Below are 113,794 nucleotides of genomic sequence, written 5' to 3' on the forward strand. Positions count from 1 at the left end.
CGGCGACCGGGGCCCACTGCGCGAGCATCTTCTCGATCTGCTCGGGTCCCCGGACCCTCACGGGCCCGGTGCCCCGAGCAGGACTCGAACCTGCAACCTACGGATTAGAAGGCCGTTGCTCTATCCATTGAGCTATCGGGGCGTGCCGCCGGAGTCTACTGACGGGCCGGCTCCGTCTCGCGGAGCGGTGTCGCCGCGACCGGCGGCGGGCCCTGCTGGTCGGAGCCCTGCATGAAGTCGGCGTCGTCGTCCTCGTCCGCCTGCCGGGAGGAGCGATGGTCGACGATCGGTTCCGGGCCCAGCCGGTCCTCGGTCGGCGGGTTGGCCGTCGCTGGAGCGACGTGTCGCGCCAGCGGCACCGGGGAGGTGCTCGGGGCGGTCTCGTCGACCAGTGCCCGCTGCTGCGCCCCCTGGTCGTCGAGCGGCTCGACCGGAGCCGCGTCGCTGGACGGCCTGTTCGCCGGCGCGTCCAAGGTCGTCGGCTCCGGGTTCTCGGCGGGCGCGTCGGGCGATGTGCGGCCGCCGCTCTCGAGCGCAGCGCCGGCCGCAGTGTCCGAGGTCATCACCGAGGCCATGCCCACGGCCGTGGAGCGTCGCCGTGCGTCACGCTTCGACCCCTTCGCCGAGGCCGAGGCGGGGGCCGGGGCCGAGGCGGAGGCCGGAGGCGGGCGCACGGAACTCGGCTTCGGGAACAGGCGCCGCGCCTGCTTGGGCGCGCGCAGCCAGCGGATCAGCCGGTCTCGGAGCGCGTCCAGGTCGGCACGGACCTCGCTCCCATCCCGCTCCGCGGTCGACCGCAGGCCGGCGATCGCCGAGGCCGTCCAGTCGGCGGCCAGCTCCGCGCCGAACACCGGGAGCAGACGCAGCCGCAACTCCGCCTCCGCCGTGAACTGCTCGTCCGCCGCATGTTCCAGCGCCGGGCGATCGGGCGCCGTTGCCGCGCGGCGAGCGGCCTCCGCCACCGCCACGACCACCGCGGTGGTCGCCTCGCGCTGCGCCCGCACGACGGCTCCGCGAACCGCCCCGCGCGCGACGAGACCGGCGACCAGGCCGGCCACCACGATCGCGACGAACGGCACGATCGCACCGTCCGTCAGGCGCATGCCCGCAGCGGATTGGAACCAGGCGACGAGGTCGGTCCACATGTCGCCGGACTCTACCCACGGAATGCGACGGTGGGGCGACCGGTTGATCAGAACGAGTCGATTCGTGATCAGGCGGACATGGCCCACGACCCGGGTTCGCCCGGTGGAAGGAAGACGCGAGATGGAGACCTTCGTTGTGGCAGGCGGGTGCTTCTGGTGCCTGGACGCCGTGTACCGCTCCCTGGACGGCGTCAGCGACGTCGTGTCCGGCTACACCGGCGGCCGCACGCGGCAGCCCAGCTACGAGGCCGTCTGCACCGGCACGACCGGTCACGCGGAGGCGGTCGCCGTCACGTTCGATCCCGAGATCATCCCGGGTGACGTGATCCTCGACGTGTTCTTCACCCTGCACGACCCTCGCCAGCTGAACCGGCAGGGCCACGACGTCGGCACCCAGTATCGCTCCGCGATGTACTACGCGGACGAGACCCAGAAGGCCCTCTTCCAGGCTGCGATCGACCGCGCCGGCACCATCTGGGACGGCCACATCGTCACGGAGCTGGCACCGCTCGGGGAGTACTACCGCGCGGAGGAGTACCACCAGGACTTCTTCGCAAAGAACCCGAATCAGGGCTACTGCCTCGCGGTCGCCCTGCCCAAGGTCAACAAGGTGCGCAAGTCGTACGCGAAGTACGTGAAGGCCGCGTAGGCCCGCGCCGCACGGCCCACCCGGTCTTCCTGAACGGCCGCTCCCGCCCGGTCGCCGTCTCCTCCACAGCACGCCTCGTGGACGGGATGTGCGACCGGGCGTTCTTCGTCGCTCCTGACTCTTCGGCCGGCCGCCAAGCTGACTCCGCCCGGTTCTCCGGGCCGGACAGGCCGATTCCCGGCCGGATGGAAGCCGGATAGAAATGGAGCAGCGGTGACTGACAAATTCACGGTGGTCGGATCGCTCGGGGCCGACCCCGAGCGCAGGACGACGAAGGGTGGCGACCCCTTCATCACCTTCTCGGTCGCCTCCAACGAGCGCCGACAGAACACCGAAGGCAACTGGGTCGACATCCAGACGAGCTGGTTCGATGTCTCGGCATTCGGCGCCCTCGCCCGAAACGCCGGCGACGCGCTGCACCGAGGCGACCGGGTGATCATTCTCGGTGACCTGACGGTCTCCCAGTACGAGACCTCCGGAGGCGGCAAGGGTCGCGCGGCCAAGATCCGTGCGACGGCGATCGGGCATGACCTGACGACGGGCGGCCCGCGGGCGCCGCGAGCGCAGCAGGGCAATGAGCAGGGTCAGAGGCAGGAGGAGGGGCAGGGGCAGGGCCAGCGCGGGAGCGAGCCGTCCACTGCCCAGGTCGATCACAGCAGCGAGTGGGCGCCGGTAGCCCGCGAGGATGCGCCGTCGCTCGAACCGGCCTGGATGTCGACACCGTTCTGATCGACGTCGTCTCTGATCGACGTCGTCTCTGATCGGCGTCGTCTCTGAACAGCGCCGTCTCTGATCAGTGTTCTCTCTGAACAGCCCCGTGGGTGAAGAGCGCCGTCGCCGAGCCTGCTGCTGCAGCAGCCGGCCCCACGGCGGCCGGGTCGGGCCCCCCGGTAGAATCGGGAGATGGCCGAATACATCTACTCGATGGTCCGCGCGCGCAAGGCGCACGGCGACAAGGTCATCCTCGACGACGTCACGATGGCGTTCCTGCCCGGCGCCAAGATCGGCGTGGTCGGGCCCAACGGCGCCGGCAAGTCCACGATCCTGAAGATCATGGCCGGGCTCGACACCCCCAGCAACGGCGAGGCCAAGCTGAGCCCCGGCTACACGGTCGGCATCCTGATGCAGGAGCCCGAACTCGATGAGTCCAAGACGGTGCTCGAGAACGTGCAGGAGGGCGTCGGCGAGATCAAGGGCAAGCTCGACCGATTCAACGAGATCAGCGCGGCGATGGCCGAGCCGGACGCCGACTTCGACGCTCTGCTGGCCGAGATGGGCACGCTGCAGGAGCAGATCGACGCCGCCGACGCCTGGGATCTCGACTCGCAGCTGGAGCAGGCGATGGATGCGCTGCGCACCCCGCCGGGCGACGAGCGCGTCGACCACCTCTCCGGCGGTGAGAAGCGACGCGTCGCCCTGACCAAGCTGCTGCTGCAGAAGCCCGACCTGCTGCTGCTCGACGAACCCACCAACCACCTGGACGCCGAGAGCGTGCTGTGGCTGGAGCAGCATCTGGCGCAATACCACGGCGCCGTGCTCGCCGTCACCCACGATCGGTACTTCCTGGACCACGTCGCGCAGTGGATCGCCGAGGTCGACCGCGGCCGCCTCTATCCCTACGAGGGCAACTACTCCACCTATCTGGAGAAGAAGCGCGACCGGCTCAGCGTGCAGGGCAAGAAGGACGCCAAGCTGGCCAAGCGACTCACCGACGAGTTGGACTGGGTGCGCTCCAACGCCAAGGGCCGCCAGGCCAAGTCCAAGGCGCGCCTGGCCCGCTACGAAGAGATGGTGACCGAGGCTGAGCGCACCAGAAAGCTCGACTTCGAAGAGATCCAGATCCCCGTCGGCCCCCGGCTCGGCAGCCAGGTGATCGAGGCGCGCAAGCTGGAGAAGGGCTTCGACGGCCGGGTGCTGATCGACGGGCTGTCCTTCACGCTGCCGCGCAACGGCATCGTCGGCGTGATCGGCCCCAACGGCGTCGGCAAGACCACCCTGTTCAAGACGATCGTGGGACTGGAGCCCGCGGATGCCGGCGAGGTGCGGGTCGGCGAGACGGTCGACATCTCCTACGTCGACCAGGACCGCGGCGGCATCGACCCGGCCAAGACACTGTTCGAGGTCGTCTCCGACGGCTTCGACTACATCCAGGTGGGCAAGACCGAGATCCCCTCTCGCGCCTACGTCTCCACCTTCGGGTTCAAAGGTCCCGACCAGCAGAAGCGGGCCGGGGTGCTCTCCGGCGGCGAGCGCAACCGGCTGAACCTGGCCCTCACCCTGAAGCAGGGCGGCAACCTGCTGCTGCTCGACGAGCCGACCAACGACCTGGACGTCGAGACGCTGTCCAGCCTGGAGAACGCGCTGATCGAGTTCCCCGGCTGCGCCGTGGTGATCACGCACGATCGTTGGTTCCTGGACCGCGTCGCGACGCACATCCTCGCCTACGAGGGCACGGCCGAGCAGCCCGGCAACTGGTACTGGTTCGAGGGCAACTTCCAGTCCTACGAGGAGAACAAGGCCGAGCGGCTCGGACCCGAGTCGGTCGGCGCGGGACGCGGCGCGTACCGGCGGCTCACTCGCCAATGAGCAGCTGATGCGCATCCACGTGCCAGTGACGTTGCGCTGGTCGGACATCGACGCCTACGCCCACGTGAACAACGTCGCGATGCTGCGGCTGCTCGAGGAGGTCCGCATCCGGGCGTTCTGGTCCGCCGGCGACCCGGCGGACGGCAGCGACGACGTGGCCCTGCAGGGTCCCGCCATCCTCGACGGGCGGCCGGGGTCGAATTCCATCAGCCTGATCGCGCATCAGCAGGCGCAGTATCTGCGCCCCATCCCGTATCAGCGCGAGCCGCTCGACATCGAGGTGTGGATCGGACGCATCGGCGGCTCGAGCCTGCAACTCTGCTACGAGGTCTACTCCGCAGTCGGCGCAGAGCCGAGGACGCTGTTCACCCGTGCGGAGTCGACGCTGGTGCTGGCGGATGCCGCGACGTCCACGCCGCGCCGCATCACGGACGCCGAGCGGGCCGCGTGGCAGCCGTACGTGGAGGAGCCGGTCGACTTCACCCGCCGCCGCTGATAGTTGCTCGACGACTCCGGCGCTCGACGACTCCGGCGCTCGACGCCGTGCCGGATTCGCGGGGCGATTCAGTCCGCGTCCCGCACCCGCACCATCCCCTCCTGCGCCACGGATGCGACCAGCGCACCGTCGCGGGTGAAGATGCTGCCGAGCGCCAGCCCACGTCCACCGCTCGCGCTCGGCGACTGCTGCACGTAGAGCAGCCAGTCGTCCGCGCGCGCGTCGCGGTGCCACCACATCGCATGATCCAGGCTGGCGACGCTCAAGCCCGGCGTGGACCAGGCGATGCCGTGCCGGCGCAGGATCGACTCGAGGATCGTGTAGTCGCTGGCGTATGCGAGCGCGGCCCGGTGCAGGGTCGGGTCGTCGGGCAGCGTGCCGATCGCTCGCAGCCAGACCGCCTGATGCGCGACGCGGTCGCCCTCCACGCTCAGGTAGACGGGCGACTGCACGTGCCGCATCTCGAACGCCCGCCCCACCGACCAGTACCGCGCCATCGGATGATCGATCGCGGCCAGCTCGGTGCGATCGTCGGGCAACTCCTCCGGACCCGGCAGACCGGCCGGCAGCGGCACCTGATGGTCGAGCCCGCCGTCGGCGGTCTGCAGCGAGGCGATCATCGACAGGATCGGCCGGCCGTGCTGGTAGGCCTGCGTGCGCCGCGTGGAGAACGAGCGGCCGTCGTGGATGCGGTCGACGGAGAACGTGATCGGCTGGGTGACGTCACCCGGACGTAGGAAGTACCCGTGCATCGAATGCACCGACCGGCCCTCCGGCGCTGTTCGGGTGGCCGCGACGATCGACTGCGCCAGCACCTGCCCGCCGAACACCCGCCCCAGCGGACTCCACTGCGACGGACCAGTGAAGATGTCCTCGCTGGTCCGCGCACCCGTGTCGGTCAGATCCAGCGCGGTCAGCAACTCGGCCAGCGGCGGCGGGGACGGAGCGTCCGAGCCGGACAGATCCGACTCCGCCGGCTTCGACCCCGACGGATCCGCCTCCGCCCGGTCCGCCTCCGCCCGGTCCGTCTCCGCCCGGTCTGGCTCCGGCCGGTCTGGCTCCGGCCGGTCTGCCTCCGGCCGGCCGACTTCGCTGCGCCGCCCGATATCGTCGAAGGTGCCCATGGACCGATCCTTGCGTCTCGCGGACGCGACCGCGCTCACCGACCTGCTGACCTACCTGGGCCGAGCGGATCGGATCAATCGCGCCTCCGCTCGCCTGACCGCCGAGCAGGGCGTGCTCGCGGTGTACACCGCGGTCCTGCACCCCGCCGGACTGCTCGACGAGACCCCGACCGTGCTCGGCCTGCGCACCATCGAGGTTCCCGCCGAGGACGAGCTGGACGAGGTCGTCCCGATCGCCAGCCTGACCGCTCGGTTGCAGGGTGTCGATGCGAGCGCCGCCGGCTTGATCACCGTGCCGTTGCCCGCTCCCGTGCACACCGTCACCTGGTCGGGCATCGCGCCGCCCCGGGCCGGCTGGGTCGCCGTGGACCAGGTCGGCGCCGACACTCTGATCGAGGTCGCCAGGGCCGGTTCGGCCGAGGTCGCCGCGGCCCTCGGCGGCAACACCGGCGAGAAGCTCGTCCAGCGCGTGCGGACGGAGGTGTGGGGTCGCCCGATCCCGGGACTGGAGCATGTGCCCGCCGGCGCCGCGTTCGCGGCGGCGACCCTCGGCTTCGTCGTCGATCCGCTGGAGCAGATCCCCGTCTACGAGAGCGGACCATGGACTCGGCTCAGCGCCGAACGAGGCCACATCCTGGTCAAGCGCAAGGGCTGGTCGCTGCTCTCCTGAATCCGCCCCCCTCACTCCCGGCCCAACTACGGACCCCCCGCCCGACTACGGAGCGACCTGCACAAGTACGGAGGATTCGGCCGCGAACTCGGCGTGTCGCTCGGGATCTCCGTAGTCGGGGTGGGCGGAGGAACTAGGCGTTGACCATCGCGTGGGCGGCGCGCTCCAGGTAGTCCCACAGCAGCTGCTCCTGCAGGGGCGGCAGCTGCAGCGTGTCGACGGCGGCGCGCATGTGGGTCAGCCACCGGTCGCGGGCGTCGAACGTCACCGCGAACGGCATGTGCCGCATCCGCAGCCGCGGGTGGCCGCGCTGCTCGCTGTAGGTCGTGGGTCCGCCCCAGTACTGCTCCAGGAAGCCGGTCAGTCGCTGGATCGCCGGTTCGAGATCCTGCTCCGGGTACAGGGCGAGCAGCGGCGGATCGTTCGCGACGCCCGCGTAGAAGGCCCGGACCAGCCGCTCGAACGTAGCTCGGCCGCCCACGTCCTGCCAGAACGATTTGGGCGGAGGAGCGAAGTCGCCCGACCGGATCGGCAGCGGCTTCGCATCCGCCGCATTCGGGGGGATCCGATTCGGACCGTTCTGATTCGGACCGCTCTGATTCGGATCGTTCTGATCCGGGCCGACCCCATTCCGGCCGGCGATATCTGGTCCAGTCACATTCGAATCGGTCATTCGCGGGACCGATCCGGCGCCTCGTCCACCGTGCCCGACGACGCTGTGCCCGACGGCGCTGTGCCCGACGACGCCGTGCCCGACGGCGCAGCACCCGACGCTGCTCGATCGGCGGTCCGAGCGGCGGCAGCCTTCGTCCGCCTCGCCGCCGACGACTCGGACCCGGCCACCCGGGCGCCGCGCAGCGGGCCGGCCAGCTCGTACCGTTCCACCGGGGCGCTCGCGATGATCGCCTTCTGCACGCCCATCGACTCCAGCGCCTCCATCAGGTGCGTGCGGAGCGCCCACGCCACGTCGTCGCGGGTCGAGATACGGGTCTTCTGCACCAGCCGTACGACCACGCCGCTCTCCGTGATCGACTCGATGCCCCACAACTCGGGTGGATCGATGAGTGCGGCCGCCCAGCGCGGATCGGCCGCGACGGTGGTCGCGACCTGCAGCATGCGGCGCTGCACCGCCTGCACGTCGGCATCGTGCGGTACCTGCACGTCGACGATCGCCCGCGACCAGCCCTGCGACAGGTTGCCGACCCGATTGATCTCGCCGTTCCGCACGAACCACAGCACGCCGTTCACGTCGCGGATCTGCGTGACCCGGATGCCCACCGCCTCCACGACGCCGCTGGCCAGGTCGGTCTGCACCACGTCGCCGACACCCAGCTGGTCGTCGGCGACCATGAACAGCCCGGTCAGCACGTCCTTGACGATGTTCTGCGCACCGAAGCCGAGACCGGCGCCGAGCGCGGCGGTGATCAGAGAGAACGCACCGGTGATACCCGGGTTGATGGTCGTCACGATCAGCAGCAGCGCGATGACGGTCACGATCACCGAGACGATGTTGTTCAATACCGAGCCCAGCGTGCGCGTGCGTTGCACCAGGCGCGCGGCGGTGACCGGGGAGGCGAGCAGCGCCTGGGTGTCGTCCGCGTGCTGGCGCCGCTTGACCCCGGTGACGATCCGGCTCACGAACAGTCGGATGACCGAGCGGGCCGCCACGCGGATCCCGACCGCCACCAAGACGATGACGACGACCAGGATCACCTTGGTCGTGGCCTCCCCGAGGCTCGTCGCCCAGAAGTCCGTCACCGCCCGAGTGATCGCGCCGTTGCGACGGGCGGAGGAGATGTCGAGCACGGCGAGCACGTGAGCGCCGAGTTCACTCCGCACGGGCATCCCGCGCCTGCGCCGCGAGGGCCCGCTCCACGCCGGCCAGGTTCTCCACCACGATGCGGCGCAGGGCCGTTGCATCCGGATGCGCGTCCAGCCAGACGTGCGAGGCGGCGGCCAGGTCGCGGCTCGCCAGCGGCGAGGGGTAGAGGCCGTGCAGCAGCGCCGACGCGATGGCGAAGGCGCGGCTGTCCCACAGCTGCTCCGCCACCGCGAAGTAGCGGTCGACATACGGCTGGAGCAGCGCCAGGTCGGCGGCGCGGCGGAAGCCGAGGACGGTCGAGCGCACCTGCGCGTTCGGCAGGGCGGCCGAGTCGACCACCGACGCCCAGGCTGCGGCCTTGCCCTCGGGCGTCGGGATGGCCGCCCGGGCGTGCGCGGCCGACTCCTGACCGGTAGCGGTGGTGTCGGCGGCGAGGGTTGCCGCGATCTCGGGCTCCCCGGCCTGGCCGCCGGCGACCAGCGAGATCAGCAGCTCCCAACGCAGATCCGTGTCCACATCGAGCCCGGTGAGCGGAGTGGATCCGTCCAGGACGCCGCGGACCGCCTGCAACTGCGCAGGCGTGTGCGCGAGCGCCGCCAGCGTCTTCGTGAACTGCAGCTGCGCATCCGACCCGGGCAGGGCGGCGAACGCCAACGCCTGCACGCCGTCTGCCAGCGCCGCGAGTGTCTCGGCCCGGATCGCCGGATCCACGTAGCTCGCCGCGGCGAGCGACGCCTGCGCGAGCACGGTGCGGAGCGTCGTCGACTCGCTCTCGCTGCCGATGTTGTTCAGCACCAGGCGCACGTAGTCGCGCGGTCGTGCCTCCGCGTCGCGGGTGGCGTCCCACACCGAGCTCCACACGATCGCGCGGGCCAGCGGCGAGGCGATCTTGGCCAGGTGCTCGATCGCGGTCTCCAGCGACTCGGTGTCCAGGCGCACCTTGGCGTAGGCCAGATCGTCGTCGTTCAGCAGCACCAGGGCGGGCCGGCGCTTGCCGACAAGCTCGGGCACGTCGGTCAGGTCGCCGGCGACATCGAGTTCGAGCCGTTCGGAGCGTGTCAGCGCGCCATCCACCAGCTCGTAGAAGCCGATCGCCAGCCGGTGCGGGCGGATGGTCGGCTGCGCCTCGATCGCGGTCTGCCGCACGGCGAAGCCGGTGATCCAGCCATTCTCGTCGGCCTCGATCTCGGGTGTCAGCGTGTTCACGCCCGCGGTCTCGAGCCACGAGCCGCTCCAGGCGGTCAGGTCCCGGCCGCTCGTCGCCTCCAACTCCACGAGCAGGTCCCGCAACTCCGCGTTGGCGAACGAGTGCTTCTTCAGGTAGGCCGCCACACCGGTCAGGAACGCCTCCCGCCCCACGTAGGCGACGAGTTGCTTCAGCACGCTGGCGCCCTTGGCGTAGGTGATGCCGTCGAAGTTGACCTGCACGTCCTCCAGGTCGCGGATCTCGGCGACGATCGGATGCGTCGACGGCAGCTGGTCCTGCGTGTAGGCCCAACTCTTCTCCATGATCGTGAAGGTGGTCCACGCCTCCGTCCACTCCGTCGCCTCGGCGGTGGCCAGGGTCGAGATGAACTCGGCGAACGACTCGTTCAGCCACAGGTCGTTCCACCACGTCATGGTGACCAGGTCGCCGAACCACATGTGGGCCAGCTCGTGCAGGATCGTGACGACGCGGCGCTCACGGGTCGCCTCGGTCACCTTGGAGCGGAACACGTATGACTCCACGAAGGTGACCGCGCCGGCGTTCTCCATCGCACCGGCGTTGTACTCCGGCACGAACAGCTGGTCGTACTTGTCGAAGGGGTAGGGGATCCCGAAGATCGACTCGTAGAAGGCGAAGCCCTGGCGGGTCTTCTCGAACACATAGTCGGAGTCGAGGTGCTCGGCCAGCGAGGCGCGGGCGTAGGTGGCGAGCGGGATCGTGCGGCCGTCGGAGGACACGAGTTCGCTGCGCTCGGCGACGTATGGCCCGGCGATCAGCGCGGTGATGTAGCTGGAGATGACCGGGGTCGGCTCGAACGTCCAGGTCGCAGCGCCGTCGGCTGCGGGCAGCGGCTCGGGTGTCGGCTGGTTGGAGACGACCGCCCAGCCGGATGGAGCGGTGACCGTGAACTGGAACGTCGCCTTCAGGTCGGGCTGCTCGAACACCGCGAACACCCGGCGGGAGTCGGGCACCTCGAACTGCGAGTACAGGTACACCTGGCCGTCGGCCGGGTCGACGAATCGGTGCAGGCCCTCGCCGGTGTTCGTGTAGAGCGCGTCGGCGTCGATCACGAGCTCGTTCTGCGCGGCCAGCTCGGGCAGCGTGATGCGGATGCCGTCGCTCACCTGGGCGGGATCGAGCTCCGTGCCGTTCAGGGTCACCGAATGCACGGTCTTCGTGATCGCGTCGATGAAGGTGGTGGCGCCCGGCGTCCCGTCGAACCGCACGGTCGTGCGCGAGCCGAACACCTCGGCGCCGCGGGTCAGGTCCAGCTCGACTTCGTAGGCCGACGGCCGGACGATCGCGGCACGCTCCTGCGCCTCGACGCGGGTCAGGTTCTCTCCGGGCACGGGTGCTCCTTCTCTTCGGGCCGGTCGTCTCGAGCTGGCTGTCTCGGGCTGGTCGATTCGCGGCGCGTCAGCCTAACCAGGTGACCTCGATGTCCATGAGGGAGTGCTCCGCGAGTGCTGCTGCAGACCGGATCCCAGCATCGGCACATCGCCCGCACGGCCCGTCCATAGACTGACGCGATGCGGATCCACGTCGGCACGGACCACGCCGGCCTTGAGTTCACTCGACATCTGCAGCAGCACCTTCAGGACGCCGGTCACCAGGTCGTCGACCACGGCCCCAGCGAATACGACCCGCTCGACGACTACCCCGCGTACTGCATCAACGCCGCGCTCGCCGTCGTCCGCGACCAGCAGGCGGGCATCCGGGCGCTCGGCGTCGTGTTCGGCGGCTCCGGCAACGGCGAGCAGATCGCGGCGAACAAGGTGCGCGGCGTCCGGGCCGCGCTGGTGTGGAACGAGTCGACCGCGCTGCTGGCGCGCCAGCACAACGACGCGAACGTGATCGCGATCGGCGCCCGCCAGCACACGCTGGAGCAGGCGGAGCACCTGATCGACCTGTTCATCGCCGAGCCGTTCTCTCAGGAGGAGCGGCACGCGCGGCGCATCGCGCAGCTGGCCGAATACGAGGCGACCGGAACCATCGCGGGGCACGCCGTCGACCAGCCTGATCTGTCCGATCAGTCCGACGCGCAGTCCGACGCCCGGCCGGCCACGGAGGACTGAGCCGGTGCCCGAAGGACACTCGATCCACCGGATCGCCCTGCAGTTCCGCCGCAACTTCGTCGGCCGGCGCGTCACCACCTCCAGCCCGCAGGGGCGGTTCGCCGCAGGGGCCGCCGACCTGAACGGCCGCGAGTTGACCGGAGCGAGCGCGGTCGGCAAGCACTTGTTCCTGGAATTCTCCGACACTGCGTCCCCGGAGGACCGGTCTGAGCCTTCCGAGCAGCCCGCCGGCGCGCGCATCCTGCACGTGCACCTGGGGCTGTACGGCTCGTGGGACTTCGCGGGCGACATCACCGCCGACGCGACGCTGGCCAGCGCGAACGGACGCGTCGGGCAGACCAACCAGCACGGCACCCTGCTCAGCGACCTGGCGAGCGACCGCCCCTTCACTCCGGACGCGCTGCCGGAGTCCAGCCTCGCCTCCATCGGGGCGCCGCGGCTCACCCGGCTGCGCATGGCGGAGCAGGAACGCGGCGTCGACTCCGAGTTGCCCGACTTCCCTCCGGAGCCGATCGGTGCGGTGCGGGTGCGCATCCTGACGGACACCGCGGTCGCCGATCTTCGGGGACCGACCGCCTGCGAGGTGTTCGACCAGGCGCAGGCCGAAGCCGCGATCGCGAAGATCGGGCCCGACCCCATGCACGATGCGGGCAAGGCCGCGGAGGACCGCTTCGTCACCGCCGTCCGCAAGACGGTCACGCCGATCGGTCTGCTGCTGATGGATCAGAAGGTGGTCGCGGGGATCGGCAACATCTATCGCGCCGAGCTGCTCTTCCGGGCGCGGTTGAATCCGCACACTCCGGGCCGCGACATCCCGGTGCCCACTCTGCGCAAGCTGTGGAAGGACTGGGCGCACCTGCTGGAGATCGGCGTGCGCACCGGCCAGATCATGACCAAGGAGCTGACGACGGAAGAGGACTGGATCCGCGCGCTCGCCAGTCGCGAGGAGCGGCACTACGTCTACAAGCGCACGGGGGAGCGCAGTCCGCGTGGGCGCGGCACCGTGGTGATGGAGGACATGGGTGGTCGCACCCTGTACTGGGCGCCCGGCTGGCAGACCGGCCCCAAGCGGCGCGAGCCGAAGGGGGAGTGAGGGCGCTGTGCGGCAGAACCCGAGCTTCTCGCTGACCCACCCGATGGCGATCAAGCAGCTGATCAGGGAGAACCCGTGGGCGATCCTGGTCTCCCACACGTCTGAGGGGCTGGTGGCCAGCCACTATCCGATCGTCGTCGACGAGCGCTGCGAAGACCTGAGCATCCTCACCCACGTCGGCCGGCCCGACGACCTGGTGCACGAGTTGGGTTCGGGCGAGCTGCTCGTGATCGTGCAGGGCCCGCACGGCTACATCTCTCCGGGTTGGTACGACGCGAAGCCGGCGGTGCCGACCTGGAACTTCGTCACCGCCCATCTGGCCGGGGTACCGGAACTGCTGTCTGCGCAGGAGAACCTGCAGGTGCTCGAGGCGCTGGTCGACCACTTCGAGAACCAATTGCCCGAGCCGCGTCCCATGCTCGGCACGCCCGGCGACGCCGCCTACGCCGAGCGGTTGCAGCAGGGCACGGTCGGCGTGCGCCTCACGCCGACGCGGGTGACCGCCAAGGCAAAACTGAGTCAGAATAAGCCGCCGCATGTCGTCGAGTCGGTGCTGCAGCACCTGGAGGGCGACGGCCCCTACGCGCAACCCGCGCTCGCTGCCGCGATGCGCGAGGCGCATTCCCGCCGAGCGCCGGGCGAGCAGTGGGTCCGCGAGCATTGGAACTGACCGTGGGCGTGACGCGCTGAGCGGGCTGGAGTCGGCTCCGTCAGACTCGGGGCCCGGCCCTGACTCCGGCTCTGACTCAGGCGCCGGCTCCGGGTCGACGCTGCTCCGGCAGGTGCGGCTCGCGGAGGGGGAGGCGCCGGTCGATGTCGTGATCGCCGACGGCCGGGTCGCGTCGATCGCCACGCACGGCTCGGTCCGACCGAGCGGAGCGATCCCGAACGGCGACATCGTCGAAGCGGAGGAACGCCTGCTGCTGCCGGGGCTCTGGGATGAGCACGTGCACATGACCCAATGGGCGCTGACGGCGGCGCGGGTGCAGCTTTCCGGGGCGCACTCGGCGGCCGAGGCGCTCGCGCTCGTGGCCGACGCGCTCGCTCGTCCGGGCGTCGCCCGGCCGCTCGTCGGCGTCGGCTTTCGGGACGGCGTCTGGCCGGACGCGCCATCTCGGGCCTCGCTCGACGCCGTGAGCGGTGACCATCCGGTGGTCCTGCAGAGCCACGACATCCACTGCGCCTGGCTGAACACCGCCGCAGCGGCCCTGCTCGGCATCGCTGTCCGTCCCTCCGCCGACGGTTCCCTGAACGGGGCCATCGACGACTCCGGTCTGCTGCGCGAGGGTCCCGCGTTCGCGGTGGCGCAGCGGGTGAACCGAATGAGCGCAGAGCACCAGGACGCGGCGGTGACCGCAGCGGTCAGGGCAGCTGCGGCGGCCGGTGTCGTCGGCGCGGTCGACTTCGAGATGGCGTGGAATCCGGGGGAGTGGGGTCGGCGCGTGAGCCAGGGCCTGGATCCCCTGCGCATCGAGGCGGCGGTCTATCCCGACTCCCTCGACCGTGCGGAGGACGAGGGCCTGCGGACCGGCGACATCGTGCACGGCACCGGCGGTCTGGTAACGGTCGGCCCGCTGAAGGTGCTGATCGACGGCGCGCTGAACACGCGTACGGCGTACTGCGTCGACCCCTACCCGGACGGGACGCGGGGCCTGCTGACCGTCCAGCCGCAGGCGCTGGCGGCACTGCTGCGGCGCGGTGCGAGGGCCGGGTTCCGACCCGCCGTGCACGCGATCGGCGACGCGGCTATTACGGTCGCGCTCGACGCGCTCGAGTCGACGGGCCTCCACGGCCGCATCGAGCACGCGCAGCTGGTGGCGGACGCCGACCTGCCGCGGTTCACCGCGCTCGGGGTGACGGCGAGCGTGCAGCCCGCCCACCTGCTGGACGACCGCGACGTCGCGGAGCGGCACTGGCCGGGACGGACCGGCCGCGCCTACCCCTTCAGCGCGCTGCTCGACGCGGGCGCACCGCTCGCCTTCGGCTCCGACGCGCCGGTCGCGCCCCTCGACCCGTGGCTGGCGATCCGTGCCGCCGTGACCCGGGCCGCGGGCGACGAGCCGGCGTGGCATCCGGAGCACCGCATCCCGGTCGCCGCGGCGCTCGCCGCAGCCACCCGAGGACGGACGAGGGTCCGCGTCGGTGACCCGGCCGACCTGGTGCTCATTGAGGAACCGGTCGAGCGGATGCACGCGAGCGGAGTAGCGGCCACGATGCTCGGCGGGCGGTTCACCCACCGGCGGATCTGAGCGGGCCGACCTCAGCCGCTGTGATGGGCCGCCGCAGCACACTGGGCGTGTGGCGGCATTGTGGGCGGTCGAGGTACGGACGTGAACCCGGTGGATCTGATCTCATGCGGGATCAGCGTGATCTCGGTGGTCGCGGTCGTGGCGGCGGGTGGGTTCATGCTGCGGGTCGTCGGCGGCCGCCGACCGGCGAACGCGCTGCAGCGCAGCTACTTCCGCGCGGGCCATGCGCACGCGGGTGTGCTGCTGATCCTGGGTCTGGTCCTCAAACTGCTGATCGCGATGCCCGGTATCGCCGGGTGGGCGACTGCCTTCGCGGACGGCCCGCTGTACGCGGCCCTCTTCATCCCGGCGGGCTTCTACTTCAGCGTGCTCGGCGCCGACCCGACCACCCCGAACCGCTGGCGGTACCTGATCCCGGTCGGCGCCGCGACGCTGGTGATCGGCCTGATCGGCACAGGCATCGCGCTGATCCTGGCGGGCGCGGCCCGCCTCTGACCCCGTGCGGCCTCACAGCCCCGACCGGGCCGGGGAGACCGCTGCCTCGCGCACGGCCCCACCCCTCCTACCCCTCCCTACCCGGCAGGGCGGTGGGCGAGGTTCACGACTTCTCGCAGGCGATGCCGTCCTTGTCGCGGTCGGACGCGGAGTTGGCGTTGTAAAGGGCGGTCGAGAACTTGACCGAGCCCGTGAGCGGACGGTGGACCGTCCGTCCGCCGCTGCGCACGGCGTTGTAGGTCACGCCGGCTCGTGCGATCCCGCCGCTGTAGTCCCGATGGATCGCCGCGCAATTCGCATAGTGCTTCACGGCCGGTCGATGTGCGTTGTCTGTCGAGGCCTCGGCCGCCCACGCGGGTGCAAGCACCAGCCCCACGACGAGGCAGGAGAAAGCGATTGGCCTGGTCAAGCTCCGCATAGTGCGCACGGATCGCACCATATTCGGAAGGCTTCGTCGGCACCATCACGTCTTCGGGGCTGACTGCACGCTGATCCATCCGGAGGACCTGTCCCGGTCGTTCTACATCCGCTTGGGCGTTCCGCGGACGCCCTGGTTGATGGGGTGTCGTTGCATGCGGTGTCGGGGTAGTGGTGGTCCCTTCCAGCCTTTCGGGACGAGGTGTGGCTGCTTCGCGTGGAGTCGGATCTCGTGTCGGTCGGTGTTGTGGATCAGGTGATGGTGGTGGCTGCAGAGCAGGACGCCGTTGTCGATGTCGGTGGGTCCGTGGTCGCGGTGCCACCAGGCGATGTGGTGCGCGTCGGTCCACGCGACCGGTGCCGTACATCCCGGCCACGCGCAGCCACCATCCCTCGCGGCGAGGGCTTTCTTCTGCGCGGGTGTGAACAGGCGGTTCGAGAGCCCCAAGTACAGCGGCTCGCCCTGCTCCCCGGTGACCAGCAGTCGTGTCCGTCCGTCGCAGGCGATCCGTTCCACGGTCGGGACGGGGAGTCGGGCGAGGATCCCCTCCGCCCAGCCACCACCGGTGCGGTGTTCCAGGTCGTCCGCGGTGACGTGCACGACCACCTCATGGATCGCCTTACACCCGACCGTTCCGTCATTCTCCGCCTGGACGCCTGCGGTGATGATGGCGGCGAAGGTGTCGAAGTCGTACTGGGTCGTGGTGCGCTGGTCTCCGTCGGTCTCCCGCCAGGTGGATTCCAGGTCCTCGGCGTCCTCACCGCCGGCCGGCTGGTAGGTCATCTGCACACCCCGCCGGTGTGCTTGTAACGCTTCGCGGAGAAGTGCAGCGACTTCCGGGGTCGCGCGTCCGGTGAAGGACGTCAACCCGTCGACGCCGAGGCGTCCGAGCCGGAACGCACGCTTCTGCCGTCGTGCTTCGTCGGCGGGTTCGGTGCCGTCCGGATCCAAGTACTCCGCCCAGGTCGCGGTCTGCACATGCAGCAGGTCCGGGGTCAGGATCGTGGCCGCTTCGGTCAGTTGGGCTTCGACGATCTCCAGGTTCTCGATCGTCGTCCGCTTCCGCACGGAGTTCAGGGTCTCCACCACCAGGCGTGCGGCTTCGATCCCGACCTCGCCGGCGTTCACGGCGGCGGTCATGACCGGGTAGCGGCCGGGCAGCTCATCGCCGGCCAACCCGAGTCGGGGCAGCAGCGCGGTGCCGACGCCGATGCGGCGTTTGGCTTCCTTCGTCCCGATCCGGGCGACCGTGGAGACCAGGTCCGCGCCATCGCGGGCGTCGTACTGCTCGGCGAGACCATTCGGGCTCAACTGCACCCGGGACCGCCACTCCACCTCCGCGGCGGCACGGACCCGGCGGGCATCGACGACCCGACCGATCGCCTCCCACCCCTCCACAGCAGCAAGCACCTCCGCATCCGTCGCAGTCCGCGGCAGAACCGGCGCAGCGAGCACCGCAGTGAGTGCGTCGCCGAGCGCCTCGCGAGTCGCGGCTGCTGCGGTGTGCATACCTGCACTCAACCACCCACCACCGACACTGGCTCCGAGACGAAGAAGTAGCCCGGATCAGCGGAACTCCACGTAACGAACGGCGCGTCGTATCCTCCCCAGTCCGCCTGCTCCGCCACTTCTCCACAGGCCCACGAACGTCGCGCAGTACGTGTGGGTCCACGCGGTATGCACATCTACCGCGCGAAGGCACGGGTACCGCACGACGGCACGCCTCAGCGAATCGCTTCCCCGGCCGGTACCGTGGTGGCTGCGCCGCTGGACGGCGCGCGGGGATGTAGCTCAATGGCAGAGCCTCAGTTTTCCAAACTGATGGTGCGGGTTCGATTCCCGTCATCCCCTCCACGAGCAAGTACTTCGTAGGCGTCTACTCCCGATGCGTCAGGTCGGCTTCCCGCGCTCGCCCGGCCGCACCAGGCCCGACTCATAGGCAGCCACCACGGCCTGCACTCGGTCACGCGCGGCCAGCTTCGTCAGGATTCGGGCGATGTGCGTCTTCACGGTCCCGATGCCCAGATGCAGCACGGCGGCGATCTCCGCGTTCGCAAGCCCGAGGGCGAGGTGCCGCAGCACCTCCGTCTCCCGCTCGGTCAGGGTCGCCAGGCGGGTGTCCGTGGAGGGGTCCGGGGCGGCGACGAATCGACTGATCAAGCGTCGGGTGATCTCGCCCGAGACCAGCGCCTCGCCGTCGTGCACCGCGCGGATGCCGGCGACGAGACTCTCCGGCGAGACGGTCTTCAGCAGGAAGCCGGCCGCACCCGCCGTGAAGGCGTCGTAGACGTGCCGGTCCGCGTCGAACGTCGTCACGATCAGCACGCGGCATCGGCTGCCCGATGCGACGATGCGGCGGGTCGCCTCCAGGCCGTCCACCTCGGGCATCCGCAGATCCACCAGCGCCACGTCCGGGTGCGACTCGGCCACTCGCGCGACCGCTTCGGCGCCGTCGCCGGCTTCGCCGACGACGTCCAGATCGGGCTGCGCCAGAAGGATCGCCCGGAACCCGCCACGCACGAGCGCCTGATCGTCGGCGATCACCACCCGGATCACGATGCGTCCGCCATCGACACGGGCAGCCGAGCCTGCACCAGGAAGTCACCGCGGTCCTGCGGGCCCGCCACGAGTGTGCCGCCGTAGAGCTGCGCGCGCTCACGCATCCCGAGAAGGCCGTGACCGGCAGCAGCGTTCGGACCGCCCTCTCCCGCGGCCTCGGTGCGCACCTCGATGCACAGATCGTCGCCCCGGACCGCGAGGGCGACCTCGGTGGGAGTGCCCGCGTGCTTGAGCGCGTTCGTCAGCGATTCCTGCACGATCCGATAGGCGGCCAGTTCCAGACCGAGGGGCAGAGGTCGATCCACCGACGTCGAGAACTGCACGGGCAGTCCTGCCGCTCGCACTCGCTGGATCAGTGCCGGAACCCCCGAGAGCCCGGGCTGCGGCATCAGGTCGTCCTGTTCCGGACCGTCGCGCATCACGGTGAGCAGGCGACCGAGTTCCGCGACCGCCGATCGCGCAGTCGTCTCGACGGCGCCGATCGCCGCGCGGGCCGCCTCACGGTCGGTGTCGAGCAGGGTGCGCGCGGCGCCTGCCTGCACACCCATCACGCTCACGCTGTGCGCGATGACGTCGTGCAGCTCTCTCGCGATCCTCTTGTGTTCATCGGCGAGCTCGGCCGCCGCCTCGGCCTCCCGGTCGGCGAGAGCCCGTTCGGCCGCAAGGACCGAGTTGCGCGCATCGGCGAGCCGACCGTGCACGACATCACCGATCGCCCACGTCCCGAGCAGCACGAACACGCCGAAGAGCACTTCTCCCGTGCTGTGCTCCTCCGGGATCCGCAGCGTGAACACCGCCTCGGTTGCGAAGGCGGCCACCAGTGCCACGATCCGCCAGCGGGGGCCGTACGCGGTCGCGGTGTAGAGCGTGATGACGAGCGGCAGCAGTCCGGTCAGCAGGGGGACGTAAGGGGCGACCGCGACCACCTGGACCACGATCGCGGCGCAGACCACCCCGAGTGCCGGCATGGGCACACGGCGACGGAACGCGACCGCCGCGGCGACGACCACCGTGAGGCTCAGCTGGGCGATCACGCCCTGCGATGTGGCGGCGCCGATCCCACCGAACGGCGATCCGAGCAACGCCTCCACGATCCCGATGACGATCAGCGTCCCCGCGATCAGGGCGTCCAGGAGCGGAACGCGCAGCACGGGTCGCGCACGGTCCACGGCGTCACGGTACGCCCGGTGGTCCTGCCGCACATCGGCCGCACGACGGAGGCGGATCAGCCGTCCGGCAGAGCAGTCGCGACGATCGGTCGGCTTGGCGGCGTTCGGGTGAGGTCACCGGGCAGACGACGCCCCACCGGCGACGGAGCAGCGTGGGCACGGACCACCCCAACCGAAGGAGTCCTCGTGTCGTCTGTCCGCCCGCCGTCCGTCGCGGATCGCATCCTGCCGCTCGCCGGCGTCGTCTATGCCCTGCTGCTGGTGCTCGGCGCCGTCCTGTTCCCCTCACCGCCGGCCGGCGATTTGCCGGCAGCGAGCGACCCGACCTGGCTCGCCCAGCACAGCGGCCCGGTCGCCGCCCAAGCCGTGCTGCGGATCTTCGCCGCGCTCGCGTTCACGCTGCTCGCGATCGCGGTCGCTCGCACCTGCCACTCCGTCTCCGTCTCTGAACCCGGCTCCGATTCCGGCTCGGCCTCGGCTCCGCTGCTCGGGACGACCGCGGTTGTCGGTGGCGGTGCGCACGCCGTGCTGTTCATGACCGCCCAGGCGGTTGCGCTCGGCTCCGCGCTGCAGTCCACCGGGGGCGGAGCGTCGGATTCGATCCGCGCGCTCGGCTCGTTGCAGTCAGCACTGCTGGACGTCGCGAGCATCCCGGCCGTCCTGCTCTTCGCAGCCGCGGGTATCGCAGGCCTTCGCGGCGCCCTGCCGCGCTGGCTCGCGGTGCTCAGCCTCATCGGCGTGCCGGTCGCGGTGATCGACGGGTTGAGCTTTCCCGGCGGCCCGTTCGAGGCCGTCGGCTTCGTCGGACTGGTCTTCTTCCTGGCCTGGTCCCTGCTCGTCGGCATCCAGCTCGTCGTCCGCCCGGCCCGAACACTGCAACAGCGGGCCGCCGCCACCGTCGAGGCGGATCGCTGACAGACCCGGACGGCTCTGTCTATTCGAAAAGCACGCGGAGCCATCGAGGAGGGCGGTTGCGGTTGACCCGAACGAGCAGCCGGATTCGTTCGAATCGGATGACCGTGGTTGAGCGAGCACGGTCATCGGGCTCCTGCGCCCGCGGCTCATCCCGTCGGATCAGCGGTGGACGTCGGCCTCGTGTTCGGCGTGCACCGCGGGTTCCAGTTGGAAGGTGGAGTGCTCGAACGAGACCGGGAAGTGGTCCGCGACGCAGCGCTGCAGCTGGTCGAGGATGTCCGGCGCGTGGCCGTCCGAGAAGCAGCCCGACTGCACCACCACGTGCGCCGTCAGCACCGGCAGCGCCGACGAGATCTGCGTGGCGTGCAGGTCGTGCACCGCCTCGACGTGCGGCACTTCGAGCAGATGGGTGCGCAGCGCTTCCAGGTCGATCCCGCGCGGCGTCGATTCCAGCAGCACCGCAACGGTGTCGCGCAGCAGCAGGAACGTGCGCGGCAGGATCAGCGCGCCGATCACGATCGCGGCGACCGGATCGGCTCGCGTCCAGCCGGTGGCGCCGATCACGAGCGCCGCGGCGATCACGGCCACCGAACCGAGCACGTCGCTCGCGGTCTCCAGGAACGCCGCGCGCAGGTTGAAGTCGCTCCGCCGCACGCTCGCCAGCACCGCGAGCGACGCCAGATTGCCGACCAGGCCGACCACGCCGAACAGCAGCAGGCCGGAGGAGGGGACGTCCGGCGGCACGATCAGATGCTCGACCGCCTGGACCAGCACGAACAGGCCCACCGCCAGCAGGACCGCGGCCTGCAGCGTCGCGGCCAGCACCTCCGCGCGCGCGAAGCCGTAGGTGCGGCGGTCGGTCGGACGCCGACGGGCCAGACCCGCGGCGATCAGGGCCACCGCGAGTCCGGCGGTGTCGGTCAGCACGTGTCCCGCGTCCACGACCAGGGCCAGGCTGCCGGTCATGATCGCGCCCACGACTTCGACCACCAGGATCAGGACGCCGATGGTCAGTGCCACCGCCAATCGGCGCGTACTCGCGGCCGCATGCGCGTGCTGGTGGCCGCGCGCCTGGTGGTGCGTTGAGCCGGGCACGGATGCGGACATCTCCCCAGTCTGCTCCGGGATGCGGACGACGGTGCTCCCGACTCGCAGCCCTCCCCTCCCAACTACGGAGGTCCTGCCCAACTACGGAGATCCGCGTCGACACGCCGACGCGGTCCCTCGATTCTCCGTAGTTGCGGAGGTTGCTCCGTAGTGAGGCGGCAACCCCGTAGTTGCGCAGGTCGTCGGCCCGCCCCGGCGACCCTCGTCCGGCCGACCGGCACGCAACCGAATGCGGAACCATGGTCGACATGACGATCCTCGGCACCGTGTTCCAGTCCGCCGTCGAACTCGAGAGGCTGCCGGACACGGCCCGGGCCGCCGACGCGGCGGGGCTGGAGGAGTTGTGGCTGTGGGAGGACTGCTTCAGCGCCAGCGGCATCGCCGCCCTCGCCGCGACGCTCGCGCGCACGGAGCGACTCAAGGTGGGCATCGGCCTGCTGCCGGTGCCGCTGCGCAACGTGGCCCTCGCCGCCATGGAGGTCGCCACGCTGGAGCGCCTGTTCCCCGGTCGCTCGATCATCGGCGTCGGCCACGGCGTGCTCGACTGGATGGGCCAGGCGGGCGCGCGGGCGGGCTCCCCCCTGACGCTGCTGGGCGAGTACCTTGACGCGCTGCGGGCGCTGCTGCGCGGGGAGACCGTCACGACCAGCGGGCGCTACGTCTCGCTGACCGACGTGCGGCTCACCTGGCCGCCCGCCGTCCCTCCGGCCGTCCACGCCGGAGCCGAGGGGCCCAAGACCCTGGAACTCGTCGGCGCCCGCGCCGACGGGACGATCCTGCCCGGCGGCACCACGCCCGACCGGGTGCGTGCCGCCCGCGACCGCATCGACGCCGGGCGGGCCGCCGCTGGACGCACCGATCCGCACCGCGTGACGGTCTTCCTGATGACCGCCACCGGACCACAGGCGCAGGCGCGGTTCGAGGCGGAGTGTCGACGCTGGTCGTTCCCCGCCGACGCCGACACCGGCGTGGCCGGTGACGCCGAAGCGGTCGCCGTGGCGGTCCGCCGCTGGGCCGATGCCGGAGCGGATGCGGTCATCCTGCAGCCGCCGCAGGACGAGGCCGACCTGCCCGCGTTCGCCCGGTTCGCCGCCGAGCAGGTGCGTCCACTCGTGCCGTGACCTGAGCGGATCGCCCGCTGTCAGACCCGCTCAGTAGGCTCGGCCGAGGCGTTCCGCCGACGAACCAAGCAGTCCGAAGAAAGAATCGGGCCGACCACTGAAGGGTCATCATGAACCTCGGCAAACTCCTCCTCCGCCTCGTGGTGGGCGGTCTCTTCGTGGGTCATGGGCTGCAGAAGCTGCGAGGTTCGTTCGGCGGACCGGGCCTCGACGGAGCGACGCAGATGATGGGTGCGCTGAACATGCATCCGCCGCGCCGCAACGCGGTCGCCGCCGCCGTCACCGAAACGGCCGGCGGCGCGGCCATCGCGCTCGGCGTCGCCACGCCGTTCGCGGCGGCCGGCCTGATCGCCACCATGCTGACGGCGGTGCGCAAAGTGCACCTTGCCAACGGCCTTTGGAACAGCGGCGGCGGCTACGAGTACAACGCGGTGCTGATGGCTGCGGTCACCGCCCTGGCCGACGACGGGCCGGGCACGATCTCCTTCGACGCGCTCATCGGCAAGTCCCGTTGGGGACTCGGCTGGGGCCTGTTCGCGATCGTCGCCGGTGTCGTTGGATCGACCGGTGCGATCGAGCTGGGCAGGCGGTCCGCTCCAGCCGTCTCGACCGATGACGCCGACCAGGGCGCGACACCGGAGTCGACCGACGCGGCGATCTGATCCGCGATCCGAATGAGATGACTGCGCTCAGCCCGCGTTCGGTGCGATCCCAGTTTCGTCCGGTTGACTTGAACGCTGGCACAGACGTGCGCCTGCATGCAGATAGAGCCGGCGCACCGAGAAGGCGCAAGAAGGCAAGAAGAAGGGGACAGCAATGACCGACACCGCAGACCTGAAGACCGAGATCGAGACCGTTCCGCAGACCTCTATCGAGGCCGAGACCATGAACAAGGTCTCCCAGGCGATGGCCCCGATCGTGATCAACTGCCAGGCGCTCGTGATCGACGGCAAGCAGGCGCACTGGCACGTGCGGGGCACCAGCTTCATCGCCGTGCACAAGCTGCTCGACAAGGTGGTGCTGCACGCGCAGGCGTTCGCCGACCTGGCCGCGGAGCGCATCGTGGCCCTGGGCTTGCCGGTCGATGCGCGGCTCGTCACGATCGCCGCCAAGAACACGCTGCCCGAGATGGTGGACGGGTTCCAGAACTACGACGTGATGATCAACCAGGTCGTGTCGCAGATCGACGCGACCCTCGCCACGGTCCGCTCGGCGATCGAGGGCCTGGACGACAGCGACCTCTCCAGCCAGGACGTCTGCATCGAGATCGAGCGCGGACTGGTCGAGGACCGCTGGTTCCTGGCCGCCCATCTCGCGGGCACTGCTCAGGACCGCTGAGAACGCGCGCCCGAGAAGGTCGCGGTCTTGTGCAGATCGGGGACCCGTGTCTATGCGCCGCTGGACACGGGTCCCCGATCCGCGCATTCGTGACGCTCGGGCGGGCACCTGGTCGCGCGACTACACTGACGGCGGTCCGTTCGCCGCCGCCGGCCGGCCGGACGGTCGGTGCATTCGACGGATGCACCCGCATCCCGGACAGCGGGGCGTAGCTCAGCTTGGTAGAGCGCCCGCTTTGGGAGCGGGAGGTCGCAGGTTCAAATCCTGTCGCCCCGACGAGTGCACTCCAGAGCAACGCCGGCCGAACCGGGCCGCCTGTCGGGCACGTCCGTCAGCACAGCCCATCATCATCGAGCAGAGGAAACCGTGGTCACCACCGTCGTCGAGAAGCTGAGCCCGACCCGGGTCAAGCTCGTTGTCTCCGTCCCGCCCGACGAGCTGAAGCCCAGCATCACCCACGCCTACGGCCACATCGCCGAACAGGTGAACATCCCCGGCTTCCGCAAGGGCAAGGTGCCGCCGCCCATCATCGACCAGCGCGTCGGCCGCGCCGCCGTGCTGGAGCACGCGGTCAACGAGGGCCTGGACGCCTTCTTCCGGGCCGCCGTCGAGTCCAACGACCTGCGACCGCTGGGCCGGCCCGAGGCCGACATCACCGAATGGCCCGACGCGAAGGACTTCAGCGGCGACCTGCACGTGACCATCGAGGTCGACGTCCGTCCTGAGATCGTGCTGCCCCCGCTCGACACCATCACCGTGTCGGTTGAGCCGTTGACCGTCAGCGACGACGACGTCGCGACGCAGTTGGACGAATTGCGCGCCCGCTTCGGCACGCTGATCACTGTGGACCGCCCCGCCACCACCGGCGACTTCGTGCAGATCGATCTGGTCGCAGAGATCGGCGGCGAGCAGGTGGACACCGCCAGTTCCATCTCGTACGAGCTCGGCTCCGGCGAGCTGATCGAGGGCATCGATGCCGCCCTGGAGTCGCAGACCGCGGGGGAGACGACCACCTTCGAGTCGGTGCTGCTCGGCGGCGACCACGAGGGCGAGACCGCCGAGATCACCGTCACGGTGCTGCAGGTCAAGGAGCGGGAGTTGCCCGGGCTCGACGACGAGTTCGCGCAGATGGCCAGCGAGTTCGACACCCTGGACGAGTTGCGCGCCGACATCGTCGGCCAGGTGGAGCGCCAGAAGCGCTTCGCGCAGGTGGGCGAGGCGCGCGAGAAGCTGTCCGACGCGCTGCTCAGCGCGGTCGACGTGCCCGTGCCGCAGCAGTTGATCGAGGACGAGGTGCACCGTCACCTCGAGGGGGAACAGCGACTGGACGACGATGTGCACCGCGCCGAGGTCACCGAGTCGAGCGAGAAGTCCTTCAAGGCGCAACTGCTGTTCGACGCCGTCGCCGAGGCCGAACACGTGCAGGTCTCGCAGGACGAGCTGGCGCAGTACCTGGTGCAGGGCGCCCAGCAGTACAACATGCAGCCGCAGGAATTCGTCGAGGTGCTGCAGCAGAACAACCAGCTGCCCTCCATGATGAGCGAGGTGGCCCGCAGCAAGGCGATCGCGGTGCTGCTCGGCCGGGTGAGGGTGGTCGACACCGACGGCAACGTCGTCGACGTCTCCGACTTCGTCGCCGACAGCACGGACGCGGACGTTCCCGAAGGCGACGATGAAGCCGCGACGGACGTAGCCGGCGAGCAGAGCGCGAACTCCGCCGACCCGGAGGCGCAGCCCGCCAAGTCCTGAGTCAGGGCTCGGCGCGACCTCCGGCGGCGGTGCTCACCCGACGGTGCTCACCCGGCGGTGCTCACCTGCGCGTGCTCACTCCGGCGCGCCGGAGCGATCCTCGCCCGACTGCTGCGCGTCGGTGTAGGTCGCCACGAAGTGGGTGTAGTTCACCGACACCCGGTTGGACAGCTCGTCCTCCGAGATGTCGCCCTGCAACTGCTCGGTCAGCGGCTGCTCCCAGATGCTGCGGCCGATCGCGAATCCGATGAATCCGTCGACGGGTGCCGCGATCCGCAGCCACCGGTCCAGGTCGCTCTGCGGAGCGTCCCGGCCGAGCACGATGCAGCGCACGGCGTCACGGCCGTCGCGCTGCGTGAGGGCGACGATCCGCTCGGCATCCGCCGGATCGTCGAGGCCCTCGATCTTCCAGATGTCCGGCTCCACGCCCGCGTCCTGCAGCTCTCGGATCACCTGCAGGGTCAGCCCCGGCCGCACGTCGGCGTCGTACCGGTCGCCGGCCGACTGCTTCTGCGCGTCGCTGCCCGGTACGAGCAGCTCGAGCAGGAACGTGCGCCCCTCTTCGTGCAGGGCCGCCGACGCCCGGGCCAGGTCCCGCTGCTGCGTGCGGCGCGCCGCCGGATCGAGGTCGGGGTTGTCGCGGACGAGCACCTTGTTCAGGTCGGGCTCGAACTCGTGGATGTGGTCGAGCCAGGTCGTCTCGTCGAGCGACCCGTACTCCAGGGTGAACCATTCCTCCCCGGACCGCTCGAACGGCATCGCCAGGGTGATACCCGCCTGCTTGGCGCGCCGGGCGACGTCGGCGCCGTAGCGCTCATCGACCAGCACGCCGGCGTCGGCCCGCGGAGCGCCGCCCGTGAGCGCGTGCTCCAGCCCGGTGAACACGAGTCCCTTGCCCGCGCTGATGCGCGCGAAGTCGTCGCTACCGTCCTCGGCCTCGCCGTCCAGGCCGTAGACGCTCTTGGCCAGCGATGACCGGTGGTCCATGGCGAGCAAGAAGATCGGAGTGTCGGGCATCGGTTCTCCCTCGTGGGTGAGCGCCTCCGGTGAGCAGTGCTTGCCGGGCGCAGGGGTCAGCGTTCCCGCCGATCCTGGGCGAGCGCTGGCCGTCGACTTCAGACCGGCCGGTCGTAGGCTGCTCGTCGTGGGTGGGCGGCTGTCGGACGGCAGCGCCGGCGACGCCGACTACGGCACGATCGGTACCGACTACTCCCGCTACCGCAGGCCGGAGCCGCGGATCGCCGAACTGATCGTGCAGGCCCTCGGCGACGCCCGGACCGTGCTGAACATCGGCGCCGGAGCGGGCTCGTACGAGCCGCGAGACCGGGACGTCACAGCCGTCGAGCCCTCGGCGTCGATGCGGGCGCAGCGGCCGGCCGACCTGCCGGTCGCGCTCGACGCGGTCGCCGAACGGCTGCCCTTCGCGGACGACTCGTTCGACGCCGCGATGGCGACCTTCACGGTGCACCAGTGGCCCGACCTGGCGGCCGGTCTGCGCGAGGTGCGCCGCGTGGCCCGCGGACCGGTGGTGATCCTGACGAGCGATCCCGCGCTGCTCGACCGCTTCTGGCTGACCGAGTACGCGCCAGAGGTGATCGCCGTCGAAGCGTCGCGCTACCCGCCGCCCGAGCGGATCGCCGAGCTGCTCGGCGGCGCGGCCGTCACCCCGGTCCCCATCCCGCTGACCTGCTCCGACGGCTTCGGAGAGGCGTACTACGGCCGGCCCGAGGCGCTGCTCGACCAGGGCGCCAGACGCGCGAACAGTGCCTGGAGTTTCGTCGGGCGGGACGTCGTCGACCGGTTCGAGCAGCGCCTGCGCGACGACCTGGCCGATGGAACGTGGGATGCGCGCTTCGGCGCACTGCGGACTCGACCGACCTTCGAGGGCTCCCTCGTGCTGATCACGACGGGTGAGTAGCCGGCATGTGCGACGCCGGCTCTGCCGAGGGCGAACAGGGCCGGCACGCCCGGGTCGCCTGACTACCGTTGACCGCAGACCTCGAACCGCACGCGCCTCACGAACCGCACGCACTTCACGTCACCTCTCAAGACCAGTAGGAGCACACATGCCCGACATGAGCCCGCAGCCCAGTGTTTTCGACCGGCTGATGCGCGACCGCATCATCTGGCTCGGCAGCGAGGTGCGCGACGACAACGCCAACGAGATCTCCGCCAAGCTGCTGCTGCTGGCCGCCGAGGACAGCGAGCGCGACATCTTCCTCTACATCAACTCGCCCGGCGGATCGATCACCGCCGGCATGGCGATCTACGACACCATGCAGTTCGTGCCGAACGACATCGTCACGGTGGGCGTGGGCATGGCCGCGTCCATGGGCCAGTTCCTGCTGTCCGCCGGCACCAAGGGCAAGCGCTACATCACGCCGAACGCGCGCGTGCTGCTGCACCAGCCCTCCGGCGGCTTCGGCGGCACCTCGTCCGACATCCAGACACAGGCGCAGCTGATCATCGACATGAAGAACCGGCTCGCCACGATCACCGCCGAGGCCACCGGCAAGACGGTCGAGCAGATCAACCTCGACGGCGACCGCGACCGCTGGTTCAGCGCCGAGGAGGCCCTGGAGTACGGCTTCGTCGACCACATCCGTGCGTCGGCGTCCGACGTGACCGGCGGCGGCGGCACCGACACCTCCAGCACGCTCACCGCGGCGACCGTCTGAACCTCGAGAACACCAGGACAGGAACGACACTCATGACCATCCCCGACTTCGGCGGCACCGCATTCGGCGGCGCTCCGGCTCCCTCTGCTCGATACATCCTGCCGAGCTTCGAGGAGCGCACCGCCTACGGCTACAAGCGGCAGGACCCATACGCGAAGCTGTTCGAGGATCGCATCGTGTTCCTCGGCGTGCAGATCGACGACGCCTCGGCCGACGACATCATGGCCCAGCTGCTGGTGCTCGAGAGCCAGGACCCCGACCGCGACATCATCATGTACATCAACTCGCCCGGCGGCTCGTTCACGGCCATGACGGCGATCTACGACACGATGCAGTACATCCGGCCGCAGATCCAGACGGTTGTGCTCGGTCAGGCCGCGTCGGCCGCCGCGGTGATCACGGCCGCAGGCACGCCCGGCAAGCGGCTGGCGCTGCCGAACGCGCGCATCCTGATCCACCAGCCCGCCACCTCCGGCGGATCCGGCGGTCAGGCCAGCGACATCGAGATCCAGGCCGCCGAGGTGCTGCGGATGCGCACGTGGCTCGAAGAGACGCTCGCCAAGCACTCCAACCGCACGCAGGCGCAGGTGAACCGCGACATCGAGCGCGACAAGATCCTGAACGGCGCCGAGGCGCTCGAATACGGCCTCGTCGATCAGGTGCTGACCAGCCGCAAGCAGATCAGCCTGCCGGCCCCGACCCCGGCGCTCGCCCCGGCCTGATCCGCAGCCGTCTGGACCTCGCCGTCGCGTTCAGGGCGCGACGACGAGGTCTGGCGTGAGGTCGGCCAGTGTCGGCGCGCCCAGCAGATCCATCGCGGTGACGAGTTCCGCGGTGAACGTTTCCAGTACGCGGCGCACGCCCGCCTCTCCGCCGGTGGCGAGCCCCCACATCACCGGCCGGCCGATGAACGCCGCCCGGGCTCCGAGGGCCAGCGCGGTCGCGACATCCGTGCCGCTGCGCAGCCCGGAGTCCACGTAGACCTCCACCTCGCTCCCGACCGCGGCCACCACGTCGGCCAGGGCGAACGCGCTCGGGATCGACGACGCGAGCGCCCGCGCCCCGTGCGTCGAGACGAGCACGGCCGCGGCGCCCGCGTCCACGGCTCGGCGCGCGTCGTCCCCGCGCAGCACGCCCTTCACCACGACCGGCAGCCCGGTCCGCTCAGCGATCCACGCGATGACGGGCAATCCGGAATCGCGGGCGATGCTCCCGCCGTGCAGGCGCTCGCGCTCCTCGGGCGTCAGGTTGCCGAGGCGGGCCGCCGACGCCCCCGCCTCCGGTCCCCACTCGCCCGGCTCGACCGAGTAGGCGGCGCCGGGCGAGGGGTGCGCGAGCCCCGTGATGTCGGCGGTCAGCACGATCGCCCGCGCCCCGTGCTGCACCGCGCGGTCGAGCAGTACCGCGGTCAGCTCCCGATCGCTCAGCACATACAGCTGGAACCACCACGGCGCGCCCGTGGCGGTGATGTCGCCGAAGGGCACCGCGGTGTTCGTGGAGACACCGAGCAGTGTGCCGAGGGCGGCCACCGCCGCGGCCGTCGCCCGCTCGCCGGCCGGGTTCGCGGCGACCTGCTGCGCCATCGGCGCGACGAGCACCGGACTGGTCACCGGCGTGCCGAGCACCGTGGTCGCCGTCTCGATCCGGCTCGTGTCCCGCAGCACGTGCGGCCGGTGCAGGAACGAGCGCCAGGCGGCGATGGAGCGGGTCAGCGATTCGGGCCCGCCCCCGGAGGCGCGAAAGTAGTCGTACACGAAGTCCGGCAGCACCGCTGCGGCCTCCCGTTCCAGTACCGCGACGTCCATCCGTCCATCTTCGCCATCGTCGGGCGCCCCCGCTCCACCTCCGACACGCCGTACAACCGCTGAGCAAGCGCCACCAAATCGCTTGTGACGCGACATGGACCGACACGCCCGTGTCCCGTCCGACCGGCGGGTTAGGCTCATGCCACTTGTTCGTACGAGGGGGAGACACGCGAATGGCTCGGATGGGCGAGAGCGCCGACCTGCTGAAGTGCTCCTTCTGCGGCAAGAGCCAGAAGCAGGTGCAGCAGCTGATCGCCGGTCCGGGCGTCTACATCTGCGACGAGTGCGTCGAGCTCTGCAACGAGATCATCGAGGAACGTCTGGCCGAGGCTACCGAGGACGGTCCCAGCGACTTCGATCTGCCGAAGCCCAAGGAGATCTACGCATTCCTCGAGGAGTACGTGATCGGCCAGGTCGCTGCCAAGAAGGCGCTGTCCGTGGCGGTGTACAACCACTACAAGCGCATCCGTGCCCGCGGCACCCTCGCGCCGGCCGAGGCGATCAAGGACGACATCGAGATCGCCAAGTCCAACATCCTGCTGATCGGTCCCACCGGCTGCGGGAAGACCTACCTGGCCCAGACCCTCGCCAAGCGCCTGAACGTCCCGTTCGCCGTCGCCGACGCGACCGCGCTCACCGAGGCGGGGTATGTGGGCGAGGACGTCGAGAACATCCTGCTGAAGCTCATCCAGGCCGCCGACTACGACGTCAAGCGCGCCGAGACCGGCATCATCTACATCGACGAGGTCGACAAGATCGCCCGCAAGGCCGAGAACCCCTCGATCACCCGCGACGTGTCGGGCGAGGGCGTGCAGCAGGCGCTGCTGAAGATCCTCGAGGGGACCACCGCCAGCGTGCCGCCGCAAGGCGGACGCAAGCACCCGCACCAGGAATTCATTCAGATCGACACGACGAACGTGCTGTTCATCGTCGCCGGCGCCTTCGCGGGACTCGAGCAGATCATCTCCCAGCGGGTCGGCAAGAAGGGCATCGGATTCGGTGCCCAGTTGCACAGCAAGCTCGACGAGAAGACGCTGTTCAGCGACGTGCTGCCGGAGGACTTGCACAAGTTCGGGCTGATCCCCGAATTCATCGGCCGCCTGCCGGTGGTCACCACGGTGCTGCCGCTCGACGCGGACGCGTTGATGGAGATCCTGACCGTGCCGAAGAACGCGCTGGTCAAGCAGTACCAGCGCATGTTCGAGATCGACGGCGTCGACCTGGAGTTCGACACCGGAGCGCTGGAGGCCATCGCCGACCTGGCCGTGCTGCGCCAGACCGGCGCGCGCGGGCTGCGCGCGATCCTCGAAGAAGTGCTCGGCCCCGTGATGTTCGAGGTCCCCTCCTCCAACGAGGTGGCCCGCGTCGTCATCACCCGCGAGTCGGTCAACGAGAACGCCGCGCCGACGATCGTCCCGCGCAAGCGCCTCCGCCAGGACAAATCCGCCTGAGCCGCCGCCCCCCTCCGCGAAGAATTCAGGCGATTTCGAGGAATGAAGGCGGGATCGGGCCGATCCGGCCTGCGTTTCTCGATTCTTCCTGAATTCCTCGGGGCTCAGGCGGTCAAGCCTCGACGCGCTAGCAGCGGGTCGATGGAGGCGTCGCGGCCTCGGAAGTCGCGGTAGGCGGCAAGCGGGTCGGCCGAGCCGCCCACGCCCAGCAGGCGCTGCCGGAACCGGTCGCCGTTCTCGCGCGTCAGCCCGCCGTGCTCCTCGAACCAGGCCACTGTGTCGGCGTCGAGCACCTCGCTCCCGATGTAGGCGTAGTAGGCGGCGCTGTAGCCGCCGGCGAAGATGTGCGCGAAGTAGGCGGAGGAGTACCGCGTCGGCACCGCCGGATTCGCGAGCCCCGCCTCGGTCAGCGCGGCGGCCTCGAAGGCGGCGACGTCCGTGACCGCCTCCGCCTCTGCTGCCGACAGCCGGTGCCAGGCCTGGTCGAGCGTCGCCGCCGCGAGGTACTCGCTGGTCGCGAACCCCTCGTTGAAGCCGGCCGCGGCACGCAGATGATCGGCGGTCTCGGTCGGCAGCGGTTCACCGGTGCGCACGTGCACCGCGTAGTTCGCCAGCACCTGGGGGTGGAGCACCCACTGCTCGTTCACCTGGCTGGGGAACTCCACGAAGTCGCGCGGCACATTCGTGCCGGCGAGCTTCGGGTAGCCCACCGTGGCGAACAGGCCGTGCAGCGCGTGCCCGAACTCGTGGAAGAGCGTGGTCGCGCTGTCCAGCGTGAGTAGGGTCGGCTCGCCCTCGGGCGGCTTCGGCACGTTCAGATTGTTGACGACCACGCGATAGGGCGTACCCGTCAGCCGCGACTGGTCGACCAGCGAGTTCATCCACGCCCCGCCCCGCTTGGTGTCGCGGGTGTACAGGTCGAGCAGGTATAGGCCGAGCAGTTCGCCGTCGTGGTCGTGCACCTCGAACACCCGCACCTCGGGGTGGTAGCCGATCAGGTCGCGCCGCTCGGCGAAGGTGACGCCGTAGAGCCGGGCCGCGGCGAAGAAGACCCCGTCGTGCAGCACGCGATCGGCTTCGAGGTAGGGGCGAAGGCCCGCGTCGTCCACGTCGTAGCGAGCCGCTCGCTCCGCCTCGGTGTAGTAGGCCCAGTCCCAGCTGCGGAGCGGTCCCTCGATGCCGTCCGCGGTGAGCCGCTGCTGCAGCACGCTGGCTTCGGAGTCGGCATTGCGGGCGGCGGGGATGGCCAATCGCTGCAGCATCTCGTGAACAGCCTGCGGTGTGCGCGCCGTCTCGTCAGCGGTGACGGCGGCGGCGTGCATCGGGAAGCCGAGCAGCTCCGCACGCCGGGCGCGCAGGCGCACGATCTGCAGCAGCCGTGCCCGGTTGTCGTGCTCGCCGCCCCGGCCGGCCCGGGCGAGTGAGGCGCGCATGATCCGCTCGCGCAAGTCACGGCGGGTCAGCGAGGCGAGTACCGGGTGTCCGGTGGGCAGGACGAGGGTGATCAGGTGCCCGGGGAGTCCTCGGGCCGCCGCGGCGTCGGCGGCCGAAGCGACATCGTCCGGCGGCAGGCCCGCCAATTCAGCCTCGTCGGTGACATGGATCGCGAGATCGTTCGTGTCCGCGACCAGGTGGGTGTCGAACGCCGTCGTCAGCTCGGAGAGGCGGCCGTTCAGCGTCCGCAACTCGTCCTTGCCGGCGTCGTCGAGCCCCGCCCCGGCGAGGGTGAATTCGATGCGGTAGCGCTCGACGAGCCATCGCTGCTCGGCATCGAGCTGCTCATCCCCGTCCGCGACCGCCTGGATGCGGGCGAACAGGGCGCTGTTCAGCCGGATCGCGTCCTCGTGGGCGGCGAGCAGGGGCGCGAGTCGGGCTTCCAGTTCCCGCACGAACTCGGTCCCGTCCGCCGACGCCAGCGTGAAGAAGGCCGCCGACACTCGGCCGAGCAGGCTGCCGGAGCGCTCCAGCGGGAGAATCGTGTTCTCGAAGTTCGGGACCGCCGTCTGCTGCGCGACCGTGGCGACCTCGATCAGCTGGTCGATCATGCCCCGCTCGAACGCCGGCTCGTAGTGCTCGTCCTGGATGTCCACGAACGGCGGCAACTCCGCGGGAAGCGTGCTGCGTTCGAAGAAGGGATTGACCACCCGCGGAGTGTAGCGAGCGAACCCAAAGGTCGCGTTGCAAAACAACGGTTGCAAAGTAGACCATGCAAAGATCCGGTTGCAAAGAAATCTCTGCGATGCTACGGTGGCATCTGTGACGGAGACGACTCCACCGGAGCCGCGTTCGCTGTCTCTCGACGCGCTCAAGGCGCTCGCGCATCCGCTGCGCGTCAGCCTGTTCAGTGCCCTGACGAGCTACGGACCGGCGACGGCGAGCGCCCTGGCCGCGCGGCTCGGGGAATCGAGCGGTGCGACGAGCTACCACCTCCGCCAGCTGGAACGGCACGGATTCGTGCGGGAGGACCTCTCGCGCGGCAACGGTCGGGATCGCTGGTGGGAGCGGGTACCCGGACCGATCGAGATCGCCGACCCCGAGTCGGCTACCACGGAGGCCGGAAGGGCGGCGGGGGAGCTGCTCGAAGCCGAGCTGCAACGCGCCGAGGATGCGCGGTTCGCCGAGTACCGGCGGGCCGTCCCCACGCTCGACGTCGCGTGGCGGCAGGCGGCGAACAGTTCCTCGATCCACCTGCAGCTGACCCCCACCGAGCTCGAGGAACTCGGACGAGGGATCGAGGCGCTGGTGGCCCGATACCGCGAGCACGCCGAGCAGCACGACGAGCAGCACTTCTCGCGGCGACGCGTCGAGGTGCAGCTGCGGGCCTTCCCCGTCATCGATCCGCACAGCCGCAGCACCGACCACCCTTGATCCGGCGCACCCGGAAGGAGTACCGACCATGCCCGTCAGCAGCATGCCCACCAGCACCAGCACCAGCACCAGCACCAGTACCGTCACCACCAGCACGTCGAGCGTGACTGCGACCTCGTCGCAGAGCGAGCTGACCTCGTTGAAGGCGGCGATCGCCGCGCAGACCCCGGTATCCGCGGGACCCGTCTCGCTCGTCGACCGCCTCGCCATGCGAGCCGGCCTGGCCCTGATCCTCTGGAGCCGCGGCCGCGCGGTCGCCGCGTCCGGCACGACCCGCATCGACGACTCCGACGCACGGGACTGGCGCACCAGCCGCCCACTCCGTCAGCAGCGGCCGTTCTGCTGAGCTCTGCTGCCCTTCTGCTGACTGAGCCGTCGCGCTCGGAGCGAAGGGGCTACTCTCCGTCCTCGAACTGACTGTCCGCGACCGTGTCGTCCTCGAACTCCACGTTCGTGACGACGGCGTGGTCCTGATCGGCCAGGTACCGGATGCGGGTGCCGTCGTCCAGGTCGACGATCGGCGCCCGCTCCAGGTAGGTGAGCGTCCAGCCCCACCGGCCGGTCTCCGTCGCGGTCGTCGCGAGTTCCTCCTCCACACCGTGCACCGCAGCGATCACGACTGCGGGCAGGGACGCCGGCGGCGTCGCGCCGACGGCCCAGCGAGTACCGACCTGCACGGCGGGGACTAGCCGACGTTCAGGTCGTACAGCGCCCAGTCGCCGGTCGTCGCGCGGAACCGCTCGTAGAGCGCCTTCGCCGCGACATCCTCGGGTCGCGTGACCCAGCGGACGACGGAGCGGTGCTCCTCCTCCGCGCGGGTGCGCACGTGCTCGATGAGCGCCGTCGCCACACCCCGCTGACGCATGTCGGGTGCCACGAACACGTCCTCCAGGGCGAAGCCGGTGTCACCCTGCAGCAGGCGCGAGAACACCGAGAAGTGCGCGAAGCCCACCGTGCCGGCCACGGTGTCGACCGCGAGCACGCCGTCCGCCTCGTCGCCCTGCAGTGCGGTCCAGACCCGCATCGTCTGCTCGTCAGTCGGTTCCAGCCCGAGCGACTCGGTGTACGCCGAGAAGAGGCCGTACCAGGCGAAGAAGTCACGTTCCGCCAGAGGCTTGATCGTCACGGTCACGGCCGGCTCCTACTCGGTGGTAGCGGGGAAGGTGATGCCGGTCACCGCAATGGTGTCGGCACCGGGCGTCAACTGCACCGTCCCGATGCGGCCGACCGATCGCAGGTCGTCCAGAGCGAGTGCCACGAGCGCGATGCGGTGCTCGGGACCGGTGATCTGGGTCGAGTGTACGGGCGCCTTCTGCGACACTTTGGCATCCGTCTTGGCGCGTCGGATGCCGATCAGCACTTCACCGACGGCTCCCAGGATCTGGGGCTCGCCGCCGGCCTCGAGCGGGCGCGGCCAGGGTGCCCGGTGCACGGATGTCGAGTGCGACCAGCGCCACGCCTCCTCCGTCGCGAACGGCAGGATCGGCGCGAGCAGGCGCAGCAACGCGTCGAGCGCAAGGCGCAGCGCAGCGATCGCCGAGGCACGCGCTGCGGGGAGGTCGTCTGCGTAGGCCCGCTCCTTGACCAGCTCCAGGTAGTCGTCGCAGAACGTCCAGAAGAACCGTTCCACCGTCTCCAGGGCGGTCGCGTGGTCGTACGCGTCCAGGGATTGCGTCGCCTGCACGATCACTTCGTCCAGCGCCGCGAGCATCCCGATATCCAGCGGCTCCGTGACCGCCGCCGCGTCGATGTGGTCGCTGTCGAAGCTGAGGATGAACTTGGCGGCGTTCAGCACCTTGATGGCCAGCCGCCGCCCGATCTTCATCTGGGTGGGGTTGGTCACATCCAGCGCCGCGTCTGTGCCCAGCCGACTGGACGCCGACCAGTAGCGCACCGCGTCCGATCCATGCGTGGCCAGGATGTCGGCCGGGGTCACCACGTTGCCACGCGACTTGGACATCTTCTTGCGGTCGGGATCGACGATGAATCCGCTGATCGTCGCCGCCTTCCACGGCTCCGTCCCATGCTCCAACCGTGCGCGCAACAGCGTGGAGAACAGCCAGGTGCGGATGATGTCCTGGCCTTGGGGGCGCACGTCGAACGGGTAGACCGACGCCCACAGCGCGGCGTCGGCGCCGTACCCGCCGGCCAGCTCGGGTGTCAGCGACGAGGTCGCCCAGGTGTCCATGATGTCCACCTCGCCCACGAAGCCGCCGGGCTGCCCGCGCTGCGCCTCGGTGAATCCGGGCGGCACGTCGGTGGCGGGATCGACCGGCAGGGCGGCGGCGTCCGGAGTGAGCACCCGGTCGTACTGCACCGCGCCGTCGCCGTCGATCCCGTACCAGACCGGCAGGGCGACGCCGAAGAAGCGCTGGCGCGAGATGAGCCAGTCGCCGTTCAGTCCGTTCACCCAGTTCTCGTAGCGGACCCGCATGAAGTCCGGCACGAATCGGATGCGGCGCCCACCCTGGATCAGGCGCTCCCGCAGCGCTTCATCCCGGGCGCCGTTCGACAGGTACCACTGCCGGGTGGGCACGATCTCGAGCGGCCGGTCGCCCTTCTCGTAGAACTTGACGGGGTGGGTGATCGGGCGCGGGTCGCCCACTATTCCGCCGGTGGCATGCAAGAGCTCCAGCAGGGCGGCCTTGGCCGAGAACACCGTCTTGCCGGCCAGCGCCGAATACGCCTCGCGCCCCTCCTTCGACTCGATCGCCGCCGGCGGGTCGGCGACGAACCGGCCGTCGAAGCCGACCACCTGTCGAGTGGGCAGGTCCAGCTCGCGCCACCACGTGACGTCGGTCGTGTCACCGAAGGTGCAGACCATGGCGATGCCGGTGCCCTTGTCCGGCTGCGCCAGGTGGTGGGCCAGCACCGGCACCCGCACCCCGAATACCGGCGTCGTGACCTCCGTGCCGAAGAGCGCCTGGTAGCGCTCGTCGCTCGGATGGGCGACCAGGGCGACGCACGCGGGCAGCAGTTCCGGCCGGGTCGTGTCGACGATCACGGGGCTGCCCGAGCCCGAAGCCACGGGGACGAACGCGAGCGAGTGGTAGGCGCCGGGCTGGTCGCGGTCCTCCAGCTCGGCCTGCGCGACGGCGGTGCGGAAGGTGACGTCCCAGAGCGTGGGCGCCTCCGACTGGTACAGCTGGCCGCGTTCGAGGTTGGCCAGGAACGCCCGCTGAGAGACCGCGCGGGACTCGTCGCCGATCGTGCGGTAGCTCTGGGTCCAGTCGACCGAGAGTCCGAGCGCGCGCCAGACCTGCTCGAATCGGCGCTCGTCCTCCACGGTCAGCCGCTCGCACAGCTCGATGAAGGTCCGGCGCGACACCGGCTGCTGCTGCGCCTTGGCGGGGGCGTCGCCGTCGAAGGGCGGCACGAAGCCCGGCTCGTACGGCAGGGACGGGTCGCAGCGCACGCCGTAGTAGTTCTGCACGCGTCGCTCGGTGGGTAGTCCGTTGTCGTCCCAGCCCATCGGGTAGAAGACGCGCTTGCCCCGCATCCGCTGGTACCGGGCGATGACATCGGTGTGGGTGTAGCTGAAGGCGTGCCCGATGTGCAGCGACCCGGATGCCGTGGGCGGCGGGGTGTCGATGGAGTACACCTCGGCGCGGTCGGCGCCGCGCCCATCGAAGCGATAGGTGCCCTCCGCCTCCCAGACGGCCGACCAGGTGGCCTCCAGGCCCTCCAGCACGGGCTTGTCGGGGACCGTCGCGCGGCCGAAGGCATCGGTGTCAGAGATCCCCGGCGCGGTTCCGGATCTGGGCGGTGCGGTACTGATGGCGTCGGCGGCGTGGGTGGCGTCGATGGTCACGGCGTGCTCCTGTGCTCGATATGTGCGGCACCGAGTCGACTCCGGTGGTGACCGGAAGGTGCCTGAATGTGTGCCCCCGGGGGCGGTCCGCCCATGGTACCGACCGGCCTTCGCCACCACCCCGACTACGGAGATCCCGCCCGAGTACGGAGATCCCGGACGACACGCCGTGTTCGGGGGCAGATACTCCGTACTTGCGCACGTGGCTCCGTAGTCGGGGTGGTGGACCCTCGGGCCAGAGGCCGGGTCGCGCCTCGCGTACGCTGGGGGGAGCGACTGTGATCCGGCCATCACCGGGGAGTCTCCGGAAGAACACCGCGGGCCGGCTACGAACATCAGGCCGGCTAGGCGCAGCGGTCGGTAGAACCGGACGGATGCGGCACGTCACGCCGTCAACGAAGTGGGCCGGCCAGCCGGTCAAGCGGGGTGGTACCGCGCCGAAGCCGGCGTCCCCGTGCGGCAGACGCACGGATGGAGCACGGATGACGTACCCGAAGCACGGCGGCGAGTCCGTCACCCCCAGCCCCCGGTTCCCGGACCTGGAGTTGCAGACCCTCGCCTACTGGGCGACCGACGGCACCTTCCAGGCGTCGATCGACGCCCGCGAGGGGGCGCCGGAGTGGGTCTTCTACGACGGTCCGCCGTTCGCCAACGGCCTGCCCCACTACGGCCACCTGCTGACCGGCTACGCGAAGGACGCCTTCCCCCGCTACCAGACGATGCGCGGCCGCCAGGTGCATCGCCGGTTCGGCTGGGACACCCATGGCCTGCCCGCCGAGCTGGAGGCGATGAGGCAGCTGGGCATCACCACCAAGGACCAGATCGAGGCGATGGGCATCGGGGCCTTCAACGCCGAGGCCCGCGCGTCCGTGCTGCGCTACACGGGGGAGTGGCAGGCGTACGTCACGCGGCAGGCCCGGTGGGTGGACTTCAAGCGGGACTACAAGACGCTCGACACCACGTTCATGGAGAGCGTGCTGTGGGCGTTCAAGCAGCTGCACGACAAGGGCCTGGCCTACGAGGGCTATCGGGTGCTGCCGTACTGCTGGAACGACGAGACCCCGCTGTCCAACCATGAGCTGCGGATGGACGACGACGTCTACCAGCGCCGGCAGGACCCCTCCGTCACCGTCACCTTTCCGCTGGTGGGCGAGCGGGCGGAGGCGCTGGGGCTCACCGCCGTGCGTGCGCTCGCCTGGACCACCACGCCGTGGACCCTGCCGACCAACCTGGCGCTGGCCGTCGGCCCGGACATCGAATACGCCGTCGTCCCGGGCGGGCCGGCGGGCGCTGCAGATTCCGAGGCGCCCGACGCGACCGGCAACACTCCGGGCCTGGACCGTGTCGTGCTGAGCGGGGAGTACCTGATCGCGACCGCCCGGGTGGGCGACTACGCGAAGGATCTGGGCTACGCCTCCGCCGACGACGCCCGCGCCGCGGTCTCGCGCACCGTGCTCGGCCGCGACCTGGCGGGCGTGCAGTACGACCGCCTCTGGGACCACTATGCCGACACCGAGCGGTTCGGCACCGAGCACTCCTGGCACGTGCTCGTCGCGGACTACGTCTCGACGGAGGAGGGCACCGGGATCGTGCACCAGGCGCCTGCCTACGGCGAGGACGACCAGCTCGTCTGCGGCGCCGCCGGCATCCCCGTCATCGTGTCGGTGGACGAGGGCGCCCGTTTCCTGCCGTCCTACGCGCAGACCGAGCTGCCCGAGATCGTCGGTCTGCAGGTGTTCGAGGCGAACCGGCCGATCATCAAGGCGCTGCGGGCGAAGGGCCGCCTGGTGCGCGAGGCCTCCTACGAGCACCCCTACCCGCACTGCTGGCGCTGCCGGCGGCCGCTCATCTACCGTGCGGTCTCCAGCTGGTTCGTGCGGGTCACCGCGTTCCGCGACCGCATGGTCGAGCTGAACCAGCAGATCACCTGGGTGCCGGAGAACGTGAAGGATGGACAGTTCGGCAAATGGCTGGAAGGCGCCCGCGACTGGTCGATCAGCCGCAACCGCTACTGGGGCAGCCCGATCCCGGTGTGGCGCAGCGACGACCCCGCACATCCGCGCATCGACGTGTACGGGTCGCTCGCCGAGTTGCAGCGCGACTTCGGCCGGCTGCCGGTGAACGAGGCGGGGGAGGTCGACCTGCACCGTCCGTACATCGACGGACTCACCCGGCCGAACCCCGATGATCCGACCGGCGCCAGCACGATGCGCCGCATCTCCGACGTGCTGGACGTGTGGTTCGACTCCGGATCCATGCCGTTCGCGCAGGTGCACCACCCCTTCGAGAACGCCGACTGGTTTCAGGCGCACAGCCCTGCTGACTTCATCGTGGAGTACATCGGCCAGACCCGCGGCTGGTTCTACACCCTGCATGTGCTGTCGACGGCGCTCTTCGATCGGCCGGCGTTCGGCACCGTGGTGAGCCACGGGATCGTGCTCGGCAGCGACGGACAGAAGATGTCGAAGAGTCTGCGCAACTACCCCGACGTGTCCGAGGTCTTCGACCGCGACGGGTCGGATGCGATGCGCTGGTTCCTGCTCTCCAGTCCCGTGCTGCGCGGCGGCAACCTGGTGGTGACGGAGGAGGGCATCCGCGAGGGCGTGCGGCAGGTGCTGCTGCCGCTCTGGAGCACCTACTACTTCTTCACCCTGTACGCGGATGCGGCGGGCGCTGCGACGACCGGCACTGCATCCACCGGGTATGGCGCGACCTGGCGCACCGACTCCTCCGACCCCTTGGACCGGCATGTGCTGGCCGCGACCGGCGACCTGATCCGCACGCTGACGACGGACCTGGACGCGTTCGACGCGTTCGGCGCCACGAACCGTTTGCGCGAGTTCGCCGACCTGCTGACCAACTGGTACGTGCGCCGCAGCCGGGAGCGGTTCTGGACCGATACCTCCGACGGCGCCCCGCTGCCGCCGGCGAGCCGCGACGCGTTCGACACGCTGTTCACCGTGCTCGAGACGGTCTCGCGGCTCGCGGCGCCCCTACTGCCGCTGATCACCGAGCAGGTGTGGCGGGGACTGACCGGCGGCCGCAGCGTGCATTTGACCGACTGGCCGGATGCGGATGCGTTCCCCGTGGACGCTGATCTCGTCGCGCGGATGGGCCGGCTGCGCGACATCAGCTCCGTGACCCTGGCGCTGCGCAAGCAGGCGGGTCTGCGCGTACGCCTGCCGCTGTCGTCGCTGACGGTCGTGGCCGACGATGCGGCCGCGCTCGCGGACTCCGGGGGCGCGGCGATCTTGGCGGACGAGCTGAACCTGAAGGCCGTTTCGTTCGAGGTGCCCGGGCCGGACGGCGGTGCTTCCTACGGGCTGACCGAACGCCTGACCGTGAATGCGCGCGCGCTCGGGCCCCGCATCGGCCGGGAGGTGCAGCGGGTGCTGCAGGCGGCCCGCGTGGGCGACTGGCAGCGGGTCGGGGATGGCGTCGTGGTCGGTGGAGTCGGGCTGCAGGACGGCGAGTACGAGCTGGTGCTCGAGCAGGGCGGCGTCGCTCCGGGTACCGCGCTCGGCCTGCTGCCGGTTTCGGCAGGGGGCGAGCCGGGCGGATTCGTGGTGCTCGCCACCGCTCTGACGCCCGAGCTGGAGCTGGAGGGGCACGCCCGCGACTTCATCCGCGATGTGCAGCAGGCCAGGCGTGCGGCCGGCCTGCACGTCTCCGACCGGATCGACCTGGCGGTCGAGGGGGACGACGACCTGCAGCGCATGCTAGCGGTGCACCGCGACCTGGTCGTGGGGGAGACCCTCGTGGCCGAGTTGACGGTCGGCTCGGCCACGGAGCTGTCCGCGACGCGCCTGGCGAAGTGGGTGGACGGCAGCCTCACCCTGCTCGCGGACGACGCCTGGGGTGCGAGCGCCGGTGGCCGGTTCGAGCTGCGGAAGACTGGTCCCATGGAACGCGATGTCTGACGCGGCGGAGGCTGGTCGGCCGCAGGCCGACGGGCAGGAAGCGGGGTGGTCGCAGGCCGACGAGGGAGCGGACGAGCAGCAGCCCCAGCCGCAGACCGAGCAGCAGCGGGCCGAGCTCGACGCGATGCTCGACGCCATCTATGGGCGAGTCGGCGAGATCGCGCCGCAACCGCGGCTGTCGGCGACGCGGCGAGCGCTGGAGCTGCTGGGCGACCCGCAGCGGGCCTATCCGATCGTCCACATCACGGGGACGAACGGCAAGACCTCCACCAGCCGGATCACCGAGAGCATCCTGCGCGCCCACGGTCTGCGCACCGGCCTGTTCACCAGCCCCGATCTGGGCCGCCTGAACGAGCGCATCGTGATCGACGGCGAGCCGATCGACGACGATCGCATGATCGCGAACTGGAACGACATCGCCGTCTACCTGCAGATGACCGACACCGAGATGGCGGCCGCGGGCGAGGCGCCGCTCACGTTCTTCGAGGCCCTGACCGTGCTCGCCTACGCCGTCTTCGCCGACGCTCCGATCGATGTCGGCGTGATCGAGGTCGGTATGGGCGGAGAGTGGGACTCCACGAACGTCGCGGACGGCCAGGTGGCCGTGTTCACGCCCATCGACCTGGACCACACCGAGCGATTGGGCTCCACGATCGCGGCGATCGCCCGCACCAAGTCGGGCATCATCAAGCCGAACGCGCGGGTCGTGACCGCCGTACAGACCCCGGAGGCGCTCGCCGAGCTGCAGCGCGCGGCCGACCTGAGCGAGGCGGTCGTCTCATTGCAGGACCGGGACTTCACGGTCCTGGGTCGGCGCGCAGTCCCCAGCCGCACGGCCGCCACGTCGCCTTCCGGCGACGCGTCGGTACCGGCGGCCGTGGGCCCAGTCGGCGGCCAGGTGATCGACGTGCAGGGCCGCGCCGCCCGGTACGACGGCCTGGTCCTGCCGCTACTCGGCGCCCATCAGGCGCAGAACGCCGCGGTCGCGATCGCCGCGGTCGAGACGTTCCTCGGCGACGGCAGTCAGCCGATCGTGCGCGACGTGCTGGACGAGGGCCTGGCCGCCGCGACCTCGCCGGGCCGGCTGCAGGTCGTTGCGACGGGCCCGACCCTGGTCGTCGACGCCGCCCACAACCCGCACGGCGCTGCGGCGCTCGCGGCCGGCCTGCGGGAGTCGTTCCGGTTCCGGCGGTTGACCGCCGTCTTCGCGGTCCTCGACGACAAGGACGCCGCCGGCATGGTGCGGGCCGTCGCCGACGTGGTGGACGACTTCGTGGTCACCACCGCACCGTCTGCGCGGGCGACCGATGTCGACCAACTGGCCGCGGTCGTGGCGGCCGTCGTGGGGCCCGAGCGGGTACGCGTGGAGCCGGATGTGCGCCAAGCGCTGCTGGCGGCGCGGGACCTGGCCGGCGAGCCCCGCGACTTCGCTGCGGGCGTCGATCCGGACATCGGAGCGGAAGCCGGGCAGGCGCTGGAGCCCGGGGTGCTCGCCTTCGGCTCGATCACCCTCATCGGTACTGTCATCGCCATCGCCCGCGACCGCGGGTGGGGGCGCCGGTGACCGACGCCTCACGTCGCGCGCCGAGGCGACCGGGCGGTCGCGGGCGCGGGCCGCGGACCGTGCGCGGCAGCCTCGCCTCCATCGTGCTGGCGACGCAGTTCATCGTCGTGATCCTTGCCGCGCTCGTGGTCTTCGGCCTGCGGGTGGTCCCACCCGGAGTCGCGTTCGGCGCGGGCGCGGCGCTGCTGGTCGTCATCGCGATCGCTGCGGCGACCGCCAACCGCCCGGTGGGTATCGCGCTCGGGTGGCTGGTGCAGTTGGTGCTGATCGCGGGCGGCATCCTGGAGCCCACCGTGGGCATCGTGGGCGTGATCTTCTTGGCGATCTGGGTCTACTGCATGATTGTCGGCGGACGGATCGACCGCCGCGAGGCCGCTGTCCGGTCCTGACCGCGTTGCACCGAGTGAAGGAGCCGACAGCCGATGCCCGAGACGACCGAAGAGACCCTGGTGCTGGTCAAGCCCGACGGTGTCGCTCGCAACCTGACCGGCGAGATCCTGCGCCGCATCGAGGCCAAGGGCTACTCCCTGGTCGACATCCGCCTGGTGGAGGCCGACCGGACGCTGCTCGCCCAGCACTACGCCGAGCACGAGGGCAAGCCGTTCTACGAGCCGCTGGTGGAGTTCATGGAGTCCGGGCCGATCGTCGCGATCCGCCTGGCGGGCAACCGGGTGATCGAGGGCTTTCGTTCTCTTGCCGGCGCCACCGACCCGACCGTCGCCGCACCGGGCACCATTCGCGGCGACTTCGGGCGCGACTGGGGCTTGAAGGTGCAGCAGAACCTGGTGCACGGCAGCGACTCGGCCGAGTCCGCGACGCGCGAACTCGCCCTCTGGTTCGGCTGAGCTGCGTTGATCATCGTGCCGCCGCCGGCGGCGCGAGTCGCGGGCAGCCCGCCCGGCCGAATGAATCAGCCGGGCTTCCGATCCGGCGTACCTCCGCGACGGTGAGGGTGAGACGCATTCGGACCGGAGTGCCGCGTTCAGGGTGATGCTCGCGCCGGTCTACATCCGCTTCGGCGTCCCGCGCGTGCCCTGGTTGATGGGGTGTCGTTGCATGCGGTGTCGCGGCAGTGGTGGTCCGTGCCAGCCCTTCGGTACCAGGTGCGGCCGTTTCTCGTGGAGGCGGATCTCGTGTCGACCGGTGTTGTGGATGAGGTGGTGGTGGTGGCTGCAGAGCAGTACCCCGTTGTCGATGTCGGTGGGTCCCTGGTCGCGATGCCACCAGGCGATGTGGTGCGCGTCGGTCCAGGCGACGGGAGCAGTACAGCCCGGCCAGGCGCAGCCACCATCCCTCGCGGCGAGTGCTTTCTTCTGTGCGGGCGTGAAGAGTCGGTTCGAGAGACCTAAGTAGAGCGGTTCGCCCTGCTCCCCGGTGACCAGCAGGCGTGTCCGTCCGTCGCACGCGATCTGTTCCACCGTCGGGATCGGGAGTCGGGCGCGGATGCCCTCCGGCCAGCCACCACCGGTGCGTTGTTCGAGGTCGGTGGCGGTGACGTGGACGACGACCTCGTGAACGGCCTTGGTTCCGACGGTCCCGTCGTGTTCTGCTTGGACTCCTGCGGTGATGATGGCGGCGAAGGTGTCGAAGTCGTATTGCGTGGTGGTCCTCTGGTCGCCGTCGGCTTCCCTCCACGTGGATTCCAGGTCCTCGGCGTCCTCACCGCCGGCCGGCTGGTAAGTCATCCGCACCCCACGCCGGTGGGCTTGGAGTGCTTCGCGGAGGAGTGCGGCGACTTCCGGGGTGGCGCGTCCGGTGAAGGGCGTCAACCCGTCGATCCCGAGTCGTCCGAGCCGGAACGCACGTTTCTGTCGTCGTGCTTCGTCGGCGGGTTCAGTACCGTCGGGATCGAGGTATTCCGCCCAGGTCGCGGTCTGTACCGACAGCAGGTCCGGAGTCAGGATCCCGGCGGCCTCGGTCAGTTGGGCTTCGGCGATCTCCAGGTTCTCGATCGTGGTCCGCTTCCTGACGGAGTTCAGGGTCTCCACCACCAGTCGGGCCGCTTCGACACCCACCTCACCGGCATTCACCGCGGCGGTCATCACCGGGTACCGGCCGGGCAGCTCATCGCCCGTCAAACCGAGGCGGGGCAGCAGCGCGGTGCCGACCCCGATCCGGCGTTTGGCTTCCTTCGTCCCGATCCGCGCGACCGTGGAGACCAGGTCCGCTCCGTCGCGGGCGTCGTACTGCTCGGCGAGACCGTTCGGGCTCAGCTGGACCCGGGACCGCCATTCGACTTCCGCGGCGGCACGGATACGGCGGGCGTCGACGACCCGACCGATCGCCTCCCACCCCTCCACCGCAGCAAGCACCTCCGCATCCGTCGCGTTCCGCGACAGCACGGGCGCAGCAAGCACCGCGGCGAGCGCGCCGTCGAGCGCTTCGCGGGTGATGGTCGCCGACTGCATACCTGCACTCAACCACCCACCACCGACACTGGTCCCGAGACCGAGAAGCACCTTCGATCAGCGGAACCGCGCCCGAGTAACCGGCGCGTCGACTCCTCCCCAAGCCGCCTGCTCGGCCACTTCTCCACAGCCCCACGAACCTTGCGCAGGTACCGCGTGAGGGGAGGGCGGACGGGTCAGAAGACCGTGTGCAGCACGTCCAGCTTCACCTGCGCCAGCACGGCGACGGTCAGGTACACGACCAGGGTGATCAGCGGCGTCCAGCCGAGCAGTGAGGCGCCCACGCGGCGACCGTTCCGGCCCAGCGGCAGCGCGCCGGTCGAGAGGTTGAAGAGCGTCGTCGCGATCACCATGGGGATCGTCCCGATCCACACCACCATGCACCAGGGGCACAGCGTGCCCAGGTGGAACAGGCTCTGCGTGATCAGGAACATCACGAAGCCGATCGCGAACGCCATTCCCACGTTGAATGCCGCCCAGAACCACCGGGGGAATCGGGTACCGGCCAGGCCGGCGACGCCGAGAAGGATCGGCGCCGGGAAGCACATCAGGCCGATGACCGAGTTGGGGAAGCCGAACACCGCGCCTTCGGGCGAATTCAGGTTCTTGCTGCAGGTGACCAGCGGATTGATGTTGCAGTTCAGGTGGATGCTCGGATGCTGCAGCAGCGCGAACTTGTCGATTGTCAACTCGAATGCGCCGATGAGGCCGAGCACGCCACCCACGATCAGCAGCACGGCCAGCGCGACCGGTGGGGCCAGTGCCTCCCGTGCGGCGGGCGACGGAGGCGCGGCGACCCGATCCGCGGTGCGCGCGGGCGGTGTCCCGGCGCCGGGCCGCGTCTGCGTGCTCACCCGCCGAGTATGCCATCGGGGTCCACGCGGCCGGGGCTCCACGCGGGCGGTGCTGTCGGGATCCGGTATCCGCGCGGACGCGCCGGGCTCGGGAGCAGATGGCCCGCGTGCGATACTGCTGTCGAGGTCTTTCCCGGACGTGTGCCGGACCAGGCCGCACAGTTTCCCGGGACGATCCATGGCGGGTCGGTACCGACGCACCCATCGCCGCTCGCGGCGGATCGGGGATGAGCGGAACCCGGGTGGCGCTCCGGCGCCTGCCACGGACCGCGGTCCGTGGACGAAAAGACCACGTCCGGGTCGGGATCGGCCTGGGACGACCAGACGATGTGAGCGGTCGGGCCTGCGGGCAGCGGCCCCACGAACAGGCGGAGAGCGCAGCCCCGGATCGGATCCTGTGGCGCGTCCGCGCAAGGAGTGCACCAGCGATGGTGAAGGACGACGCAACCACATCCGCGACCGACTCGGCCGAGCAGACCGGGACAGGCGAGGAACGCACCGCACGGACCCGGATCGGCCGCCGCATCCGCGCCTTTCCGCCCAGGGCCGCGCGCCGAGCGGAGTCGGCTGCCGACGCTCTGCCCGGCCTGGAGGCGCAGGGTCCCGCCGCCCTCGCCGTGGTGGAGGACGTGCCCGCGCCGCTCGACGAGCAGCGGCCGAGCGACCTGCCCGAGTTCGTCGACCCGCCCGGTAGATCGACCGCGGATGAGCCGACCGCGGATGAGCCGGTCGAGGCGCCCGACACCGTCGAGCCGGCTGAGGAGGTCCACGACACCGACGAGCCGGCTGAGGAGGTCCACGAGACCGTCGAGCCGCCTTCGTCGCCGGTCACCGACACCGCTGTCGCACCGGCGCCCCGATCCTCCGGTCCGCGGCGCCCCGCCAGCTTCTCGCTGGTGTTCCAGGCGCCGCCCACCCCGACCGCCGAGCCGGCGGCAGCGCCCGCCGAGCCGACTCTGGAGGAGGACGACGACGACGAGGATGCGGAGCCGTCGGCGGATGCGGGCGCCAGCCCGACGCGCCGATCGCGCCGCCGTAGCCGCGGCCGCCCAGGGGGCGCCGAGGAGGGTCCCGCCGACACGTCCACCGAGGTCGTCGCCAGAACCCGCCCGCCGCGCGAGCCGATCACCGAGCCGCAGAAGCTGAAGGGCTCCACCCGGCTGGAGGCTAAGCGTCAGCGCCGTCGCGACGGTCGCGACGCGGGTCGCCGCCGCACCGTGGTCACCGAGGCGGAGTTCCTCGCCCGCCGCGAGGCCGTCGACCGCGTGATGATCGTGCGCAGCGACGAGGACCACATCGAGATCGGTGTGCTGGAGGACGGGATCCTCGCCGAGCACTACCTCGCCAAGAACGCCAACGTCTCGCTCATCGGCAACGTCTACCTCGGCCGGGTGCAGAACGTGCTGCCCAGCATGGAGGCGGCGTTCGTCGACATCGGGCGTGGCCGCAACGCGGTCCTCTACTCCGGCGAGGTCGACTGGGACGCCGCCAGCGATCGCCTAGGCGACAAGGGGTCGCAGGCCCGACGCATCGAGCTCGCCCTGAAGAGCGGCGACCGGGTGCTCGTGCAGGTGACGAAGGATCCGGTCGGCCACAAGGGTTCGCGCCTGACCAGCTCCATCTCGCTGCCCGGCCGCTACCTGGTCTACGTGCCGAACGGCTCCATGAACGGCATCTCCCGCAAGCTGCCCGACACGGAGCGCGCACGGCTGAAGCGCATCCTGAAGGACGCCCTGCCCGACTCCGCCGGGGTCATCGTCCGCACCGCGGCGGAGGGGGCGGCGGAGGAGCAGCTGACCGTCGACGTGCAGCGCCTGGCCAACCAGTGGGCCGAGATCGAGCACCTGGTCGAGACGGCCACGGCGCCTGCGCTGCTGCACAGCGAGCCCGACCTGCTGGTCAAGATCGTGCGCGACGTCTTCAACGAGGACTTCGCGAAGCTCGTGATCGCCGGCGACGACGCCCGCGAGACGATCGAGCGCTACCTGGGCGGAGTGGCTCCCGAGCTGCTCGACCGGGTGGAGCGGTGGGAGGGCGACGGCGACGTGTTCGCCGCATACCGGGTCGGCGAGCAGATCGAGAAGGCGCTGGACCGCAAGGTGTGGCTGCCGTCGGGCGGGTCGCTCGTGATCGACCGCACCGAGGCCATGACCGTCATCGACGTCAACACCGGCAAGTTCGTGGGCTCCGGCGGCAACCTGGAGGAGACCGTCACCAAGAACAACCTGGAGGCGGCCGAGGAGATCGTGCGGCAGCTGCGGCTGCGAGACATCGGCGGCATCATCGTGGTCGACTTCATCGACATGGTGCTGGAGAGCAACCGCGATCTGGTGCTCCGCCGCCTGGTCGAGTGCCTGTCGCGCGATCGCACCAAGCATCAGGTCGCCGAGGTGACGTCGCTCGGGCTCGTGCAGATGACCCGCAAGCGAATCGGCATCGGCCTGGCCGAGTCGATGTCCGACGAGACCGTCGCGGCCGACAACCGTCCCGATCCGCAGGCGCCGGGGCGTCGCCGGCGGGGCGGCGGGCAGGACAAGCAGCAGCAGGCGCCGCGCAGTCCGGGGTCGACTCACGTCATCACCGACGGCGCCAAGACGGCCCTCGCACAGATCGCGGGGGCGACGATCGTGCCAGCAGCGCGCGCGGACCAGGAGCCCGAGACCCTCGGAGCGCCGGCTGCATCGACGTCCGCCCCGACCTCCGCTCCGGCCGCTTCCCGTCCCGAGCGCGCCAGCCGGCGGGCCTCGCAGCCGGGGTCACAGCCCGTCGCGTCCCCGCCCGTCGCCTCAGTGCCGGTCGCCTCAGTGCCGGTCGCCTCAGTGCCGGAGCCGCAGTCCCCGCCGGAGCCCCAGTCCCCGCCGGAGCCCCAGTCTGCTCCGGAGTCGGAGTCTCCGCCCGAGCCTCAGTCCACCTCCGCGAGCTCTTCGCGACCGGCACCGCTCATCGAGCTGCCGACCGCCTCGGTGCAGCCCGTGCGCGCGAAGCGGGTCGACGAGGCCGCCGCCGGCCTGCTCGACTCCGTGCTGGGCGCCCTGCCCGAGCCGAAGCGCCCCGGCCAGGGCCGCCGCTCCCGCCGGGTCTCGACCCCCGCCCTGACGCCCAAACAACAGGACTGAGCCGCACCTCCAGAGCACGACAGCAGGACAGGGTCCCGACAGCAGGCTGGTGGTCGCCCCACCACCTGCTGACGGGACGTGGTCCTGCTGTCGTGCTCCGCTCGCACGGCGGAGGCGCGTCAGCGGTCGCGGGCGCGGACGCGCAGGCCGCTCGCGATCAGGCGGCGGGTCAGTTCGTGGGCATCGACCTGCACCGCGCCGGCCGCCACGATCTCGTCGATCCGATCCTCCGGGACGTCGTAGTGGTCGGCGTCGAACCCGCGCGGCGGCAGGCCCAGCCGAGCGGCGAACGCGTGCAGCTCGGCGAGCGATGTGTCGCTGACCAGGTGGGCCCACATGCGGTCGTGCGCCGGCCACAGCGGAGCATCCACCAGCACGGCCACGCCTCATCGTCGCACCGGAGCGCAGTCGAGCGAGTGGCGGCCGTCGCGGCGCGGTGCCCGGGTGGCGGGTGCCTTCCGGATCGACTACTCTTGACCGTCGGTGCGCGCGGCACTGTGCGGGCAGGTTCCAGACCTGCACACGACGGGCCCGCATCGGTTTCTCCCACAGGCGACGGCCCACCGGCCGTCTCGCTCCTGCGGGTCTTCGAGCGGAAGCAAGGGTTCAGACGTGGTCTATGCGGTTGTGCGCGCCGGCGGGCGTCAGGAGAAGGTCGAGGTCGGCACCATCGTGACACTCGACCGCATCGCGGCAGGCGACGACGGTACGGTGCAGCTTGCACCGGTGCTGCTCGTCGACGGCGAGACGGTCACGCATGCGGCCGCCGACCTGGCCGGAGTGATGGTGACGGCCGAGGTGCTGGGCGACCTGCGCGGCAAGAAGATCATCATCCAGAAGTTCAAGAGCAAGACCGGGTACAAGAAGCGCCAGGGCCACCGCCAGGAGCTCACCCGCGTCCGCGTCACCGCGATCGGCTGAGGCCGAGGACAGGAGCACCGACATGGCACACAAGAAGGGCGCGAGTTCGACCCGCAACGGTCGTGACTCCAATGCGCAGCGACTCGGCGTCAAGCGCTTCGGCGGTCAGGTCGTCAAGGCCGGCGAGATCATCGTCCGCCAGCGGGGCACGCACTTCCACCCCGGTGTGAACGTCGGCCGCGGCGGCGACGACACCCTGTTCGCGCTCGAGGCGGGCGCGGTGCAGTTCGGCGCCAAGGGGCGTCGCAAGGTCATCAATATCGTGGCGACCACCGCCGCGTAACGCTGCGGCGTCATCAGGCGCGCTGTGCATCAGGTGGGCGGGTGGACTTCACCCGCCCATTCCTGCGTTTCGGATCGGGACCACGACGGCCGAGCGATCTGATCGACGCGAAGCTCGTGCGGCTCGCGCAGCTCGGAATGCGTAGCCCGGATTGCACAGCCCGAATGAAGGGAAGGCGGCCATGACGACGTTCGTCGACGAGGTCACGCTGCACCTGCGCGCGGGGTACGGCGGCAACGGATGTGTCTCGGTGCGCCGGGAGAAGTTCAAGCCGCTCGCCGGTCCCGACGGCGGCAACGGCGGCAACGGCGGCACCGTCACCCTGGTCGCGGACAGCCAGGTCACCACCCTGCTCGGCTACCACCGTTCGCCGCACCGGTTCGCCGGCAACGGCACGGCGGGTGCCGGCGACATGCGGCATGGGGCAGGCGGCGAGGATCTGGAGCTGCCGGTGCCGGTCGGCACGGTCGTCACCGACGCGGACGGCGCGGAGTTGGCCGACCTGACCGAATCCGGCATGCGCCTGGTGGTCGCCGAGGGCGGTCGCGGAGGTCTCGGCAACGCGGCAATCGCGAGCCCCAAGCGCAAGGCTCCGGGATTCGCCCTACTCGGCACCCCCGGCTTCGAGGGGGACGTGCGCCTCACGCTGAAGACCGTCGCCGACGCCGCCCTCGTCGGCTACCCCTCCGCCGGTAAGTCCAGCCTCATCGCCGCGCTCTCCTCCGCCCGGCCCAAGATCGCCGACTACCCGTTCACGACGCTGCAGCCGAACCTGGGCGTGGTGCAGGCGGGGTCGGAGCGGTACACCGTCGCCGACGTCCCCGGACTGATCGAGGGGGCGAGCGAGGGGCGCGGCCTGGGGCTGGAGTTCCTGCGGCACGTGGAGCGGTGCAGCGTGCTGGTGCACGTCGTCGACTGCGCGACGGCCGAACCCGGCCGCGATCCGCTGAGCGACCTCGCCGCGATCCGCACCGAACTCGCCGCCTACCCTGTGCCCGCCGGCCAGCTGCCGCTGCTGCAGCGGCCGCAGGTGATCGCCTTGAACAAGGTGGACGCGCCCGACGGCCGCGAGCTGGCCGAGATGGTGCGCACCGACCTCGAGGCGCAGGGCTATCGGGTGTTCGCGGTGTCCGCCGCCAGCCACGAGGGGCTGCGGGAGTTGTCGTTCGCGCTGGCCGAGATCATCGCGCGCGATCGGGCGGACCGTGCCGCGGCACCGGCGTTGCCGCGCATCGTGCTGCGTCCCTCCGCCGTGGACGAGCAGTCGTTCGACATCCGCGTCGAGGGCGGCACCGAGCCGATCTACCGCATCGTCGGCGCCAAGCCGGAGCGCTGGGTCGCCCAGACCGAATTCACCAACGACGAGGCGGTCGGCTTCCTGGCCGACCGATTGAACAAGCTCGGTGTCGAAGATGCCCTGTTCGCCAGCGGCGCCACCGCCGGCTCCACGGTCGTCATCGGTCGGGGCGACGGCGTGATCTTCGACTGGGAGCCGACCCTCATGTCCGCGGCCGAGCTGATGACCGCGCCCCGCGGCTCCGACACCCGGCTCGACGGGCCCGGCCGCCGCACCAACGACGACCGGCGGCGCAGCTACCGGGCGCGGATGAACGCCAAGTCCGAGGCCCGCGATGTGGCCGAAGTCGAGCGCCTCGCCGAACGGCACGCCACGGCGGCTGCCGGCGGCGACGAGCGATGAGGCTGACCGACCGCTCGCAGGTCTCCTCCGCCCGCCGGGTGGTGGTGAAGGTCGGATCCTCCTCCATCAGCGGCGCCAATGCCGATCGGATCGAGCCGCTCGTCGGTGCGCTCGCGGCCACCCATGCGCGCGGCGCCCAGGTGATCCTCGTGTCGTCCGGAGCGATCGCCACCGGCATGCCGTTCCTCGGGCTGGCCGACCGTCCCGCCGACCTCGCGACGCAGCAGGCCGCCGCCGCGGTCGGTCAGAACCTGCTGGTCGGCAAGTATCAGGAGCATCTGGGCGCGTTCGGCATCGTGGCCGGCCAGGTGCTGCTGACCGCGAACGACCTGACCAATCCGACCCATCGGCAGAACGCGCAACGGGCCATCGACAAGCTGCTGGAGCTGCGCATCCTGCCGATCGTGAACGAGAACGACACCGTTGCCACCCACGAGATCCGCTTCGGCGACAACGACCGGCTCGCCGCGATGGTCGCGGAGTTGGTCGGCGCCGACCTGCTCGTGCTGCTGAGCGACGTCGACGCCCTGTACACGAGGCCCCCGCGCGATCCGGGCGCCGTGCGGATCGACGAGGTGCCGTACGGCGACCCCCTGGACGACGTGGTCGTCGGCGAGTCCGACACGGGCGTCGGCACGGGCGGAGCGGCCACAAAGGTGCAGGCGGCGCGGACCGCCACGGACGCGGGGACGGCGGTCCTGCTGACCGCGACCGACCTGGCCGACGCAGCGCTCGCCGGCGAGCGCGTGGGAACCTGGTTCGCGCCGGCCCCGCAGCCCGAGTTCTAGACTGCGCGGCATGACCGACACCCTCGTCCGTCCCGTCACGGCCCAGCCGCGGTTCGAGGCCGCGCGCGCGGCGTCGCGGGTGCTCGCGACCGCGACCAGCGCCCAGAAGGACGCCGCCCTGCACGCGATCGCCGACGCGGTCGCCGGCAGCGCGGATCGGGTGCTGCCGGCGAACGAACTCGATCTGGCCGCGGCGCGCACGAGCGGCCTCTCCGCGGGGCTGCAGGACCGGCTGATCCTCACCGCCGACCGGCTGGCTGCCCTCGCCGACGCGGTGCGCGAGATCGCGCGGCTCACCGACCCGGTCGGCCAGGTGCTGCGCGGATCCACGCTGCCGAACGGCCTGCACCTCACCCAGCAGCGCGTGCCGTTCGGGGTGGTCGGCGCCATCTACGAGGCCCGCCCGAATGTGACCGTCGACATCACGGCCCTCGCGCTCAAGAGCGGCAACGCGGTCGTGCTGCGGGGCGGATCGGCCGCCGAGCAGACCAACCGCGCGCTGATCCAGGTGATCACCGACGCGATCCGTTCGACGGGGCTGCCCGCCGACGCCGTGCAGACCGTGGACGATTTCGGGCGCGACGGGGCCCGGCAGCTGATGCAGGCGCGCGGGCTGGTCGACGTGCTCGTGCCGCGCGGCAGCGCCGGCCTGATCGAGACGGTGGTGCGCGAATCCACCGTGCCGGTGATCGAGACCGGGGCGGGCGTCGTGCACGTCTTCCTCGACGCGGCCGCCGACACCACGATGGCCGTCGACATCGTGCTGAACGCCAAGACGCAGCGGGTCAGCGTCTGCAACGCCCTGGAGACCCTCCTGATCCACCGAGGCGCCGCGGACCGGCTGCTGCCGCCCGTGCTAGCGGCGCTGGTGGAGGCCGGAGTGACCATCCACGGCGACGCGACCGTGTGCGCTGCCTTCCCCGCCGCGGTCCCGGCGACCGAGCAGGACTGGGCTGCGGAGTACTACTCCCTCGACCTGGCCGTCGCGGTCGTCGACGACCTGGACGCGGCGCTGACGCACATCGATCGATGGTCGACCCACCACACCGAGTCGATCGTCACCAACGACCTGACGGCGGCCGAGCGATTCCTGGCCGAGGTCGACTCCGCGGTCGTCATGGTCAACGCCTCCACCCGATTCACCGACGGCGGCGAGTTCGGCTTCGGCGCCGAGGTCGGCATCTCCACCCAGAAGCTGCACGCCCGCGGCCCGATGGGCCTGGCCGAGCTGACGAGTACGAAGTGGCTGGTGCGCGGCTCGGGCCAGGTGCGCCACTGACCGACGGGTTCCGACTCCACGCGGGCCTGGCCTCGCGCGGGTCCGGATCAGCGCGGGTCGTGCCGCCCGCCCGTACACTGCTGCAAGGCCCGCCGACGCACGGCGCCGGCCACCGCACGGAGTTGAAGGAGCGCGGATGACGTTCTTGCTGGCAGCCGAAGAGGGCAACCTGCTCCCCGTCTCGTCCGTGATCTTCCCGCTGGTCGCAGCCGGGTTCTTCGCGCTGATGGGCGGAGTCACCTGGTCGTATCGCGACGTCGCACACCGCCATGCGAACAAGACCGGGGGCTCGCAGCCCTCGGGCTCCGACCACTAGCAGGCGCCGTCATCGCGGTGGTCGCCGATCAACTGCCTGCCGCCCGCCCCGCCGGCAGCCTCCGGAGGCGCGTCGGCGTCATGGGCGGTACCTTCGACCCCATCCATCACGGGCACCTCGTTGCGGCCAGCGAGGTGCAGCGCGTCTTCGAGCTGGACGAGGTGGTGTTCGTGCCCACCGGTCTCCCTTCGCACAAGCGGGCCGTCTCCTCGGCGGAGCACCGCTACCTGATGACCGTCATCGCGACCGCGTCCAACCCGCGGTTCACCGTCTCCCGGGTCGACATCGACCGCGACGGACCCACCTACACCGTGGACACGCTGCGGGACGTCGCGGCGCAGCGTCCGGACGCCGACCTGTTCTTCATCTCGGGCGCCGATGCGATCGCGCAGATCGTCGGCTGGAAGGATCTGGACGAGCTCTGGAGCCTCGCGCACTTCGTCGCGGTCAGCCGTCCCGGGCACGCCCTGAGCGTTGCGGGGCTGCCCCGCGGCGACGTCAGCCTGCTGGAGGTACCCGCCCTGGCGATTTCGTCCACGGACTGCCGAGCGCGTGTGCGACACGGCGTCCCGGTTTGGTACCTGGTGCCGGATGGTGTGGTTCAGTACATCTCCAAGCACTCTCTGTATCGGAGCGACACATGACTTTGTGGCACGACCAGACGTCGAGGCGGGAGCGGTCCCAGACCCTCGAAGACCGGGATCGGGCCACGATCGAGACCGAGCAGGAGGCGCAGCCGGGCAGCCGGCGCGCCGCCCGTGAGCGGGAGCGGCGAGCGGCGGAAGCCCTGGCTGCCGGTCAGCAGCATCCCTCCGGTGTCGTCGATTTCGGCGACCACGACCTCGATCCCGACTTCGGAGCCGAGGCGGGACTGGCTTCGGAGGCGACGACCAGCGACATCTGGGAGGCGCTGTCCCGCGCAAGCGGGCAGGACACGGCAGCGCCGGCGCCTGCCCCGGCGGACCGCCGCAGCGCCCGCCGAGCTGCGGAAGCCGCCGAGGAGCAGGCCCGCCAGCAGTCCTCCGCGATGCCCGAAGGTCTGATGGAGCGCGTGCGCGACCGGGTGCTGCAGGACCACGCGGCGTCCGCGGAGAGCGCCCCAACCGCCCAGCCGTCTGCACCTGCGGCGGAGCCGGCCACACCCCTGACCAGGCGGCAGCTCCGGCAGCAGCAGGCCGAGCAGACCGTCGACGGCATGCCCGCCTCCTGGTTCACCGAGGCTGGTTCGGCCGCGACGCCGGCGGCGACCCCCGAGACGGAGATCCCCGAGGCCTTCGGCGGCCACGAGTCCGGCGCGCACCGGATCGGCGCCGTCCAGGCGAGTGCCGACGAGGCGGATGACCTGGAGGGTCTCCCGACGGTCCGCATGTCGGCCGTGGACCGTGCGACGCTGCAAGCTCGCCTGCCGATGACGGGCCCCGTCGACCTGCCGCAGTACTTCTCCGACCCCGTGGGCGACGATGAGCTCGCGTTCTCCAGCCCCGTCCTGCCCGACCTCGCTCAGCCGCTCTCGCAGCATGCGGCGGTGGAGGACGTCGCCCGGTTCCAGCCGCCGACCGTGGAGCCGGTGCAGCCGTGGGCTGCCCAGGTGGCCGGTCAGGGGCGTGCGCGAGCGGTGCCCCTGCAGACCTGGGCGCAGCAGGCCGCTGCGACCGCCGCGCCGCGGGTCGAGCCCGACACGGAAACGGGCCCGACCGACCTGGCCGGCTTCGAGGCGCTCATCGCCCGTTCCCGTGGGTCGTTGGCGCCCGAGACGGGACTCGTCGTACAGCAGCCCGGTCGGCAGCCGGAGGAAGCCGAGGATCCGCACGCCGGTTTCTCGGGCCTGCTCTCGCGCAATGTGGCGACGCCGCACGGCTCGCAGAACGCGCTGATCATGCCGTCGGACCCGCAGCCCGACCTCACCACCGCGGTCACGGGCACCGGCGAGCAGTTCATCACCGGATCCATGAATCTGTCCCGGTCACTCGCGACGACCGGGGGGACCGCGGCGCACTACGACTCGCTCGAGGTGGACCGCCTCTTCGAGACGCCGGAGGAGCCCGCCTCCGGTGTCACGCCGATCCGCGCCGTGCGCGCGGTCAGCAGCGGCGCCTCCACCCACGACGTGCGGCCGCGGCGCAGCCGGTCCAGCGCGTTGCCGGTAGTCTTGGCGATCGTCGCCGGCGTGATGGCCGTCGGTGTGATCACGCTCCTCGTGGGCAGTTGGGTATTGAAGATCTTCTGACGAACGACCAGATTCGCATCACGCCCGACGAGGCCGTCCGGGTCGCCGCTGCCGCGGCGGCGGCGAAGAGCGGCACCGATCCGGTGGCGATCGACGTATCCGCCCGGCTACCGCTGACTGATGCGTTCCTGCTCGTGTCGGGGCGGAGCGAGCGCATGGTGCTGGCGGTCGCCGACGCGGTCGACGAGCGGCTCTCCGCAGCCGGTGTTCCCCTGCTGCGTCGGGAGGGCAAGGGTCAGGGCCGCTGGGAGCTGCTGGACTTCGGCCTGGTGATCGTGCACGTCTTCCACGAGGAGGACCGGGCCTACTACGGCCTCGAACGTCTCTGGCTGGACTGCCCCGTGATCCCGCTGCCTCAGCCTGTCACGGCGGGCGTCGACACCGCCGACTGAACTGCGGCCGAGGCGGATGGCTCCGACCGAACAGCCGTCGACCGAGGTGGAGCGTCCGCCGCGACGGGAGTCAGGTCCACGGTCAGCGCGCGGTGGTCGGACAGGTCGTTGCTCGACAGGCTGATCTCCCCGATTGCATACGTCTTCGGCACCAGGAAGTAGTCGTTCGCCTGCTGCGAATGCGGATACGAGACGTACTGCTCGATGTCGGAGGTGAGCACGTAGTCGTCCCGCCACAGGGCGCGGTACTGCTCCAGGTGGTTGACGTTGAAGTCGCCGCCGATGATCCGCTGCTCACCGCGATCTGCCAGGATCGCGAGTACCTCTTGCAGGTGGTGCAGGGCGAAGTCGTCGCGCACCGACAGGTGCACGTCCGCCAGGCGGTGCGTGACCGGTCCGGCCTGCACGTCGACGAACTGCACGATGCGGTGGTGCGGGTCGTGGTCCTCATGCCGCAGGACCAGCGCCTCCGTACTGGGGATCGGAAGCCGACTGAGCACCGCCAGGCCCTCGCGGTACACGCCGTAGGTCGGGCTGGCCTGCAGCCGCGTGATGGCGCTGTGCCGGTACGGGTAGACGAGCGAGCGGTTCAGCAGCTCGACCGGCGAGAACGGCGATTCGTCGGGCAGGTAGACGACCTCCTGGAACAGGATCACGTCGGGGTCCGTGTGTCGCAGGAACTCGATGACCCGCTGGGAGCGCTGCTCCCAGTCGAAGAAGCCGCGAAGGTTCAAGCTCGTGATCCGCATGGTGAGGTTCATCTTCCCTGGTCAGGCCGATAATCGAGCGCCGGTCCCCGAAGTGGGCTCATCGACTACCCTCAGGCCGCAGAATCGCCGCCCCGAGCGGCGCCGTCCCGAATGCCGTCCCACACGGTGGTGCCGTAGACGGGGATCCCCAGCCGCGCGACCCGGGCGGCGAGCACGGGGTCCAGGATGAAGCCGCCGCGATCGCTGTCGGATTCACCACGCCAGTCGATGCGCACCTCGTACCGCTCCTGCTGCAGCATCGCCACGGCCTGACCTTTGCCCTCCAGCGCCTGCAGCAGCCCGTACAGGCTCGCGAATCCACTGGCGTCGGTGCCGGTGCCGTGGTCCTCGTAGACCAGGTGCCAGACGGAGTGGTCGAGCACGCGCGCCGCCGCACCGGACCCGCCGACGGTAGTGCCTGCCTCCAGCGCCAGGGTGGGGATCAGGCGCAGGATCGACGTCACGCGGTCCGCGGTCGATGCTCCGGCGTCGCCGAGGACGACGAGCGTGGCGCTGTTGTCGACGATCACCGGCACACGGTAGTCGGCATCTCAGGAGGCGTCGGTGGCGAGGGCGCGCAGCTGCTCCTCGGGGGAGCGTCCCTCGCGCTGCGCTCGACGCTGCAGTCGCTCCCACTCCTCCGGGTTCAACTCGACGGTCACCCTGTGCGCTCGCGCCGGCGGGTCGAGGTCGAACAGCGACGCCGTCGGCGCGAAGGGGCGGCGCTCAGGGGCGGGCGTGGCTGCGGGAGTCCCGCCGAACCCGGGTCCGGCCGGGACGGCAGCGCCGCGCTGGTGTGCGGTCGCCGCGGCACGTGCGCGCTCGTCGGCCGCCTCGTTGAGCTCGTGGCCCACGTGCCCCTTGACCCACTGGAAGCGGTACCGGCGTCCCGCCAGCGCCTCGTCCAGGTCCTGAAGCAGCTCCACGTTCAGCACGGGCTTACCGTCCGCCTTGCGCCAGCCCTTGCGCTTCCAGCCGGGCATCCACTGGGTCACGGAGTTGATGACGTACTGGCTGTCGCACAGCACGAGCAGGTCGTCGTCGGTGCCGGCGGTGGCGCGGAACAACTCCAGGACCGCCTTCAGCTCGCCCATGTTGTTCGTGCCGCGCGGCCATCCGCCGGCGGCCCAGTGCTCGTCGTCGATGTACCACGACCAACCGGCGGGTCCGGGGTTGCCGAGCGCGGAGCCGTCGGCGGCGGCGGTGATCGTCACGGTGCCATCGTAGGAACCGCGGTGGCTGGATCGGGTCGGCTCACCCGCCGGTCGGCGTGAACCACGGCGGGTGCACGACGATGCGCGGCCCGTCCCACTCGGCCGCGTCGATCATCGCGCGCACCTTCGTGCGCATCGGCTCGTTCGGCACCCCGATGAGCACCAGAGAGTCGAGCGGCACCTGCTCGGGGACGAGCAGCTCCACCGTCGAGAGGGCCGGGTCCTCGCGGGTGAGCCGGGCGACCGTCCGCGCCGGATCGCCCACGGTGATGCGCGAAGCCGGAGCGGAGGCGTCGGTGTCGGCGACCGCGACATCCGGACCGATCCCTGTCGTGCCGGCGACGAGCATCACGTATTCCGTGGGGGAGGAGAGCCGAGCGGCGGTGGACCAGTGCGCTCCCGCGGCACCGTCACGCAACTCCACCCACCGCTCCGCGTCGGGAGACAGGTAGAACGGCACGTGGTCGGCGACGGTGCGCTCGTCCTCCACGTGGGCGGCGGCCCGCAACTCGCGGACCACCGGCGCGCTGACGTCGACGTCCGGCTCCGCGCCCGCGTTCGGCGACTTGATCGCGCGGTCCAGCAGGATCGCCTCGAAGTTGCGGACGTGCGTCACGTGGTAGAGGCGCCGGGTGGAGAACGGCGGAACGCGGGGGAGCACCGGCGTCGTCGGCGCGGTGGTCAGTCGTCGGGTCTGCACGGTGGCGACCCGCGGAGCCGCACGGGTCGTCGTCTTGGCGGCGACAGCCACCGGTTCGGGCCGCTGCCTTGGGAAGCAGATGTCGCAGAACCCGTCCTCGAACCCGTGAATGCATTCCGCCACTGTGTGCAGTTCCTCCCGCCCGTCGATGAGCGCCCACGTTCGAGCCTGCGACAACGGTACGCCGTTCCGATGCCTGGACGGTGCCCGCGCTCCGATGCACGCCATCTGGGCGGGCTTCGAAGCTGGGACGGCGGTTCCGCCAGCCGCTCAGCTCAGCCGGCGGAGGGGCTACGCCCGACGAGCCCGGATCGCATCAGCAGCAGATAGATCTGGCAGCCGAGGCAGTAGTCGAAGACGGCGTTGAGGAATGCGGCGATGAACGCCACCGCCGCAGCGATCGGTACCGCCGGCGCGATACCGAGCAGACCCACCAGCACCCCGATCGCGGTGACGATGAAGCCCACGAGCTGGGCGAACGTGGGCGGCGCGGCGTCCTCCAACTCGGCGGGCGGAGCCAGCCGGGGGCGGATGAAGCGCCGGAACAGTGCGCCGTAGGGGTGCCTCCGGACTCCCGCGAACGCACCCCACGCGAACAGCGCCGCGATCGCGGCCAGGAGCACGAGCGCCGCGATCCCGGCGCCTGCGACGCCGAGGAACACGACGATCAGCAGCAGCACGGCGGTGATCGCCGCCCCGAAGCGCGGGGAACGCGGATCGACGGTCGGTCGTGCGGCGTCGGCGGGCACGGTCTGTTCAGTGGGCGCGGACATTGGACTCCTTCACGATGTCGGCCACGGCGGCCTCCAGGTCGGCTCTGCGCGGCGCGCCGGCCAGGCGGGCGCGCACGACTCCGCCGGCGTCGAGCAGCAGCGTGGTCGGTGTCTGCAGCACCGCGAACCGGTCGGCGATGTGCGGGTGCTCGTCGAGCAGGATCTCCACATGCACGGCTCCCGGCACGGTGCGCGCGACGTCCTGCAGCAGCCGAGCGGTCGGCCGGCAGGCCGCGCACATGGTGGTCGAGAGCTGCACAAGGCTGACGCGCTCCCCGGGCGGGGCGTCCAGCCCGAGCGCCACCAGGTCGGTCGACCCGCCGTCGACCCGGCGCACGGCGCCGGTGCGAGCGCGCCACACCACGCCGATCACGGCGGTCACGACGACCAGCGCGACGACGACCAGCAGCGCGAGCAACACGTTGTCAGGCTATCCCCAGGTCGGGCTGAACGACCGCTGTGACGGCGAATGACGGCGATCGCGACCCCGCGCACCCGAGCCACGTTCTCGGCCGACCTCGCGCGGCAGCTGCGCTCTCTCGCGGTACGCAGGCACACCGCGCGACGCCGGGCCTACCGTGCGAAACCTGCGGATACAGCCCTCCGCAGAGCCTCAAACGACGACATGCCCCACCCGTTGGGCGAGGCATCTCGTAATTCCGTGGATCTGAGGGGACTCGATCCCAAGTCGCACGGCCGCCACGTCGCTTCGCGAAGCGTCGGAACCGGCGACTCGGGGCCCACCCCTCGAAGGAGGTCTCGATCCGTCGAGAGCCTCAAACGACACGATGCCCCACCCGTTGGGCGAGGCATCGTGTCGTTCCGTGGATCTGAGGGGACTCGATCCCAAGTCGCACGGCCACCACGTCGCTGCGCGAAGCGTCGGAACCGGCGACTCGGGGCCCACCCCGTGAAGGGGTTCTCGATCCGTCGAGAGCCTCAAACGACACGATGCCCCACCCGTTGGGCGAGGCATCGTGTCGTTCCGTGGATCTGAGGGGACTCGAACCCCTGACCCCCTGCATGCCATGCAGGTGCGCTACCAGCTGCGCCACAGACCCATGACCGCCGCCGAAGCGGCCCGTCGAGTGTACATCCCCGCTACCCGCCCGGTCAGGCCTCGGCGAGCAGCGGGGCGATGCGGTCGGACGAGCGGTCCGCCCAGTGGGTGTTGCTCAGGATGCTGAGCGCGATGATCGCCACCGCGACGCCGATCACGACCCACCACAGCGGATGCGTCGCCGTCGCGAAGCTCGCGCCGATCCGGCCCGCGCCCGCCGCGCCGGTCACCGAGCCCGCGATCGCGATGCCGAGCGCAGCGCCCACCTGGCGGGCCGTGGAGGCGATCGCCGCCGCCGCGCCGGCCTGTGCGTTCGGCATGCCCGAGACGGCCGTGTTCGTGATTGGGGCGTTGATCATGCCGAAGCCCGCGCCGAACAGCGTGTAGGTGCCGATCAGCAGCGGCAGCGGCGTGGAGGTCGTCAGTCCCAGCAGCACCGCGGATGCGCCGCCGATGCCGATGCCCGCGAGCGCCATCGGCAGTCGGGTACCGGTCTTCCCCACCAGGCGACCGGACAGCGGCGACAGCAGCAGGATCGCGAGTCCCGCCGGGACGGTGCAGAGGCCCGCCATGATCGGCGTCAGCTGTCGGGCGTCCTGCAGGTAGAGGGTGCTGACGAACAGGAATCCGCTCCATGCCGCGAAGGCCATCACCGCGGTCAGCACCGCTGCCGAGAACGGCGCGCTGGCGAAGAATCGAACGTCGATCAGCGGTTCTGCAAGCCGCTGCTCCACCCGAATGAAGGCGACCAGGGACACCGCCGCGACCACGAAGGCGCCGAGGGTCGCGGGGGAGGCCCAGCCCAGCTCCGGTCCCTCGATCAGGCCGAACACGACTCCGGCCAGGGTCAGGATGATGAGCGCCTGCCCGGCCGGATCCAGCTTGCGGCGGCCGCCGAACGACTCCGGCACGAACAGCGCCGTCAGCACGATCGCGGCGATGCCGATCGGCACGTTGACGATGAAGATCGCCCGCCACCCCACGGTCGTGACCAGCAGGCCGCCGACGAACGGGCCGAGGCCGAACGAGACGCCCACGACCGCGCCCCACACGCCCACGGCGCGGGCCCGCTTGACCTTGTCGGTGAACGTGGTCGTGATGATGGACAGGGCGACCGGGTTCATCATCGAGCCGCCGACCGCCTGCAGCACGCGGGCGGCGATCAGAAAGCCGACGCTCGGCGCGATGCTGCACAGCAGTGAGCCGAGGGTGAAGACGACGAGGCCGAGCTGGAAGATGCGACGCCGGCCCAGGCGGTCGGCGGTCGAACCGGCCAGCACCAGCAGGCTCGCCAGGGTCAGCGTGTAGGCGTCGAGGGTCCACTGCAGGCTGGTGACGCCGGCGTGCAGGTCGCGGCCGAGCGACGGCAGGGCCACGTTCACCACGGTCACATCCAGCGACACGATGAACAGGCTGAAGCAGCAGATCGCCAGGATCAGCCCGGAGTGACGGTAGCGGGGCGCAGGCGCGTCCCGCTGGTCGTCCCCGGCTGTGTCCGGCCGACTCGGTGCATCCCGACTCACTGCAGCATCCCGATCACCGTCGAATGCTAGGTCGGGGATTCGCCGGGCCCGACCCGAGCCCGGCGCGGCTCGGCTGCCGCTCAGCCGATCCTCGCAATCCTCCAGGTATGACGATCCGGTGCCCGCTGACTCCCGGCGCCCGATGACGATCGGGGCACGGTCGCCGTCCGCCCGGCGCCCGGCGGCGGCGGTCTCGCTGCTGCTGTTCGCGATCGTGCTGATCGCCTTCAACCTGCGCGGTCCGATCGTCACGCTGCCGCCGGTCGCCGCGCCCATCCGGAGCGAGCTGCACCTGAGCGCCCCGCAGCTGGGCCTGCTCACCTCGCTGCCCGTACTGTGCTTCGGGCTCGCCTCCCCCCTCGCGCTGGTGCTGATCCGGCGGATCGGGCCGCAGCGGTCGGTGTTCGCCTGCCTGGGCGGCGTGGTGGTTGCGATGCTGGTGCGCTCCAGCGGCGGATTCGCGCTCGCGATCGCTTCGACCATCCTGCTGGGGGTCGCGATCACGGTCGGCAACGTCGTGGTGCCGGTGCTGATCCGGGAGGGACTGCCGGCGCCCGGCCGTGCGCTGGCGACCGGCATCTACACGGCCGGCCTCAACCTGGGGTCGCTCGTGACCTCCCTCGCCACGGTGCCGATCGCCGAGCTGGCCGGCTGGCGGGTCGCCACGGCGGTGTGGGCCGTGTTCGGGCTGCTCGCCGCCGCCGTCTGGGTGGTCGTGCTGCTGCGGGTCCGTGCGGCGTCGGCGACCGTGTTCCCGACGTCCTCGTCGTCCCCGTCCCCGTCCCCGTCGTCGTCGCTGCCGGCCGCCGCCCGCAACCGGGACCTGGCCGATCCGCTGCCCTGGCTGCTCGCCGCCGTCTTCGCCGCCCAGGGCTTCAGCTATTACGGTGTCACCGCCTGGCTGCCCACCCTGCTGGCCGACGAACGCGGCCTGTCCGCGGCGGTCGCGGGGACCTCCTCATCCGTGTTCCAGGGCGCGGCCCTCATCGGCGGCCTCGGTGTACCCCTGCTCGCCCGCCGGTTGCAGCCGTGGCAGTTGCTGCTCGCGATCGGCCTGACCTGGTGCGTGCTGCCGATCGGGCTGATCGCCGCCCCGGAGTCGTTCCTCGTCTGGTCGACGATCGGCGGCATCGCGCAGGGCGGCGGCTTCTCCGCCATCTTCGGCGTCATCGTGCGCGTCTCGCGCGACGGTCGGCACTCCACGTTCCTGTCGGCGTTCGTGCAGGGCGTCGGCTACGTGGTGGCGGCCTGCGCGCCGTCGCTGCTCGGTGCGCTGCACGAGGTGGCCGGCACGTGGACGTTGCCGTTGATCGCCGTCCTCGTCGCCACGTCGACGCTGACCGTGCTCGGCGTCACCACCGCGCTGCTGTCCCAGGGGGCCCGGCACGCGCACGAGCCGCGGTGACCGCGACCGCGACATCGCTCAGACGCTGACCGGACCCAGCAGGCTGGTGGCGATCGTGCTGTGCGCGGAGTCGCTGGTAGACGGGTTGAAGGCGCCGGCCAGCACGTCGCGGTACAGCCGCGACAGCTCGCTGCCGGCCGCGTACCCGCTGCCCCCGCCGACCAGGATCGCCTGGTCGACCACCGCTTTGGCCCCCTCAGTCACTCGCACCTTCAGGCCCGACGCCTTCGCGAACCACCGGCCGCCGTGGTCGGCTTGCGTGTCGACATCGGTGGCGAGCGCCACTACCTGCGGCAGCAGCGCATCGTCGAGCAGCGCGGCGGCGGCGACCCGGTGCCGGATGTCGGGGTCGTCCGACTTCGGCGCTCCGCCGAGGCGCTTGGAGGTGCGGGAGCGCGCGGTCTCGACGGCCAGTTGCACGGCCCGCGCGCTCAGTCCCGCATACACGCTCGCGAGCAGGATCTCGAAGTTGACGAACACGCCGAAGATCAGCGGGTCGGGGTTGGGGCCGGGCGGCAGGCGGCGGACGACCCGGTCGGCGGGGATGCGCACGTCGGTCAGATGCGTGGTGTGGCTCTGCGTCGCGCGCTGCCCGAGGGTGTCCCAGTCGGGGACGATCTCGATGCCGTCGGCGGTACGGTCCGCGAAGCCCCAGACGATGCGGGGCCCGTCGTCGCTGACGGTGTCGAGGCCGAAGGTGCCGAGCCGCGTCCAGACCGGCGACAGCGAGGTGAACGTCTTCGTACCCGTCAGGGCGATGCCGCCGTCGGGCAGGGGCCGGGCGACCGTCGAGGAGCCGAACAGCACCAGGTCGTTGCCGGCCTCGCTGACACCGAAGGCGAAGACCTCGCCGGCCGCCGCCTCCGTGAGCACGAAGTCCAAGCTGGTATCGCCGCGGTCGGACAGCGTCTTGGCGACCGCCGTCCAGACCAGGTGCATGTTGACGGCCAGCGCCGTCGCGGGCGCGGCGGCGGCCAGGCGGGCCTGCTCGCGCACCGTCTCGGCCAGGGTCAACCCCGCCCCGCCGAACCGCTGCGGCACCAGGGCCGCCAGGTAGCCGACCTGCCGCAGCTCGGCGAAATCCGCCTCCGGGAACGCGTTGTCGCGATCGTAGGTGGGCGCGCGATCGTGGATGCGGGCCAGCAGGTCGTCGTCCAGCAGCTGGCGTGGCGCAACGGTCATTCCCGCCACGGTAGCAACGCGCGGGTCGGCCGCTGCGCCGACCGGCGAGATCGCCCCGCCCGGTGAGTTCGCCCGGCCCGGCCCGGGCTGCGTCGGCCGCCCGCTTCGTGCTCAGCCGACGAGTCGGGCGCCGGCGCCGATCAACGCCACGACCAGGGCGAGCCCGGCGACCAGCACCAGGCGGAACGGGGTACGCCCCGGAGACGTGCGGAGGCCGCTGACCACACCCGCGACCGCGCAGAGGGCGGCGACCGCGGCGGCCACGATCGTCAGCGGAGACTGCAGCCCGCTGCCCGCCACCGCCAGCGCGGTGCCGGCGAGCAGCACGGCGGGGGCGAGCAGGGCGGAGGCGCGAGCACCCAGCAGTTGCGGCAGCCCGCGGATGCCGGCGGCGGCGTCCGCCTCGACATCGGGGACGACGTTGGCGAAGTGCGCGGCGATCCCCAGCGCGGCTCCGGCGGCGGTCGCCCACCAGGGAGCGAGGCGGGGCGGGCCGAGGAGCAGCGTCCCGAGCGACGGCAGTGTGGCGAAGCCGACCGCGTAGGGCAGCACCGACAGCGCAGTCGCCTTCAGCCCCAGGTCGTAGGTCCACCCGCAGAGCACGAAGACCGCATGCAGCGCTCCGGCCGCCGGCGCGGCGAGCACCGGCAGCAGCAGTCCGGGGACCAGCGACACCAGCGCAGCGGCGCGGACCGTCGTGGGGGAGACGCTGCCGACGGCCACCGGCTTGTCGGTGCGGCCCGCGGCGCGGTCGCGCGCCGCGTCCAGCCAGTCGTTGCCCCAGCCGACGGAGAGCTGACCGATCAGCACGCCGGCCGCAAGCAGGGCGACGCGCACCGGCTCCGCCCCCACCGCGGCGCCGAGCCCGACGGCGGCCAGCGTGACCACCACGGACGGCCCGGGATGTGCGCTGCCCAGCACCGCGGCGGCCGCTCGCACCCCCCTCCGCATCCCTGCAGTCAACCAGCAGCACCGCCTCCGCCCGACTTCGTATGCGCACCCCGGCGAGGTTCCGGAGGCGCGGAATCACGAGCGCGCGGCGGTCAGCGAGCGTTCGCGCTGCTCCCAGCCCGGACTTCCTACACTCACAGCCGTGAGCGACTCCACAACACTCCTGATCCTCGGCGCCAGCGGCGACCTGACCGAGCGCCTGCTGCTGCCGGGGCTCGGCAGCCTGATCGCCGGCGGTGAGCAGACCGATCTCGACCTGCTCGACGGGCTGACGGTGATCGGCTCCGGCCGCAGCGAGAAGTCGACCGAGGAGTGGCGCGGCACCGTGAAGACGGCCTTCGAGTCGACCGGTGCGAAGGGCGACCTGGCGAGTCGGACCATCGACGCAGCCGAGTACGTGGTCGCGGACCCGACCAAGCAGGACGACTGGCGCGGGCTGCTGCAGAAGGTGCAAGGCGACCTGATCGTCTACTTCGCCCTGCCGCCCAGCGTGGTCGCCACCGTCGCGAACGTGCTGGCCGACCTGGATCTGCCCGAGCACACGGAATTGGCGCTGGAGAAGCCGTTCGGCAACGACGCCGAGGACGCCGTCCACCTGAACGAGCAACTGGCGAAGGTCGTCTCGGAGCAGCAGATCCACCGCGTCGACCACTTCCTCGGTCATCGCGTCGTGCTCGCCACGCTGGCCCTGCGCTTCAACAACCGGCTGTTCGAGCCCGTCTGGAACGCCGAATCGGTGGAACGCGTCGAGATCACCTATGACGAGGAGTTGGGGCTGGAGGGCCGCGCCGGCTACTACGACACCGCCGGGGCGCTCCGCGACATGCTGCAGTCGCACCTGCTGCAGGTGCTCTCCGTCGTCGCGACCGAGCCGCCGGCCAGCATCGCTGAGATCGATCTGCGCGACGCGACCGCCGCCGCGCTGCGGGCGACCGCGCTGTGGTCGGGCGATCCCGTCTTCCCGAACACGACGGCGCCCAGCCGCCGCGCCCGCTACACCGCGGGCGAGGTGGCCGGGCGGCACTTTCCGGACTACGCCAGCGAGGAGGGCGTGGATGCGGATCGCGGCACCGAAACGCTCGCCCAGATCGCCCTCGAGGTGCGCACGGCCCGGTGGGCAGGCGTGCCCTTCATCCTGCGCTCCGGCAAGGCGATCGGGCAGCCGGCCGCCTCCATCGTGCTGACGCTGCGCCCGGTTAACCACCGGCCCGACGGGCAGACCGGCGACGGCCAGGCGGAGCGCATCGTGCTCGGCTTCAAGCCGCCTCGGGTGTCGCTGTCGCTGACCGCCGAGGGCGGGAGCATGCCGTTCGAGTTGGAGCCGGGCACCGTCGACGGCGACCTGCCGAAGAGTGCCGTCACCGAGTACGGCGAGGTGCTGCGGGGCGTGCTGGGCGACGACCCCACCCTGTCGGTCCGTGGCGACGTGGCGGTGCAGTGCTGGCGCATCGTGCAGCCCGTGCTCGACAGCTGGTCGAAGAACGAGGTGCCGCTCGAGGAATACGCGGCAGGCACGAAGGGCCCCGCCAGCTGGACCTGAGGTGATGCGCCCTCAGCGGCTCACAACAGTCCCGCGTCCTGCAGCGCCGTGACCATGCCGCGGCCGTCGGGGGCGTAGTGCCAGTCGACGTCGGTCTCCGCCTCCCACTCGGTCGAGCGGGACCGGCCGCCCGCCAGCACCGCCTCGCTGGGGGAGAGCTGCCGGATGCAGACGGCGGCCACGTTGTCGCGGTGCTCGCGGGCGAAGCGTCCGTACGTCTCCTCGTCGTGCTGCCCGTCGTCGCCGATCAACAGCCAGCGCACGTCGGGGAACTCGCGGGCGAGCCGGTTCAGTTGCGCCACCTTGTGCGCCCGTCCGCTGCGGAAGATGCGGTCGGGGGTGGGTCCCCAGTCCGTCAGCAGCAGCGGCCCCGGCGGGTACAGGTTGCGGCTGAGAAAGCGGCGCAGCGTCGGCGCCGCATTCCACGCGCCTGTGGAGAGATAGATGACCGGGGCTTCCGGATGCGACCGCCGCACGCGGTCGTAGAACACCGCCATGCCGGGGGTCGGGGTGCGCGCGTGCTCGTCGAGCACGAAGGTGTTCCAGGCCGCGAGCAGTGGCCGCGGCAGGGCGGTGACCATGACCGTGTCGTCGATGTCGGAGACGACGCCGAACGGCACCGCGGGATCCAGCACGAACACCGGCGCGTCGATCCCGGGTGCATCCGGATCGTGCGGATCGTCGACCACCAGGGTGACGGTGTGCCAGCCCGGCTCGAGCGCCGCTTCGAGCGTGACGTCGATCACCCCTCCGCGGTCCGTGCGAACCTGATGCCGGCGGTCGCCGACCGTGACCGTGACGCCGATGTCGTCGACGGGCACACCCGTGAAGCTGCGCCAGCCGCGCACCGACTCGTCCGGGTGCCGAGAGCGGGAGTTGCGGGTCAGCAGCACCCTGCCGAGCACCCGGACCCACGCGGTGGAGCCGTAGCCGACGTACGGGATGATCGTGGGCAGCAGTCCGTGCCGGCGCGCCCGCTGCTCGCGGAACTCGCGCACGGCGTCGGCGATGCGCATGGCCCGTCCGATCACCTGCTCGACGGGCGTCGTCGGCTGCTCGCCGGTGTCCGTCGCGGGATCGGTCATCCGGTCAGCCTTTCAGACAGCGCTGACACAGGGCGTAGCACTGCCGCGGTCCGTCACCGATCGCGGCATATGATTCCGGTCGGCGCCGGCGGGCGACCGGTTCCTGATCTGATGGCGAGAGGCGATCGGCCGTGCCCATCGAGTTCCGCAATGTCGGCAAGCGGTATCCAGACGGTACGACCGCGGTCGAGGACTTCTCGATCACCATCCCGTCGCGGTCCACGACCGTCTTCGTCGGCTCCTCCGGCTGCGGCAAGACCACGCTGCTGCGCATGATCAACCGCATGGTCGAACCGACGAGCGGCCAGGTGATCGTCGACGGCAAGGACGTCGCGACCGTCCCCGCCGTCGCACTGCGCCGGGGCATCGGCTACGTAATGCAGAACAGCGGCCTGCTGCCGCACCGCACCGTGATCGACAACGTGGCGACCGTTCCGATGCTCACCGGCGTGCCGAAGAAGAAGGCACGGCAGGATGCGCTGACGCTGCTCGACACGGTCGGGATCGACCGGGCGATGGCCGAACGGTATCCGGCGCAGCTCTCCGGCGGACAGCAGCAGCGCATCGGCGTGGCCCGCGGGCTGGCGGTCGACCCGAACATCCTGCTGATGGACGAGCCGTTCGGCGCCGTCGACCCGATCGTGCGCGACGAGTTGCAGCGCGAGCTGCTGCGGCTGCAGCGCGACCTGGGCAAGACCGTCGTGTTCGTCACCCACGACATCGACGAGGCATTCCTGCTGGGCAGCCAGGTCGTGATCCTGGAGCGGGGCGGCCGCATCGCGCAGGCGGGCACGCCGCAGCAGATTCTGGCGAACCCGGCCAGCGACTTCGTGGCCGACTTCATCGGCGCCAAGCGCGGCAAGCGCCGGCTGAGCGTTCAGGCCGGCGGGCTCCAGGGTGGCGCCAACAGCGACGACGTGCTGCTGGTCGACGCGAGCGGATATGCCGCGGGCGTCGTCAGCGCGCCGGGCGGCGTGCTGGCCGGTGCCGGCGTGAAGGCGCGCAGCGTCTCGAACAAGACCGACCAGGCGGGCGACGCCTGATGGATTGGGTACTGAGTCACCTCGGGGACATCGGCATGCTGACCCTGGCGCACATCGCGCTCAGCGTTCCGCCGATCGTCATCGGGTTCGTGATCTCGGTACCCCTCGGGTATTGGGCTCGCAGCTCGCGGGTGGCACGGTCGGTCCTGCTGAACGTGGGCAACATCCTGTACACGATCCCCGGGCTGGCGCTCGTCGTGCTCATCCCGGTGTTCCTCGGCTTCAGCCTGATCAATCCGCTGAACATCGTGCTCGCATTGACCGTCTATGCGGTCGCGATCATGGTGCGGTCTGCGGCCGACGCCTTCGGCTCGGTCTCCGCCGACGTGCGCCAGTCGGCGACGGCGCAGGGCTATTCGCCGGTGCAGCGGTTCTTCCAGGTGGAGTTGCCTCTCGCCGGACCCGTGCTGCTGGCCGGCGTGCGCATCGTCTCGGTCAGCACCATCAGCCTGGTGACCCTGGGGTCGCTGGTCGGCATCCACAACCTGGGCGACTACCTGACGGACGGATTCCAGCGCAATTTCCTGCTGGAGGCCGTCGTCGGCTTCGTGATGGTGCTGATCATCGCGGCGGTCTTCGACCAGGTGCTCGCCCTGATCGGTCGCCTACTGCTGCCGTGGAACCGGCTCGGCCTCACGCGCGGCGCGGCGCGGGCCCGGGTGGAAGCGATCCCGGTCAAGGTCGGCGGGGTGCTCTGATGCTGTTCCTGCAGGGCATCGCCTGGATCTTCGACGGCGCCAACTGGGCGTCCGTGAACAGCGGCCTCGGCATCGGCGGCGAGATCCTCGCGCACCTGTTCCTCAGCGTGATCTGCATCCTCATCGCGATCGTGATCGCCGTCCCGATCGGGTTGTACATCGGGCACACCGGCCGCGGCCGTGGGCTGGCGATCGTCGTGGCGAACGTCGTGCGAGCGTTCCCCACGCTCGGTCTGCTGTCGATCCTGCTGCTGCTGTTCGGGCTCGGCCTGCCGCCGACCGTGTTCGTCTTCGTGCTGCTCGGTCTGCCTCCGCTGCTCGCCGGCGCGTACGCGGGCCTGGAGTCGATCGACCGGCAGACCATCGACGCGGCGCGGGCGATGGGGATGACCGAGTGGCAGATCCTGGCGCGCGTCGAGGTGCCGCTCGCTGCTCCGTTGCTCGTCGGCGGCCTGCGCAGCGGCGCGCTGCAGATCATCGCGACGGTGACGCTCGTGTCGAATTTCGGTACCGACAGTCTGGGCGCGTTCGTCATCTCCGGCATCGCCAGTCAGAACTACGTCGAGATGGTGGGCGGAGCCGTGCTCGTCACGGTGCTCGCCTTGGCGGTCGACGGCCTACTCGTACTCGTCCAACGAACGGTCGTGCCGCGCGGGGTGTCCCGCGGCACGGACAGCACCACCACAGCACGCGGTCGGCAACTGCCGACCGCACCAACCGCGACACCCAGCTGATGAAGGGAACGAACACCATGGCAATCACACGCAGAGGCATCAGGACCACAGGCATCACTCGCAGGGGCGTGCTCGGCACCGCGGCGGTCCTCACCGCCACCGCGTTCGCGCTCACCGGCTGCGCCAACTCCAGTTCGCTGAACGGCTCCGGGTCGTCACCGAGCGCGAGCTCCGCAGGCGGTACCAGCGCCAGCGCCGCAGCCAGCCCGATCACGATCGGCTCGGCCAACTTCCCCGAGAACGTGGCGCTCGCTTACATCTACGGCGACGCGCTGCAGAACGCCGGATTCGATGTCAGTTACAAGGTGAACATCGGCGCGCGCGCCGCGTACATCGCCTCGCTTCAAAAGGGCGACATCAACCTGGTGCCGGAGTACGCGGGCAGCATCCTGTCGTTCCTCGACAAGAACGCGAACGCCAAATCGGGCGACGCCGTCAAGGCCGCGCTCGACACCGCGCTCGACAAGGTGAAACTGAAGGCCGGAGCGTTCTCTGAGGCGGCCGACTCCGATTCACTGAACGTCACTCCGGAGTACGCGAAGAAGAACAAGCTCACCTCGATCGCCGACCTGAAGGGTGTCAGCGGCGTGACCGTCGCTGCGAACCCCGAGTTCGCGACCCGTCCCGACGGCATCCCCGGATTGAAGTCCGTTTACGGCCTGACCGACATCAAGTTCAAGGCCATCAACGACGGCGGTGGCAACACGACGTTGAAGGCGCTGACCGGCGGCCAGGTGCAGGTGGCCGACATCTACTCCACGACGCCGTCCATCCTGGCGAACAAGCTGGTCACCCTGACCGACCCGAAGAACCTGTTCGCGTCGCAGCAGATCGTGCCCGTCTACTCCGCGAGCGTCGATTCGACCAAGCTGACCGACGTGCTGAACAAGGTGTCGAGCACGCTGACCACCGCCGATCTGCTGGCCATCAACACGAAGATCTCGGGGACCAGCAAGACCGACCCGAAGGACGCCGCGGCCGACTACGTGAAGAGCAAGAGCCTCTGAGCGGCCGCCGGCTTCCGACCCTCGCGCGGTAGCTGTGGCGTCGCGCGGTGTGCATGCATACCGCGCGACGCCACACGCACCGCGCGAGGGTGGGCTTGCGTCTGAGCGCGGGTCAGGAGTGGGTGGTGCGCCGTTCGAATCGGTGCAGCAGGCGCTTGCCCATCACGACCGCGACCAGGAACACCACGATCACGGCCAGGACGATCCAGCCGGCGAAGTGCAGGGTTCCCGACAGCTCCCGGAAGCTGCGGCCCGCGGCGGTGCCGACGGAGACGTAGAGCAGCGCCCAGGCCACGCACGCGGGCGTGGTCCAGGCCAGGAACCGCCGGTACGGGTACTCGCTCATCCCCGTCGTGACCGGGACCAGAGCGTGCAGCACGGGCAGGAACCGGCTGATCAGGATGGCGACGCCACCGCGGCGCTGCACCCAGTGCTCGGCGCGCAACCACTGCCGCTCGCCGATGCGGCGTCCGAGGCGCCCCGTCCGCAGTCGGGGTCCGAACCACGCGCCGATCAGGTACCCCACCGACTCGCCGGCCAGCGAGCCCGCGATCACGGCGAGCAGCAGCAGCAGCCAGTCCAGGGCGTCGTGGTTGGCCGTACTCGTGACCAGCACCAGCGTGTCGCCGGGGATGAGCAGTCCGACGAACAGGGATGTCTCGGCGAACATGCCGACGAATGCGACCACGAACCGCCAGGCGCCGATGGCCGCGACCGCTTCCAGGGCGTCGGTCAGCGCTGCATCCACCGCTGCTCCTTCGCATCCCGGCGTATCCCGGCGTATCTCGGCAGAACCCGCGTCGTCATCGACGGTCCTGAGGGACCGCCGCTGCACGGTCATCGGTACACGGTGTTCGGTGCGCCCGACCGGAGCGTTTGTGCTGATCCGCGCCGGATGCACGCCGGCGTACGGCCCGCGTTCAGCGTAGGGGAGGCGTCCCCTACAGTTGGAGGCTCCGCCCCCATGTTTCGAGGAAGTTTCGTCCGACCGTGCCTTCGACCGACCCCGACCAGGTGCCCGAGTTCCGCGCGCTGCAGGAGAAGTGGCTTCCCGTCTGGGATCGGATGCAGTCGTTCCGCACCGGCGACGCGGGCGACACCCGCCCGCGCAAGTACATCCTGGACATGTTCCCGTACCCCTCCGGCGACCTGCACGTGGGGCACTCGGAGCAGTACATGCTGGGCGATTTTCTCGCGCGGTACTGGCGGCAGCGCGGCTTCACGGTGCTGCACCCCATCGGCTGGGACTCGTTCGGCCTGCCGGCGGAGAACGCCGCCATCAAGCGCGGGGTGAACCCGCGGGACTGGACCTACGACAACATCGAGCAGCAGCGGGACACGTTCCACCGCTTCGGCGTCAGCTTCGACTGGACGCGGGTGCTGCGCACCTCCGATCCCGAGTACTACCGCTGGAACCAGTGGCTGTTCCTGCAGCTGTATGAGAAGGGCCTCGCGTACCGCAAGGACAGCTGGGTCAACTGGGATCCGGTCGACCAGACCGTGCTGGCGAACGAGCAGGTGCTACCTGACGGCACCTCCGACCGCTCCGGCGCCGTGGTGGTCAAGAAGAAGCTGACCCAGTGGTACTTCAAGATCACCGACTACGCCGACCGGCTGCTGGACGACCTGAAGCAGCTGGAGGGCACCTGGCCGCCCAAGGTGCTGGCCATGCAGCGCAACTGGATCGGGCGGTCCAACGGCGCCGATGTCGACTTCGTCATCGAGGGCCGCGACGAGCCCGTCACCGTCTTCACCACCCGGCCCGACACGCTGCACGGGGCGACGTTCATGGTCGTTGCGCCGGACGCCGACCTGGCGGCCGAGCTGGTGGCCGAGGCGGATCCGCAGGTGCAGGCGCGCTTTCTGGAATACGTGGCGCAGGTGCAGTCGAGTACCGAGGTCGACCGGCTCAGCACCGACCGCGAGAAGACCGGCGTATTCCTCGGCAGGCATGCACTGAACCCGGTGACGGGGGAGCGCATCCCCATCTGGAGCGCCGATTACGTGCTGGCCGACTACGGGCACGGCGCGATCATGGCGGTACCCGCGCACGACCAGCGCGACCTGGACTTCGCGCGCCGCTTCGACCTGCCGGTGCGCGTCGTGGTCGACACGACGCAGCTGGTGACCGGAGCGGTGCCGGTGATCGATGTCGACCGCTTGAGCGAGCCGCCGGCCCTGCTCGATCCGGGCCAGACCGGCATCGCGCTGACCGGGGACGGCCGGCTCACCGACTCCGGCGCCTGGAACGGCCTCAGCCGCAAGAACGGCATCGCGCGCGCGATCAAGGACCTGGAGGAGTCCGGGCGCGGCCGTGCCGCCAAGAACTACCGGTTGCGGGACTGGCTGATCTCGCGGCAGCGGTACTGGGGCACACCCATCCCGATCATCCACGGCGCCGACGGCACGGAGTTCCCGGTCCCGGAGGACCAACTGCCGGTCGTGCTGCCCGATCCGCAGGGCCTCGACCTGCAGCCGCGCGGCACGTCGCCGCTCGGCGCGGCGACCGACTGGGTCACCGTGCCCGACCCGCGGGACGGCACGCCGGCGCGGCGCGACCCGGACACGATGGACACCTTCGTCGACAGCTCCTGGTACTTCCTGCGCTTCCTCTCCCCGCACGACGACACGCGCCCCTTCGACCCTGCGGAGGCGGAGAAGTGGGCGCCGGTCGACCAGTACGTCGGCGGCGTGGAGCACGCGATCCTGCACCTGCTCTACGCGCGGTTCATCACCAAGGTGCTGTACGACCTGGGCTACGTCGGCTTCACCGAGCCGTTCAGTGCGCTGCTGAACCAGGGCATGGTGCTGTCGGGCGGCGCGAAGATGTCGAAGAGCCGCGGCGGCGTCGACCTGGGCGAGGCGATCCAGACCTGGGGTGTCGACGCGATCCGCCTCAGCATGGCGTTCGCCGGTCCGCCTGAGGACAGCGTCAACTGGGAGGACGTGCACCCCGCGGGGTCCGGACGGTTCCTTGCGCGGGCGCTGCGGCTGGCGTCCGAGATCACGAGTCGCCCCGACGCGGTGTGGGCCACCGGGAACGAGTCGCTGCGGCGGGTGACGCACCGGCTGCTGGCCGATGCGCCGGGGCTCGTGGAGTCGTTCAAGTTCAACGTGCTGGTCGCTCGGGTAATGGAGTTGACGAACGCCGCCCGCAAGACCCTCGACTCGGCCGGTGGGCCGGCGGACGCCGCCGTACGCGAGGCCGCCGAGACGATCGCGCTGATCCTCAGTCTGGTTGCGCCGTTCACGGCGGAGGAGATGTGGGCGCGGCTCGGCTACGACGCCACGGTCGCCCTGTACGGGTGGCGCAAGGCCGATCCGACGCTCTTGGTCGAGGATGCGGTGACCGCGATCGTGCAGGTCGACGGCAAGGTGCGCGACCGGCTGAGCGTCTCCCCGAAGATCTCGTCCGAGGACCTGGAACGGCTCGCAACCGCGTCCGACTCCGTCCGCCGCTCGGTCGGCGGGCGCCGCATCGCCCGAGTTGTCGTGCGGGCGCCCAAGGTCGTGAGCATCGCGACTGAATGATTGTCGCGCCGCCGTTCCGGCGGCTGGGCCCCTGGCCCCTGCCGGGCCAGGGAGAGTCGTGGGTAGTCCGGTCGGCCGAACGAGTCGGCCGACCTCCCGACCCGGCGCCGGGCGCGGGCGGGAGTCGTGAGGGCAGCGCCTCCTGCAACCGTGCCGCTGTCTGCTCGGATTAGGGACAGCTGACCCTGCGCGCGCATGGGCACACGTCGCGGATCTGGGCTGACTCGGGGAGGAGTGTGCTGCAGCAGGAGCGTCCACTCCGTGGCGTCCGGTCCTCCACAGGGGAGCCTGACAACGGATCGTGTCGGTGCGAGTTGGTGCGGGCTCGACGGGCCGGCGCGCGCGCGTAGCTTCCCCGCGTGGATCCGCTGCTGCAGAAGATCGTCACTCCGCTCGCTGCGCCTCGGCGACGGATTCTCGCCGCCATCGTGGCGGTAGGCGGCATCGTCGTACTCGTCGGTGCCGTCCTCATCTCCGCGCTGGGGGCGGGCGCGGGCGGATCGACGACCAGCTACCCGGTTGCGGCGAACACGCCCCGCCTCGCCGCTGCCCCCGCGCCCACCCCGTCGGCGCTGCTCGTGCAGGTCGGCGGTGCCGTCCGCCACCCCGGGCTCGTCTCGGTGCCGGCCGGAGCCAGGGCGGTCGACGCCGTCACGGCCGCCGGCGGGCCCACCGCGCGGGCCGACAGCACCGCACTGAACCTGGCGGCTCGGGTGGTGGACGGTCAGCAGCTCGTCCTGCCCGAGCGGGGACGGGCGGGAGCCGTCGCCGCATCTCCGTCATCGGCTGCGCAGAGCGGTACGCCGGTCAGCCTCAGCACGGCATCGGAGGTGGAGCTGGAGACCCTGCCCCGGGTCGGCCCGGCGATGGCCGCGAGGATCATCGTGTACCGCACCGCCCACGGGCCTTTCGCGGCCACGACCGACCTGATGAAGGTCGCCGGGATCGGGCAGAAGACCTTCGACTCCTTGAAGGACCTCGTGCTGCCGTGACGACGGTGCGACCCGTCCGCCGCGTCGTCCGCGGCCTGGTCCTGCCCGCCACGATCGCTTGGGCGATCGCCGCGGGCGTCGTCGGGTACCCGATCGCAGCGCCCTGGTGCGTCGGGGGCGGGATAGTCGCGATGCTCGTCGGCGTGCTGCTGCGGGTGCGCGGCACCGCCGTCCGGCATCGAGTTGCGGTACAGATCCTGGCGACCGGTGGCGCGTGTGCGGCCGTCGCGCTCGCGATCGTGATGCAGGCGCCCGCGCACCGTCCGCCGCCGCCGACCGCGGACCCGGTACCAGTGGTCGTGCGTGTGGAGGCGGTGACGTCGGTGCCGGCGCGGACCGGTGCCCCGGGCACGCGACTGATGGTCAGGGGAACCCTCGCCTCGATCGGCGAACCGGTCGTGCGCGGGACCGACGCGCCCGTCGTGGTGTTCCCCGACACCGTGACCCGGGCCGAGCGCACGCCCGGCGCGTCCATCGGCTTCGTCGGACGGGTGCGTCCCGTCGAGCCGGGATTTGACGCCGCCACCGTCTCGGTCGTGGGCTCGATCCGGCTGACGGAGCCGGCGCCCGGCTGGCAGCAGGCGGCCGCCGACCTGCGCGCAGGGCTCGTGCAGCGGGCGCAGACCCTGCCCGGAGACGGGGGCGTGCTGCTGCCGGGCCTTGCGATCGGGGACACCGGCCACGTCGACGAGACCCTGCGCGACGCCATGCGAGCCGCCTCCCTCAGCCATCTGACGGCGGTCTCCGGCGCCAACTGCGCCGTCGTCACGGTGGCGGTCTTCGCGGTCGCAGGGCTGCTGCGGCTTCGGCGCGGAGTACGCGTCGCGGTCGCGGTCGCCGCGCTCGCCGGTTTCGTCGTGCTCGTCACACCGCAGCCGAGCGTGCTGCGCGCGGCCGTGATGGCGCTCGTGGCCCTGGGCTGCCTCGCTGCCGGAAGGCGGGTGGCGGGCCCGCCCGTACTGGCGGTCGCTGTGCTCGTGCTGCTGGTGCAAGACCCGTGGATGGCGCTCGACGCCGGCTTCGTGCTCAGCGTCCTCGCGACCGCCGGCCTGCTGCTGCTGACGGCACCGATCGCCGACGCGCTCGAGAAGGTGCTACCCCGACGGCTCGCCCTCGTGCTGGCCGTGCCGATCGCCGCCCAGCTGGCGTGCCAGCCGGTCTTGATCCTGCTGCAGCCGACCGTGCCGGTCTTCGGTGTGCTGGCCAACCTGCTCGCCGAACCCGCCGCTCCGCTCGTCACCGTGCTCGGCCTGCTCGCCTGCCTGCTGCTGCCCGTCGTTCCGCCGCTCGGCGGGGCGCTGGCGCTGCTCGGCTGGGTACCCGCGGCATGGATCGCGGCGGTCGCCCGCTATTTCGCGGGTCTGCCTGCGGTTCCGTGGCCCGGCGGCGTGCTGGGTCTGCTGCTCGCGGTCGCGGTGGTCGTCGCAGGTGTCGTCGCGCTCGCCCACCGCGCAGGCCGCGTGGTGCGACTCGTCGCCGCCGGATCGGTTGTGCTGCTGGTCGTCGGGATGGTCGGCTGGGCGGCCGGTGGCGCCCTCGCGCGAGCGGTGACGCGGCCCCCCGACTGGCGGTTCGCCGCGTGCGATGTCGGTCAGGGCGATGGGCTGGTGCTGAACGGGGGAGGCGGCCACTACGTCGCGATCGACACCGGTCCCGCGCCGGGACCGATGCTGCACTGCCTCCGCGACCTGGGCGTGTCCAACCTCGACCTGCTGATCCTGACGCACTGGGATGCCGATCACGTGGGCGGGGTGCGGGCGCTGATCGGGCGGGTGCATACCGCGCTGGTGGGACCCGACAGCCGACCCGCCACCGTCGCGCTCCGACGCGACCTTCGGGCCGGTGGCGTGCGGATGATCGCGGCGCACCGGGGCATGGTGCTCGACGTCGGCTCGTTGCACGTCGACGTGCTCTGGCCTCCGGAGTCGTTCCGCGGAGTACCGGCCGGGGCGGTGTCGACCGGGGCGGTGTCGACCGGGACGGTGTCGACCGGGGCGATGTCCACCGGGAATACCGCCAGTGTCACCACGCTCGTGACCGGCGGCCTCAGCGGCCTGTTCGCAGGTGACCTCGACGAGGCGACGGAGAACGCCATCATGGCGCTCGGCCCCCTGCCGCACGTCGACGTCGTCAAAGTGGCGCATCACGGCTCCGCGAACAACAGCGCCTCGTTCTACCGCGCGCTCGCGGCCCCCGTCGGGCTGATCTCGTGCGGCGCGGGCAACGACTACCACCACCCGACTGCCCGGCTGCTGGCGATGCTGCGCGCCGCGGGCACCCAGCCGATCCGTACGGACGAGGACGGCATGATCCTGGTCAGCCCCGCCGCCGGAGGCACCGCGCGGGTGTGGACCGAGCGACCGGTGACCGCCGCCGTGTGGACACCGGCCGAGTAGCGTCGTCACCGTGGCGAACACCCGCGCCAGACCGCGCATCCCGACCGTGGCGTGGCACGAGGTGCGGCCGGCGCCGGTCGTGCTCGTCACCGGCCCCGAGACGGTGCTGGCCGAGCGCACCGTGCAGCGACTACGGGATGCGATGACGGCCGCCGACCCCAGCCTGGAGGTCCACGATCTGGACGCGAGCGCCGCGGCACCGGGCGACCTGGCGACAGTCGCCAGCCCGTCCCTGTTCGGCGAGCCCCGGCTGGTCCGGGTGGCGAGCGTCGAACGGATGACCGACGCCTTCCTCGCCGAGGCCCTGTCCTACCTGCAGAGCCCCGCCGACGACGCGGTGGTCGTCCTGCGGCACGGCGGCGGCGTACGGGGCAAGAAGCTGCTCGATGCCATCCGCGGCGGCGCGGGCAGCGGCATCGAGGTCGCCTGCGCCGAGGTGAAGCGCGACTCCGACCGCTTGGAGTTCGCGGCGGCCGAGTTCCGCGCCGCCGGCAAGCGGATCAGTCCTGCCGCGCTGCGCCTGCTCGCCTCCGCCTTTCAAGCCGACCTGGCCGAACTTGCGTCAGCGTGCCGGCAGCTGATCGCGGACGTCCGCGGCGACATCACCGAGTCGACGGTCGAGACCTACTACACGGGCCGCATCGAGACGAACGCGTTCGCGGTCGCGGACGCGGCGCTCGCGGGCCGCCGCGGGGAGGCGCTGCTGCTGCTGCGCCATGCGATCGCGGCCGGCGCGGATCCGGTCCCGATCGTGGCGGCGATCGCCTCCAAGCTGCGGACGGTCGCGAAGGTTTTCGACGCCCGCGGCAACGGTGCGGCGGTCGCGCGCGAACTGGGCCTCGCTCCATGGCAGGTGGACCGCGCCCGCCGCGACGCCGCCGGCTGGCAGGCGGAGGGACTCGGCCGCTGCATCATCGCCCTGGCGGACGCGGACGAGAAGGTCAAGGGCGCCGCTCGCGACCCGCAGTTCGCCGTCGAGCAACTCGTCGGTTTGATCGCCTCCCGAGGCGACCTATAGGCGCAGTGCCTCCCGAGGCGACCTATAGGCGCAGTGCCTCCCGAGGCGACGTAGAGGCGCAGTGCCTCTCGTGGCGACGTAGAGGTGCAGCGCCGGTCGTCGCGTGCCGGATACCCGGGCGCGGTCGGAGGGTGACGCGCGTCAGAGCGCGGCGACCTGCTTGGCGATCGCGGACTTGCGGTTGGCGGCCTGGTTCTTGTGGATGACGCCCTTGGAGGCGGCCTTGTCCAGCTTGCGGTTGGCGACACCCAGCGCGACGAGGGCCTGGGCCTTGTCGCCGGCGGTTATGGCGCGGTGCACGGCGCGCACGTGGGTCTTCAGCTCGCTCTTGACCGCCTTATTGCGGTCGTGCGACTTCTGGTTGGTGATGATGCGCTTGATCTGCGACTTGATGTTGGCCATGCTTCATCTCTTTCGTACGGAGGGCCTGATCGGGCCACGGCGGGAAGGCCGTCGGCGCGGAAGGCCGAGTGTGTCGCTCCGCTGGACGCGGTGCGGAAAGCCAGCGGGCAACGATACCAGTCGCCTCAGCTGCCTACCACCGCCCGCCAACTCCGACCGCCCACCACCGCCCGCCATCCCCGACCGCCCACCGCGCGGCTAGCGTGGACACCCATGCCACGCTTCGCGCCGAACACCGTCGCGGTGCCTCACTCCGGCATCCGCCGCATCCACGAGATCGCCCTGCGGATGGACGACGTGATCGGCCTGGCGGTGGGCGAACCCGACGTGGCCGTGCCGCCGCACGTGTTACGGGCGGCCAGCGAGGCGTGGCTGGCCGACGACACGAACTACACCGCCAACGCCGGGATCGCTCCGCTGCGCGAGGCGATCGTGCAGAAGCTCGCGGATCTCAACGGCGTGCAGGTGGAGGTCGAGCAGGTCTGGGTGACGCAGGGTGCGACGCAGGCGCTGTACCTGGCGCAGAGCCTGGTGCTCGCGCCCGGCGATCAGGTGCTCGTCCCCGATCCCGGCTACACGACCTTCACGATGGGCGCGCGGATGCTGCAGGCCGAGCCCGTGCCCTACCGGCTGCTGCCCGAGCACGGCTTCGAGCCCCAGGTGGCCGAGTTGGAGCGACTGGTGACGCCGGCGACGCGCGCGATCATCGTCAACTCGCCGTCCAATCCGCTTGGCGTCGTGTTCGGCGAAGCGGTGCTGCGATCGCTGCTCGCGTTCGCGGAGCGGCACGACCTGTGGGTGATCAGCGACGAGGTGTATGAGGCGTTCACCTTCGACACTCCGCACATCAGTCCCGCGTCGCTCGACGACAGCGGCCGCGTCCTCGGCGTCTACTCGTTCTCGAAGACGTACGCGTTGACCGGCGGTCGCGTCGGCTACCTGGTCATCCCGCCGGGGAACGCCGCGACCATGCGGACCTTCCAGGAGGCGATGATCTCCTGCGTCGACACCCCCGCCCAGCGCGCAGCGCTGGCGGCACTGACCGGTCCGCAGGACGCTGTGGACGCGGCGCGGATGCACTACCGCGGCAACTTCGCGGCCGCCGCCCGGCTGCTCGACGAGCGGGGCCTCACCTATCTGACGCCGCAGGGCGCCTTCTACCTGTGGATCGACATGACCCACGTCTCCGGCGGCGATGTGGCGGGATGGGCGGAGGGCTTTCTGCTCGACCAGCGCGTCTCGGTCGCCCCGGGCAGTGCGTTCGGGGCGAGCGGCGAGGGCTGGATCCGCGTCTGCCTGGCCGCCAGCCGCGCCGACCTGCTGACGGGCCTCGGCCGGCTGCCGGTACCCGACGGCCTCAGGTCCGAGCCGCGCCCGGAGACCGCCGCGGTCTGAGAGCATCGCAGCCCCGAGCGGATCACGGTTCAGGGGCACGATCCAGAATCACGTCGCCACCGGCCAGCGCATGCCGCAGCCGAAGCGCGTACCGGTCGGGCATCGGCGGCAGCGCGTCGAGCGGGAACCACCCCGCATCGGTCGACTCGTCGTCGCCGACCGCGGGCTCGCCCGAGACGTGCCGCAGCAGGTAGGTCAGGTTCGTGTACTGCGTCCGGTCGCCGTTCGCGTAGGCGAACTCGGGCGTCACGGTCACGGCGGCCAGCCGTTCGACCCTGGCGACGATGCTCGCCTCCTCCAGCACCTCGCGCTCGGCGGTGTCGGCGGTGTGCTCACCCGGCTCCACGATGCCGGCGACGGGCGACCAGTCGCCGGAGTCGGCCCGCCGCACGAGCAGCGTGCGGTCACCGTCCAGCACGACCGCGGTGACCCCGACGAGCCAGAGCGCCTCATGCCCGATCCGCTCGCGCAGCCGCAGGATGAACTCCGGCGTCGGCACCCGGCGACCCTACCGACTCGCCCGCCGCTCCGCCCCCTGCCTCCTCCCGTCCCGACAGCAGGATCACGTCCCGTCGGCAGGTCCGTGGTCGACCAGCAGCCTGCTGTCGGGACCTGGTCCTGCCGTCGTGCTCTGCGGGGGAGCCCGGGGGACGGCGAGGCGCGTGGAAGACTGAGGTCGTCATGGCTCCCCGCGCTTCGGTTCCCCTCGAACCGGCGGCCACAGCTCCGCAGTCGCTCCGCAACTTCTGCATCATCGCGCACATCGACCACGGCAAGTCCACGCTGGCAGACCGGATGCTCGGTATCACCGGCATCGTCTCCGACCGCGATGCGCGGGCGCAGTACCTGGACCGTATGGACATCGAGCGCGAGCGCGGTATCACCATCAAGAGCCAGGCGGTACGGATGCCGTGGGCCGTGGGCGGTCAGACATATGCCCTGAACATGATCGACACGCCCGGGCACGTCGACTTCACCTACGAGGTGTCGCGCTCCCTCGCCGCCTGTGAGGGCGCCATCCTGCTGGTGGATGCCGCTCAGGGCATAGAAGCGCAGACCCTCGCGAACCTGTACCTGGCGTTGGAGAACGACCTGGAGATCATCCCGGTCCTCAACAAGATCGACCTGCCCGCGGCGGAGCCGGACAAGTACGCCGCCGAGCTCGCCAACCTGATCGGTGGCAGCCCCGACGACGTGCTGCGCGTCTCCGGCAAGACCGGCGCGGGCGTTGCGGCACTGCTCGACCGGGTCGTGGAGCGCATCCCCGCCCCCCGCGGCGACCCGGACGCGCCCACCCGGGCGGCCATCTTCGATTCCGTCTACGACGCCTATCGCGGCGTCATCACCTACGTCCGCATGGTGGACGGCCACCTGAGCGGTCGCGAGCGTGTGCAGATGATGTCCACCCGCGCCAGCCACGACCTGCTGGAGATCGGCGTCTCGTCGCCCGAGCCCAGCCCGACCAAGGGCCTCGGCGTCGGCGAGGTGGGCTACCTGATCACCGGGGTGAAAGACGTGCGCCAGAGCAAGGTCGGCGACACCGTCACCACCGCCGCCAATCCGGCGACGACGGCGCTGCCCGGCTACACCGAGCCGAAGCCGATGGTCTTCTCAGGCCTCTACCCGATCGACGGCTCCGACTACCCCGACCTGCGCGAGGCGCTCGACAAGCTGAAGCTCTCCGACGCCGCCCTCGTCTACGAGCCGGAGACCTCGGTCGCGCTCGGCTTCGGCTTCCGCTGCGGCTTCCTCGGCCTGCTGCACCTGGAGATCGTCACCGAACGCCTCGACCGCGAGTTCGGCCTGGACCTGATCACGACCGCGCCCAGCGTGATCTACGAGGTGCACACCGACGACAAGAAGCAGGTCACGGTCACGAACCCCTCCGAGTTCCCGGTCGGCCGGGTGTCGAGCGTCTTCGAGCCCATCGTGAAGACGGCCATCCTGATGCCGAAGGAATATGTCGGCACGGTGATGGAACTGTGCCAGAGCCGCCGCGGCAGCATGCTCGGCATGGAATATCTGGGTGAGGATCGTGTCGAGCTGCGCTACTCCATGCCCCTCGGGGAGATCGTCTTCGACTTCTTCGACCACCTGAAGAGCCGCACGCAGGGCTACGCGTCGCTCGACTACGAGCCGTCCGGGGAGCAGGAGGCCGACCTGGTCAAGGTGGACATCCTGCTGCAGGGCGAGCAGGTGGACGCCTTCAGCGCGATCGTGCACCGCGACAAGGCGTACGCCTACGGCGTGCTGATGACCGAGCGGCTGAAGAAGCTGATCCCGCGCCAGCAGTTCGAGGTGCCGGTGCAGGCGGCCATCGGTGCGCGCATCATCGCGCGGGAGTCGATCCGGGCGATGCGCAAGGACGTGCTGGCGAAGTGCTACGGCGGTGACATCACCCGCAAGCGCAAGCTGCTGGAGAAGCAGAAGGAGGGCAAGAAGCGCATGAAGACCATCGGTCGGGTCGAGGTGCCGCAGGAGGCGTTCATCGCCGCGCTCTCCGGCGACACCGAGAAGGCGGCCAAGTGACCGGAGTCATCCGCAGGGCCGGCTGGGTGGAGCCCGAACGGGGGCTGAACTACGCCGCCATCGGAGCGACGTCGACCGAGGCGGTGTTGTCCTACCCGCCGGAGGGCTTCCGGCCCGCGCAATCGCATCACCGTATCGGCAGCGGAGCGAGCCGGTTCGAGCTCGCCGGCCGCGAACTGATGACCTGGGGCGCCCTGCGGCGCGCCGGCGTGATCGTGCGCGACATCGCGGCGGAGCCGGGGCGCCCCGACTCGGGGCGTGTCGACCCGGTGCGTGGCGAGCCGTCCGGGCAGCGGGGCGGGGGCACCTCGCGCGCGCGGTTCCTCGAGGACGGCACGCCGTGGGTCACCCCGGGCATGACCGCCACCCTGGTCGTCGGCGGCCCTCGGGCACCGGAGGCGCCGGTGAAGGTGGTCTGGGTGGTCGACGAGCCCGGCCGCATCGGGTTCGCCTACGGGTCCCGGCCAGGCCATCCGCTGCAGACCGAGCACCTGCTGCTGCTGGAACATGCGGACGACGACTCGGTCTGGCTCACCTGCCGGTCCATTGCCCGTCCGGCGGGCAACCGCTGGCTGCCCTCCGCGATCGCGTACGGCCGACGCCAGCGCGACGCCGAGCGGCGCATGCTGACGGCGCTGCACCCCGTCCACACCGCGTGAGCGCGGCAGCCACCACCTATCGCTTCACGCCCGGCACGGTACTGACTGACGTCACGCCATCCGGTTTCCGAAGGCAGGCGCGCGCCGCGATCATCGGCACCGGGCCCGGCGACCTGACCCGGCTGGGCGCGCAGGTCCTCGACTGGCAGCTGTAGCGCCGTATCGGCATGCGGGTGGTCGACGAGGCGGGGCAGGATGCGCCGTCCGTCCGCGAGGGGCTCGACAGCCGCCTCAGCGTGCCGCTCGTCGTGGTGTCGGGCGCGGAGGTGCGCCTGTTCGCCCCGACCCGCGTCGTGCGGGTCCTGCAGACGGATCGGACGGTCGGGTTCGCCTACGGCACCCTGCCCGGCCATCCCGTGCGAGGGGAGGAGTCGTTCGTGCTGCACCTGCGCGACGACGGACACGTCCTGCTGGAACTGCGCACCCTCTCCCGCACCGCGCTGCCGTTCGCGCTGGCCCTGCCGCTGGCCCGGGCATTCCAGGCGCGATACGCGGCCCGCTACCTGCGCGCTCTGCTGCCATGAATCGCAGGGGCTGTGGGCCCAGCGTGAAGAGCGCGCCGGTGATCAGAGGGTGGCGAGCGCCGCCAGCACTGCGGGGAGGCCCTCGACCAGGTCCGGGACGACCGCGATCGCGCTCGTCTCTCGCAGCACGTCCTCGCTGAAGACGCCCGTCGCCACCGCGATGAACGGGAAGCCGACCGCGTCCGCGGCGGACCCGTCGCTCGGGGTGTCGCCGAGGATCACCGCCGTGGAGCCGGCCAGATCCTGCGCCGCTGCCCGCGTGATGTCGGAGCGGACCAGCGCCCGGTCCCCGAAGTAGGAGTGCGCCCAGTCGAAGCGGTCCACCGGCAGCCCCGCGCCGGCGAATTTGAACCGCACCCGCGCCGGCGAGTTGCCGGTCAGCAGGCCGTTGACCCACCCAGCGTCCGCGACGGCCGCGAGCGCCTCCGGCACACCCGGAGCGAGCTGCCGCGCGGAGGGACCGGCGTTGCCGGCTTCGGACAGCTCATCGAGCCGGGCGCTGACCCGCGGCAGCAGCGCGGGGTCGAGCCCGTACTCCGTCAGCCGCTCGCTGATGATCTGCGCGTCGGTCTTGCCGTGTTCGCCGGGATGCGCGCCGACGGGCTCGAACCCCGACACGTCGCGGATGGCGTCGTCGTACAGCAGCCCCGCCCGGCCCCCGTTCCTCAGAATCGTCCCATCCACGTCCCAGAGCACGATTCGGGTCCTGTTCGTCGCGCCCCCGCTCCCCGGCCGGACGGGACGCGCGTCTTCCTGTCCGAAGATGGGGAGAGTCATGCCTTCGATTCTGCCCGTCGCCGATCCGGCTCCCGCCGACGGGGCCCTCCCGGCCAGTGCTGCCGAGGGAGCGGCGGAGCGGGACTTCGGCGTGTACCTGCACGTGCCCTTCTGCCGGGTGCGCTGCGGATACTGCGATTTCAACACCTATACGGCCGACGAGCTGCGGGGCGCCCGGCGGCAGGACTTCGCGGGCCAGGCGGGTCTCGAGGTCGCGTTGGCGGCGCGAGTGCTGGCCGATGCCGGCCTACCGGCTCGACCGGCGTCGACGGTCTTCTTCGGCGGTGGCACGCCCACCCTGCTGCCGTCAGCGGACCTGGCCGCGATGCTGGCCGCCGTCCGCGACGTGGTCGGCCTGGCCGCGGACGCCGAGGTGACGACGGAGGCCAACCCCGACTCCGTCACTCCGCGCTCGCTCGACGAACTGGCCGCAGCCGGCTTCACCCGCGTGTCCTTCGGCATGCAGTCGGCGGTGCCGCACGTACTCGCGACGCTGGACCGCACCCACGATCCGGCCCGCGTGCCCGACGCCGTCGCCTGGGCCAGAGCCGCCGGCTTGAACGTCAGCCTGGATCTGATCTACGGCACGCCGGGGGAGTCGCTGGCCGACTGGCGCAGGTCGCTCGACGCGGTGCTCGCACTCACCCCCGACCACGTCTCCGCCTACGCGTTGATCGTCGAGCAGGGAACGGCGCTCGCCCGGCGCATCCGCAGCGGGCTGCTTCCCGCGCCGGACGACGACCTGCAGGCCGACCAGTACGACCTGGCCGACGAGCTGCTGGCCGCCGCCGGCTACGGCTGGTACGAGGTGAGCAACTGGGCGCGCGACGAGCGGCACCGGTCGCGCCACAACCTGGCGTACTGGACCGGGCAGGACTGGTGGGGCGTCGGCCCCGGCGCGCACAGCCACCTCGGCGGCGTGCGCTGGTGGAACGTCAAGCACCCCGCCGCCTACGCGCAGCGAATCACCGCCGGTCTGTCGCCGGCGGCGGGCCGAGAGACGCTGGACGAGCCGACCCGGGCGCTGGAGCGGGTGCTGCTGGAGTCGCGCCTGGTCTCCGGCCTGCCGGTCACCCGACTGCAGACCGGCGGTCGACGGGCGGTCGCCGGCCTCATCGCCGACGGCCTGATCGAGGGCCCCGCGGCCGTCCACGGCCGGGTCGTGCTCACCCGTCCGGGCCGGCTGCTCGCCGACGCGGTGGTGCGCCGGCTGACCGACTGAGTCCGGTCAGACTTCTTGTGGGGTGAGTATCGGCTAGGAAATTGGCCCAAAGCCAGGCTAGTCTGGGGCGGTGCGAACCATGTCTGTCAGCGAGGCCAAGGACAAACTCTCAACCCTGGTCGAGAGTGTCGAATCGACCCACGACGCCGTGGTCATCACTCGCCACGGCAGGCCTGCCGCCGTCCTTATGTCGCCAGAGGATCTTGACTCCCTGCAGGAGACGCTGGCGTGGCTCTCCGATCCCGACCACGCGGCCGAGATGGCCGAGGCAGAGGATGACGTCGCCGAGGGACGCATGTTCTCCCTTGAGGAAGTGCGCGCGCAGCTGGCGAATCGGTGACGACCGAGCCCTACCGCGTCGAACTGTCCAGACCTGCCGCACGTGCGCTCGGCCGGCTCAACCCGAAGCTGGTCGACGCCGTACTCCGTTTCCTCGACGGTCCGCTCACGGAGAACCCGTTGCGGGCGACGAAGCCCCTCGGAGCCGAGCTTGAGGGGCTCCGAGCCGGTTACGTCGGTATCGCCTACCGAGTTCTCGTGCGAATCGACGAGGACGAGCGGCTCGTACAGGTGATGCGCATCGCCCACCGCGCCCACGTCTACCGCCCTGAGAAGAGCGCCTCGTAGGCGCGCTGGGTGCGCTATTTCACGAACGGGATCGACAGCGGGTAGCGGTAGTCGGTGCCGCGATTCGCCGCGACGGCGGCCAGGATGCTGAAGATCAGCACAACGATGCTGACCGCGATCGTCACCAGAATGCCGACGAGGATGATCCACAGGATGTAACCGACCACGCTGATGATCGCCATCGTGATTTGGAAGTTCAGCGCCGATGCGGCATTGCGCTTGACGAAGGCGCTGCGGTCCTTCGCGATCAGGTAGACGATCAGCGCCGGGATGAAGCTGAAGAAGATGCCCCCGATATTCGCGAGCGTCATGTAGAGGCGCTCGTCGCTCGGCGAGAGGGGCTGCCCGGGCACCGGCGCGGAGTAGTCGGGCACGGCGTTGGGCGGTGCGGCATTCGGCGGCACACCGTTGGACGGATCAGGGCTCGGCGGCAGGTCGTTCGTCATCGGGATTCCTTCCTGAAGTCCGCGACTACTTGATCAGTCGCAGGTTGACCGGGTAGCGGTAGCTGCCGCCTCCGTTGACGCGGATACCGCCGAGGATCGAGAAGACGATCACCGCCATGTACAGCGCGATCTGGACGAGGCCGACCAGGAAGCCGATGGCGATGAAGACCAGTGCGATGCCCGAGGGCAGTGCGCCGGCGATGCCGCCGAGGATGACCTGCACGATGATCAGCACCACGTAGCCGATCAGCGCCGTGATGATGAAGTTGAGCGCCTCCTTCGACTCCTGACGCACCCGCACGCTGCGGTCCTTCAGGATCAGGAAGATCAACAGCGACGGCAGCAATCCGAGGATGTTGCCGAAGTGGGCGAGGCTGGCCCACAGCTTCTCGTCGCTCGGGCTGAGCGGCTGCGCGGCATACGGCTGCGGCGTGGGGCTTGTCATGGTCGTACTCCTCGGCGTTCAGGACGGTTCGTGATGCGGCACCCTCGTGCCCTCCGACGACGCGCTGACAGCAGGCCACGGTGCGCACCGACAGCATTGTCAGGTTGCGCACAGGATAACCGGATATGTCGCGCCGTGGCAACGACCGGGCTGCTGCGGTCGACGGTAGAATCAGCAGTCGACCGCGTCGAGTGCAGGCAACCGGCGCGCGGATGGACGAGCGGGGTGCCATGGTCTCGGAACGCGGACTCGAGGTGCTGCGCGTCATCGTGCAGGACTACGTCGCCTCCCGCGAGCCGGTCGGTTCCAAGACGATCGTCGACCGATACGGCTTCGGAGTCTCGGCCGCCACCATCCGCAACGACATGGCGGCGCTGGAGGAGGAGGAGCTGATCGTCGCGCCGCACACCTCCTCCGGGCGGGTGCCCACCGACAAGGGCTACCGCATGTTCGTCGACCACCTGGCCGACGTGCGGCAGATGACCGGCGCGCAACGGCAGGCGATCCGCACCTTCCTCGGCGCCGGCAACGACCTGGACGACGTGCTCGGCCGCACCGTGCGCATGCTGTCGCAGCTGACCAGCCAGGTCGCGCTCGTGCAGGTGCCGGTCCTGCCGCGCTCGCGGGTGCGGCACGTCGAGCTGGTCCCGCTGTCCGCGGCCCGGCTGCTGGTGGTGCTCATCACCGACGGGGGGCACGTCGATCAGCGCACGGTGGAGCTCCCCGGGCGCTCCGCCGCCGACGAGGCGGGCGACGCCGAATTCCTGGCCGACCTGCGGGCCCGGCTGAACGCCTCGCTCGTGGGGCGCCTGCTGGCCGAGACCCCCGCGCTGCTCGCCGACCTGGCCGCGGCGTTCCCCGCCGAGCGGGAGCCCGTCGTCGGCCGGATCGTCAGCGCGCTCACCGCTCAGGTCGACGACCGCCGTCAGGACCGCCTGGTGATGGCCGGCGCGGCCAACCTGGCGCGCACCAGCCGCGACTTCCCCGGCAGCATCCTGCCGGTGCTCGAGGCGATCGAGGAGCAGGTCGTGCTGCTGCGCCTGTTCAGCGAGATGGAGCTGGACAGCCACGGCGTGTCGATCTCGATCGGCCGCGAGAACGCCTCCGCCGGGCTGACCGAGACCTCGATCCTCGCGGGCGGCTACCGTTCCTCTGCGGGCGAACTCGCCCGCGTGGGCGTGCTCGGCCCCACGAGAATGGATTACTCCGGCAACATCGCGGCCGTCCGCGCCGTTGCCCGGTACCTCTCCAAGCTGCTCGGCGACGAGTGATCCGGCCGTCGTCCCGCGGCGGCCGCCATCGAGTGAACGATCCGTCTCCCGACCAGCACGCCTCCTGACCGACCCCGTGCCTCCCGACCAACCCGTGCGCGGGACGAAAGGCTCCCTCATCCGTGGCTGACCATTACGAAGTACTCGGCGTGACGAAGGACGCGTCCGCCGACGACATCAAGAAGGCGTACCGGCGACTGGCGCGTCAGCTGCACCCCGACGTGAACCCGGGGGACGACGCGGCCGAGCGGTTCAAGCTCGTCACCCACGCGTACGACGTGCTGTCCGACGCGCGGCAGCGGCAGGAGTACGACCTCGGCCCCCAGGGCGGCGCCGGCGGTCAGGGCTTCGGCTTCGGCGACATCTTCGAGAGCTTCTTCGGCCAGGGCCAGGGCGGGCGCGGCGGACCCAAGTCCCGGCGCGAGCGCGGGCAGGATGCGCTGCTGCGCATCGAGGTGGAGTTGGAGGAGGTCGTCTTCGGCGTGCACCGCGACCTGGAGATCGACACCGCCATGCTCTGCGACACCTGCAAGGGCTCGTGCTGCCAGCCCGGCACCAACCCGCAGACCTGCGACATCTGTCACGGCACCGGCCAGATCCAGCGCGCCGTGCGCTCGCTGCTCGGCAACGTCATGACCAGCACCCCGTGCACCGTCTGCCGCGGCTACGGCACGATCATCCCGAACCCCTGCCCCACCTGCGCCGGGCAGGGCCGCGTACGGGCGCGCACCACCGTGCCGGTCGACATCCCCGGCGGCGTCGAGACGGGGCTTCGGCTGCAACTGGCCGGTTCGGGCGAGGTCGGTCCCGCCGGCGGTCCCCGCGGCGACCTGTACCTGGAGATCAAGGTGCGGCACCACGAGACGTTCAGCCGCGCGGGCGACGACCTGCTGGCGACCCTCGAGGTGCAGATGACCGACGCGATCCTGGGGACCACGGCCACGCTGCAGACCCTGGACGGCCCCGTCGACGTCGACATCCGCCCCGGCGTGCAGAGCGCGGACGTGCTCACCATCGCCGGCCGCGGCATTACCCGGCTGCGCGGCAGCGGGCGAGGCGACCTGAAGATCGGCGTGCAGGTGGTGACGCCGGTCAAGCTGGACGCCAAGGAGCGCGAGCTGATCCGCCAGTTCGCCGGGCACCGCAAGCCGCATCCGCCGCAACTGGGGCACTTCCAGCAGGGACTGTTCTCCAAGCTGCGGGATCGGTTCCTGGGCGTCTGAGCCGGCCGGCGACGTGGCGCACTTCTACCTCTCCGACTCCGTCACGGCTGCCGGCCTCGGCGACACGGTACTGCTGTCCGGCGACGAGGGGCGGCACGCTTCGGTCGTCGCCCGCATGCGGGTGGGGGAGTCGACGACGATCGGCGACGGCGCGGGCCGGGTCGCACGGGCCGAGGCGACCGCGGTGTCGAAGGATGCAGTGCAGCTGCGCGTCGTGCAGGTGACCGAGGTGGCACCTCCGCGGCCGGCGGTCACGCTGGTGCAGGCGCTCGCCAAAGGCGGCCGCGACGAGCTGGCAGTGCAGGCCGCCACCGAGTTGGGCGTCGCGGCGGTGGCGCCGTGGTCCGCCGCCCGCAGCGTGACGCGCTGGGGCGGTGACCGCATCGCGCGGGGCGAGGCGCGCTGGGCGAGCATCCTGCGCGAGGCGGGCAAGCAGGCGATGCGGCCGTGGCTGCCACAGGCGCTGCCGCTGATGGACACGGCGCAGATCGCGGCGCTGGCCGCCGACCGGCAGGTTGCCGATCGCCCGGTCCGGGATCACCCGGTGGCCGATCGCCTGGTCGTGGTCCTCGATCCGGATGCCTCGCGGCGCCTGGTCGACGTGGTGCCGACGGACCTGACCGCCGACCTCGTGCTGGTGGTCGGCCCGGAGGGCGGCATCGCCCCGGAGGAGCTGGCCCTGCTTCAGGCGGCCGGAGCGGTCCCTGCCCGCCTCGGCCCGACCGTGCTGCGCACCTCGACCGCGGCCCCGGCGGCCCTGGCAGCCCTGGCCGTCCACCTGCGCCTCTGGTGACCCTCGGCCGAGCTCCCATTCTCAGTGCCCGTCACCCGAAGCACTTCAGCAGGACGATGTCCCGACAGCAGGCCGCTGGTCGACCGGCAACCTGCGATCGGGACCTGGTCCTGCTGTCGGGACAGCTGGGACGCGCCGTGTCGCATGCGCGCCGTACCATCGTCGTGATGGCAGAACCCGGCGGCAGCGTCAGCACCGAACCCTCGATCTTCACCCGCATCCTTGCGGGTCAGATCCCGGGCGACATCGTGTTGCAGACCGATGCGGTCTTCGTCCTGCGCGACATCGCGCCCAAGGCGCCGGTGCACCTGCTGGTCATCCCGAAGACCGAGCAGTACCGCGACGTGACCGAGCTCGCGGCCGGCGATCCGAGGCTGCTGGCCGAGATGATCGCGGTGGCCAAGATCGTCGCGGCGGCGGCCGGACACACCGACTTCCGGCTCGTGTTCAACACCGGGGCGGGATCCGGGCAGAGCGTTTTCCACGTGCACGCGCACGTGCTGGCCGGAGACTTGACGGAAGGATCACTTGGCCGAGGCTGATCAGGACTTCCGCGCCAGCGGCCGCCGCAGCGCACTGGTCGGGGCGCGCCGGTACCCCGCCGAGGGCGCCGAGACGCGCAGCATGTCGATCGACGGCATCGCGATGGTGCGGCTGCTGGGGCCGCAGGACCGGCTGCTGACGCAGATCCAGCGCCAGTTCCCCCTGGTCGAGGTGTCGGTGCGGGGCAATCAGGTCACCCTCACGGGCGAGCCGGCGCAGGTGCACGCTGCGGAGCGGCTGATCGAAGAGCTGCTGCAGATGGTGCGGAACGGTCAGGAGCTGGGCCCGGTCGACATCGACTCCAGCGCGCGCATCCTGACCGGCGACGTGAGCAGCAGCCCGGCCGAGCTGCTGAGCCAGGCCATCCTGACCGCCCGGGGCAAGAGCATCCGCGCCAAGACGCTCGGCCAGAAGGCGTACGTCGAGGCGATCGACGTCAACACCATCACCTTCGGCATCGGTCCGGCAGGCACGGGCAAGACCTACCTGGCGATGGCCAAGGCGGTGCAGGCCCTGCAGCGCAAAGAGGTGACCCGCATCATCCTGACCCGCCCCGCGGTCGAGGCCGGCGAGCGCCTGGGCTATCTGCCCGGCACGCTCACGGACAAGATCGACCCGTACCTGCGCCCCCTCTACGACGCGCTCAACGAGATGATGGATCCGGAGCTGGTGCCGAAGCTGATGGCGTCGTCCACCATCGAGGTCGCGCCGCTGGCGTACATGCGCGGGCGCACGCTGAACGACTCCTTCGTCGTGCTGGACGAGGCGCAGAACACCACGCCCGAGCAGATGAAGATGTTCCTGACCCGGCTCGGCTTCGGCTCCAAGATGGTCATCACCGGCGACATCACGCAGATGGACCTGCCGAACGGCATCAGCGGACTGCAGACCGTCACCCGGGTGCTGCACGACGTGGACGACATCCATTTCGCCATGCTCGGCAGTGAGGACGTGGTGCGCCACAACCTGGTGGGCCGCATCGTGGACGCGTACACCCGATTCGACGCGCAGCGCATGGCGGCGCAGGCGGCCAGGCGCGGCGATCGAGTCGACCAGACGCCCACCTCCTCCGCCCCCACGGCTGCGCGCCTACCCACCGACTACCGCCCGCCGGCCAACCGCGCCGACCGCCGCGCGCAGGAACGCGGCGTGCAGGACGACCTCGGCCGACGGTCGGAGGGCCGGCACCGGTGAGCGTCGAGGTCAACAACGAGTCCGGCGTGCAGGTGGACGACGCGGCGCTGCAGCGGCTCGTCACCTTCGGGCTCGACCTGCTGCACGTGCATCCTGACGCCGACGTCGCCCTGCTGTTCGTCGACACGGCCGCGATGGAGCAGCTGCACGTGCAGTGGATGGACGAACCGGGACCCACCGACGTGCTCAGCTTTCCGATGGACGAGCTGCGGCCCGGCAGCGACGACGTGCAGACCCCGCCGGGCCTGCTGGGCGACATCGTGGTGTGCCCGCAGGTGGCGGTGGAGCAGGCCAAGACCGCGGGACACTCGTCGCTGGAGGAGTTGAAGCTGCTGACCGCGCACGGGCTGCTGCATCTGCTCGGGTTCGACCATGCCGAGGCCGACGACGAGCGCGAGATGTTCCAGGTGCAGCGCGACATGCTGGTCGGCTTCGCGATGCAGGAGAAGCAGCGCCGCTGAGGCGGCACCCATGGTCGCTCTGTTCTTGGTGCTCGCGCTGCTGCTGGTCGCGTTCGGCGGACTGCTGGCCGCCGCCGACTCCGCCCTCGGCACGCTGTCCCGCGCCCAGATCCAGGAGCTCGCGGTCGGGTCGCGCGCACGGCGGCCCATGCTCGCGATCGCTGCGGACGCGGGCGCGCATGCGAACGCCATCAACTTCCTGCGCATCCTGGCCGAGACGACGGCCGCGGTCCTGGTCACGCTGGCCGCCGCGTCGCTCATCCGGTCGCCGTGGCTCGTGCTGCTGACCGCCGCGGTCGTGATGACCGGGGTGTCGTTCGTGCTCGTGGGTGCCAGCCCGCGCAGCGTCGGCCGGGTACACGCCCGCGGCGTGCTGCGCGCCTCCGCCCACATCGTGCGCGGGACGCGCCTGCTGCTCGGGCCGATCGCGAACCTGCTGGTGTGGCTCGGCAACGTCGTGACGCCCGGGCGGCCCCGCCGGGCCACCTTCACCTCGGAGGAGCAGCTGCTCAGCATGGTCGACGAGGCCACGGAGCTGGACGTGCTCGAGCACGGCGACCGCGACCTGATCCACTCGATCTTCGAGTGGGGCGACACGGTGGTGCGCGAAGTGATGGTGCCGCGCACCGACATGACGACGATCGAGGCCACCGCGACGGCCGACACGGCGATGCGGCTGTTCTTCTCCTCCGGGCTCTCCCGCGTGCCGGTGACCGAGAAGGACGCCGACGAGATCTTGGGCGTCCTGCACCTGCGCGACGTGGCGCGGGCGCTGAACGAGCAGCGGAAGGCCAAGGGTTCCGGCATCGCGGGACTCGTGCGGGCGCCGCTGTTCATCCCCGATTCCAAGAAGGCCGACGCGACCCTGCGGCAGATGCAGCAGGAGTCGAATCACCTGGCGATGGTCGTCGACGAGTACGGCGGCATCGCCGGCCTGGTCACGCTGGAGGACCTGATCGAGGAGCTGGTCGGCGACATCTCGGACGAGTACGACCGGGACCAGCACGAGATCGAGTCGCTGGACGACGGGGTCTACCGGGTGCGGGCGCGCCTGTCCCTCGACGAATTGGGCGACCTGTTCGACCTGCAGATCGACGACGAGGACGTGGACACCGTCGGCGGCCTGCTGACCAAAGCGGCGGGACGGCTGCCCCAGCCCGGCTCTGTCGTGCGCACGGCGGGGCTGATCCTGACCGCCGATCGCACGGAGGGCCGGCGGCGCGGACTGACCAGCGTCCTGGTGCAACTGGATCCGGAGGTGCCGCGCGAGGAGTACGACGACGCGGCCGTGCGTTCGGTGGGGGCGTGAGCGACGTCGCGGCGGCGGCTGCGACCGAGCCTCGGGCGGGCTTCATCACCTTCGTCGGGCGGCCCAACGTGGGCAAATCCACGCTGATGAACGCGCTGGTCGGCGAGAAGATCGCCATCACCTCCGCCAAGCCGCAGACGACCCGGCGGGCCATCCGGGGCATCGTCAACCGCGCAGGCGGCCAACTGGTGGTGGTCGACACCCCCGGATTGCACCGGCCCCGCACCCTGCTCGGCGAACGGCTGAACGACGTGGTCGCGGCGACCCTGGCCGACGTGGACGTCGTCGGGTTCTGCGTCCCGGCGGGCGAACCGATCGGCCCGGGTGACCGCTTCATCAACCAGCGGCTGGACGACTACCCGCGGGCGGCCAAGATCGCGATCGTCACCAAACTCGACGCCGTGCCGCGCGATCGGGTGGGCGAGCAGCTGCTGGCGGTCTCGCGCCTGCGGGAGTGGGCCACGATCGTGCCGGTCAGCGCGATCGATGCCATCCAGCTGGACGTGCTGGCCGACGAGGCCCTGGCGCTGATGCCCGTCTCGCCGCCGCTCTATCCGGTCGACGCGGTGACCGACGAGTCGCTGGAGCAGCGGATCGCCGAGCTGATCCGGGAGGCTGCGCTCGAGGGCGCACGCGAGGAGCTGCCCCACTCGCTGGCCGTCACGATCGACGAGATCGAGGACGACGAGGGCCTCACCCGCATCCACGCGAACGTGTTCGTGGAGCGCGACAGCCAGCGCATCATCATGATCGGTCGAGGCGGTTCCCGGTTGCGCGACGTCGGCACGCGGGCCCGGGCCGAGATCGAACCGCTCGTGGGCGGTCGCGTCTTCCTCGCCCTGCACGTGAAGGTCGCCAAGGAGTGGCAGCGCGACCCGAAGGCCCTCGGCCGCCTGGGCTTCTGACGCCTCCCGGGCTCCTTCGCGCGGTACGTGCGCCTTGACGCGGTAGGTGTGCGCACCGCGTAGAGGCCGCAGGTACCGCGTGAGCGGCGGAGCAACCTCGCGCGAGCAGGGGAGCGGCGGCCCGGTCCCCTCTGCTACCCGGTCCCCTCTGCTACCCTCGACCCGTGTTCACGGCGCTCCTCCTTCCCTGCCGCGACGAGGCCTAGCACTTCAGGCCCACCTCGTCGCGGCGTTCCGCGTGGCCGCACACCGCGACGAGAGAGAAGCACCCATGCGAAACCGGCAGCAGCCGTCCCCGATGCCGTTCCACCGGTATCGCTCCTACGCCGACCAGTTCCAGGTCGACCTGCCCGACCGCACCTGGCCGGCCAAGCGCATCGAGCGGGCGCCGCGCTGGTGCGCCGTCGACCTGCGTGACGGCAACCAGGCCCTCATCGACCCGATGAGTCCCGAGCGCAAGCGAATCATGTTCGACCTGCTGGTGCGCATGGGCTACAAGGAGATCGAGGTCGGCTTCCCGTCCGCCAGCCAGACCGACTTCGACTTCGTCCGCAGCCTGATCGACGAGCAGGCGATCCCCGACGACGTGACCATCCAGGTGCTCACCCAGGCGCGGGAGCACCTGATCGAGCGCACCTACGAGTCCATCCGGGGTGCCAAGCAGGCGATCGTGCACCTCTACAACTCCACGAGCATCCTGCAGCGCGACGTCGTCTTCCGCACCGACCGCCAGGGCATCGTCGACATCGCATTGGAGGGTGCGCGCCTCTGCAAGCGGTTCGAGGCGACCGTGCCCGGCACGACCATCTATTACGAGTACTCGCCGGAGTCGTACACGGGCACCGAGCTGGAGTTCGCCGCGGACATCTGCAACCAGGTGCTGCAGGTCTTCCAGCCGACTGCCGACCGTCAGGTGATCATCAACCTGCCGGCCACCGTCGAGATGGCCACGCCCAACGTGTACGCCGACTCCATCGAGTGGATGAACCGGCACCTGGCGCACCGCGAGCACGTGATCCTCTCCCTGCATCCGCACAACGACCGCGGGACCGCGATCGCTGCGGCGGAGCTCGGGTACCTGGCGGGCGCCGACCGCATCGAGGGCTGCCTGTTCGGCAACGGCGAGCGCACCGGCAACGTCGACCTGGTCGCGCTCGGCATCAACCTGTTCACCCAGGGCATCGACCCGCAGATCGACTTCAGCGACCTGGACCGCGTGCGGGCGACCGCCGAGCACTGCAACCAGCTGCGAGTGCACGAGCGCAGCCCCTGGGCGGGCGATCTGGTCTACACGGCGTTCAGCGGCAGCCACCAGGACGCCATCAAGAAGGGGCTGGAGGCGATGGAGCACACGGCGCAGGTGGCCGGCACGCCCGTCGCCGAGCTGGAGTGGGCCGTGCCCTACCTGCCGGTCGACCCCAAGGACCTGGGGCGCAGCTACGAGGCGGTCATCCGGGTCAACTCGCAGTCCGGCAAGGGTGGCGTGGCGTACCTGCTGAAGACCGACCACGCCCTGGACCTGCCCCGCAAGCTGCAGATCGAGTTCTCGGCCGTCGTGCAGGCCCGCACCGACGCGGACGGCGGCGAGGTGACCAGCGACGAGATCTGGGCGATCTTCGCCGACGAGTACCTGCCGGCACCGGAGGAGCAGCCGGAGGCCAAATGGGGGCGCTTCGAGCTGCTGCGCACCCGGACCAGTAGCGACCTGCACAGCGACGTGCACCTGCAGGCGCGGCTGCGCGTGGACGACGACGAGCTGGAGGTCGAGGCGCACGGCAACGGGCCGATCGACGCGTTCCTGCACGTGATGGCCGAGCAGGGCTTTCGGGTCTCGCTCTACGACTACGTGGAGCACGCGATGAGCGCCGGCGGTGACGCGCGGGCCGCCGCCTACGTGGACCTGGAGGTCAACGGGGTTCGGCTGTGGGGCGTCGGCATCGACGCGGACATCGCCACCGCGTCGCTGCGGGCGATCGTCTCGTCGGTCAATCGGGCGGTCCGGGCGACCGCCTCGCAGCTCGCCCTGGTGTGACCGTTTCGCGCGAACGCCCGCCCAAGATCGTGACCTGTTCGTTACCCCATAGTTCATGATCGGCATTGCAAACATTCGGCGCGCATGCTGGCGTGTCCAGCCTTGCTGGTGCACCCTGTGTCCATGACGCTCACCACCTCGACCCTCGACTCCGTCATCGTCATCTGGCACGTCGCGGTCAATAACGGCGACGCGGCGACCGCCGCTGCCGCCTGCACCGAGGACGTCGTCGTCGGCGGTCCCCGCGGTGACGCGGCCGGTCGTGACGTGATGAGGTCGTGGGTCGAATCGGCGGGCGTCCGGCTGATGCCGCGCGACTGCTACGACGTTCCCGGCGGCATCGTCGTGGCGCAGGACGCCCAGTGGACCAGCGACACGACGGGGTCCGCTCCGGTGACGGTGTTCTCCACGTTCGGACTGCGCGACGGCTCCATCTCCAGCATCCACCGCTTCTCGACGCTGGAGGAGGCGCGGGCCTACCCCGTCGCCGCTGCTGCCGCCGCCTGACGTTCGTCGACGCGCACGCACCCTGCGAAGGACACGGACGCGGGTGCGTCGGAGGCCCGCGCCGGGCAGAGTGAGGGGCATGAGCTCCCCGACCACCCCTCCCACTCCCACCGGATCCGCCGCCGACGAGGTCGCCCGGCTGCAGGCGGTCGCGGACCAGGCGATGCGCGCCGCTCAGGAGGCTGCGGCAGCGGCCGCGGCAGCAGTCAAAGCGGCCGCCGCCTCGGCCGCTTCGCCGGCGCCGACCGCACCGGCGGCGACTCCGGTCACGGCGGGTCCGCTCTCGGCCGCGGACGTCGACCGCGTGCGCTCCGGCTACGCGTTCTCGGGCACGGCGCTCGAGCTCGGCGCCCTGCTGAACGGCGAGCCCGTCATCGATGCGCCGGTCCGCGTGCCGCTGTCGATGCTGAACCGGCACGGCCTGATCGCCGGAGCGACCGGCACCGGCAAGACCCGCACGCTGCAGGCACTCGCGGAGCAACTGTCCGCCGCGGGGGTGCCCGTCTTCGCCGCGGACATGAAGGGCGACCTGTCCGGCGTCGCCACGCCCGGATCCCCGAACCCTCGGCTGCTCGCCCGCACTCAGGCGATCGGCCAGCCGTGGACGGCGACCACGTTCCCGACCGAGTTCTACTCCCTGGGCGGATCCGGCCGAGGAATCCCGGTGCGCGCGACGGTGGCGGGCTTCGGCCCCCTGCTGCTCAGCCGTGCGCTCGGCCTGAACGAGACTCAGGAGTCGAGCCTCGGCCTGGTCTTCCACTACGCGGAGGAGCACGGCCTGGCGCTGCTCGACCTGGCCGACATCCGCCAGGTGCTGCAGTACCTGGCGAGCGCCGACGGCAAGGCCGACCTGGCCGGACTCGGCGGCATCTCGAGCGCGACCGTGGGCGTCATCCTGCGCGAGCTGATCTCGTTCGCCGACGGCGGGGGCGAGGACTTCTTCGGCGAGCCCGAGATCGACACCCGCGAGTTCCTGCGCACGGCCGAGGACGGGCGCGGCATCATCAGCCTGCTGGAGGTGCCCGGCGTCGCCGACCGGCCCCAGCTGTACTCGACGTTCCTGATGTGGCTGCTCGCCGACCTGTTCAACGACCTGCCCGAGATCGGCGACGCGGACGAGCCGAAGCTCGTGTTCTTCTTCGACGAGGCGCACCTGCTGTTCGCCGATGCCAGCAAGGAGTTCCTATCGCAGATCACGCGCACGGTGCGGCTCATCCGCTCCAAGGGTGTCGGGATCTTCTTCGTCACCCAGACGCCCAAGGACGTGCCCGGCGAGGTGCTGGGCCAGCTCGGCTCGCGGGTGCAGCACGCCCTGCGGGCGTTCACGCCGGAGGATGCCAAGGCGCTGCGGGCGACCGTGTCCACCTACCCGAAGTCGGCGTACGACCTGGGCGAGGTGCTGACCGGGCTCGGCATCGGCGAGGCGGTCGTGACCGTCATGAGCGAGCAGGGCGCCCCGACGCCCGTCGCCTGGACTCGGCTGCGTGCACCGCAGGGGTCGATGGGGCCGACGGAGCCGGCGACGATCGAGGCGATGGTCGCCGCGTCGCCCCTGATGGCCACCTACGGCACCCCGCTCGACCGCGAGTCGGCGGCCGAGATCCTGACCGCCAAGATGAACGCCGCGCACGCGGCGGCACAGCAGGCGGCGGATGACGCGGCGGAGCGCAAGCAGGACGCCGCGGAGCAGAAGCAGCGCGCGGCCGAGCAGCGACAGCAGGCGGCGGAGGACCGGCAGCGCGATGCCGAGCAGCGTCGATCCGCTCCGCGATCGTCCGGCCGCCGCACGACGCCGCAGCGGTCGGTGATCGAGGAGGTGCTCACCTCCCGCACGACGCAGACGATGCTCTCCGGCGTGATCCGGGGCATCTTCGGAACAGCCCGGCGTCGCTGACGGCACCGGCGGAGACATCGTCGGCCGGCCCGACATTCCGCCGGGGGACTCCGCCCAGTAGAGAATGGGGGCGTGCCCACCTACCGCGACGAAGCCGTGGTGCTGCGCACGCATCAACTGGGTGAGGCCGACCGCATCGTCACGATGCTGGGCAAGCGGCACGGCAAGATCCGCGCGGTCGCCAAGGGCGTTCGGCGCACCACCAGCCGGTTCGGCTCGCGGCTGGAGCCGTTCATGGTGGTCGACCTGCAGTGCTACGAGGGCCGCAGCCTGGACGTCATCCAGCAGGCGGAGTCGATCGGCACGTACGGGGCGCCGATCGTGGCCGACTACGCCAGCTTCACCGCCGCGAACGCCATCGTCGAGACCGCCGATCGCCTGACCGACGAGGCGTCGCCCCAGCAGTACCTGCTGCTGGTCGGCGCGCTGCGGTCGCTGTCCCGCGGCGAGCACGGCGCCTCGCTGACCCTCGACTCCTACCTGCTGCGGGCGCTGTCGGTGGCGGGGTGGGCGCCCAGCTTCGGCGACTGTGCCGTCACTGGCGCTCCGGGGCCGCACAGCGCGTTCGTCGTGCAGCTCGGCGGCGTCGTGGCCGACGAGGTGGCGCCGCCCGGCGTGCCACGGCTCGATCCGGACACGGTCGCGCTGCTCGCCGCGCTGCTCACCGGCGACTGGGCGGTCGCCGAGGCGTCGGCGTCCGGCACGCGGTCGCGCGCCTCGGGCGTGATCGCCGCCTACACGCAGTGGCACCTGGACCGAGGGCTCAAATCCATGGCGCACGTGGACAGGACGGACGGCGTCGCAACCGTGACCCGCTGATGGCGCGCGTGCAGCTGGATCCCATCCGGCCCGTCGATTGGACGGGGGAGGCACCGCCGCCGTTCGGCCGGGTGCCGAAGCATGTGGCGATCGTGATGGACGGCAACGGCCGCTGGGCGAACGCGCAGGGTCTGCCGCGGATCGAGGGACACCGGGCGGGGGAGGCGGCGCTGCTCGATGTCGTGGCCGGCGGGCTGCAGGCGGGCGTGAAGCACATCTCCGCCTACGCCTTCTCGACCGAGAACTGGACCCGCTCGCCCGACGAGGTGCGATTCATCCTCGGCTTCAACCGCGACGTCCTCCGGCGCCGCCGCGAGCAGCTGAACGAATGGGGCGTCCGTATCCGCTGGGCGGGCAGGACCCCGCGCCTCTGGCGCACCGTCATCGGCGACCTGCGGGCGGCGGAGGAGCTGACGCAGCACAACCGCACGCTGACGCTGACGATGTGCATCAACTACGGCGGCAGGGTCGAGATCCAGGACGCCGTGCGGCAGGTCGCACAGGAGGTCGCGGCCGGTCGGCTGAAGCCGAACGCGATCACCGAGAAGACGATCGCCCGCCACCTCTACCTGCCCGACCTGCCCGACGTCGACCTGTTCATCCGGTCGTCGGGGGAGCAGCGCACCTCGAACTTCCTGCTCTGGCAGTCCGCCTACGCCGAGATGGTCTTCCAGGACACGCTCTGGCCGGACTACCGCCGCACTCACCTGTGGGACGCGATCGCGCAATACGCCGACCGCGACCGCCGCTTCGGCGGTGCCGTGGACGCGCCCAAGTAACAAGCACGGTGGCGCGGCCGTGGACGCGCCCGAGTGAGTAAGCACAGTGGCGGTGATCGACGTCATGAAGCCGACCCTGCGAACTCCCGTCATATTCGGTAACCGCGCTTGCGGCCGGTCCGGCCATCTCGTGGACTGAAGCGACGGTGCAGATCGTGCCGGCGAAGGAAGGTACGACATGACGGCGACCGACACCCTGCTCGAGAACAACAAGGCGTACGCCGCCGCATTCGGCAGCGAACTGCCCCTGCCGCCCAGCAAGCACGTCGCGGTCGTGGCGTGTATGGACGCTCGGTTGAACGTGTACGGCATCCTCGGCCTGCGGGAGGGCGAGGCGCATGTGATCCGCAACGCCGGCGGGGTCATCACCGACGACGAGATCCGCTCGCTCACGATCAGCCAGCGGCTGCTCGGGACGCAGGAGGTCATCCTGATCCACCACACCGACTGCGGCATGCTCACCTTCACGGACGACGGGTTCAAGGCGCAGATCCAGGCCGACACGGGCATCAAGCCGGAGTGGGCCGCGGAGGCGTTCGACGACCTGGACGACGACGTCCGGCAGTCGATCGCGCGGATCAAGGCGAGCCCGTTCATCCCGATCAAGGACTCCGTGCGCGGCTTCGTCTTCGACGTCGCAACTGGCGCCCTGCGCGAGGTCGCCGCGGCCTGACCCCGCCGCCCGACCGCGAGCACGTCAGCAGGACAAGGTCTCGACGGCAGGTCAGTGGTCGACCAGCAGCCTGCGGTCGGACCTGGTCCTGCTGTCGGGCTACGGCGTGGCGGGTGGAGGTCGTCATCTGGCCGGATCGGAGCCGATCCCAAGCCGCGCTCCCTACCGTGATCTGGAACGCGGCCGATGCCCAAGGATCCAGACTGCCCGGCCGGGCGGCTCGTCGGCACGCGCGGAACGGGGACGCCGTGATGATGACCACGACCGAGATGATGAAGACGACCGGCATGAACGACATGCCCATGCCCTCCGGGCTGGACATGATGGCGATGCAGGAAGCGATCGACGCGTGTTCCACCTGCATGCAGGCCTGCACGATGTGCGCCGACGCGATGGGCGGCATGGCGGACATGGGCACCTGCGCCTCGCGCTGCGCGATGTGCGCGGACGTCTGCATGACGACGATGCGCATGATGATGCGGCCCGCCGGCATGGAGTACGACGCCATGGTCGCGATGCTGCAGGCCTGCATCGCGATGTGCCGGTCGTGCATGACCGAGTGCATGACGCACGCGGAGATGAGCGCCACCTGCGCGATGTGCGCTCAGGCGTGCGAGGCGTGCATGACGGCCTGCCGGACCATGCTCACGAGCATGACCGCATCCGTCGCAGGCTGACCCGGCGCCGTCCTCAGCGGAGGGCGACGTTCAGCCGGTGCCCGCCGGCAGCGAGGACTCCGTAGCGCTCGTGCACGGAAACCACGGATCCCGGCACGAGCAGGTCGCTCTGGTCGGTGTGGTGCCAGGCGCGCATCGTCGCACCATCCGACCAGCGGTGCAGGTCGATCGAACCGTCGTCTGCGACGCCGGCGACGATCGCATCCACCCACCCTTCCGGGTGCAGGTGAGCGAGACGCAGCCGCATGAGCGTCACGGCGTGACCGGGGCGATCGTCGATGCACATCGCGCCACGCTCGCATACCGCCGGTGCCTGCTGCGAGGTCAAGGCCTGCTGCGAGCTCAGGGACTGCTGCGTCTGCGCGCGATCCGTCATCGTCTGCTCCTTCGTCGCCGGATCCCGGCGGTGCAGCCACGGTAGGTCGGCTCGGCGGGCGGCACCACGGGTGCGGTCACACGACGCAACACTGCCGAAGCCCGACAGCACTGCCGCGGCACACCAGCAGGACAGCACGACGGCAGGACAGCGTCCGTATCGCAGGTCCTGTGTCGACCAGCAGCCTGCGATCGGAACCTGGTCCTGCTGTCGTGCCTCACCCGAAGGGCCCGCGAAGGAGGGGCGGGCGGCCGTCGAGGGTGCTCGATAGGCTGCAAGCTCGCATCAAGCCGCCGGACAGCCAGCCCGGTGCAGAACGGGAGAACCGTGGTAGCCACGTCGCTCGACGCCGTCATCGCCCTCGCCAAGCGCCGGGGATTCGTCTTCCAGGCCGGTGAGATCTACGGCGGTTCGCGCTCGGCGTGGGACTACGGCCCCCTCGGCACGGAGCTGAAGGAGAACATCAAGCGCCAGTGGTGGCGCACGATGGTCCGCAGCCGGGACGACGTGGTGGGCCTCGACTCCTCCGTCATCCTGCCCCGCCGCGTGTGGGAGGCGTCCGGCCACGTCGAGGTGTTCAGCGATCCGCTCGTCGAGAGCCTGCACACCCACAAGCGCTACCGCGCCGACCACCTGATCGAGGCGTACGAGGCCAAGCACGGCCACCCGCCGGCCAACGGGCTGGCCGACGTGCGCGACCCCGAAACCGGACAGCCCGGCTCCTGGACCGAGCCGCGCGCCTTCTCCGGCCTGATGAAGACGTTCCTCGGCCCCGTCGACGACGAGCAGGGCATGCACTACCTGCGCCCCGAGACCGCGCAGGGCATATTCGTCAACTTCGCGAACGTCGTGCAGTCCGCGCGCATGAAGCCGCCGTTCGGCATCGGTCAGATCGGCAAGAGCTTCCGCAACGAGATCACCCCCGGCAACTTCATCTTCCGCACGCGCGAGTTCGAGCAGATGGAGATGGAGTTCTTCGTCGAGCCCGGCACCGACGAGCAGTGGCATGAGTACTGGATCGAAGCCCGCCGCGCCTGGTACGTCGACCTCGGCATCGACCCCGACAATCTGCGTCTGTTCGACCACCCGAAGGAGAAGCTGAGCCACTACTCCAAGCGCACCGTCGACGTGGAGTACCGCTTCGGCTTCGCCGGCGGCGAGTGGGGCGAGCTGGAGGGCATCGCGAACCGCACGGACTTCGACCTGCGCACCCACAGCGAGGCATCCGGCACCGACTTGTCGTACTTCGACCAGGGCGCGGGGGAGCGGTGGACGCCGTACGTCATCGAGCCGGCGGCCGGCGTCACCCGGTCCCTGATGGCGTTCCTGGTCGACGCGTTCAGCGAGGACGAGGCGCCCAACACCAAGGGCGGCGTCGACAAGCGCACCGTGCTGCGGCTCGACCCGCGCCTCTCGCCGGTGAAGGCCGCGGTACTGCCGCTGTCGCGCAACGAGCGGCTGTCGCCGCTGGCGCGAGAGGTGGCGGCCGACCTGCGGCTCGACTGGAACGTGGAGTTCGACGACGCCGGCGCGATCGGCCGCCGCTACCGCCGGCAGGACGAGATCGGCACGCCCTACTGCGTCACGGTCGACTTCGACTCCCTCGACGACCGCGCCGTCACGGTTCGGCAGCGCGACTCCATGGCGCAGGATCGGGTGGGCCTCGACCGCCTGCACGGCTACCTCGCGGCCGGACTCGTCGGCGCCTGACGCCTTCTGCTCGGATTCGGGTCAGCTGCCCGTGCGCGCGCATGGGCAGTTGTCCGGAAGCGGGGTAGACGCTTGAGTGGAGGACCGTCCATGGTGCACGAGGTCGAGGCGCTCACCGCCGTGGCGCCGCCGCTGCCCGGTCGGGCGTTCATCCGCCAGCACTGGCGCGATGCGGTCTTCCTGCACTGGCGCGTCGATCCGGCGATCGTCCGCCCGCTGCTGCCGCCCGGCACGCGGGCGGATACGACGCCGGACGGCGCGACCTGGGTCGGCCTGATCCCGTTCGTGCTGGAGCGCACCGCGTTCCCTCCGCTGCCGGTCGTCCCGTGGCTCGGGACCTTCCTGGAGACGAACGTGCGCCTCTACTCCGTGGACGAGCAGGGCCGCCGCGGCGTCGTGTTCCGCACCCTGGAGGCGCAGCACCTGCTGCCGGTGCTGGCCGCGAACGCCGGACTCGGGCTGCCGTACCGGTGGGCGCGGATGCGGTCCAGCCGTCGTGACCGCGACCTGGCCTACGCCTCCGAGCGGCTGACCGGCACCCGGGCGCGTACCCGGATCCGCATTCGCACGCGCGACGAGGCCCTGCGCGACGATCCGCTCGCGGACTTTCTCACCGCACGGTGGGCGATGCACGTCGGCCGCTTCGGCCGAACCGCGTACTACCGCAACCAGCACGAGCCCTGGCTGCTGTTCCGGGCCGAGCTGCTGGAGCTGCGGGACGAGCTGCTCGCCGACTCGGGCCTACCCGGCCTCGCGCTGCGCGAGCCGGACTCGGTGCTGTACTCCCCGGGCGTGACGACGACCTTCTCCCTGCCGGCGGAGCCGCGATGACCGGGCAGCGGTGGGACGTGCTCGTCGTCGGAGCCGGCCCCGCCGGGTCGAGCGCTGCCCGCACCGCGGCCGAGGCCGGCGCCCGCGTGCTGCTCATCGATGCGGCGACCTTCCCGCGCTACAAGACCTGCGGCGGCGGGCTCGTCGGCACCTCCCTCGCCCACGTGCCGCCCGGAGTGCTCGCCCAGGCGACCGGCAGCCGCACCGACATGGTGACCGTCGCGCTGCAGAGTGGCCGGCCTCGCCGCATCCGGGCGACGTCCCCGTTCCTGACGATGGTCGACCGGGCGCCGTTCGACCAGGCGCTCGTCGATGCGGCCGTCGCCGCCGGAGCGACGTTCCGCGATAGCGTGCGCGTGCGGGGGATCGAGCAGGACGACGACGCCGTGACCGTCCGCACGAGCGGCGCGCCGCTGACCGCTGCGATCGTGGTCGGCGCGGACGGATCGGCCGGCGTGACGGGGCGCCACGTGGGTGTCCGCATCGCCCGAACCGACCTCGGACTGGAGCTGGAGCTCACCCGCCCGACCCACGATCCCGACTGGGCGACCCGCCTGCATCTCGACTGGGGTCGCGACCCGGGCACCTACGGGTGGGTGTTCCCGAAGGCCGACCGCCTCACGGTCGGCGTGATCCAGCGCAAGGGCAGCGGCGAGGCGACCCGCGCCTACCTCGACCGATTCGTCCGCGGGCTCGGCCTGCAGGACCGGCTGGTGGAGCGGTCCTCCGGCCACCTGACGCAATGGCGCCGCGCCGGCTCGCCGGTCCGCCGCGGCCGGGTGCTCGTCGCCGGTGACGCGGCGGGCCTGCTGGAACCGTGGTCGCGCGAGGGCATCTCGTACGCCCTGCGCTCCGGTGCGCTCGCCGGCACCGCGGCGGCGGCTGCGGCGGCCGGCGATCGATCGGCGGCCGCCGGGTACGAGCAGGCGATCCGGCGCGGCCTGGAGCGCGAGCAGCGCGCCGGCGCGCTGCTGCTGGGGGTCTTCGAGCGGCACCCGCTGCTGATGCACCTGGCACTCACCCGCATCGGCGCCGGCGCCGCCCTCTTCGTGCGGTCCTGCCGCACCGGTGTCGACCTGCCGCGCGTGGTCGCTCATCGCCTGGTCGGCCCTTTGATCCGACTGCTCGCCGCCCACTGAGTGCGCAGCCGCGGATCTCACGCGCCACCTCACCTGATCGGTCAGGAGGCGATATCCGCGACGGTCGCGGAGAGCCCCTCGATCAGCGATTCGGCGTCGACGAAGGCGCTGAGGCCGTGCTCGCCGACGCCCATCGCGATCCGGCCACCGATCCGCGAGTCCGCGAACACGGGCCACGCGGTCGAGCTGCCGAGCGGTGTGATCGTGCCGCGCTCGTATCCGGTGGCCGCCAGCGCCGCCTCCGCGCTGGGCAGTTGCAGCTTGTTCACGCCGACCGCCGCCCGCAGCTTGGGCCAGGCGATCTGCCGGTCACCCGGGATCAGCGCGAAGAGGAACGAGCCGTCGCTGCGCTTCACCACGAGCGACTTCACGATCTGACGCGGCTCCAGCCCCAGCAGCGCGGCCGCCGCCTCCAGCGACTCCGCCGCCGGCCGCTCGACCAGCTCGACGTCGATGCCGCGCTCGCGCGCATCCTGCAGCACGCGCTCCCGGCTCACGCGGTCACGGTACGCGACCAGACCGCGCAAGGTTCTCGGCACCGCGTTCTGCCGCGGTGTGGAATACCCGGCGTGGCCGGACGGCTGACGCTGCTATGACGGATTCGATCAAGGTCGACGTGTGGTCCGATGTGGTCTGCCCCTGGTGCTACATCGGCAAGCGCAAGTTCGAGGAGGGCGCCCGTCGCGCTGGCGTTCCCGTCGAGATCGAATATCACAGCTTCGAGTTGTCGCCGGGCACGCCGCTCGACTCCGGGGTCTCGGAGGTGGATCTGCTGGTCGAGCACAAGGGACTGCCCGAGGCGCAGGTGCGGCAGATGCTCGATCAGGTCACGGCCGTCGCCGCCGGGGTGGGGCTCGACTTCCACTTCGAGTCGACCCAGGCCACCGGCACCCTGCCTGCACACGAGTTGCTGCACTTCGCCAAGGCGCACGGTCGTCAGCTCGAGTTGAAGGAACGCCTGCTGCGGGCGCACTTCGTCGAGGGCGGTCACGTCGGCCGGCTCGACGACCTGGTCGGCTACGCGGCGGAGGTCGGCCTCGACGCCGATGCCGCGCGTGCCGCCCTGGTGCAGCACACCTACCTCGACGACGTGCAGACCGATATCGCCCAGGCAGCCGCCTACGGGATCCAGGGCGTCCCCTTCTTCGTGATCGACGGTCGCTACGGCATCTCGGGCGCGCAGGACCCGGACACCTTCGCCGAGGCGCTCCGCCAGGTCGCAGCGGAGCAGCCCGCGGCGGATACGGCGGTCGTGCGATGACCGGGCCGCTCGCGTTCACGATGCTCGGCGACCAGGAAGCGCCCCTCTGCACGGACGAGACCTGCGTGGTCCCGACGTCGACCCACCCCGGCGAGGACATCGCGCGGTAGCCCGCCCTTCGTGCGCTCCGCGAACGCACCCTCGATCCCCACCCGTCGCGCGCCGCAGGCATTGTGCTCGGGCGTGTCGCACCGTTCTGGGAGAATCCAGGTATGACCACCGCGCTGGCGCCCGCCCCCGGGCTCGCGATCGGGCCCATCCGGCTGGATGCGCCCGTGGTCCTCGCGCCGATGGCCGGCATCACCAACACCGCGTTCCGCCGGCTGTGTCGCGAGTACGGCGCCGGCCTGTACGTGAGCGAGATGATCACCAGCCGGGCCCTCGTGGAGCGCACGCCGGAGTCGATGCGCCTCATCGGCCACCACGAGAGCGAGACGACCCGCTCGGTGCAGCTGTACGGCGTCGACCCCACGACGGTGGAGGCGGCCGTGCGCCTGCTGCGCGACGAGGACCGGGCCGACCACATCGATCTGAACTTCGGCTGCCCGGTGCCCAAGGTCACCCGCAAGGGCGGGGGAGCGGCGCTGCCCTGGAAGATAGACCTGTTCCGCGAGATCGTCGAGCGCGCCGTGACGGCCGCAGGGCCGCTGCCCCTGACGGTGAAGATGCGCAAGGGGATCGACGCCGACCACCTCACCTATCTGGAGGCCGGCCGGATCGCCGAAGGTGCCGGAGTCGCCGCCGTCGCCCTGCACGCGCGCACCGCCGCCGACTTCTACTCCGGATCCGCGGACTGGTCAGCGATCACGGCCTTGAAGCAGACGGTCACCGAGGTGCCCGTACTCGGTAACGGGGACATCTGGTCCGCCGACGATGCGGCGCGGATGATGGCGCAGACCGGCTGCGACGGCGTCGTCGTCGGCCGCGGCTGCCTTGGCCGGCCTTGGCTGTTCGGCGACCTCGCCGCCGCGCTCGGCGGGGCGCCGACGACTCCGGTGGATGCGACGCTCGGGTTCGTCGCTCGGGCGTTCCGGCGGCACGCGCAGCTGCTCGCCGAGTTCTTCGACGACGACGCCGCCCCCGCCGGCCAGGGCTCAGGTGGCGAGAACCGGGCCTGCCGCGACATCCGCAAGCACGTCGCCTGGTACTTCAAGGGGTATGCGGTGGGCGGCGAGCTGCGTGCGGCGCTCGCCCGGGTGTCCTCGCTCGCCGAGCTGGACGACCTGCTCGGCCAGCTGGACCCCGACCAGCCCTATCCGGGTGCGGATGCGGAGGGGCAGCGCGGGCGTGCGGGCAGCCCCAAATCGCCGTTGCTGCCGGAGCGGTGGCTCGAGTCGCGCTCCACCGATCGCGGCACCCGGGCCGACCTGGCCGAAGCGGAGTCGTCGGTCAGTGGCGGCTGACGGCTACGAGGCGGCCGACCGCGAGCGGTGGCTGCCGGAGCAGCACTCCTCCCGCCGCAGCGACTTCGCCCGCGACCGGGCCCGGCTGGTGCATTCCAGCGCCCTGCGGCGGCTGGCGGCGAAGACGCAGGTGCTGTCTCCCACGGTCGGGCTCGACTTCGCCCGCAACCGGCTCACCCATTCGTTGGAGGTCGCGCAGGTGGGCCGCGAACTCGGCGCCAGCCTCGGGCTCAACCCCGATGTCGTCGACACCGCCTGCCTCGCTCACGATCTCGGCCATCCGCCGTTCGGCCACAACGGCGAGCGGGCCCTCGCGGAGTGGATGGCCGGCGCGGGCGGCTTCGAAGGCAACGCTCAGTCCCTCCGCCTGCTCACCCGGCTGGAGCCCAAGGCCTTCGGCGCCGACGGCGCCCCGTACGGCTTGAACCTGACTCGCGCCAGCCTCGACGCCAGTTGCAAGTACCCGTGGGGAGCGGCCGACGCCGTGCAGGATCCGAGCGGACGCGCCAAGTTCGGCTATTACGACGACGACGCACCGGCCTTCGCCTGGCTGCGCGCGGGCGCCCCGCCGCGCCGGCCGTGCGTCGAGGCGCAGGTGATGGACCTTGCTGACGACATCGCCTACTCCGTGCACGACTTCGAGGACGCGGTCGTCGCCGGCTCCGTCGACGTGGCCGCCCTGCGTTCCAACGCTGCGCAGCAGAACGTGGTCGCCGCCATGCACGATTGGGTCGGGGGCGAGTTCGACCACGACGAACTGGTCGAGGCGCTGCACCGGCTGCGCGCGCTCGAGGTCTGGATCACGGAGTGGGACGGTTCCCGCCCGGCGCACGGCCGGCTGAAGAACCTGACCAGCCAGCTGATCGGGCGGTTCGTCGGCGAGGCCACCGTCGCCACCCGCCGTGCCAACCCGGGCCGGACCCTGACGCGGTTCGCGGCCGACGTGGTCGTCCCGCGCGGCATCGCGGCCGAGATCGCGGCCCTGAAGGGCGTGGTCGCC

The 113,794-nt window shown here is 70.9% G+C and carries 111 protein-coding genes and 4 tRNA genes (1 of these 115 cut by a window edge); 76 read left to right on the forward strand and 39 right to left on the reverse strand.

From position 1 onward, the window contains the following. Positions 1-69 precede the first annotated feature (69 nt). Positions 70-142 (reverse strand) — tRNA-Arg (locus tag ACFE7H_RS07385). Positions 143-155: 13 nt separating this feature from the next. After that, positions 156-1,145 (reverse strand): hypothetical protein, encoded by a 990-nt coding sequence (locus ACFE7H_RS07390; protein WP_375400587.1) that lies wholly within the window; start codon positions 1,143-1,145, stop codon positions 156-158. Between the two features lie 121 nt (positions 1,146-1,266). On the opposite strand from ACFE7H_RS07390, the gene msrA reads away from it, so the two are divergent. From msrA to ACFE7H_RS07410, 4 genes are all read left to right on the forward strand, one after another. Continuing rightward, positions 1,267-1,794, forward strand: coding sequence for a peptide-methionine (S)-S-oxide reductase MsrA (gene msrA, locus ACFE7H_RS07395; protein ID WP_375400588.1), 528 nt, complete (start codon positions 1,267-1,269; stop codon positions 1,792-1,794). A 213-nt stretch (positions 1,795-2,007) separates the two neighbouring features. After that, complete coding sequence (locus tag ACFE7H_RS07400) at positions 2,008-2,523, forward strand: single-stranded DNA-binding protein (RefSeq protein WP_375400589.1); 516 nt, start codon at positions 2,008-2,010, stop codon at positions 2,521-2,523. A gap of 174 nt (positions 2,524-2,697) precedes the next feature. Continuing rightward, positions 2,698-4,380 (forward strand): energy-dependent translational throttle protein EttA, encoded by a 1,683-nt coding sequence (ettA, locus tag ACFE7H_RS07405; protein WP_375400590.1) that lies wholly within the window; start codon positions 2,698-2,700, stop codon positions 4,378-4,380. A 7-nt stretch (positions 4,381-4,387) separates the two neighbouring features. Continuing rightward, entirely contained in the window at positions 4,388-4,876 is a 489-nt protein-coding gene (locus tag ACFE7H_RS07410) for an acyl-CoA thioesterase (protein ID WP_375400591.1), read from the forward strand. 68 nt (positions 4,877-4,944) lie between these two features. Here ACFE7H_RS07410 and ACFE7H_RS07415 read toward each other — a convergent pair whose 3' ends face one another. Next, a complete protein-coding gene (locus ACFE7H_RS07415) occupies positions 4,945-5,805 on the reverse strand; it encodes an acyl-CoA thioesterase (protein ID WP_375400755.1) in 861 nt (286 codons plus the stop codon). Positions 5,806-5,998: 193 nt separating this feature from the next. On the opposite strand from ACFE7H_RS07415, the gene ACFE7H_RS07420 reads away from it, so the two are divergent. Continuing rightward, a complete protein-coding gene (locus tag ACFE7H_RS07420) occupies positions 5,999-6,670 on the forward strand; it encodes a hypothetical protein (protein ID WP_375400592.1) in 672 nt (223 codons plus the stop codon). A 133-nt stretch (positions 6,671-6,803) separates the two neighbouring features. Here the strand turns inward: ACFE7H_RS07420 and ACFE7H_RS07425 are convergent, their stop codons facing one another. The 3 genes from ACFE7H_RS07425 to pepN all read right to left on the reverse strand — a co-directional run bounded on the left by ACFE7H_RS07425 (position 6,804) and on the right by pepN (position 11,048). Next, positions 6,804-7,199, reverse strand: a complete 396-nt coding sequence (locus ACFE7H_RS07425; protein ID WP_375400756.1) for a globin — start codon at positions 7,197-7,199, stop codon at positions 6,804-6,806. Positions 7,200-7,339: 140 nt separating this feature from the next. Then, on the reverse strand, positions 7,340-8,515 hold the full coding sequence (locus ACFE7H_RS07430) for a mechanosensitive ion channel family protein (protein ID WP_375400593.1): 1,176 nt from the start codon (positions 8,513-8,515) through the stop codon (positions 7,340-7,342). After that, positions 8,499-11,048, reverse strand: a complete 2,550-nt coding sequence (gene pepN, locus ACFE7H_RS07435) for an aminopeptidase N (protein ID WP_375400594.1) — start codon at positions 11,046-11,048, stop codon at positions 8,499-8,501. Before pepN ends, ACFE7H_RS07430 begins: the two co-directional genes overlap by 17 nt. 180 nt (positions 11,049-11,228) lie before the next feature. Here pepN and ACFE7H_RS07440 point away from each other — a divergent pair, with 180 nt between their 5' ends. From ACFE7H_RS07440 to ACFE7H_RS07460, 5 genes are all read left to right on the forward strand, one after another. Next, positions 11,229-11,774: a ribose-5-phosphate isomerase gene (locus ACFE7H_RS07440; RefSeq protein ID WP_375400595.1), complete on the forward strand. Its 546-nt coding sequence runs from the start codon at positions 11,229-11,231 to the stop codon at positions 11,772-11,774. A gap of 4 nt (positions 11,775-11,778) precedes the next feature. Further along, positions 11,779-12,867 carry an Fpg/Nei family DNA glycosylase gene (locus ACFE7H_RS07445; RefSeq protein ID WP_375400596.1) on the forward strand — a complete coding sequence of 363 codons (1,089 nt, stop codon included), beginning with the start codon at positions 11,779-11,781 and terminating at the stop codon, positions 12,865-12,867. A 7-nt stretch (positions 12,868-12,874) separates the two neighbouring features. Then, positions 12,875-13,537 (forward strand): FMN-binding negative transcriptional regulator, encoded by a 663-nt coding sequence (locus tag ACFE7H_RS07450; protein WP_375400597.1) that lies wholly within the window; start codon positions 12,875-12,877, stop codon positions 13,535-13,537. Between the two features lie 112 nt (positions 13,538-13,649). Then, positions 13,650-15,116, forward strand: coding sequence for an amidohydrolase (locus ACFE7H_RS07455; protein ID WP_375400598.1), 1,467 nt, complete (start codon positions 13,650-13,652; stop codon positions 15,114-15,116). A gap of 81 nt (positions 15,117-15,197) precedes the next feature. Beyond that, positions 15,198-15,611, forward strand: a complete 414-nt coding sequence (locus ACFE7H_RS07460; protein ID WP_375400599.1) for a hypothetical protein — start codon at positions 15,198-15,200, stop codon at positions 15,609-15,611. 103 nt (positions 15,612-15,714) lie between these two features. Here the strand turns inward: ACFE7H_RS07460 and ACFE7H_RS07465 are convergent, their stop codons facing one another. Together ACFE7H_RS07465 and ACFE7H_RS07470 are read right to left on the reverse strand one after the other, a co-directional pair. Continuing rightward, a complete protein-coding gene (locus tag ACFE7H_RS07465) occupies positions 15,715-15,921 on the reverse strand; it encodes an excalibur calcium-binding domain-containing protein (protein ID WP_375400600.1) in 207 nt (68 codons plus the stop codon). Positions 15,922-16,131: 210 nt separating this feature from the next. Then, on the reverse strand, positions 16,132-17,538 hold the full coding sequence (locus ACFE7H_RS07470) for a DUF222 domain-containing protein (RefSeq protein WP_375400601.1): 1,407 nt from the start codon (positions 17,536-17,538) through the stop codon (positions 16,132-16,134). A 271-nt stretch (positions 17,539-17,809) separates the two neighbouring features. On the opposite strand from ACFE7H_RS07470, the gene ACFE7H_RS07475 reads away from it, so the two are divergent. Then, a tRNA-Gly gene (locus ACFE7H_RS07475) sits at positions 17,810-17,883 on the forward strand. A 36-nt stretch (positions 17,884-17,919) separates the two neighbouring features. Here the strand turns inward: ACFE7H_RS07475 and ACFE7H_RS07480 are convergent. Continuing rightward, positions 17,920-18,585: a response regulator gene (locus ACFE7H_RS07480; RefSeq protein ID WP_375400602.1), complete on the reverse strand. Its 666-nt coding sequence runs from the start codon at positions 18,583-18,585 to the stop codon at positions 17,920-17,922. Further along, on the reverse strand, positions 18,582-19,757 hold the full coding sequence (locus ACFE7H_RS07485) for a sensor histidine kinase (RefSeq protein WP_375400603.1): 1,176 nt from the start codon (positions 19,755-19,757) through the stop codon (positions 18,582-18,584). Before ACFE7H_RS07485 ends, ACFE7H_RS07480 begins: the two co-directional genes overlap by 4 nt. Before the next feature lie 186 nt (positions 19,758-19,943). On the opposite strand from ACFE7H_RS07485, the gene ACFE7H_RS07490 reads away from it, so the two are divergent. Beyond that, positions 19,944-20,672 (forward strand): hypothetical protein, encoded by a 729-nt coding sequence (locus ACFE7H_RS07490; protein ID WP_375400604.1) that lies wholly within the window; start codon positions 19,944-19,946, stop codon positions 20,670-20,672. A gap of 159 nt (positions 20,673-20,831) precedes the next feature. Here ACFE7H_RS07490 and ACFE7H_RS07495 read toward each other — a convergent pair whose 3' ends face one another. Continuing rightward, complete coding sequence (locus ACFE7H_RS07495) at positions 20,832-21,779, reverse strand: cation diffusion facilitator family transporter (RefSeq protein WP_375400605.1); 948 nt, start codon at positions 21,777-21,779, stop codon at positions 20,832-20,834. A gap of 248 nt (positions 21,780-22,027) precedes the next feature. Between ACFE7H_RS07495 and ACFE7H_RS07500 the strand changes: the two genes are divergently transcribed. From ACFE7H_RS07500 to tig, 5 genes are all read left to right on the forward strand, one after another. Then, complete coding sequence (locus ACFE7H_RS07500; protein ID WP_375400606.1) at positions 22,028-22,900, forward strand: LLM class flavin-dependent oxidoreductase; 873 nt, start codon at positions 22,028-22,030, stop codon at positions 22,898-22,900. A 110-nt stretch (positions 22,901-23,010) separates the two neighbouring features. Next, positions 23,011-23,562 (forward strand): DoxX family protein, encoded by a 552-nt coding sequence (locus tag ACFE7H_RS07505; RefSeq protein WP_375400607.1) that lies wholly within the window; start codon positions 23,011-23,013, stop codon positions 23,560-23,562. Between the two features lie 154 nt (positions 23,563-23,716). Further along, complete coding sequence (locus tag ACFE7H_RS07510) at positions 23,717-24,238, forward strand: Dps family protein (protein WP_375400608.1); 522 nt, start codon at positions 23,717-23,719, stop codon at positions 24,236-24,238. Positions 24,239-24,440: 202 nt separating this feature from the next. Beyond that, positions 24,441-24,514 (forward strand) — tRNA-Pro (locus tag ACFE7H_RS07515). Between the two features lie 90 nt (positions 24,515-24,604). Next, entirely contained in the window at positions 24,605-25,987 is a 1,383-nt protein-coding gene (tig, locus tag ACFE7H_RS07520; RefSeq protein WP_375400609.1) for a trigger factor, read from the forward strand. Between the two features lie 75 nt (positions 25,988-26,062). Here the strand turns inward: tig and ACFE7H_RS07525 are convergent, their stop codons facing one another. After that, a complete protein-coding gene (locus ACFE7H_RS07525) occupies positions 26,063-27,004 on the reverse strand; it encodes a 2-deoxy-5-keto-D-gluconate 6-phosphate aldolase domain-containing protein (protein WP_375400610.1) in 942 nt (313 codons plus the stop codon). A gap of 127 nt (positions 27,005-27,131) precedes the next feature. Here ACFE7H_RS07525 and ACFE7H_RS07530 point away from each other — a divergent pair, with 127 nt between their 5' ends. From ACFE7H_RS07530 to ACFE7H_RS07540, 3 genes are read left to right on the forward strand one after another with little or no spacing between them, the layout of a single operon-like run. Continuing rightward, entirely contained in the window at positions 27,132-27,905 is a 774-nt protein-coding gene (locus ACFE7H_RS07530) for a class I SAM-dependent methyltransferase (RefSeq protein WP_375400611.1), read from the forward strand. A gap of 7 nt (positions 27,906-27,912) precedes the next feature. Then, the gene (locus ACFE7H_RS07535; protein WP_375400612.1) at positions 27,913-28,665 is read left to right on the forward strand and encodes an ATP-dependent Clp protease proteolytic subunit; all 753 of its coding nucleotides are present in this window, start codon (positions 27,913-27,915) and stop codon (positions 28,663-28,665) included. Between the two features lie 32 nt (positions 28,666-28,697). Continuing rightward, entirely contained in the window at positions 28,698-29,387 is a 690-nt protein-coding gene (locus tag ACFE7H_RS07540; protein ID WP_375400613.1) for an ATP-dependent Clp protease proteolytic subunit, read from the forward strand. Positions 29,388-29,417: 30 nt separating this feature from the next. On the opposite strand, the gene ACFE7H_RS07545 is transcribed toward ACFE7H_RS07540, so the two are convergent. After that, positions 29,418-30,470 carry an alpha-hydroxy acid oxidase gene (locus tag ACFE7H_RS07545; RefSeq protein WP_375400614.1) on the reverse strand — a complete coding sequence of 351 codons (1,053 nt, stop codon included), beginning with the start codon at positions 30,468-30,470 and terminating at the stop codon, positions 29,418-29,420. 173 nt (positions 30,471-30,643) lie between these two features. On the opposite strand from ACFE7H_RS07545, the gene clpX reads away from it, so the two are divergent. Beyond that, positions 30,644-31,921 carry an ATP-dependent Clp protease ATP-binding subunit ClpX gene (clpX, locus tag ACFE7H_RS07550; protein WP_375400615.1) on the forward strand — a complete coding sequence of 426 codons (1,278 nt, stop codon included), beginning with the start codon at positions 30,644-30,646 and terminating at the stop codon, positions 31,919-31,921. A gap of 104 nt (positions 31,922-32,025) precedes the next feature. Here the strand turns inward: clpX and ACFE7H_RS07555 are convergent, their stop codons facing one another. Continuing rightward, positions 32,026-34,065: a M3 family metallopeptidase gene (locus ACFE7H_RS07555; RefSeq protein ID WP_375400616.1), complete on the reverse strand. Its 2,040-nt coding sequence runs from the start codon at positions 34,063-34,065 to the stop codon at positions 32,026-32,028. A 112-nt stretch (positions 34,066-34,177) separates the two neighbouring features. On the opposite strand from ACFE7H_RS07555, the gene ACFE7H_RS07560 reads away from it, so the two are divergent. Next, the gene (locus ACFE7H_RS07560) at positions 34,178-34,789 is read left to right on the forward strand and encodes an ArsR/SmtB family transcription factor (RefSeq protein ID WP_375400617.1); all 612 of its coding nucleotides are present in this window, start codon (positions 34,178-34,180) and stop codon (positions 34,787-34,789) included. A 28-nt stretch (positions 34,790-34,817) separates the two neighbouring features. After that, complete coding sequence (locus ACFE7H_RS07565; protein ID WP_375400618.1) at positions 34,818-35,135, forward strand: hypothetical protein; 318 nt, start codon at positions 34,818-34,820, stop codon at positions 35,133-35,135. Positions 35,136-35,184: 49 nt separating this feature from the next. Here ACFE7H_RS07565 and ACFE7H_RS07570 read toward each other — a convergent pair whose 3' ends face one another. The 3 genes from ACFE7H_RS07570 to valS are packed head-to-tail and all read right to left on the reverse strand — an operon-like array spanning position 35,185 to position 38,528. Then, the gene (locus ACFE7H_RS07570; RefSeq protein WP_375400619.1) at positions 35,185-35,466 is read right to left on the reverse strand and encodes a hypothetical protein; all 282 of its coding nucleotides are present in this window, start codon (positions 35,464-35,466) and stop codon (positions 35,185-35,187) included. Positions 35,467-35,474: 8 nt separating this feature from the next. Beyond that, entirely contained in the window at positions 35,475-35,921 is a 447-nt protein-coding gene (locus ACFE7H_RS07575; protein WP_375400620.1) for a GNAT family N-acetyltransferase, read from the reverse strand. 9 nt (positions 35,922-35,930) lie between these two features. Further along, positions 35,931-38,528, reverse strand: a complete 2,598-nt coding sequence (gene valS, locus ACFE7H_RS07580) for a valine--tRNA ligase (RefSeq protein WP_375400757.1) — start codon at positions 38,526-38,528, stop codon at positions 35,931-35,933. A 554-nt stretch (positions 38,529-39,082) separates the two neighbouring features. Between valS and ileS the strand changes: the two genes are divergently transcribed. Genes ileS through ndk form a run of 4 tightly spaced genes read left to right on the forward strand, consistent with a single transcriptional unit; the run spans position 39,083 to position 44,929 of the window. Beyond that, positions 39,083-42,520: an isoleucine--tRNA ligase gene (ileS, locus tag ACFE7H_RS07585; RefSeq protein ID WP_375400621.1), complete on the forward strand. Its 3,438-nt coding sequence runs from the start codon at positions 39,083-39,085 to the stop codon at positions 42,518-42,520. Beyond that, complete coding sequence (locus tag ACFE7H_RS07590) at positions 42,513-44,084, forward strand: bifunctional folylpolyglutamate synthase/dihydrofolate synthase (protein WP_375400622.1); 1,572 nt, start codon at positions 42,513-42,515, stop codon at positions 44,082-44,084. Before ileS ends, ACFE7H_RS07590 begins: the two co-directional genes overlap by 8 nt. Before the next feature lie 59 nt (positions 44,085-44,143). Then, on the forward strand, positions 44,144-44,473 hold the full coding sequence (locus ACFE7H_RS07595) for a DUF4233 domain-containing protein (protein ID WP_375400623.1): 330 nt from the start codon (positions 44,144-44,146) through the stop codon (positions 44,471-44,473). A gap of 33 nt (positions 44,474-44,506) precedes the next feature. Continuing rightward, on the forward strand, positions 44,507-44,929 hold the full coding sequence (gene ndk / locus ACFE7H_RS07600) for a nucleoside-diphosphate kinase (protein WP_375400624.1): 423 nt from the start codon (positions 44,507-44,509) through the stop codon (positions 44,927-44,929). 159 nt (positions 44,930-45,088) lie between these two features. On the opposite strand, the gene ACFE7H_RS07605 is transcribed toward ndk, so the two are convergent. Both ACFE7H_RS07605 and ACFE7H_RS07610 read right to left on the reverse strand, forming a co-directional pair. After that, positions 45,089-46,492 carry a DUF222 domain-containing protein gene (locus tag ACFE7H_RS07605; protein ID WP_375400625.1) on the reverse strand — a complete coding sequence of 468 codons (1,404 nt, stop codon included), beginning with the start codon at positions 46,490-46,492 and terminating at the stop codon, positions 45,089-45,091. Between the two features lie 176 nt (positions 46,493-46,668). Continuing rightward, a complete protein-coding gene (locus ACFE7H_RS07610) occupies positions 46,669-47,346 on the reverse strand; it encodes a vitamin K epoxide reductase family protein (protein ID WP_375400626.1) in 678 nt (225 codons plus the stop codon). A gap of 428 nt (positions 47,347-47,774) precedes the next feature. Here ACFE7H_RS07610 and ACFE7H_RS07615 point away from each other — a divergent pair, with 428 nt between their 5' ends. After that, the gene (locus ACFE7H_RS07615) at positions 47,775-50,462 is read left to right on the forward strand and encodes an Rne/Rng family ribonuclease (protein ID WP_375400627.1); all 2,688 of its coding nucleotides are present in this window, start codon (positions 47,775-47,777) and stop codon (positions 50,460-50,462) included. Between the two features lie 119 nt (positions 50,463-50,581). Here the strand turns inward: ACFE7H_RS07615 and ACFE7H_RS07620 are convergent, their stop codons facing one another. Next, positions 50,582-50,845, reverse strand: coding sequence for a DUF4031 domain-containing protein (locus ACFE7H_RS07620; RefSeq protein WP_375400628.1), 264 nt, complete (start codon positions 50,843-50,845; stop codon positions 50,582-50,584). Positions 50,846-51,074: 229 nt separating this feature from the next. Here ACFE7H_RS07620 and rplU point away from each other — a divergent pair, with 229 nt between their 5' ends. The 9 genes from rplU to rsfS all read left to right on the forward strand — a co-directional run bounded on the left by rplU (position 51,075) and on the right by rsfS (position 58,367). After that, a complete protein-coding gene (rplU, locus tag ACFE7H_RS07625) occupies positions 51,075-51,383 on the forward strand; it encodes a 50S ribosomal protein L21 (RefSeq protein ID WP_375400629.1) in 309 nt (102 codons plus the stop codon). Positions 51,384-51,405: 22 nt separating this feature from the next. Next, the gene (rpmA, locus tag ACFE7H_RS07630) at positions 51,406-51,666 is read left to right on the forward strand and encodes a 50S ribosomal protein L27 (protein ID WP_375400630.1); all 261 of its coding nucleotides are present in this window, start codon (positions 51,406-51,408) and stop codon (positions 51,664-51,666) included. A 181-nt stretch (positions 51,667-51,847) separates the two neighbouring features. After that, positions 51,848-53,365: a GTPase ObgE gene (gene obgE / locus ACFE7H_RS07635; RefSeq protein WP_375400631.1), complete on the forward strand. Its 1,518-nt coding sequence runs from the start codon at positions 51,848-51,850 to the stop codon at positions 53,363-53,365. Beyond that, positions 53,362-54,153, forward strand: coding sequence for a glutamate 5-kinase (gene proB / locus ACFE7H_RS07640; protein WP_375400632.1), 792 nt, complete (start codon positions 53,362-53,364; stop codon positions 54,151-54,153). The genes obgE and proB overlap by 4 nt, the downstream gene beginning before the upstream one ends. A 10-nt stretch (positions 54,154-54,163) precedes the next feature. Continuing rightward, positions 54,164-55,432, forward strand: coding sequence for a glutamate-5-semialdehyde dehydrogenase (locus ACFE7H_RS07645; protein WP_375400633.1), 1,269 nt, complete (start codon positions 54,164-54,166; stop codon positions 55,430-55,432). A 136-nt stretch (positions 55,433-55,568) separates the two neighbouring features. Next, positions 55,569-55,748 carry a hypothetical protein gene (locus ACFE7H_RS07650; protein WP_375400634.1) on the forward strand — a complete coding sequence of 60 codons (180 nt, stop codon included), beginning with the start codon at positions 55,569-55,571 and terminating at the stop codon, positions 55,746-55,748. A gap of 32 nt (positions 55,749-55,780) precedes the next feature. Further along, positions 55,781-56,392 (forward strand): nicotinate-nucleotide adenylyltransferase, encoded by a 612-nt coding sequence (gene nadD / locus ACFE7H_RS07655; protein ID WP_375400758.1) that lies wholly within the window; start codon positions 55,781-55,783, stop codon positions 56,390-56,392. Next, positions 56,389-57,975, forward strand: coding sequence for a hypothetical protein (locus tag ACFE7H_RS07660; RefSeq protein WP_375400635.1), 1,587 nt, complete (start codon positions 56,389-56,391; stop codon positions 57,973-57,975). Before nadD ends, ACFE7H_RS07660 begins: the two co-directional genes overlap by 4 nt. Then, positions 57,960-58,367, forward strand: a complete 408-nt coding sequence (gene rsfS / locus ACFE7H_RS07665; protein ID WP_375400759.1) for a ribosome silencing factor — start codon at positions 57,960-57,962, stop codon at positions 58,365-58,367. Before ACFE7H_RS07660 ends, rsfS begins: the two co-directional genes overlap by 16 nt. Here rsfS and ACFE7H_RS07670 read toward each other — a convergent pair. From ACFE7H_RS07670 to ACFE7H_RS07705, 8 genes are all read right to left on the reverse strand, one after another. After that, complete coding sequence (locus tag ACFE7H_RS07670; protein WP_375400636.1) at positions 58,331-59,128, reverse strand: endonuclease/exonuclease/phosphatase family protein; 798 nt, start codon at positions 59,126-59,128, stop codon at positions 58,331-58,333. The two genes, rsfS and ACFE7H_RS07670, sit on opposite strands and share 37 nt — an antisense overlap. Before the next feature lie 59 nt (positions 59,129-59,187). Further along, the gene (locus ACFE7H_RS07675) at positions 59,188-59,646 is read right to left on the reverse strand and encodes a hypothetical protein (protein ID WP_375400637.1); all 459 of its coding nucleotides are present in this window, start codon (positions 59,644-59,646) and stop codon (positions 59,188-59,190) included. Between the two features lie 21 nt (positions 59,647-59,667). Then, positions 59,668-60,330 carry an RNase H family protein gene (locus tag ACFE7H_RS07680; protein WP_375400638.1) on the reverse strand — a complete coding sequence of 221 codons (663 nt, stop codon included), beginning with the start codon at positions 60,328-60,330 and terminating at the stop codon, positions 59,668-59,670. A gap of 40 nt (positions 60,331-60,370) precedes the next feature. After that, entirely contained in the window at positions 60,371-61,153 is a 783-nt protein-coding gene (locus ACFE7H_RS07685) for a DarT ssDNA thymidine ADP-ribosyltransferase family protein (protein WP_375400639.1), read from the reverse strand. Positions 61,154-61,305: 152 nt separating this feature from the next. Next, on the reverse strand, positions 61,306-61,803 hold the full coding sequence (locus ACFE7H_RS07690) for a DUF4395 domain-containing protein (protein WP_375400640.1): 498 nt from the start codon (positions 61,801-61,803) through the stop codon (positions 61,306-61,308). Further along, positions 61,787-62,224, reverse strand: a complete 438-nt coding sequence (locus ACFE7H_RS07695; RefSeq protein WP_375400641.1) for a TlpA family protein disulfide reductase — start codon at positions 62,222-62,224, stop codon at positions 61,787-61,789. Before ACFE7H_RS07695 ends, ACFE7H_RS07690 begins: the two co-directional genes overlap by 17 nt. A 567-nt stretch (positions 62,225-62,791) precedes the next feature. Further along, positions 62,792-62,864: transfer RNA gene (locus ACFE7H_RS07700), tRNA-Ala, on the reverse strand. A 52-nt stretch (positions 62,865-62,916) separates the two neighbouring features. Next, complete coding sequence (locus ACFE7H_RS07705) at positions 62,917-64,386, reverse strand: MFS transporter (RefSeq protein ID WP_375400642.1); 1,470 nt, start codon at positions 64,384-64,386, stop codon at positions 62,917-62,919. 118 nt (positions 64,387-64,504) lie between these two features. On the opposite strand from ACFE7H_RS07705, the gene ACFE7H_RS07710 reads away from it, so the two are divergent. After that, on the forward strand, positions 64,505-65,791 hold the full coding sequence (locus tag ACFE7H_RS07710; protein WP_375400643.1) for a CynX/NimT family MFS transporter: 1,287 nt from the start codon (positions 64,505-64,507) through the stop codon (positions 65,789-65,791). An 18-nt stretch (positions 65,792-65,809) separates the two neighbouring features. Here ACFE7H_RS07710 and ACFE7H_RS07715 read toward each other — a convergent pair whose 3' ends face one another. Both ACFE7H_RS07715 and ACFE7H_RS07720 read right to left on the reverse strand, forming a co-directional pair. Continuing rightward, positions 65,810-66,973, reverse strand: coding sequence for an acyl-CoA dehydrogenase family protein (locus tag ACFE7H_RS07715; RefSeq protein ID WP_375400644.1), 1,164 nt, complete (start codon positions 66,971-66,973; stop codon positions 65,810-65,812). Between the two features lie 111 nt (positions 66,974-67,084). Beyond that, entirely contained in the window at positions 67,085-67,924 is an 840-nt protein-coding gene (locus tag ACFE7H_RS07720) for a UbiA family prenyltransferase (protein WP_375400645.1), read from the reverse strand. Between the two features lie 142 nt (positions 67,925-68,066). Between ACFE7H_RS07720 and ACFE7H_RS07725 the strand changes: the two genes are divergently transcribed. Then, the gene (locus ACFE7H_RS07725) at positions 68,067-69,464 is read left to right on the forward strand and encodes a glucose-6-phosphate dehydrogenase (protein ID WP_375400646.1); all 1,398 of its coding nucleotides are present in this window, start codon (positions 68,067-68,069) and stop codon (positions 69,462-69,464) included. A gap of 20 nt (positions 69,465-69,484) precedes the next feature. Here ACFE7H_RS07725 and ACFE7H_RS07730 read toward each other — a convergent pair whose 3' ends face one another. Next, on the reverse strand, positions 69,485-70,549 hold the full coding sequence (locus ACFE7H_RS07730) for an App1 family protein (RefSeq protein WP_375400647.1): 1,065 nt from the start codon (positions 70,547-70,549) through the stop codon (positions 69,485-69,487). 131 nt (positions 70,550-70,680) lie between these two features. Here ACFE7H_RS07730 and ACFE7H_RS07735 point away from each other — a divergent pair, with 131 nt between their 5' ends. Genes ACFE7H_RS07735 through ACFE7H_RS07750 form a run of 4 tightly spaced genes read left to right on the forward strand, consistent with a single transcriptional unit; the run spans position 70,681 to position 74,031 of the window. After that, on the forward strand, positions 70,681-71,592 hold the full coding sequence (locus ACFE7H_RS07735; protein WP_375400648.1) for an ABC transporter ATP-binding protein: 912 nt from the start codon (positions 70,681-70,683) through the stop codon (positions 71,590-71,592). Beyond that, entirely contained in the window at positions 71,592-72,290 is a 699-nt protein-coding gene (locus ACFE7H_RS07740; protein ID WP_375400649.1) for an ABC transporter permease, read from the forward strand. Before ACFE7H_RS07735 ends, ACFE7H_RS07740 begins: the two co-directional genes overlap by 1 nt. Continuing rightward, complete coding sequence (locus tag ACFE7H_RS07745) at positions 72,290-73,024, forward strand: ABC transporter permease (protein WP_375400650.1); 735 nt, start codon at positions 72,290-72,292, stop codon at positions 73,022-73,024. Before ACFE7H_RS07740 ends, ACFE7H_RS07745 begins: the two co-directional genes overlap by 1 nt. A 17-nt stretch (positions 73,025-73,041) precedes the next feature. Next, positions 73,042-74,031 (forward strand): ABC transporter substrate-binding protein, encoded by a 990-nt coding sequence (locus ACFE7H_RS07750; protein WP_375400651.1) that lies wholly within the window; start codon positions 73,042-73,044, stop codon positions 74,029-74,031. Between the two features lie 112 nt (positions 74,032-74,143). On the opposite strand, the gene ACFE7H_RS07755 is transcribed toward ACFE7H_RS07750, so the two are convergent. Continuing rightward, a complete protein-coding gene (locus ACFE7H_RS07755; protein ID WP_375400652.1) occupies positions 74,144-74,779 on the reverse strand; it encodes a DedA family protein in 636 nt (211 codons plus the stop codon). A gap of 242 nt (positions 74,780-75,021) precedes the next feature. Here ACFE7H_RS07755 and leuS point away from each other — a divergent pair, with 242 nt between their 5' ends. The 4 genes from leuS to holA all read left to right on the forward strand — a co-directional run bounded on the left by leuS (position 75,022) and on the right by holA (position 81,968). Continuing rightward, the gene (gene leuS / locus ACFE7H_RS07760) at positions 75,022-77,562 is read left to right on the forward strand and encodes a leucine--tRNA ligase (RefSeq protein ID WP_375400653.1); all 2,541 of its coding nucleotides are present in this window, start codon (positions 75,022-75,024) and stop codon (positions 77,560-77,562) included. A 359-nt stretch (positions 77,563-77,921) separates the two neighbouring features. Next, positions 77,922-78,554 carry a helix-hairpin-helix domain-containing protein gene (locus ACFE7H_RS07765; protein ID WP_375400654.1) on the forward strand — a complete coding sequence of 211 codons (633 nt, stop codon included), beginning with the start codon at positions 77,922-77,924 and terminating at the stop codon, positions 78,552-78,554. Further along, positions 78,551-80,950, forward strand: a complete 2,400-nt coding sequence (locus ACFE7H_RS07770) for a ComEC/Rec2 family competence protein (protein WP_375400655.1) — start codon at positions 78,551-78,553, stop codon at positions 80,948-80,950. Before ACFE7H_RS07765 ends, ACFE7H_RS07770 begins: the two co-directional genes overlap by 4 nt. 10 nt (positions 80,951-80,960) lie before the next feature. Continuing rightward, positions 80,961-81,968, forward strand: a complete 1,008-nt coding sequence (holA, locus tag ACFE7H_RS07775) for a DNA polymerase III subunit delta (RefSeq protein WP_375400656.1) — start codon at positions 80,961-80,963, stop codon at positions 81,966-81,968. Between the two features lie 141 nt (positions 81,969-82,109). On the opposite strand, the gene rpsT is transcribed toward holA, so the two are convergent. After that, positions 82,110-82,370: a 30S ribosomal protein S20 gene (gene rpsT / locus ACFE7H_RS07780; RefSeq protein WP_375400657.1), complete on the reverse strand. Its 261-nt coding sequence runs from the start codon at positions 82,368-82,370 to the stop codon at positions 82,110-82,112. Between the two features lie 213 nt (positions 82,371-82,583). Between rpsT and ACFE7H_RS07785 the strand changes: the two genes are divergently transcribed. After that, positions 82,584-83,765, forward strand: a complete 1,182-nt coding sequence (locus tag ACFE7H_RS07785) for a pyridoxal phosphate-dependent aminotransferase (RefSeq protein ID WP_375400658.1) — start codon at positions 82,584-82,586, stop codon at positions 83,763-83,765. A 22-nt stretch (positions 83,766-83,787) separates the two neighbouring features. Here the strand turns inward: ACFE7H_RS07785 and ACFE7H_RS07790 are convergent, their stop codons facing one another. Then, positions 83,788-84,264 (reverse strand): NUDIX domain-containing protein, encoded by a 477-nt coding sequence (locus ACFE7H_RS07790; protein ID WP_375400659.1) that lies wholly within the window; start codon positions 84,262-84,264, stop codon positions 83,788-83,790. 182 nt (positions 84,265-84,446) lie between these two features. Between ACFE7H_RS07790 and lepA the strand changes: the two genes are divergently transcribed. From lepA to ACFE7H_RS07810, 4 genes are read left to right on the forward strand one after another with little or no spacing between them, the layout of a single operon-like run. Further along, positions 84,447-86,294: a translation elongation factor 4 gene (lepA, locus tag ACFE7H_RS07795; RefSeq protein ID WP_375400660.1), complete on the forward strand. Its 1,848-nt coding sequence runs from the start codon at positions 84,447-84,449 to the stop codon at positions 86,292-86,294. Further along, positions 86,291-86,953 carry a DUF1990 family protein gene (locus ACFE7H_RS07800; protein WP_375400661.1) on the forward strand — a complete coding sequence of 221 codons (663 nt, stop codon included), beginning with the start codon at positions 86,291-86,293 and terminating at the stop codon, positions 86,951-86,953. Before lepA ends, ACFE7H_RS07800 begins: the two co-directional genes overlap by 4 nt. Further along, entirely contained in the window at positions 86,950-87,108 is a 159-nt protein-coding gene (locus ACFE7H_RS07805; RefSeq protein WP_375400662.1) for a hypothetical protein, read from the forward strand. Before ACFE7H_RS07800 ends, ACFE7H_RS07805 begins: the two co-directional genes overlap by 4 nt. A gap of 12 nt (positions 87,109-87,120) precedes the next feature. Then, positions 87,121-87,477: a DUF1990 family protein gene (locus ACFE7H_RS07810; RefSeq protein WP_375400663.1), complete on the forward strand. Its 357-nt coding sequence runs from the start codon at positions 87,121-87,123 to the stop codon at positions 87,475-87,477. A gap of 42 nt (positions 87,478-87,519) precedes the next feature. Here the strand turns inward: ACFE7H_RS07810 and ACFE7H_RS07815 are convergent, their stop codons facing one another. Next, complete coding sequence (locus ACFE7H_RS07815) at positions 87,520-88,254, reverse strand: HAD family hydrolase (protein ID WP_375400664.1); 735 nt, start codon at positions 88,252-88,254, stop codon at positions 87,520-87,522. Between ACFE7H_RS07815 and hemW the strand changes: the two genes are divergently transcribed. From hemW to ACFE7H_RS07830, 3 genes are all read left to right on the forward strand, one after another. After that, positions 88,253-89,476, forward strand: a complete 1,224-nt coding sequence (gene hemW, locus ACFE7H_RS07820) for a radical SAM family heme chaperone HemW (RefSeq protein WP_375400665.1) — start codon at positions 88,253-88,255, stop codon at positions 89,474-89,476. The genes ACFE7H_RS07815 and hemW overlap by 2 nt on opposite strands. Before the next feature lie 79 nt (positions 89,477-89,555). After that, positions 89,556-89,816 (forward strand): type II toxin-antitoxin system Phd/YefM family antitoxin, encoded by a 261-nt coding sequence (locus tag ACFE7H_RS07825; protein ID WP_375400666.1) that lies wholly within the window; start codon positions 89,556-89,558, stop codon positions 89,814-89,816. Continuing rightward, complete coding sequence (locus ACFE7H_RS07830) at positions 89,813-90,103, forward strand: type II toxin-antitoxin system RelE/ParE family toxin (protein ID WP_375400667.1); 291 nt, start codon at positions 89,813-89,815, stop codon at positions 90,101-90,103. The genes ACFE7H_RS07825 and ACFE7H_RS07830 overlap by 4 nt, the downstream gene beginning before the upstream one ends. 14 nt (positions 90,104-90,117) lie before the next feature. Here the strand turns inward: ACFE7H_RS07830 and ACFE7H_RS07835 are convergent, their stop codons facing one another. Further along, positions 90,118-90,549 (reverse strand): DUF4870 domain-containing protein, encoded by a 432-nt coding sequence (locus tag ACFE7H_RS07835; RefSeq protein ID WP_375400668.1) that lies wholly within the window; start codon positions 90,547-90,549, stop codon positions 90,118-90,120. Between the two features lie 25 nt (positions 90,550-90,574). Then, positions 90,575-90,994, reverse strand: a complete 420-nt coding sequence (locus tag ACFE7H_RS07840; RefSeq protein WP_375400669.1) for a DUF4870 domain-containing protein — start codon at positions 90,992-90,994, stop codon at positions 90,575-90,577. 230 nt (positions 90,995-91,224) lie between these two features. On the opposite strand from ACFE7H_RS07840, the gene hrcA reads away from it, so the two are divergent. The 15 genes from hrcA to ACFE7H_RS07915 all read left to right on the forward strand — a co-directional run bounded on the left by hrcA (position 91,225) and on the right by ACFE7H_RS07915 (position 106,074). Then, positions 91,225-92,265, forward strand: coding sequence for a heat-inducible transcriptional repressor HrcA (hrcA, locus tag ACFE7H_RS07845; RefSeq protein WP_375400670.1), 1,041 nt, complete (start codon positions 91,225-91,227; stop codon positions 92,263-92,265). Positions 92,266-92,387: 122 nt separating this feature from the next. After that, positions 92,388-93,488, forward strand: a complete 1,101-nt coding sequence (gene dnaJ, locus ACFE7H_RS07850) for a molecular chaperone DnaJ (RefSeq protein ID WP_375400671.1) — start codon at positions 92,388-92,390, stop codon at positions 93,486-93,488. A gap of 13 nt (positions 93,489-93,501) precedes the next feature. Further along, positions 93,502-94,281: a 16S rRNA (uracil(1498)-N(3))-methyltransferase gene (locus ACFE7H_RS07855; RefSeq protein ID WP_375400672.1), complete on the forward strand. Its 780-nt coding sequence runs from the start codon at positions 93,502-93,504 to the stop codon at positions 94,279-94,281. A 167-nt stretch (positions 94,282-94,448) separates the two neighbouring features. Next, positions 94,449-94,823: an HIT domain-containing protein gene (locus tag ACFE7H_RS07860; protein WP_375400673.1), complete on the forward strand. Its 375-nt coding sequence runs from the start codon at positions 94,449-94,451 to the stop codon at positions 94,821-94,823. An 82-nt stretch (positions 94,824-94,905) separates the two neighbouring features. Beyond that, positions 94,906-96,018 carry a PhoH family protein gene (locus ACFE7H_RS07865; RefSeq protein ID WP_375400760.1) on the forward strand — a complete coding sequence of 371 codons (1,113 nt, stop codon included), beginning with the start codon at positions 94,906-94,908 and terminating at the stop codon, positions 96,016-96,018. Then, on the forward strand, positions 96,015-96,479 hold the full coding sequence (gene ybeY / locus ACFE7H_RS07870; RefSeq protein ID WP_375400674.1) for an rRNA maturation RNase YbeY: 465 nt from the start codon (positions 96,015-96,017) through the stop codon (positions 96,477-96,479). The genes ACFE7H_RS07865 and ybeY overlap by 4 nt, the downstream gene beginning before the upstream one ends. A 10-nt stretch (positions 96,480-96,489) precedes the next feature. Beyond that, positions 96,490-97,788: a hemolysin family protein gene (locus ACFE7H_RS07875; protein ID WP_375400675.1), complete on the forward strand. Its 1,299-nt coding sequence runs from the start codon at positions 96,490-96,492 to the stop codon at positions 97,786-97,788. Next, a complete protein-coding gene (gene era / locus ACFE7H_RS07880; protein WP_375400676.1) occupies positions 97,785-98,693 on the forward strand; it encodes a GTPase Era in 909 nt (302 codons plus the stop codon). The genes ACFE7H_RS07875 and era overlap by 4 nt, the downstream gene beginning before the upstream one ends. Before the next feature lie 271 nt (positions 98,694-98,964). Next, positions 98,965-100,725: a 2-isopropylmalate synthase gene (gene leuA, locus ACFE7H_RS07885; protein ID WP_375400677.1), complete on the forward strand. Its 1,761-nt coding sequence runs from the start codon at positions 98,965-98,967 to the stop codon at positions 100,723-100,725. 123 nt (positions 100,726-100,848) lie between these two features. Next, on the forward strand, positions 100,849-101,232 hold the full coding sequence (locus ACFE7H_RS07890) for a nuclear transport factor 2 family protein (protein WP_375400678.1): 384 nt from the start codon (positions 100,849-100,851) through the stop codon (positions 101,230-101,232). Between the two features lie 79 nt (positions 101,233-101,311). After that, positions 101,312-103,126: a helicase HerA-like domain-containing protein gene (locus ACFE7H_RS07895; RefSeq protein WP_375400679.1), complete on the forward strand. Its 1,815-nt coding sequence runs from the start codon at positions 101,312-101,314 to the stop codon at positions 103,124-103,126. Positions 103,127-103,198: 72 nt separating this feature from the next. Continuing rightward, entirely contained in the window at positions 103,199-103,945 is a 747-nt protein-coding gene (gene recO, locus ACFE7H_RS07900; RefSeq protein WP_375400680.1) for a DNA repair protein RecO, read from the forward strand. Beyond that, positions 103,945-104,724 carry an isoprenyl transferase gene (locus tag ACFE7H_RS07905; RefSeq protein WP_375400681.1) on the forward strand — a complete coding sequence of 260 codons (780 nt, stop codon included), beginning with the start codon at positions 103,945-103,947 and terminating at the stop codon, positions 104,722-104,724. The genes recO and ACFE7H_RS07905 overlap by 1 nt, the downstream gene beginning before the upstream one ends. A gap of 178 nt (positions 104,725-104,902) precedes the next feature. After that, positions 104,903-105,397, forward strand: a complete 495-nt coding sequence (locus ACFE7H_RS07910) for a beta-class carbonic anhydrase (RefSeq protein WP_375400682.1) — start codon at positions 104,903-104,905, stop codon at positions 105,395-105,397. A 251-nt stretch (positions 105,398-105,648) separates the two neighbouring features. Beyond that, a complete protein-coding gene (locus tag ACFE7H_RS07915; RefSeq protein ID WP_375400683.1) occupies positions 105,649-106,074 on the forward strand; it encodes a four-helix bundle copper-binding protein in 426 nt (141 codons plus the stop codon). 13 nt (positions 106,075-106,087) lie between these two features. Here the strand turns inward: ACFE7H_RS07915 and ACFE7H_RS07920 are convergent, their stop codons facing one another. Beyond that, the gene (locus ACFE7H_RS07920) at positions 106,088-106,450 is read right to left on the reverse strand and encodes a hypothetical protein (RefSeq protein WP_375400684.1); all 363 of its coding nucleotides are present in this window, start codon (positions 106,448-106,450) and stop codon (positions 106,088-106,090) included. Between the two features lie 327 nt (positions 106,451-106,777). Between ACFE7H_RS07920 and ACFE7H_RS07925 the strand changes: the two genes are divergently transcribed. From ACFE7H_RS07925 to ACFE7H_RS07935, 3 genes are all read left to right on the forward strand, one after another. Further along, positions 106,778-108,160: a glycine--tRNA ligase gene (locus ACFE7H_RS07925; RefSeq protein ID WP_375400685.1), complete on the forward strand. Its 1,383-nt coding sequence runs from the start codon at positions 106,778-106,780 to the stop codon at positions 108,158-108,160. Between the two features lie 90 nt (positions 108,161-108,250). Further along, positions 108,251-108,991, forward strand: coding sequence for a YqjF family protein (locus ACFE7H_RS07930; protein ID WP_375400686.1), 741 nt, complete (start codon positions 108,251-108,253; stop codon positions 108,989-108,991). Then, positions 108,988-110,130 (forward strand): geranylgeranyl reductase family protein, encoded by a 1,143-nt coding sequence (locus ACFE7H_RS07935; protein WP_375400687.1) that lies wholly within the window; start codon positions 108,988-108,990, stop codon positions 110,128-110,130. Before ACFE7H_RS07930 ends, ACFE7H_RS07935 begins: the two co-directional genes overlap by 4 nt. A 41-nt stretch (positions 110,131-110,171) precedes the next feature. Here the strand turns inward: ACFE7H_RS07935 and ACFE7H_RS07940 are convergent, their stop codons facing one another. Beyond that, positions 110,172-110,627: an aminoacyl-tRNA deacylase gene (locus ACFE7H_RS07940; RefSeq protein WP_375400688.1), complete on the reverse strand. Its 456-nt coding sequence runs from the start codon at positions 110,625-110,627 to the stop codon at positions 110,172-110,174. Between the two features lie 95 nt (positions 110,628-110,722). Here ACFE7H_RS07940 and ACFE7H_RS07945 point away from each other — a divergent pair, with 95 nt between their 5' ends. The 3 genes from ACFE7H_RS07945 to ACFE7H_RS07955 all read left to right on the forward strand — a co-directional run. Further along, positions 110,723-111,391, forward strand: coding sequence for a DsbA family protein (locus ACFE7H_RS07945; RefSeq protein WP_375400689.1), 669 nt, complete (start codon positions 110,723-110,725; stop codon positions 111,389-111,391). Positions 111,392-111,603: 212 nt separating this feature from the next. Further along, positions 111,604-112,794: a tRNA dihydrouridine synthase DusB gene (gene dusB, locus ACFE7H_RS07950; protein ID WP_375400690.1), complete on the forward strand. Its 1,191-nt coding sequence runs from the start codon at positions 111,604-111,606 to the stop codon at positions 112,792-112,794. Continuing rightward, positions 112,784-113,794, forward strand: partial view of a deoxyguanosinetriphosphate triphosphohydrolase gene (locus ACFE7H_RS07955; protein ID WP_375400691.1) — the 5' portion only. 231 nt of this gene lie beyond the right edge of the window; only the first 1,011 of its 1,242 coding nucleotides appear in the window; its start codon is at positions 112,784-112,786; its stop codon lies off the right edge, out of view. The genes dusB and ACFE7H_RS07955 overlap by 11 nt, the downstream gene beginning before the upstream one ends.

Source organism: uncultured Amnibacterium sp. (genome assembly GCF_964250715.1).
Lineage (GTDB): Bacteria > Actinomycetota > Actinomycetes > Actinomycetales > Microbacteriaceae > Amnibacterium.

Coding starts and splice junctions, on each gene's coding strand:
- ACFE7H_RS07390 (WP_375400587.1), bottom strand. CDS start 1,145: ATGTGGACCGACCTCGTCGCCTGGTTCCAATCCGCTGCGGGCATGCGC.
- msrA (WP_375400588.1), top strand. CDS start 1,267: ATGGAGACCTTCGTTGTGGCAGGCGGGTGCTTCTGGTGCCTGGACGCC.
- ettA (WP_375400590.1), top strand. CDS start 2,698: ATGGCCGAATACATCTACTCGATGGTCCGCGCGCGCAAGGCGCACGGC.
- ACFE7H_RS07410 (WP_375400591.1), top strand. CDS start 4,388: ATGCGCATCCACGTGCCAGTGACGTTGCGCTGGTCGGACATCGACGCC.
- ACFE7H_RS07420 (WP_375400592.1), top strand. CDS start 5,999: ATGGACCGATCCTTGCGTCTCGCGGACGCGACCGCGCTCACCGACCTG.
- ACFE7H_RS07430 (WP_375400593.1), bottom strand. CDS start 8,515: ATGCCCGTGCGGAGTGAACTCGGCGCTCACGTGCTCGCCGTGCTCGAC.
- ACFE7H_RS07440 (WP_375400595.1), top strand. CDS start 11,229: ATGCGGATCCACGTCGGCACGGACCACGCCGGCCTTGAGTTCACTCGA.
- ACFE7H_RS07470 (WP_375400601.1), bottom strand. CDS start 17,538: ATGCACACCGCAGCAGCCGCGACTCGCGAGGCGCTCGGCGACGCACTC.
- ACFE7H_RS07495 (WP_375400605.1), bottom strand. CDS start 21,779: ATGTCCGCATCCGTGCCCGGCTCAACGCACCACCAGGCGCGCGGCCAC.
- ACFE7H_RS07500 (WP_375400606.1), top strand. CDS start 22,028: ATGACGATCCTCGGCACCGTGTTCCAGTCCGCCGTCGAACTCGAGAGG.
- ACFE7H_RS07505 (WP_375400607.1), top strand. CDS start 23,011: ATGAACCTCGGCAAACTCCTCCTCCGCCTCGTGGTGGGCGGTCTCTTC.
- ACFE7H_RS07510 (WP_375400608.1), top strand. CDS start 23,717: ATGACCGACACCGCAGACCTGAAGACCGAGATCGAGACCGTTCCGCAG.
- ACFE7H_RS07525 (WP_375400610.1), bottom strand. CDS start 27,004: ATGCCCGACACTCCGATCTTCTTGCTCGCCATGGACCACCGGTCATCG.
- ACFE7H_RS07540 (WP_375400613.1), top strand. CDS start 28,698: ATGACCATCCCCGACTTCGGCGGCACCGCATTCGGCGGCGCTCCGGCT.
- ACFE7H_RS07545 (WP_375400614.1), bottom strand. CDS start 30,470: ATGGACGTCGCGGTACTGGAACGGGAGGCCGCAGCGGTGCTGCCGGAC.
- clpX (WP_375400615.1), top strand. CDS start 30,644: ATGGCTCGGATGGGCGAGAGCGCCGACCTGCTGAAGTGCTCCTTCTGC.
- ACFE7H_RS07565 (WP_375400618.1), top strand. CDS start 34,818: ATGCCCGTCAGCAGCATGCCCACCAGCACCAGCACCAGCACCAGCACC.
- ileS (WP_375400621.1), top strand. CDS start 39,083: ATGACGTACCCGAAGCACGGCGGCGAGTCCGTCACCCCCAGCCCCCGG.
- ACFE7H_RS07590 (WP_375400622.1), top strand. CDS start 42,513: ATGTCTGACGCGGCGGAGGCTGGTCGGCCGCAGGCCGACGGGCAGGAA.
- ndk (WP_375400624.1), top strand. CDS start 44,507: ATGCCCGAGACGACCGAAGAGACCCTGGTGCTGGTCAAGCCCGACGGT.
- ACFE7H_RS07605 (WP_375400625.1), bottom strand. CDS start 46,492: ATGCAGTCGGCGACCATCACCCGCGAAGCGCTCGACGGCGCGCTCGCC.
- ACFE7H_RS07615 (WP_375400627.1), top strand. CDS start 47,775: ATGGTGAAGGACGACGCAACCACATCCGCGACCGACTCGGCCGAGCAG.
- rpmA (WP_375400630.1), top strand. CDS start 51,406: ATGGCACACAAGAAGGGCGCGAGTTCGACCCGCAACGGTCGTGACTCC.
- obgE (WP_375400631.1), top strand. CDS start 51,848: ATGACGACGTTCGTCGACGAGGTCACGCTGCACCTGCGCGCGGGGTAC.
- proB (WP_375400632.1), top strand. CDS start 53,362: ATGAGGCTGACCGACCGCTCGCAGGTCTCCTCCGCCCGCCGGGTGGTG.
- ACFE7H_RS07645 (WP_375400633.1), top strand. CDS start 54,164: ATGACCGACACCCTCGTCCGTCCCGTCACGGCCCAGCCGCGGTTCGAG.
- ACFE7H_RS07650 (WP_375400634.1), top strand. CDS start 55,569: ATGACGTTCTTGCTGGCAGCCGAAGAGGGCAACCTGCTCCCCGTCTCG.
- ACFE7H_RS07660 (WP_375400635.1), top strand. CDS start 56,389: ATGACTTTGTGGCACGACCAGACGTCGAGGCGGGAGCGGTCCCAGACC.
- ACFE7H_RS07670 (WP_375400636.1), bottom strand. CDS start 59,128: ATGAACCTCACCATGCGGATCACGAGCTTGAACCTTCGCGGCTTCTTC.
- ACFE7H_RS07690 (WP_375400640.1), bottom strand. CDS start 61,803: ATGTCCGCGCCCACTGAACAGACCGTGCCCGCCGACGCCGCACGACCG.
- ACFE7H_RS07715 (WP_375400644.1), bottom strand. CDS start 66,973: ATGACCGTTGCGCCACGCCAGCTGCTGGACGACGACCTGCTGGCCCGC.
- ACFE7H_RS07720 (WP_375400645.1), bottom strand. CDS start 67,924: ATGCGGAGGGGGGTGCGAGCGGCCGCCGCGGTGCTGGGCAGCGCACAT.
- ACFE7H_RS07730 (WP_375400647.1), bottom strand. CDS start 70,549: ATGACCGATCCCGCGACGGACACCGGCGAGCAGCCGACGACGCCCGTC.
- ACFE7H_RS07740 (WP_375400649.1), top strand. CDS start 71,592: ATGGATTGGGTACTGAGTCACCTCGGGGACATCGGCATGCTGACCCTG.
- ACFE7H_RS07745 (WP_375400650.1), top strand. CDS start 72,290: ATGCTGTTCCTGCAGGGCATCGCCTGGATCTTCGACGGCGCCAACTGG.
- ACFE7H_RS07750 (WP_375400651.1), top strand. CDS start 73,042: ATGGCAATCACACGCAGAGGCATCAGGACCACAGGCATCACTCGCAGG.
- rpsT (WP_375400657.1), bottom strand. CDS start 82,370: ATGGCCAACATCAAGTCGCAGATCAAGCGCATCATCACCAACCAGAAG.
- ACFE7H_RS07785 (WP_375400658.1), top strand. CDS start 82,584: ATGCCACGCTTCGCGCCGAACACCGTCGCGGTGCCTCACTCCGGCATC.
- lepA (WP_375400660.1), top strand. CDS start 84,447: ATGGCTCCCCGCGCTTCGGTTCCCCTCGAACCGGCGGCCACAGCTCCG.
- ACFE7H_RS07810 (WP_375400663.1), top strand. CDS start 87,121: ATGCGGGTGGTCGACGAGGCGGGGCAGGATGCGCCGTCCGTCCGCGAG.
- hemW (WP_375400665.1), top strand. CDS start 88,253: ATGCCTTCGATTCTGCCCGTCGCCGATCCGGCTCCCGCCGACGGGGCC.
- ACFE7H_RS07815 (WP_375400664.1), bottom strand. CDS start 88,254: ATGACTCTCCCCATCTTCGGACAGGAAGACGCGCGTCCCGTCCGGCCG.
- ACFE7H_RS07825 (WP_375400666.1), top strand. CDS start 89,556: ATGTCTGTCAGCGAGGCCAAGGACAAACTCTCAACCCTGGTCGAGAGT.
- ACFE7H_RS07835 (WP_375400668.1), bottom strand. CDS start 90,549: ATGACGAACGACCTGCCGCCGAGCCCTGATCCGTCCAACGGTGTGCCG.
- ACFE7H_RS07840 (WP_375400669.1), bottom strand. CDS start 90,994: ATGACAAGCCCCACGCCGCAGCCGTATGCCGCGCAGCCGCTCAGCCCG.
- hrcA (WP_375400670.1), top strand. CDS start 91,225: ATGGTCTCGGAACGCGGACTCGAGGTGCTGCGCGTCATCGTGCAGGAC.
- ACFE7H_RS07860 (WP_375400673.1), top strand. CDS start 94,449: ATGGCAGAACCCGGCGGCAGCGTCAGCACCGAACCCTCGATCTTCACC.
- ACFE7H_RS07865 (WP_375400760.1), top strand. CDS start 94,906: ATGTCGATCGACGGCATCGCGATGGTGCGGCTGCTGGGGCCGCAGGAC.
- ACFE7H_RS07875 (WP_375400675.1), top strand. CDS start 96,490: ATGGTCGCTCTGTTCTTGGTGCTCGCGCTGCTGCTGGTCGCGTTCGGC.
- leuA (WP_375400677.1), top strand. CDS start 98,965: ATGCGAAACCGGCAGCAGCCGTCCCCGATGCCGTTCCACCGGTATCGC.
- ACFE7H_RS07890 (WP_375400678.1), top strand. CDS start 100,849: ATGACGCTCACCACCTCGACCCTCGACTCCGTCATCGTCATCTGGCAC.
- ACFE7H_RS07895 (WP_375400679.1), top strand. CDS start 101,312: ATGAGCTCCCCGACCACCCCTCCCACTCCCACCGGATCCGCCGCCGAC.
- ACFE7H_RS07905 (WP_375400681.1), top strand. CDS start 103,945: ATGGCGCGCGTGCAGCTGGATCCCATCCGGCCCGTCGATTGGACGGGG.
- ACFE7H_RS07910 (WP_375400682.1), top strand. CDS start 104,903: ATGACGGCGACCGACACCCTGCTCGAGAACAACAAGGCGTACGCCGCC.
- ACFE7H_RS07915 (WP_375400683.1), top strand. CDS start 105,649: ATGATGACCACGACCGAGATGATGAAGACGACCGGCATGAACGACATG.
- ACFE7H_RS07920 (WP_375400684.1), bottom strand. CDS start 106,450: ATGACGGATCGCGCGCAGACGCAGCAGTCCCTGAGCTCGCAGCAGGCC.
- ACFE7H_RS07930 (WP_375400686.1), top strand. CDS start 108,251: ATGGTGCACGAGGTCGAGGCGCTCACCGCCGTGGCGCCGCCGCTGCCC.
- ACFE7H_RS07935 (WP_375400687.1), top strand. CDS start 108,988: ATGACCGGGCAGCGGTGGGACGTGCTCGTCGTCGGAGCCGGCCCCGCC.
- ACFE7H_RS07945 (WP_375400689.1), top strand. CDS start 110,723: ATGACGGATTCGATCAAGGTCGACGTGTGGTCCGATGTGGTCTGCCCC.
- dusB (WP_375400690.1), top strand. CDS start 111,604: ATGACCACCGCGCTGGCGCCCGCCCCCGGGCTCGCGATCGGGCCCATC.